This is a genomic window from Gimesia benthica, from assembly GCF_009720525.1.
GTDB lineage: Bacteria > Planctomycetota > Planctomycetia > Planctomycetales > Planctomycetaceae > Gimesia > Gimesia benthica.
In genome coordinates, this window is sequence record NZ_CP043930.1 from 7,894,527 (window position 1) to 8,009,869 (window position 115,343).

82 protein-coding genes and 1 pseudogene (2 of these 83 cut by a window edge) are annotated in these 115,343 nt (G+C 52.3%); 57 read left to right on the forward strand and 26 right to left on the reverse strand.

All coding sequences use genetic code 11. The features are described from left to right. The 16 genes in view from F1728_RS30665 to F1728_RS30740 are tightly spaced (at most 52 nt apart) and all read left to right on the forward strand, a layout consistent with a single transcriptional unit that may run on beyond the window. Positions 1-563, forward strand: partial view of an EF-hand domain-containing protein gene (locus tag F1728_RS30665; protein ID WP_155367194.1) — the 3' portion only. It extends 1,117 nt beyond the left edge of the window; only the last 563 of its 1,680 coding nucleotides appear in the window; its start codon lies off the left edge, out of view; the stop codon is at positions 561-563. A 52-nt stretch (positions 564-615) separates the two neighbouring features. Beyond that, a complete protein-coding gene (locus tag F1728_RS30670) occupies positions 616-2,241 on the forward strand; it encodes a hypothetical protein (protein ID WP_155367195.1) in 1,626 nt (541 codons plus the stop codon). Continuing rightward, the gene (locus F1728_RS30675) at positions 2,238-3,281 is read left to right on the forward strand and encodes an extracellular solute-binding protein (RefSeq protein ID WP_155367196.1); all 1,044 of its coding nucleotides are present in this window, start codon (positions 2,238-2,240) and stop codon (positions 3,279-3,281) included. The genes F1728_RS30670 and F1728_RS30675 overlap by 4 nt, the downstream gene beginning before the upstream one ends. Beyond that, entirely contained in the window at positions 3,278-4,732 is a 1,455-nt protein-coding gene (locus F1728_RS30680; protein ID WP_155367197.1) for a hypothetical protein, read from the forward strand. The genes F1728_RS30675 and F1728_RS30680 overlap by 4 nt, the downstream gene beginning before the upstream one ends. 18 nt (positions 4,733-4,750) lie before the next feature. Further along, positions 4,751-6,592 carry an ATP-binding cassette domain-containing protein gene (locus tag F1728_RS30685; RefSeq protein WP_155367198.1) on the forward strand — a complete coding sequence of 614 codons (1,842 nt, stop codon included), beginning with the start codon at positions 4,751-4,753 and terminating at the stop codon, positions 6,590-6,592. Beyond that, on the forward strand, positions 6,589-9,624 hold the full coding sequence (locus tag F1728_RS30690; protein ID WP_155367199.1) for a VWA domain-containing protein: 3,036 nt from the start codon (positions 6,589-6,591) through the stop codon (positions 9,622-9,624). The genes F1728_RS30685 and F1728_RS30690 overlap by 4 nt, the downstream gene beginning before the upstream one ends. Positions 9,625-9,654: 30 nt before the next feature. Continuing rightward, a complete protein-coding gene (locus F1728_RS30695; RefSeq protein WP_155367200.1) occupies positions 9,655-10,671 on the forward strand; it encodes an AAA family ATPase in 1,017 nt (338 codons plus the stop codon). Positions 10,672-10,677: 6 nt separating this feature from the next. Next, positions 10,678-11,583, forward strand: a complete 906-nt coding sequence (locus F1728_RS30700) for a DUF58 domain-containing protein (protein ID WP_155367201.1) — start codon at positions 10,678-10,680, stop codon at positions 11,581-11,583. Beyond that, complete coding sequence (locus tag F1728_RS30705) at positions 11,580-13,463, forward strand: vWA domain-containing protein (RefSeq protein WP_194242604.1); 1,884 nt, start codon at positions 11,580-11,582, stop codon at positions 13,461-13,463. Before F1728_RS30700 ends, F1728_RS30705 begins: the two co-directional genes overlap by 4 nt. 28 nt (positions 13,464-13,491) lie before the next feature. Then, the gene (locus tag F1728_RS30710) at positions 13,492-15,684 is read left to right on the forward strand and encodes a hypothetical protein (protein WP_155367203.1); all 2,193 of its coding nucleotides are present in this window, start codon (positions 13,492-13,494) and stop codon (positions 15,682-15,684) included. 21 nt (positions 15,685-15,705) lie between these two features. Continuing rightward, positions 15,706-16,653, forward strand: a complete 948-nt coding sequence (locus tag F1728_RS30715) for an ABC transporter ATP-binding protein (protein WP_155367204.1) — start codon at positions 15,706-15,708, stop codon at positions 16,651-16,653. Beyond that, on the forward strand, positions 16,650-18,545 hold the full coding sequence (locus F1728_RS30720; RefSeq protein WP_155367205.1) for an ABC transporter permease: 1,896 nt from the start codon (positions 16,650-16,652) through the stop codon (positions 18,543-18,545). The genes F1728_RS30715 and F1728_RS30720 overlap by 4 nt, the downstream gene beginning before the upstream one ends. A gap of 12 nt (positions 18,546-18,557) precedes the next feature. Continuing rightward, positions 18,558-20,441, forward strand: a complete 1,884-nt coding sequence (locus F1728_RS30725) for a hypothetical protein (protein WP_155367206.1) — start codon at positions 18,558-18,560, stop codon at positions 20,439-20,441. Continuing rightward, the gene (locus tag F1728_RS30730) at positions 20,434-21,396 is read left to right on the forward strand and encodes an ABC transporter ATP-binding protein (protein WP_155367207.1); all 963 of its coding nucleotides are present in this window, start codon (positions 20,434-20,436) and stop codon (positions 21,394-21,396) included. Before F1728_RS30725 ends, F1728_RS30730 begins: the two co-directional genes overlap by 8 nt. Further along, the gene (locus F1728_RS30735) at positions 21,396-22,949 is read left to right on the forward strand and encodes an ABC transporter permease subunit (protein WP_155367208.1); all 1,554 of its coding nucleotides are present in this window, start codon (positions 21,396-21,398) and stop codon (positions 22,947-22,949) included. Before F1728_RS30730 ends, F1728_RS30735 begins: the two co-directional genes overlap by 1 nt. A 34-nt stretch (positions 22,950-22,983) precedes the next feature. Next, positions 22,984-23,862, forward strand: coding sequence for a hydroxypyruvate isomerase family protein (locus F1728_RS30740; protein WP_145439958.1), 879 nt, complete (start codon positions 22,984-22,986; stop codon positions 23,860-23,862). An 89-nt stretch (positions 23,863-23,951) separates the two neighbouring features. Here the strand turns inward: F1728_RS30740 and leuB are convergent, their stop codons facing one another. Then, on the reverse strand, positions 23,952-25,025 hold the full coding sequence (leuB, locus tag F1728_RS30745; RefSeq protein ID WP_145041252.1) for a 3-isopropylmalate dehydrogenase: 1,074 nt from the start codon (positions 25,023-25,025) through the stop codon (positions 23,952-23,954). A 446-nt stretch (positions 25,026-25,471) separates the two neighbouring features. Here leuB and F1728_RS30750 point away from each other — a divergent pair, with 446 nt between their 5' ends. Then, positions 25,472-25,750 carry a hypothetical protein gene (locus F1728_RS30750; protein WP_145185291.1) on the forward strand — a complete coding sequence of 93 codons (279 nt, stop codon included), beginning with the start codon at positions 25,472-25,474 and terminating at the stop codon, positions 25,748-25,750. 68 nt (positions 25,751-25,818) lie between these two features. Here F1728_RS30750 and F1728_RS30755 read toward each other — a convergent pair whose 3' ends face one another. Continuing rightward, complete coding sequence (locus tag F1728_RS30755) at positions 25,819-26,445, reverse strand: DOMON domain-containing protein (RefSeq protein ID WP_155367209.1); 627 nt, start codon at positions 26,443-26,445, stop codon at positions 25,819-25,821. A gap of 139 nt (positions 26,446-26,584) precedes the next feature. On the opposite strand from F1728_RS30755, the gene F1728_RS30760 reads away from it, so the two are divergent. From F1728_RS30760 to F1728_RS30775, 4 genes are all read left to right on the forward strand, one after another. Further along, complete coding sequence (locus tag F1728_RS30760) at positions 26,585-29,113, forward strand: excinuclease ABC subunit UvrA (protein ID WP_155367210.1); 2,529 nt, start codon at positions 26,585-26,587, stop codon at positions 29,111-29,113. Positions 29,114-29,263: 150 nt separating this feature from the next. Further along, positions 29,264-29,722, forward strand: a complete 459-nt coding sequence (locus F1728_RS30765) for a hypothetical protein (protein WP_155367211.1) — start codon at positions 29,264-29,266, stop codon at positions 29,720-29,722. Positions 29,723-29,906: 184 nt separating this feature from the next. Continuing rightward, the gene (locus F1728_RS30770) at positions 29,907-30,134 is read left to right on the forward strand and encodes a winged helix-turn-helix domain-containing protein (RefSeq protein ID WP_145439962.1); all 228 of its coding nucleotides are present in this window, start codon (positions 29,907-29,909) and stop codon (positions 30,132-30,134) included. 94 nt (positions 30,135-30,228) lie between these two features. Beyond that, complete coding sequence (locus tag F1728_RS30775; RefSeq protein WP_261344490.1) at positions 30,229-31,197, forward strand: tetratricopeptide repeat protein; 969 nt, start codon at positions 30,229-30,231, stop codon at positions 31,195-31,197. 16 nt (positions 31,198-31,213) lie between these two features. Here F1728_RS30775 and F1728_RS30780 read toward each other — a convergent pair whose 3' ends face one another. Beyond that, complete coding sequence (locus F1728_RS30780) at positions 31,214-33,811, reverse strand: DNA internalization-related competence protein ComEC/Rec2 (protein WP_194242605.1); 2,598 nt, start codon at positions 33,809-33,811, stop codon at positions 31,214-31,216. Between the two features lie 16 nt (positions 33,812-33,827). After that, entirely contained in the window at positions 33,828-34,775 is a 948-nt protein-coding gene (locus tag F1728_RS30785) for a glycoside hydrolase family protein (RefSeq protein WP_155367214.1), read from the reverse strand. A gap of 174 nt (positions 34,776-34,949) precedes the next feature. On the opposite strand from F1728_RS30785, the gene F1728_RS30790 reads away from it, so the two are divergent. From F1728_RS30790 to F1728_RS30810, 5 genes are all read left to right on the forward strand, one after another. Next, on the forward strand, positions 34,950-36,812 hold the full coding sequence (locus tag F1728_RS30790; protein WP_155367215.1) for an ABC transporter ATP-binding protein: 1,863 nt from the start codon (positions 34,950-34,952) through the stop codon (positions 36,810-36,812). 208 nt (positions 36,813-37,020) lie between these two features. Beyond that, a complete protein-coding gene (locus tag F1728_RS30795) occupies positions 37,021-37,431 on the forward strand; it encodes a CAP domain-containing protein (protein WP_194242606.1) in 411 nt (136 codons plus the stop codon). Between the two features lie 246 nt (positions 37,432-37,677). Then, the gene (locus F1728_RS30800) at positions 37,678-39,588 is read left to right on the forward strand and encodes a peptide-binding protein (protein ID WP_155367217.1); all 1,911 of its coding nucleotides are present in this window, start codon (positions 37,678-37,680) and stop codon (positions 39,586-39,588) included. Positions 39,589-39,699: 111 nt separating this feature from the next. Continuing rightward, the gene (locus F1728_RS30805; RefSeq protein WP_155367218.1) at positions 39,700-40,686 is read left to right on the forward strand and encodes an ABC transporter permease; all 987 of its coding nucleotides are present in this window, start codon (positions 39,700-39,702) and stop codon (positions 40,684-40,686) included. Positions 40,687-40,752: 66 nt separating this feature from the next. Beyond that, a complete protein-coding gene (locus tag F1728_RS30810; RefSeq protein ID WP_145041226.1) occupies positions 40,753-41,862 on the forward strand; it encodes an ABC transporter permease in 1,110 nt (369 codons plus the stop codon). A gap of 25 nt (positions 41,863-41,887) precedes the next feature. Here the strand turns inward: F1728_RS30810 and F1728_RS30815 are convergent, their stop codons facing one another. The 3 genes from F1728_RS30815 to F1728_RS30825 all read right to left on the reverse strand — a co-directional run bounded on the left by F1728_RS30815 (position 41,888) and on the right by F1728_RS30825 (position 46,365). After that, entirely contained in the window at positions 41,888-44,206 is a 2,319-nt protein-coding gene (locus F1728_RS30815) for a transglutaminase TgpA family protein (RefSeq protein ID WP_155367219.1), read from the reverse strand. 58 nt (positions 44,207-44,264) lie between these two features. After that, positions 44,265-45,614: a DUF58 domain-containing protein gene (locus F1728_RS30820; RefSeq protein ID WP_194242607.1), complete on the reverse strand. Its 1,350-nt coding sequence runs from the start codon at positions 45,612-45,614 to the stop codon at positions 44,265-44,267. A gap of 217 nt (positions 45,615-45,831) precedes the next feature. Beyond that, entirely contained in the window at positions 45,832-46,365 is a 534-nt protein-coding gene (locus F1728_RS30825) for a peptide chain release factor family protein (protein WP_194242608.1), read from the reverse strand. A 176-nt stretch (positions 46,366-46,541) separates the two neighbouring features. Here F1728_RS30825 and F1728_RS30830 point away from each other — a divergent pair, with 176 nt between their 5' ends. Continuing rightward, positions 46,542-47,063, forward strand: a complete 522-nt coding sequence (locus tag F1728_RS30830) for a leucine-rich repeat domain-containing protein (RefSeq protein WP_155367221.1) — start codon at positions 46,542-46,544, stop codon at positions 47,061-47,063. Positions 47,064-47,074: 11 nt separating this feature from the next. On the opposite strand, the gene F1728_RS30835 is transcribed toward F1728_RS30830, so the two are convergent. Both F1728_RS30835 and F1728_RS30840 read right to left on the reverse strand, forming a co-directional pair. Continuing rightward, positions 47,075-48,445 carry a sulfatase family protein gene (locus F1728_RS30835; RefSeq protein ID WP_155367222.1) on the reverse strand — a complete coding sequence of 457 codons (1,371 nt, stop codon included), beginning with the start codon at positions 48,443-48,445 and terminating at the stop codon, positions 47,075-47,077. Between the two features lie 49 nt (positions 48,446-48,494). Next, on the reverse strand, positions 48,495-49,187 hold the full coding sequence (locus F1728_RS30840; RefSeq protein ID WP_155367223.1) for a phospholipase D-like domain-containing protein: 693 nt from the start codon (positions 49,185-49,187) through the stop codon (positions 48,495-48,497). A 106-nt stretch (positions 49,188-49,293) separates the two neighbouring features. Here F1728_RS30840 and F1728_RS30845 point away from each other — a divergent pair, with 106 nt between their 5' ends. Further along, positions 49,294-50,193: a TIGR01777 family oxidoreductase gene (locus F1728_RS30845; protein ID WP_155367224.1), complete on the forward strand. Its 900-nt coding sequence runs from the start codon at positions 49,294-49,296 to the stop codon at positions 50,191-50,193. Positions 50,194-50,199: 6 nt separating this feature from the next. On the opposite strand, the gene miaB is transcribed toward F1728_RS30845, so the two are convergent. The 3 genes from miaB to efp form a co-directional block, all read right to left on the reverse strand. Then, entirely contained in the window at positions 50,200-51,738 is a 1,539-nt protein-coding gene (gene miaB / locus F1728_RS30850) for a tRNA (N6-isopentenyl adenosine(37)-C2)-methylthiotransferase MiaB (RefSeq protein WP_228030421.1), read from the reverse strand. Between the two features lie 92 nt (positions 51,739-51,830). After that, complete coding sequence (locus tag F1728_RS30855) at positions 51,831-52,046, reverse strand: hypothetical protein (RefSeq protein WP_155367225.1); 216 nt, start codon at positions 52,044-52,046, stop codon at positions 51,831-51,833. A gap of 262 nt (positions 52,047-52,308) precedes the next feature. After that, complete coding sequence (efp, locus tag F1728_RS30860; protein WP_155367226.1) at positions 52,309-52,881, reverse strand: elongation factor P; 573 nt, start codon at positions 52,879-52,881, stop codon at positions 52,309-52,311. Between the two features lie 240 nt (positions 52,882-53,121). Here efp and epmB point away from each other — a divergent pair, with 240 nt between their 5' ends. Beyond that, positions 53,122-54,129 carry an EF-P beta-lysylation protein EpmB gene (gene epmB, locus F1728_RS30865; protein ID WP_155367227.1) on the forward strand — a complete coding sequence of 336 codons (1,008 nt, stop codon included), beginning with the start codon at positions 53,122-53,124 and terminating at the stop codon, positions 54,127-54,129. Here the strand turns inward: epmB and murD are convergent. Further along, positions 54,126-55,547: a UDP-N-acetylmuramoyl-L-alanine--D-glutamate ligase gene (murD, locus tag F1728_RS30870; protein ID WP_155367228.1), complete on the reverse strand. Its 1,422-nt coding sequence runs from the start codon at positions 55,545-55,547 to the stop codon at positions 54,126-54,128. The genes epmB and murD overlap by 4 nt on opposite strands. Positions 55,548-55,716: 169 nt before the next feature. Here murD and F1728_RS30875 point away from each other — a divergent pair, with 169 nt between their 5' ends. Next, the gene (locus F1728_RS30875) at positions 55,717-57,684 is read left to right on the forward strand and encodes a sodium:solute symporter family protein (protein WP_155367229.1); all 1,968 of its coding nucleotides are present in this window, start codon (positions 55,717-55,719) and stop codon (positions 57,682-57,684) included. Positions 57,685-57,799: 115 nt separating this feature from the next. On the opposite strand, the gene F1728_RS30880 is transcribed toward F1728_RS30875, so the two are convergent. Continuing rightward, positions 57,800-58,273: a hypothetical protein gene (locus tag F1728_RS30880; RefSeq protein ID WP_155367230.1), complete on the reverse strand. Its 474-nt coding sequence runs from the start codon at positions 58,271-58,273 to the stop codon at positions 57,800-57,802. Between the two features lie 566 nt (positions 58,274-58,839). Here F1728_RS30880 and F1728_RS30885 point away from each other — a divergent pair. From F1728_RS30885 to F1728_RS30900, 4 genes are all read left to right on the forward strand, one after another. Continuing rightward, a complete protein-coding gene (locus tag F1728_RS30885) occupies positions 58,840-59,949 on the forward strand; it encodes a cytochrome c (RefSeq protein WP_155367231.1) in 1,110 nt (369 codons plus the stop codon). Between the two features lie 73 nt (positions 59,950-60,022). Next, entirely contained in the window at positions 60,023-60,985 is a 963-nt protein-coding gene (locus F1728_RS30890) for a S1C family serine protease (protein WP_155367232.1), read from the forward strand. 232 nt (positions 60,986-61,217) lie between these two features. Then, a complete protein-coding gene (locus F1728_RS30895; protein WP_155367233.1) occupies positions 61,218-62,969 on the forward strand; it encodes a hypothetical protein in 1,752 nt (583 codons plus the stop codon). A gap of 179 nt (positions 62,970-63,148) precedes the next feature. Further along, positions 63,149-64,243, forward strand: a complete 1,095-nt coding sequence (locus F1728_RS30900) for an EF-hand domain-containing protein (protein ID WP_194242609.1) — start codon at positions 63,149-63,151, stop codon at positions 64,241-64,243. An 8-nt stretch (positions 64,244-64,251) separates the two neighbouring features. On the opposite strand, the gene F1728_RS30905 is transcribed toward F1728_RS30900, so the two are convergent. Genes F1728_RS30905 through F1728_RS31405 form a run of 3 tightly spaced genes read right to left on the reverse strand, consistent with a single transcriptional unit; the run spans position 64,252 to position 66,444 of the window. Then, on the reverse strand, positions 64,252-64,932 hold the full coding sequence (locus F1728_RS30905) for a class I SAM-dependent methyltransferase (RefSeq protein ID WP_155367235.1): 681 nt from the start codon (positions 64,930-64,932) through the stop codon (positions 64,252-64,254). Between the two features lie 46 nt (positions 64,933-64,978). Next, on the reverse strand, positions 64,979-65,920 hold the full coding sequence (locus tag F1728_RS30910; protein WP_155367236.1) for an aminotransferase class IV: 942 nt from the start codon (positions 65,918-65,920) through the stop codon (positions 64,979-64,981). 59 nt (positions 65,921-65,979) lie between these two features. After that, complete coding sequence (locus tag F1728_RS31405) at positions 65,980-66,444, reverse strand: hypothetical protein (RefSeq protein ID WP_194242610.1); 465 nt, start codon at positions 66,442-66,444, stop codon at positions 65,980-65,982. Between the two features lie 344 nt (positions 66,445-66,788). On the opposite strand from F1728_RS31405, the gene F1728_RS30920 reads away from it, so the two are divergent. From F1728_RS30920 to F1728_RS30935, 4 genes are all read left to right on the forward strand, one after another. Then, on the forward strand, positions 66,789-67,709 hold the full coding sequence (locus tag F1728_RS30920) for an NAD(P)-dependent oxidoreductase (protein WP_155367237.1): 921 nt from the start codon (positions 66,789-66,791) through the stop codon (positions 67,707-67,709). A gap of 79 nt (positions 67,710-67,788) precedes the next feature. Next, the gene (gene dapA / locus F1728_RS30925; RefSeq protein WP_155367238.1) at positions 67,789-68,676 is read left to right on the forward strand and encodes a 4-hydroxy-tetrahydrodipicolinate synthase; all 888 of its coding nucleotides are present in this window, start codon (positions 67,789-67,791) and stop codon (positions 68,674-68,676) included. Positions 68,677-68,780: 104 nt separating this feature from the next. After that, complete coding sequence (locus tag F1728_RS30930; protein WP_155367239.1) at positions 68,781-70,085, forward strand: GspE/PulE family protein; 1,305 nt, start codon at positions 68,781-68,783, stop codon at positions 70,083-70,085. Positions 70,086-70,945: 860 nt separating this feature from the next. Further along, complete coding sequence (locus F1728_RS30935) at positions 70,946-71,122, forward strand: hypothetical protein (protein WP_228030422.1); 177 nt, start codon at positions 70,946-70,948, stop codon at positions 71,120-71,122. A 147-nt stretch (positions 71,123-71,269) separates the two neighbouring features. Here the strand turns inward: F1728_RS30935 and F1728_RS30940 are convergent, their stop codons facing one another. Together F1728_RS30940 and F1728_RS30945 are read right to left on the reverse strand one after the other, a co-directional pair. Next, positions 71,270-73,000 carry an alpha-keto acid decarboxylase family protein gene (locus tag F1728_RS30940; protein WP_155367240.1) on the reverse strand — a complete coding sequence of 577 codons (1,731 nt, stop codon included), beginning with the start codon at positions 72,998-73,000 and terminating at the stop codon, positions 71,270-71,272. 174 nt (positions 73,001-73,174) lie between these two features. Then, entirely contained in the window at positions 73,175-76,885 is a 3,711-nt protein-coding gene (locus F1728_RS30945; RefSeq protein WP_155367241.1) for a family 10 glycosylhydrolase, read from the reverse strand. A 389-nt stretch (positions 76,886-77,274) separates the two neighbouring features. On the opposite strand from F1728_RS30945, the gene F1728_RS30950 reads away from it, so the two are divergent. Next, positions 77,275-79,203: a hypothetical protein gene (locus F1728_RS30950; protein WP_155367242.1), complete on the forward strand. Its 1,929-nt coding sequence runs from the start codon at positions 77,275-77,277 to the stop codon at positions 79,201-79,203. Here F1728_RS30950 and F1728_RS30955 read toward each other — a convergent pair. Continuing rightward, a complete protein-coding gene (locus F1728_RS30955) occupies positions 79,200-80,612 on the reverse strand; it encodes a 6-phosphofructokinase (RefSeq protein WP_155367243.1) in 1,413 nt (470 codons plus the stop codon). The two genes, F1728_RS30950 and F1728_RS30955, sit on opposite strands and share 4 nt — an antisense overlap. Before the next feature lie 345 nt (positions 80,613-80,957). On the opposite strand from F1728_RS30955, the gene F1728_RS30960 reads away from it, so the two are divergent. Beyond that, entirely contained in the window at positions 80,958-82,178 is a 1,221-nt protein-coding gene (locus tag F1728_RS30960; protein WP_228030423.1) for a S1C family serine protease, read from the forward strand. A 76-nt stretch (positions 82,179-82,254) separates the two neighbouring features. Here F1728_RS30960 and rpmA read toward each other — a convergent pair whose 3' ends face one another. The 3 genes from rpmA to F1728_RS30975 form a co-directional block, all read right to left on the reverse strand. Beyond that, on the reverse strand, positions 82,255-82,506 hold the full coding sequence (rpmA, locus tag F1728_RS30965; RefSeq protein ID WP_145041157.1) for a 50S ribosomal protein L27: 252 nt from the start codon (positions 82,504-82,506) through the stop codon (positions 82,255-82,257). A gap of 157 nt (positions 82,507-82,663) precedes the next feature. Then, positions 82,664-83,509: a hypothetical protein gene (locus F1728_RS30970; protein WP_155367244.1), complete on the reverse strand. Its 846-nt coding sequence runs from the start codon at positions 83,507-83,509 to the stop codon at positions 82,664-82,666. Positions 83,510-83,932: 423 nt separating this feature from the next. Further along, positions 83,933-85,444: a serine/threonine protein kinase gene (locus F1728_RS30975; RefSeq protein ID WP_155367245.1), complete on the reverse strand. Its 1,512-nt coding sequence runs from the start codon at positions 85,442-85,444 to the stop codon at positions 83,933-83,935. A 310-nt stretch (positions 85,445-85,754) separates the two neighbouring features. Here F1728_RS30975 and F1728_RS30980 point away from each other — a divergent pair, with 310 nt between their 5' ends. Further along, positions 85,755-87,059: a CPBP family intramembrane glutamic endopeptidase gene (locus F1728_RS30980; protein ID WP_155367246.1), complete on the forward strand. Its 1,305-nt coding sequence runs from the start codon at positions 85,755-85,757 to the stop codon at positions 87,057-87,059. Here F1728_RS30980 and F1728_RS30985 read toward each other — a convergent pair. Then, the gene (locus F1728_RS30985) at positions 87,046-88,371 is read right to left on the reverse strand and encodes a c-type cytochrome (RefSeq protein ID WP_155367541.1); all 1,326 of its coding nucleotides are present in this window, start codon (positions 88,369-88,371) and stop codon (positions 87,046-87,048) included. The genes F1728_RS30980 and F1728_RS30985 overlap by 14 nt on opposite strands. A 60-nt stretch (positions 88,372-88,431) precedes the next feature. After that, entirely contained in the window at positions 88,432-89,256 is an 825-nt protein-coding gene (locus F1728_RS30990) for a PIG-L deacetylase family protein (RefSeq protein ID WP_155367247.1), read from the reverse strand. A gap of 206 nt (positions 89,257-89,462) precedes the next feature. Here F1728_RS30990 and nadA point away from each other — a divergent pair, with 206 nt between their 5' ends. The 15 genes and pseudogenes from nadA (at position 89,463) to F1728_RS31065 (ending at position 113,050) form a co-directional block, all read left to right on the forward strand. Then, positions 89,463-90,452 carry a quinolinate synthase NadA gene (gene nadA, locus F1728_RS30995; RefSeq protein ID WP_155367248.1) on the forward strand — a complete coding sequence of 330 codons (990 nt, stop codon included), beginning with the start codon at positions 89,463-89,465 and terminating at the stop codon, positions 90,450-90,452. Between the two features lie 565 nt (positions 90,453-91,017). Next, a pseudogene (locus F1728_RS31000) lies at positions 91,018-92,396 on the forward strand (MFS transporter). 63 nt (positions 92,397-92,459) lie between these two features. Beyond that, entirely contained in the window at positions 92,460-95,423 is a 2,964-nt protein-coding gene (gene nirB, locus F1728_RS31005) for a nitrite reductase large subunit NirB (protein ID WP_155367249.1), read from the forward strand. A 15-nt stretch (positions 95,424-95,438) separates the two neighbouring features. Then, positions 95,439-96,209 carry a ferredoxin reductase gene (locus tag F1728_RS31010; protein ID WP_155367250.1) on the forward strand — a complete coding sequence of 257 codons (771 nt, stop codon included), beginning with the start codon at positions 95,439-95,441 and terminating at the stop codon, positions 96,207-96,209. Between the two features lie 3 nt (positions 96,210-96,212). Beyond that, complete coding sequence (locus F1728_RS31015) at positions 96,213-97,958, forward strand: DmsC/YnfH family molybdoenzyme membrane anchor subunit (RefSeq protein ID WP_155367251.1); 1,746 nt, start codon at positions 96,213-96,215, stop codon at positions 97,956-97,958. Between the two features lie 27 nt (positions 97,959-97,985). After that, positions 97,986-100,193, forward strand: a complete 2,208-nt coding sequence (locus F1728_RS31020; protein WP_155367252.1) for a molybdopterin oxidoreductase family protein — start codon at positions 97,986-97,988, stop codon at positions 100,191-100,193. A gap of 299 nt (positions 100,194-100,492) precedes the next feature. Further along, entirely contained in the window at positions 100,493-101,530 is a 1,038-nt protein-coding gene (locus tag F1728_RS31025) for an alpha/beta hydrolase (protein ID WP_155367253.1), read from the forward strand. Between the two features lie 320 nt (positions 101,531-101,850). Further along, the gene (locus F1728_RS31030) at positions 101,851-102,384 is read left to right on the forward strand and encodes an RNA polymerase sigma factor (RefSeq protein WP_194242611.1); all 534 of its coding nucleotides are present in this window, start codon (positions 101,851-101,853) and stop codon (positions 102,382-102,384) included. A 35-nt stretch (positions 102,385-102,419) separates the two neighbouring features. Beyond that, positions 102,420-102,992 (forward strand): hypothetical protein, encoded by a 573-nt coding sequence (locus tag F1728_RS31035; protein ID WP_155367254.1) that lies wholly within the window; start codon positions 102,420-102,422, stop codon positions 102,990-102,992. Positions 102,993-103,003: 11 nt separating this feature from the next. Further along, on the forward strand, positions 103,004-103,675 hold the full coding sequence (locus F1728_RS31040) for a hypothetical protein (RefSeq protein ID WP_155367255.1): 672 nt from the start codon (positions 103,004-103,006) through the stop codon (positions 103,673-103,675). Positions 103,676-103,726: 51 nt separating this feature from the next. Beyond that, positions 103,727-106,489 (forward strand): DUF1549 and DUF1553 domain-containing protein, encoded by a 2,763-nt coding sequence (locus F1728_RS31045; protein ID WP_228030425.1) that lies wholly within the window; start codon positions 103,727-103,729, stop codon positions 106,487-106,489. A 94-nt stretch (positions 106,490-106,583) separates the two neighbouring features. After that, positions 106,584-107,882 carry a DUF1501 domain-containing protein gene (locus tag F1728_RS31050; RefSeq protein WP_145185112.1) on the forward strand — a complete coding sequence of 433 codons (1,299 nt, stop codon included), beginning with the start codon at positions 106,584-106,586 and terminating at the stop codon, positions 107,880-107,882. Positions 107,883-107,959: 77 nt separating this feature from the next. Then, positions 107,960-108,472 (forward strand): hypothetical protein, encoded by a 513-nt coding sequence (locus F1728_RS31055; protein WP_149340360.1) that lies wholly within the window; start codon positions 107,960-107,962, stop codon positions 108,470-108,472. Positions 108,473-108,781: 309 nt separating this feature from the next. Further along, positions 108,782-111,592 carry a DUF1553 domain-containing protein gene (locus F1728_RS31060; protein ID WP_194242612.1) on the forward strand — a complete coding sequence of 937 codons (2,811 nt, stop codon included), beginning with the start codon at positions 108,782-108,784 and terminating at the stop codon, positions 111,590-111,592. Between the two features lie 18 nt (positions 111,593-111,610). Next, entirely contained in the window at positions 111,611-113,050 is a 1,440-nt protein-coding gene (locus tag F1728_RS31065; protein WP_155367257.1) for a DUF1501 domain-containing protein, read from the forward strand. Positions 113,051-113,209: 159 nt separating this feature from the next. Here F1728_RS31065 and F1728_RS31070 read toward each other — a convergent pair whose 3' ends face one another. Then, entirely contained in the window at positions 113,210-114,334 is a 1,125-nt protein-coding gene (locus F1728_RS31070; RefSeq protein WP_155367258.1) for a hypothetical protein, read from the reverse strand. Positions 114,335-114,744: 410 nt separating this feature from the next. Between F1728_RS31070 and ccoN the strand changes: the two genes are divergently transcribed. Further along, positions 114,745-115,343: the 5' end (the start) of a cytochrome-c oxidase, cbb3-type subunit I gene (ccoN, locus tag F1728_RS31075; protein ID WP_228030426.1), read on the forward strand. 1,702 nt of this gene lie beyond the right edge of the window; the window shows 599 of its 2,301 coding nt (coding positions 1-599); it begins with the start codon at positions 114,745-114,747; its stop codon lies off the right edge, out of view.

Here is a 115,343-nt window from a genome sequence, read left to right on the forward strand (position 1 = left end):
CTCCAAACGAATTCATGCAGTTGAATATCCCCGGTGCCGACTATCAGAAAGCGGACAAGGATCAGGATGAAATGCTGCACAAGGAAGAGCTGACCGAATATCTGATTCAGAAAACGTCTTCCGTACAGAACCAGGTGGTGATGACAGTCAGCAACGATGGCAAATCGCTGTTTGAAATTCTCGACGCCGATCTGGACCGACGTTTGAGCCCTCGCGAACTGAAGAACAGTCTCAAACGTGTCAGAGAGTATGACAAAAACCGGGACCAGTCACTGGATCCTGCTGAATTACGAGGACATTTCAAACTGACATTTGAACTCGGGAAACCGCAATTGTTTCAGTTTGATCCACGGATGGATTCCATGGCAATGAACCAGAACAGTACAATCCCTCGTACCATTTCCGGACCACGCTGGTTTCAACGCATGGATCGCAACCGGGATGGCGACATATCGGAACGGGAATTTCTGTTCGACGCAGCCACATTTAAACGACTGGACCAGAATCAGGACCACCTGATCAGCGCCGATGAGGCGGAGGCTTTCTCCCCGAAATCGGATTAGTATCACAGACAAATCAACGGACTAACAACTCCTGCTAACAAGGAGAAAACTCATGGAACAAATGACAAAATCAAATCGACTGATCGAACGCGTACAGCGTCGCCTGGCTTTGGCGGTCTGGGGGCGTGCACTCTTTGTGTCATTTGTAATCTCTGCATCCTTGTACCTGGCGCTGATGCTCTTCAGCCGGTTGACCGGCTACTGGACCGGCTGGTTTCCACTGGAGTCCATCAGCAGTGTCGCCATCGGTACGCTGGTGCTGTCAGCGATTCTGTTTCGCCGGCCCGATCGCGAACAGGCGGCCCGCCTGATCGATCAGCGGCAGGGAACCAAGGATCTGTTTCTGACGGTGATGATGCTGGAACAGGCCGTCGGCAACTATAAGCCCCTGGTCGCGCAAGACGCAGAAAAGCAGGCCCAGAAAATCAAACCAGCCCAGGTCGTAGAATTTGCCTGGGCTAAACGGGTGGGCTGGGTCTGTGCATCCACACTGGTTCTGTTTCTGACACTGCAATACGCGCCGCAACTCGATCCCTTCGGTGAAGTACAGGCTGCGGAAATCGAACAGGAAAAGGTCAAGGAGTTCCAGAAAGAGAAAAAAGCAACAAAGGCCCGCATGGCTGAGTTGAAGAACAAAGATAACGGTGCAGGCGACGAAGAGTCCAAAGATGTCAAACTGGCGGTGGAGAATCTGAAATCAGACTTCCGCAAGATGACTCCCGGCAAAAAACAGGAAAATGCCAAGACCCTGGCTGGTCACCAGAAGTCCCTGGGAGGCAAGTGGCGGCAGCGCGCCGAAGAGAATATGAAAAGCATGATGATGAAAGCAGACCAGGCCCAGAAATTTGGTGGCATGTCGAAAGATGACGGCATGAAGAAGTGGTCTAAGGAGCTGCAGGAGGGTTCGACTCAGTCACTCACCAAAGAGATGGATGAATTGAAAGATCAGCTGCAACGGCTGATGAAAGAAAAAGACCCGGTCAAACGGGAAAAACTGCAGAACGAAATTCAGAAGAAACTCAAAGAGATGGAATCATTCGCCCGGGAACAGACTTCTTCCAAGCCGATGGCAGCAGCGTTGAAGCGAGCCATGAAACAGATGCAGATGGCGCAGTCCAAGGGGCTTTCTCCCGAAGAGGCTTTCAAAGAAGCCATGGAGTCCATGGACCTGGCAAAAATGGAACTCAAAGAAGTAGCCCAGTCGGCCAAGGACATGAAAAAGCTGGAAGAAGCGCTGAAAGTTCTACAGATGGCCAAAAAGGCAAACGACAAATCAGGCCTCGACGGTGAAGCCTGTGAAAACTGTATGACCCTCGAAGATTACGAAGAACTCTATGCAGAAATGATGGGGGGAGAAATGCCCGGTGAAGGGACCGGCAATGAAGGACAGGGCGGTGGAGGCAAAGTCGATGAAGACGACACGGGTGATAAAGGTTTTAAAACCGAAAAGTCCAAGTCGGCCATCACTGCTGGTAAGGTCCTGCTTTCTTTCAAATCCAAGGGGCTCAGCGACAGTGGCGAAGCCAAGAAGAACTACAACAAGCTGGTCACGGATCTCAAGCAGGGCATGAGCGAAGCCATTATGCAGGAGCAGATCCCGCCCGGGTATCACGACGGCATCAAGAAGTATTTCAACTCACTCGAGAAAAAAACTGACGAGAATACACCTCAGAAATGAATGAACAAATCAGGCCCCAGGGTGCTCCCGGCTGGCTTACCTTAATCATCATTCTAATGCTGGCCCTGTTGGGAATTGGAGTCGTCTTCTATTACCAGAAGCAGACAGATCCATTGGTTGTGTATTGCGCACATGACTCCATCTTTTCGGAAAAAATACTCAACGAATTCATGGCGGAGACAGGCATCGCCGTCGAACCCCGGTTCGATACCGAAGCGACTAAATCTCTCGGCCTGACAAATCTGATCATACGGGAACAGGAGCATCCCCAGTGCGATGTTTTCTGGAATAATCAGACGCTGGGTACCGCGGATCTGAAATCCCGGGGACTGCTGGAAAGTTACAAAGGTTCCGGGTACGAACGAATCCCTGAGTCATTCAAAGATCCGGAAGGCTGCTGGACCGGTTTCGCAGCCCGTCTGCGGGTTTTGATTACCAATACAAATCAGCTGCAGGCTGACACAGTCGCCATCCAAAAAGTTCTGGCGGGGCCGTTGGATCAGGTCGCGATTGCCAAACCCCTGTATGGGACGACGCTCACTCATTTCACCATCCTCTGTGATGTCTGGGGACTGGATCAACTCAAAGCCTGGTATGCGGAACAACTCAAGCGGGGCATACAGGTCACGACCGGAAATTCTCAAGTTAAGAACCTCGTCGCCGGCGGCGCCTGCGTACTGGGCTATACAGACACGGATGACTATTTTGTCGCCGTCGATGAACAACAGCCGGTAGCTGCCGTCCCCGTGACGGTCGAGAACAAAGTGATTCTGATTCCCAACAGCGTGGCGATCATAAAAGGAACTCAAAAAAGGGAGCAGGCCGAGAAACTGGTCGATTTTCTGCTCTCGGAGCGGGTTGAACTGGAACTGGCCCGCTCGCAGTCACGCCAGATCCCCCTGGGGCCGGTCGACTGGGAGCAGGTTCCGAAAGAAGTGAAACAGTATCGGTCTGAGATCGGAAAAGCATATCCCCTGACGAATCTGGTCAAACAAAGAGAGCAGACGCTGGACTGGCTCAAGACGGAGTATTTGAAATGAGCCTGGCCACTGCCTGTGGCGTGACCGTGTTGCGCAGTTTATGTATTTCATTCATTGGAGTCTTTTTAGCCCGGCGGTTAACCCCGCCAACCCGGAAAGCTTTTGAATCTCGTGCCTGGTTTCAGTTAATTCTGATTTTATCACCATTATTTGTTCCTGAACTCCTGGTGGGTTATGCCTGGTCTCTGATTTCTGTCAGATTCGTGCAGTATCCTGCCCTGGTCGAACTGACATACTCAACACTGGTTTTGATGAAAGTGGTCCCTGTGGGAATACTCTGTTTCAGTATGGCAGGGGGAGCGTTAATCTCTCTCGAAGCGGATTTCATCCGACGCGTTTTTCGCGCGCCGGGTTCGCGACTGGCCAGCCTGAAGACCCGAGCCAGCTTTTTTCTCTGGAAGTCCCTGCGATTGTGGATCCCCATCTGGACGCTGTTATTTCTGTTGAGTTTTCAGGAATTTGAAATGGCCTCGCTGATGTACCGCGATTCCTGGACCGTCTGGATCTTTGATGCTCAGGCGGGGGGCGTTCCCGTGCAGGAGACACTCTCATTTCTACTGGGGCCTCTCGTCATTGAAGTCGTCATCCTGCTGGGGGTCTTCAGCCTGTTGCAGCGGTTTCAGAGAGAGACCAGAAAAGTGAATGCGACTGAAACGCCAGCTCCCACTCTTCAGAAAGCGAAGCTCTGGGACTGGGGTTACCTGGGGGCCGCTTTTGCCCTGGTCGTGCTGGTTCCCTTTCTCTTAATCAGTGGTGGGAGTTTGCAGTCATTGCTGAATCTGCTCCAGAATCAGTATCAGCTCATCAGCATTTTACAGGAGTGTGCCTGGGCGCTGGCTTACTCAGCGACAACCGGTATTGCCGCCTGGGGACTGGCCTCATTCTTTTTAAAACAGGATTCCACCGTATTCACCCGACTGACGGGCCTCTTGTGCTGTCTGCCTGGTTTGTGTGGTGCACTGATCCTCGCTCTTGGGCTGGCATCTCTGTTTCTCACCCGCGCCGGCTCAGTCATGTATGGCACTCCGATTCCGGTTCTGCTGGCGTTTGTGTTGTTTCTGTTTCCCCGCGCTCTGTTCCTGCGGCTGATGTTCCTCAAACGAGAACAGCACGCCGGCCTGTTTCTGGCACAGATACTTCGTCAGTCCCCGCGGCACTCTCAAGCCGGGCAGGGGGGCGAATTGCTCTGGGCCGTCTCGGGAAGAATGCAATTCTGGGCCGTGGCTCTGCTGGCATTCTGGGCTTACTGGGATGTCACGATCAGCTCAATACTCGCTCCCGGCAGCACGATGACTTCAGCTGTTCGTCTATACGGACTGATGCATTACGGACAGAACGCAATGTTGTCCGCGATCACCTTTTTCTGTTTTCTGTTGCCGGTCTGCCTCTGTCTGGGACTTGTTCCTATTGTGAAACGATTCTGGATCGCCAGCTATCGCGTGCCTGTCTGAAAGTAAAAAAGATCAACGATGGTCGTAACGGCTCCCCAATCTGAAACTCTTCTCTGGCGACTGACCGATGTCAGCCTGTCCTGGCAGCGGGGCGTACGCCTGGAAGGCATCGACCTGGAAATTCCAGCCGGGGTGACCGCCATCATGGGGTATTCCGGTGCAGGCAAGACCTCTCTGTTAAACCTGCTGGTCGGCTTTGAACGCCCTGATCGGGGAGACATTCAACGCAATCAAACGCACTCGAAATCCCCAACCCTCGACCTGTTTTGGGTACCCCACAGCATGGGCCTCTGGCCTCAGTACACGGTCCGCGAGCATTGTATTCTGGTCAGCCCGGAATCAGATCAACAACAGGCACGAGCCGATGAACTGCTTGCCGCCTTCGGGTTAACCGAAGTGAGTGATAAATACCCCGGGCAGTTATCCCAGGGGGAAGCGTCCCGACTTTCGGTTGTCCGGGCCCTGGCCAGTCAGGCGAAAGTCCTGGTGATGGATGAGCCACTGGTCCACGTCGATCAGGCGCACTGGCCCCAGTATTGGGATTTCATTCGTGCGTATTGTGACTCTCACAGTATTTCACTTGTATTTTCGACGCATTCTCCCGAGCTGGTACTGCGCGAAGCACAACAGGTCATCTGCCTGGATCAGGGACAGGTTATCTATCATGGTCCAGTCGAAGAACTTTACCGCTCGTCCCCCTCGGTGAAGGCGGCTTCATTTCTGGGGCCCGTGAATGAAATCGATTCGCCCGGGGATACCTCCGACTTACCCACACTGGCTCGTCCCGAACAGGTGGAATTGATCACTGACTCTGCCGGTCCGTTCGAAATTATACAGACTTACTTTCTCGGAACCATGGAAGAAGTTCGTACCGTCAACCGGGAAACCGGAGCAGCGCATACTTTTTATCATCGACCTGCGCGAGCAGTACTGGAAGTGGGACAGCGGATTTCCATTCGACTGCTGATTCTTTTCTGCTGTCTGCTCTTGAGCGGAGGCTGTATTCCCGGGGATGCGCCTGAGTTATCTTTCTCTGACATTTCTCAGTGGACTGTTCCCGCGGAAGGTATCAAAGTCCCGGCGCCGCGCAGTCTGAATGTGGGGCCTGACGATGAACTCTACGTCCTGGATAACGCAGGACGGGTCCTGGTCTATGATGCGAATGATGAATTGATCAAACAGTGGGAGATGCCTGATTTTGAAATCGGCAAGCCGGAAGGGGTCTGTCTGCTCAGAAATGGTGAGATCGCGGTTGCGGATACCCACTATCATCGCGTCGTCTTCTTTGACAAAGAAGGAAAAGTACTTCGCATGCTGGGAGAATATGGTGAAGGTCCTTCCCAGTTTATCTACCCGGTGTCTGTGGTGCAGGATCCGGAGGGAGATATTTACGTCTGCGAATATGGGAATCACGACCGCGTTCAGAAGTTCTCGGAAACGGGCGAGTATCTGCTCGAATTCGGTAAGGTGGGGACCGGACCGGGGGAATTTCAGCGACCGGCGGGAATGATCTGGCATGATCACAAAATTTATGTCTCGGATGCAATCAATAATCGGGTTCAGATTTTCTCCGATGAAGGTGAGTTTCTGGAAATTCTGGGAGCAAAAACCGGGGGAATTCCCCTCTATTACCCCTATGACATCGCCATCGACCGCAATACCAGCGAATTGTATATCGTGGAATACGGATCGGGACGGATTACCAAAACAGACCTGCAGGGAAATATCCTGGGGCGATTTGGAAAAACAGGGATGCAGCAGGGAGAATTCCTGACTCCCTGGGGACTGACAGTAAATTCAAAAGATCAGGTATTCGTGGCTGACACCGGAAATCGTTTAATCGTAAAATTGACACCATGAAAATCAAAGAACTCTACCAACAGTTAGTTCCCAGAGCACGCACACCGGTGACGTGGCGGCGGGCGCTCCCTTTGATTTTCTTCCTGTTACTCTACGCCGGACTTTGTGTGGGCCTCGAACTTTCGGGAGTTCTGCTCTTTGCCCGGCCGTGGGCATTCGTGCTGATTCTCTTCGCGGTCTGGGTCTGGTGGCTCTCTGTCGCCGGTTATGGCGGACTGAGCAATGGCAGGGCACAGGCTGCGCTGCTGACACGACTGGTGATGCTGGGACTGTTTGTGATCCTGATTGCAGAGCCACGCTCCGTTCGAGTACGGGATGTGATCTCGGTGGTCTACGCCGTGGATCTATCCGATTCGATCGGCGAAGGGGCCGTTGACGACGCACTGGAATTCGTTACGAAAACGGTCACCGAAAAACCGCCCATGGATGAAGCAGGTCTCGTTGTCTTCGGGAGAAATTCGGCTGTCGAACTGCCGCCCCGCATGTCGTTCCCGTTTGAAGCATTGAATTCGCGTATCGATCGGGATGCGACCAATCTCGAGCAGACTCTGTCACTCGCCGCTGCCATGCTGCCTGAAGAAAACCGCGGGCGCATCGTATTGATCAGCGATGGCACCGAAACCGAAGGCTCCATTTCACAGATTCTGGATGAGCTGAAATCCCGCGATATTGCCGTGGATGTGTTACCGATTCAATATGAATATGACAAAGAAGTCTGGCTGGAAAATCTGGAATTGCCACGGTTCGTCAAACTGGGCGAAAACTATGAAGCATCCGTGGTACTCTCTTCGCTGCAGGATGGTGCGGGTAAGCTGGTGCTGCGTGAGAACGGAGAACAGATTTACGAACAGGAAGTCAAATTCAAAGCCGGCAAAAATCGATTTGTCGTCCCCATCTACCTGCGTGATCCCGGCTACTACGAGTATTCTGCGACAATCGAAACCCAGGCCGCCGATGACCAGATCCGCGAAAACAATACCGTCATCAATTACATCTATGTCGAAGGTGAAGGCAAAGTTCTCGTTGTGACGAATCCGGCCGGTGATGACCGGGACTGGGAGTCGCTGGTGAAAGCGATTCGCGAAGGGGAACGCAATGTCGATGTCGTTTCGGCTTATGAATTTCCGAATGACTCGCTCTCACTGATGCCTTATGACGCGGTCTTATTTGTAAACGTACCCGCTGATGCGTTTAATGTCATTCAGCTCAAGGCCGTCCACGACTCCGTCTTCAACCAGGGCATCGGCTTTATGATGGTCGGCGGAGACAACAGTTTTGGCCCGGGAGGCTATCACCGTACGGTCATTGAAGACGCGTTGCCCGTCACGATGGACATCACCAAAAAGAAAGTACTGCCTAAAGGCGCGCTGGCAATTATTCTGCATACCTGCGAGTTTCCGGAGGGGAACACCTGGGGGAAACGGATTACCAAGCAGGCGATTAAGGTACTGGGTGCTCAGGATGAAGTCGGGGTTCTGGTTTACGATTACATGGAGGGCGAAAAGTGGCTGTTCAAGCTGACGCCCGCCGGCGACTATGAGAAAATGGTTCCCAAGATCAATGGCGCGCAAATCGGCGATATGCCCAGCTTTGTCAACACGATGCGTCTGGGACTGAAGGGGTTGAAAGAAAGCGATGCCTCCGCCAAACACATGATCATCATCTCAGATGGAGATCCTCAGCCCCCCGCACCGCAGCTGATCAGTGAGTTTCAGAAGAATAAAGTCAGCGTTTCGATGGTCGCCATCTTCCCGCATGGCGGACGTGATATTTCGACGATGCGGGCCATCGCGGGCGCCACCGGAGGCCGGTATTACTTCCCCTCCGATCCCAACCAGTTACCTTCGATCTTCATCAAAGAATCGAAAACGCTGAAACGGAGCATGATTCAGAATGAAACGTTCGTGCCGGAAGTCGGAATGATCTCTCCAGTCTTGAAAGGCATTGAGCGGATTCCACCTCTGTTCGGTTATGTATTGACCACGATCAAACCACGGGCAGAAGGCGTCTTAAACGCACCGGAGAAGAAAGAGGCCGAAGGGGAAATTGATCCTGTGCTGTCCTTCTGGCGTTATGGACTGGGAACGACGGCCGCCTTTACTTCAGACCTCTCACCCAACTGGGGGAAAGACTGGGTCAACTGGGATCATTACCAGGCGTTTGTCAAACAGCTGATGATCAAGATCTCGCGTGTGCAGAAACAGGATCATCTGAAACTGTGGAGCCATGTTACAGGTAATAAAGCAACCATTATGGTGGAAGACTTTCACCCGGAAGAATCGTTTCTGAATGTGGCAGCCCGGATAGCAGGCCCCCATGATCGGAAAGAGACCGTGGTACTCAAGCAGGTCAGCCCCCGTCGCTACCAGGCTGAGGTGCCTCTCTGGGGTAAGGGGCGATACCAGGTCACGGCTCTCGGAAAATCGGGGGAACGGGAAGATCACGCCAACGGTGGTTTCATTGTACCTTACTCACCAGAATTCCTGCGGTTCCGTTCGAATCCCATCGTATTGGAAGAAATTGCACAACGAACCGGCGGGCAACGACTGGATCCCGCGAATGCAACGGACATTATTTACGGTCGACGCGATCCCAAACAGAGTTCCAACCCGGTTTTCGACTGGTTTCTGATGGCACTGGCAATCCTGGTTCCTCTGGACGTTGCCATCCGTCGGGTACAGCTTGACTGGTACGTCATCAAGGGCTGGTTTGGGTTCGGGAAGGAACAGAAGCAGAGCACCGTTACGATGGGCGCACTGCTGAAACGCAAACAGGATGTGGTGGACGATCTGGATGCCCGCCGCGGTGGTCCGACCGAACAAACCGGCCAGTCGACACTCGCGCAACTACAGGAGCAACGTCTGCAGAAGGGGCCTTCAGCCACTCCGAAGCCCCCCGGGGCAAAGGATTCCGGAAAACAGCAGTCGGCACCACCTCCGCCGCAAACGCCACCGGATAATAAGTCCACGACAGGGCGTTTACTGGACATGAAACGAAAACGAAATTCAGAAGACAAAGATAACGAACAGTAATCAGACAGGTTTTCAACCGTGGAGAATAATATGAATCAGCCGGAAACAACCGACGAACCCATCGTGTTACAGGCCGAAGCCGATCACTTTAAAAAAGTGTTCAACGAGGTGCGGTCCGAAGTGGGCCGGATGATTATCGGCCAGGAGCGGGTCGTGGAATCAACACTCTATGCCCTGTTTTGTGGCGGCAATGTCCTGTTGGAAGGGGTCCCCGGACTGGGGAAAACCGAACTGGTGAAAGCACTCTCCCGGGTACTGGACCTTCATTTTCAACGGATTCAGTTTACTCCGGACCTCATGCCTGCGGATATTATCGGCACCAATATCATGAGTACCGACGAAACCGGGACCTACCGCTTCGAATTCCGCAAAGGACCGATTTTTACCCAGTTACTGCTGGCAGACGAAATCAACCGGGCGTCACCCAAGACACAGTCGGCCCTGCTGGAAACGATGCAGGAAGGAACAGTCACCGCCGGCGGGACACAGTATCGGCTGGACCAGCCCTTTTTTGTGATGGCAACTCAGAACCCGATTGAGCAGGAAGGGACCTATCCACTCCCGGAAGCACAGTTGGACCGCTTTATGTTTAAGATTAATGTCCCATTCCCCAACCGGGACGAACTCAACACGATTGTGCAGCAGACCATTCTGAAACAGCCGGTCGAACTGACCAAACTGCTCAACAGCAGTCAGATTCTGGAACTGCGTTCGGTGCTGGAAAAGGTTGTGGTTGTCGAACCAATCCGCGACTATGCCATTCGCCTGGTGCTCTCAACTCATCCGGGAACTGATTTCGCAACCGATGAAGTCCGCAGATTCATTCACTGGGGCGCCAGTCCCCGGGCAGCACAGTCCCTGGTAAAAGCGGCGCGGGTGCGTGCGTTGAGTGAAGGCCGGGCGCACGTGGCGTTTGAAGACATTCGCTACTTTGCGAACGAGGTACTGCAGCATCGGGTGCTACTCAACTATGACGGGCAGGCGGAAAACATCAAAGTGACCGATCTGATCGCCAAAATCTGCCAGGAACTGCCCGAGAAGGAGTAACAGACCGTGGCCGAGAATTCAGCCTTAACGCAGTATACCCCTTTGTTCGATAACAAGACGTTATCGATGCTGGAGCGGATGCGCCTCAACCCGACCAGGCGGCTTACCAACCGGAGCCGGGGCGAACACCTGACCGGCAAAGGGGGATCGAGCACCGAGTTTTCTGATTATCGGAACTACGTGCCCGGCGATGATGTCCGCTACATCGACTGGAATATCTTTTCGCGTCTGAATCGCCCCTTCATGAAGCAGTATCAGCATGAAGAGGAGATGCATGTCGTCATCATCCTCGATGCCTCGTCTTCGATGGATCACGAAGACAAATTCGAACGGGGAAAACAACTGGCTGCTGCTTTCGGAGTCATGGGGCTGCTGAATTTTGAGAAGGTCAGCATTTATGCCTGTAATCAGCGGGGGAATCGTCCCGCCCAGTTTCCGCCCTCATCAGGTCGGGTCAGCATGAAGCGACTGTTTGACTTTCTGACGTCTCTGGAACCAGGCGGAGATGAACCGGTCGAGCAGGCCGTAGAAGATGTCTTACGGACGCACCGTGGACGGGGGATCGCGGTCATTCTCTCCGATTTTGAATCTTTGGGTGATCTGCAGCGTCCTTTAAACATGTTATTCAGTGCAGGGCTGGAAATCTTCGGGGTTCAGATTCTGGCTCCTTCGGAGGTCAATCCGGAAATCAACGGGGATCTGCGACTGGTTGACAGCGAGACAGGGCAGACTCTCGATATTTCCTCAGCGGGTGACCTGCTGGGATTATATCACGAGCATCGGGCGATGCTGGAAGACCACCTCTCAACACTGTGTCGACAGCGTTCGGGACGTTTTCTGTCAGTCAATAGTGGCGATTCCCTGGAGCATGTTCTCTTTGATCAGCTGCGGCGGAAAGGATGGGTACGATGAATTTCTGGCCCGGATTTTACGCTCTGCAGGGTGCCTGGTTTCTATTACTACTAATTCCGTTGCTTGTGTTTTACTTTTTGAAACTCAAGCGACCGCATCAGCGCGTGCCTTCGCTGGCACTCTGGAGCCAGGTTATCAATGACCGTCGGGTGAATTCTCCCTTTCAGAAATTCAAACGCAGCATTCTGTTGCTGCTGCAGATCCTGTTACTGCTGTTCCTGGTTCTGGCTTTAATGCAGCCTTATATCCAGAGCGGGGCAGAACGGGCCGAATACCTGCCGATTCTGATCGACAGTTCCGCCAGTATGGCTGCGACCGATCCGGAAACAAAAAAGTCACGGCTGGATCTCGCCAAAGAGCGAGTGAATGAGCTGATTGAGAATATGCTGCCCGACCAGAGAATCTCGCTGGTCGCCGTCGGCTCGACTGCCAGGCGGCTGACTGATTTCACCGACAATCAGCGCGTTCTCAAAAAGTCGCTGGCATCACTCAAAGTAGATGATGTTCCCAGCCAGTTGGAAGACGCGCTGCGGATGACACAGGCACTCTCACGCACCGCCCCGATTAAGTCAGTCCTCTTCTACTCCGATGGCAATTTTCCACAAGAGATCGACTTTGAACTCCCCTTTGAGCTGAATTACCAGCTGTTGCCTCCTGCTGGCGTGAATGTCGGAATCACTTCCATGAATGCCCGCAAAAATCAGGCGGGGACCTGGGACGTCTTCCTGCGGATCGAGAACTCAAAACAGGCAGACAGTTCCGCCTCCGTAGAACTGATCCAGGATGGACAGAGTGTCGCCCGGGAAGAGATCGTTCTGGGCCCGGGAGAATCACAACGACTGGAATTCTCCGTTGATGCGGGAGGCGCTTCGAAAATCAAAGCCATCCTGACTCCTGCAGGCGCAGACAGTCTGGTCGCAGATAACGAAGCCTATCTTACCATTCCACAGTCTCGTCAACTTCTGGTTTATGTGGATCCTGAGTTAGCCAGCTATCGGTATGCATTGGATGAAAACTCCGAGATGATCCTGTATCCACAACCCGATCAAAGCTCAGCGCCTGCGGAATACGATCTGGTCATTTCCGGTGCCGCTAAGGATATGGATCGTGAAGCATTAATCAAACTGGGAGTCGGTTTTGTACCGGAAGAGTTAGAGAAGTATATCAAGCTGGAAACGGAGCTGACCGAAGTGGTGGACTGGAACCGCAGTTCATCGCTGCTCAGACACGTACAGTTAAGTGATGTCCAGATCACCCAGCAGCCGGTCTGGACGGAGAACTCCGGCGTAGAAAATCTGGAAGAACTGGGCTACGAAGTTCTGATTCACGGCAAACTGGGACCACTGTTACTGCAGAAAAGGACTCCCACCGATCAGGAATTCTATTTCCTGTTCGATACAGACCGTTCGACACTCCCTTATCGGGTTGGTTTTCCCATCATGGTTTCGAACCTGGTACAGTTGACTCTGCAGGAGGCAGGAATCGCCGAAACACAAGCCGCAGCGACACCGGTTTTACCGGTTGTGGAATATCAGCCGGAGCAGAGTTACCAGATTAAGCCTCCTGTCGGTAAGACGATGACAGTTAAGAGTGATGCGAATGGCGTCTTGTCCGGCATCGCGGCGCTCCACGTTGGCACTTACAACATCAGTGGCGAAGGTGCTAAAGATGCCGAACTTGGCGTGAGTTTATTGAACCCTCTGGAGACTTCTCTCGTTTCCGTAGAGAAGATCCAGTTCAGCGAAGTTCCGGTCAGCGCAGCGGCAGCGCAGATTGACAGCGATAAACCGCTCTGGAGTGAGTTTGCTCTGATCGCGTTTTTCCTGTTACTACTCGAATGGTGGTATTTCCAACGCAAACCAACGGGTGTTCCTACTTAAAAAAACGTCCTCAGCCTGAAATCGAACCATGTTGCGCCAACTACTGATTTTGATCTGGTTGCTGTGTCTGTCGACGCCTGCTGCCGTCCATGCGCAGAACCTGCCCATGACGGTTGATTTGCGACAGACATCACAGTCCCCCAAGGGAGATGGACCGCTGACCCTGGTCTGGCAATGCTCGGTTGCCTCGACAGGACTCCTGGAAGGCTATTTCCTGGTCACTGCCCACGATGGCGTTCAACAGTTTGGTCAGTATCGTTCGAATGATGTCGCGTTACACGCCGGTTTCCATGAAATCCCCATGATGCTGCCCCCCATGAAGGTGGACAACGCGTTTTCGAATGTTAGCTTACAGGTCAGTTTCGTTACAGCGGACAGGAAATACGATCTGAAAAACGAGTTTCTACTCCGTGTCGGGCGTGTTTATGAACGCATGTTTGCCGTCGGCGTCTGTGATTCGTTTGACACCAGTCTCTCCCAGGCTGAAAAACGTCTGCTGGATGAACTTAAATTTGAAGCGATCAGTCCCTCCGATCCCTTACCCGTCGATCTGCGGCAAATTCTCAGAAAACACGGTCTGGATAATCGCGGCTATCTGACCAATCGCCCCTTATCTCTCAATATGCAGACATTCTCGATTTATGTAGGACCGGCCGAGTTTCCCCAGCTTCCCCTGGATTGTCATCAATACGATATCCTGCTGATTACAGAGCAGGGGCTGGAAGCACTCGAATCACGCCACTTGCGGGCCATTCAGCAGTGGGTTCGCTCGGGGGGCAGTCTCTGTGTGCTGGTAGGGGAGAATCCCAAGCCTTCACAGGTACAGTTTCTCAATCAGTTGTCAGATAATGCGGGAAGCACGCCCTTTGTGCTCAACTCCTCTGGAAAACTGGAGCAGGACGAGGCCCAGACCACCTGGTTTTTCCGAACCGGCTGGGGACGATCTGTGATCGTGACTGCAGATGCGATCGCAAACGACTCGTTATCTGAAACGCACCGCAGACAGATTCCCTTTTTTCTCTGGAAACTGCGTCAGTCTCAACAGGACTATTACGCAGCAAATCAACGCTGGGATGAACAGCCACTGATCAATGCCTATGTCGATCGGGTAAAACAGAATTATAGTCGCTATGGAGAAGCTTATACTCCATCCGAAATGTTTAATCTGAATTATCACCCTGTCAGCACGGGAGGCGCTGTGGTCTCAAGTCTGATGCCGGAACATCTCCGTATCGTGCCCGCATCGCTGATTATGTTGATTCTGTTATGCTACGTCATCGTAATCGGGCCGGGAGAATATTATGTTCTGGGTCGTTTCAACATGAGACGCTTTACCTGGATAACCTTCCCACTGATCTCCGTCGGTTTTGCAGTGATCGCGTTTCTGATTTCGAATTACTTCATGCAGACATCGCACGAACGCAAATCACTGGTGATCATCGACCTGGATTCGCAGGGACGCCCCGTCAAAGAAAATCAGATCGAGTTGATCTTCACGGGCTCTTACCAGAATGTCGAAACCCCCGTCAAATCCGGCTTGCTGACCTCGCTCAATCAACTGGAGCTGGGCATGGGGGAGAATTATTATCGCTATTCACGCGGGACGGACGCCGCTCTGGTCGGGCCGCCCTATTATGCGGGCTCCATTCCAACACAGTATTCGGTTTTCCAGCGTATGCCGCAATGGACGCCGCAGCTCAATCGCATCGTCAATAATTACCCCCAGTCAGAACAGCCGTCTTTTAACTGGGCCTCATTTGACACAAAGCAGTTGGCCACCGTGCAGGGGCGGGAGCAATTGAAAAAACAGATTGAAGCAGAATTCGGTAATCAGGCTTTAGTGATGATCTACAACGGAACCTCTGCCGGAAAAGTGGCAAAATATCCCATGAACCACCGGCTGCAACATCCCTCACAGAACCAGACGCGTTACCCGTCGAGATACCGACTCTTCAATACCGAGCAGTATCACAATGGAATCCATAACCATGTTCAGCAGAGTTTCATGGATGACCTGTGCGTACGCAATCAGGGAGGACTGTTCCAGATTGTTTCGCAGGTTTCTCCTTCCGGGGGAAACAACTATGAAGACCTGAGCATCCTGGACCCTTCTGCTCCCGGGCAGTGGCTGGTTGTGATCTTTATTCCGGGAGAGACCCAGGACACGGTCTATCGTCAATTGTTGTTTTCCCCAAGCCGGCAGGCCGTACAAGCCCTCTGACAGAAGTGTGAATTGAATACTATGAGCATACAGCCTCCAATGGTGGAAGTGAAAAATCTGTGGGTTCGCTACGGTAAATACGAAGCCGTCAAAGGGATCTCATTTACGATTCCTAAAGGCGAAGTCTTCGGTTTCATCGGCCCCAATGGTGCCGGGAAATCATCCACGATTAAAGTACTGGCAACGCTGCAACGGGAGTATGAATGCGACGCAGTCAAAATCAACGGAGTTTCTGTGCATAAAGCACCGCATCTGATCCGCGAGATGATCGGCTACATGCCCGATTTCTTCGGCGTGTATGAAGACCTGACCGCCCGCGAGTATCTGCACTTTTTCGCCGCCGCCTATCGCATAAATCGCAGCCGTCGCAAAGCAATTGTTGACGACGTTCTGGAATTGACCGATCTGACGGCGAAGATTGACTCGCCCGTTGACTCTCTGTCGCGCGGAATGAAACAGCGGCTGGCCCTGGCACGCGTCCTGCTGCACGACCCTGACCTGCTGCTGTTGGATGAACCAGCCAGTGGCCTGGATCCCAGGGCACGAATTGAGGTCCGCGAACTTCTGGTCGCCCTCAAAGAGATGGGGAAGACGATCATCATCTCCAGCCATATTCTGCACGAACTATCGCAGCTTTGTACGAGTATCGGCATCATTGAGGCAGGTCAGTTTGTCACCCAGGGATCTCTGGATCAGATTTATAAACGGCTTGAGCTCAGCCGGGTCATTCACGTGCAGATTGTCGGTGAGATGAACGGGATCTGTCAGCAGATCGAACAATTCGAAGGGGTCAAGTCCGTTTCCGTGCAGGCAGACCGCCTGGCAATTCAACTGCAGGAAGACCAGATGGCCGTCGATGAGTTGCACGCCCGACTGGCTGCGACGGGGGCCCGAATCCGCATGTTCCAGGCGGAAGCCATGGATATGGAAACGGTATTCATGAAGTTGACGGAGGGCAAGACGGCATGAAATCCAGAGGATTCCAACTCGGGCTTCCGCTGCTCTCCAAAGAGCTGACAGAACTGGCCAACCGCCGTAGAACCTATATCATCCGCACCATTTATGCGCTGCTGTTCCTCGGTTTTGTCGGTTTTATTTATATCGATCTGATGTCGGGACTTCAAAATAACCCGATGGCCATTCTGGGGCGGGGACGTGACATCTTTGAGGCGATGGTCTATCTGCAGTTTACCGCCATTTATCTCTTCCTGCCCGCGATTTCCTGTAGCGTGATCACCCACGAAAAAGAGCGCAACAGTCTGGGACTGTTGCTGATTACCAGGCTGAGTCCCGGGACCATCATTCTCGAAAAATACCTGGGCCGATTAATTACGATGCTCACATTCCTGACCCTGGGGCTACCAATTCTGGCTTTTGCCTATGCCCTGGGTGGGGTTTCACCGGCGATGTTTATCAGCGGGATCTGGTTTCTGCTCATGACAATGCTGCAGGTCGCCGCTTTAGGCGTGCTCTGTTCCAGTTTCTTTCGCAGCACTGTGGGGGCCTTTATTGCGACCTATGTGTTCGGCTTTTTCATGCTGTTTGGACCGATTATCGTCTACGAACTGAATTTGTTTTATTACCGGGAACTGTTTAACCTTTTTACTCAGGTACTGCAAAATATCCCGGTTTTGGGTAATCTGCTGGGAAACTGGGGACGCTCGTCTGAGTTGAACCTGTTCCTGTTCGGACCTTACCTGTTCGATCTGTGTTCCCGTACGACTGGTATCTCCGCGATCCTGGGGCCACTCCTGATGAGTATTCCCATGCTGACTGTCACGCTGATGTTTCTGATTATGGCCCACTATTTTCTCGTGCGACGTGCCTTCCTGACGCCACGAAATCTGCTGTTGAACATGTTCAAGAAGCTGGACTCTCAGTTCAGTAAAATCAATGACAATCGCGTGACACGGGGTATCGTACTGGTGCAGGATGATGTGAAACTGCCCGAGAATGATCCCATCGCCTGGAGGGAAACCTCCAAGAAATCACTGGGCACGTTTCGTTATCTGTTTCGCATCCTGGTCGCGCTGGAAGTCCCCATTCTGTTTTTGTGTATCTTGATTGCCACCGGTAGTCCGGAACCGGTGGTCCCCGGGGCGGTCATGTTGCTGTGGGGTGTCTGGATCCTGACAACGCTGCTGCTCGCGGTTTCAGCCACCAGTCTGATTGCAGGAGAGCGGTCTCACGAAACACTTGATGTGCTGCTCACGGCGCCTCTTTCGGGTAGAGAAATCCTCAGACAGAAAATTGCCGGCGTCAAAAGGCTCTGTCTGGTACTGTTGATTCCCCTGCTGACCATCGTGTTATTTGAAACCTGGTGGAAAATGGAGTATCACCTGGCCGGCTATTCCTATTCGTCTTACCGTCACTCGAATTACTCGACACGCTGGTTCGCTTACTTTACCGGTTCGATGCTGACGATTTCGATCTACCTGCCGATGTTGATTTATCTTTTCTGCTGGATCGGGATGAAAATCAAATCCCAGACGAAAGCCATCCTGACGTCTCTGGGGGGCGTCATTCTCTGGTGTCTGTCCCCGTTCATCCTGGCGTTTCCCCTCTTTGTATTAAATCCCTCAATGAATGAAGATTCAGTGATCTACGGCGTTCTACTGGGACCGGCTTCTTTTATCGTGGTGAATGAAATCGCTGAATTTCATGAATTCGGTTCGATCTGGATTCCTCTCATCCTTAATTCCCTGATCTATGGCTGCCTATGTTTCTGGTTTCGCCACTTGTGTCTCGGGCACATTGATGAGAGACTGGGGCGGTTAGGGGACACACCTGAACAGGATTATGTTCCTCCCGCACCCCCGAGTAATTCGAAACCAGTATTGAGTTCTCCCCTGGAAGGATAGAATGTGACGAGGATGTTCCGAACGTATCTGGACTACAAAATTATTAACCAGCTGCTGCTCTTCATGCTGTTGATGTTGCCTTCCGCTGTTTATGCGATTGATGTCGAGGAGACTATCTGGGGATTCAATAACCAACCAGTTCGGGGAAAATTTGTCCCGCTCTCTCTGCGTTTAAGCAATAATACTCCCGAGGTCTTCGACGAAGCAGTCCAGTTGAATCGTCAGCAATTTAATGGAACAAAAGTCGGCGCGCCACTGTATAAAAAAGTCTATCTACCGCCTTACAGCTCCCAGTGGGTCCAGTTCTATCCTTATATCGTCGATGGTCAGGATGAAGACTGGAGTCTGAACTGGGGCCCCGGCTTTGTACAATATCGCAGCGTCAAACGAACCGGAGGTACCGCCACCACGACCGGGCCTCTGCGGATTATCATCGCCGGAAGCGATGGCCTCCTCCAGGGGGGAGCCAGCTTTAAGAAATACCCGGAAGACCTGTTTCCTCCGTTTGTGACCGCGACGGATTCATTGGATGAAGTCATTCTGGGGCATGTGCCACGCTGGGATGTGGCCCGTCGAGTCTCGTTCATGGACTGGCTGGAGCAGGGGGGCATTCTGCATCTGCTTCCCAACCCCAGTGGCGAGAGTTTGAAATTTACATCGAACTTAGCCCCCCTGAATGCCCCCTTCGATCATTTTCGCGTCGGTGCGGGACTGGTGATCCGCCACAATTCAAAGTTGAATCAACTGAAAGCGACGACTCTTGATGAACGGATCCAGGCCGTCCGCGACAGCGACGCAAAGTCGTTAGGCATTTATGCTGCTGCTCCCCTGGCGAAGGAATCCCAGTCCAGCGGAGAGAACTATGATCCTTACCAGTATGGGGACATCAACTCTGGGTTTCTCTACCAGTTATCCGAACTGACCCGCCCCACTCATAACTGGGCGGTGATTTATATTATGACATTATTCTATATATTTCTGATCTTTCCCGGCTGTTATCTGTTCCAGCATCGAAAAAATATGATGCGGTATCGCAATTCTCTCCTGTTTCTACTCGTTACCGTAAGCGTATTCAGCATTATCTTCTGGACCATCGGGAAACGCGGCTACGGAGAAAAAACCACAATTAACAGCGTGCTGCTGGCAAAACCACTCCCCGACAATCAGCTGGACCTGACCTGTTGGATGAACTGCTTCGTCACTGAGGGGGACGATTACCAGTTTACGGAAGACGGTGAAGGTGCCATTTTTTCAACAGCGCAAGTCATCGAACGGGTTCGTGGCGGGATTTTCAATGGCAACGACGGCAGGTTCGTCTCCGACATTCCACCCTTTTCAAGCCGCCGGATGATATACCGGATCAAAGCCCCCTATACGTCCCCCCGGTTTTCTGTGCAGGATTATGAAATCGACATGGAAAACGGGAACGTGATTCTCAAACAGCTGACCCTCAAATCAGAAACGCCACTTCCCCCCGGGCTGAATCACAGGCAACTCATCCTCGGAAAATATGTCTATAATTTGATTCCCTCATCCGGTGAAAATCCGAGCGAATTATCGTTGGGCAAAAGTCGGGAGCTGCTTTCAGCCTGGAACAGACACCTCGATTCGGATCTGCTGTATGCTTCACGGCTCAGGACCGCAAATTCTGATGAAGATATTGAGCAGGTCTATGACGGCCTAGGTACGCACTTGATATTAAAAGATCTCGGTCTGCTCAGTTCCGAAAAGCTGCAACAGTACCAGGGTAACTCATCGCGTCTGCAGCTCTTCCTGTACGGCGAGATTCCGGAAACACTCAAAGTAAAAACCAACGTGCAGGGAACACAGCAGGGACGTATTCTCTTCGCCTATAATCTCGCCTTACCCGAGAAAAAGAATTTAACCAATGATTAATGACCAACAGAATCATCCGCCTGTCATCAATATTGAGAATGTCTCTCATTCCTTCAAAGGGCATCGTGCACTTCAGGGAATCAGTTTTCAGGTACACCCACAATCCCTGCATGGATTCGTAGGGCCGAATGGTGCCGGCAAGACGACAACACTCAAAATCATCTGCACGCTGCTGCAACCTCAGGCAGGCAAAGTCGCCGTTTTTGGGCATGATGTGCGTACTGCCGTCAAGGAGATTCGAAAGCGGATCGGCTTCATGCCGGATCATTTCAGTACCTACCGCCAGATGACTGTCTTTGAATATCTGGACTTCTTTGGGGCTGCTTATGGATTAAAGCAGGAACAGCGCGACCAGGTCATCAATGATGTGCTGACATTAACGGACATGGATGGCCGCAGAGATTCGCTGATCAGTGGACTGTCGCGGGGTATGCAGCAGCGGGTGAGTCTGGCACGGGTGCTAGTGAACGATCCCGACCTGCTCTTGTTAGACGAACCTGCTTCCGGCCTGGATCCCCGAGCCCGGATTGAGTTAATGGAAATTCTCCAGGAACTGAAGCGGATGGGCAAAACGATTTTCATCAGCTCTCATATCCTCAGTGAGCTCGCTGAGTTATGTGACAGCGTAACCATTATCGACCGCGGGTTGATTAAATACAGTGGATCCATGGATGGTCTGCTGAATTATGAACAGGAACATCCCGTCTATAAGATCACCCTTGAATCGGAACCGGATGCGATTATCGCTGCTCTGGCGAATGAACCCGGTATCGTCAATGTCGAAAAGACACCCAAACCACGGGAAATGCGGGTGACCTTTGATATGACGATCCTCAATTCCAGTGCACTGCTTTCTAAAATCATTGCACTCAATGGAGTCATCGATTCCTTCCAGCGAGACAAGAAGCATTTGAACCAGGCATTTCTGGATCTCACAGAGCAGGGGGTACGCTGATGTTTCAGGGAACCTTTGCACTCTTTCACCGTGCGTTGGCAGTCGACTTTCGTCTGATGCGCACACATCTGTTTCGCTTCCTGTTTGCGATCCTGATTCTGTTCTGCCTCTTCTCCGCCCAGATGAGCAGTTCCATGATGGGGGCTGCTGGTCTGGCTTTGTTCGGACAGATCGTCTATCTGAATTTTGTGTTTATCCTGATTGCAGGCATCAGCTTCTTCGCAACAGCGATCACCGAAGAAAAGGAAGAAGAGACCATCGGACTGCTATTGATGGCAGGGGTCAACCCGGTCTCTCTACTGCTGGGGAAAATGCTGCCCCGCCTGATTGCCGCCCTGTTACTGCTCTCGATTCAGTTCCCGTTTACGCTATTGGCAATCACGCTCGGCGGCGTTATGTTCTCGCAGGTCCTTGCCGCCTATATCGCGCTGGCAGCCTTCCTGTTTCTGGTCGCGAACCTGGGCCTGTTGTGCTCTGTGATCAGCGCGCGTTCGCGGACGGCTTCCACCCTGGTCTTTATCGGCCTGGTTACGTACTTTCTGGGTGTCCCTCTGTTAGAACTGCTACGAACTGCGGCCATCAATGAAAACTGGATCTCCGGAAATTTCTTCCCCGTGAAAGTCGCGGGGATCATTCTCGAATGGATCTACGATTCCTCAGTAATCAAACAGGTTACGACCATCCTGTCGACCGGCTTCAACGAGACGGCCTGGGGATACCAGTTCTGGAGCAATTTGTTGTTTGGACTGTTCCTGTTTGGTCTGGCGAACTGGCTGTTCACCCGCTTTGCGTTGCTCGAACAGTCTTCTACTCCCGAACGCAGGCTCGTCGCAAAAAAGAAACGCAGTATGTTTTCCCCGGGGCGCGCCTGGCCTCAGGCACTGATGTGGAAAGACTTCTTTTTTGTCCACGGCGGCTATGGCATGAGCCTGATCAAATTCATTGCCTACGGAATGGCTTTGTTCTCTCTCTGTACTTTTTTTGGTTACACCACACGTAGCTATTCCATCCAGGAAATCGGAATGACGATGTTCTGGACCATGTTGATTGTTATTCTGATTGAAATCAGTCTGATCTCGGCGCGGATCTTCCATGTGGAAATCCAGTGGAAGACGCTGGTCTCCACGGCGATGCTCCCTGAGTCGATGGCGAAGATAGCATATACGAAAGTGCTGGGATCTCTACTGAGTATCCTGCCGGCCTTCTTCTATCTGTCATTGGGCGTGTTATTCAGACTCAGGGAAATGCGCTACGATTCCGGTCTGGTTTTTGCCGAACCCGGGTTCTGGATGATGTGTACCGAGATCCTGTTTTTCTGGCATTTGACGGCTTTTCTGTCCACCTACATTAAATGGGGCGCATTACCCCTTTCGTTCTTCACCATGTGGATGGGTAACACCTTTTTCTTTATTTCAGTCAGTTTACTTTCACTGGGAGCAGGGGCGCCTGATATGGATGGACTTTCCGTCGCGGTAACGTTTATGATGATGATTGGCATTATTGCTTTTCATTTTCTGATCAAAGAACGTTTGGTCCATCTGGCTTCACAATAAACTGTTCCTTTTACCTGCTGAAACAGAGGTTCTTATGCACTCACCCATCAGTCGTCGAAACATGCTGCAGACATCAGGCGCTCTGGCAGCAACTGCGCTCGGGCTTTCGGCGGCCCATGCTTCTTCCTCCAAAACACTTAAGGGAAATATCAATCAGTCAGTTGTTCACTGGTGCTTCAAGAAGTACTGGGACATCGATAAAACGGCCCAGGTCGCCAGTCAGCTGGGAATCAAAAGTGTAGAACTGACGCCAGCCGAGAACTGGAAAACACTTCAGAAACATGGCTTAACCTGCGCGATCGCATCCAGCCACGGGTTCAAAGTCGGTTTCAACAACCCGGATAACTGGGATCAATGTATTGAAATTCTGCGTAAGCGAATCGATGAATGTGCCGCGGGCGGCGTCAAAAATGTGATCACTTTCACCGGCATGCGGGACGGTATCAGCGATGATGAAGGAGCGAAGAACTGCGTTGCCGGCCTGAAAAAGATCATCGGTTACGCCGAGAAGAATAATGTGAATCTCTGCCTGGAAATGCTGAATTCTCGTGACAGCAGCCATCCCATGAAAGGTCATCCCGGCTATCAGGGAGATCATACGGATTACTGCATCGACATCATCAAACAGGTCGGTTCAGACCGAATGAAGCTGCTGTTTGATATCTACCATGTCCAGATTATGGACGGGGACGTGATCCGTCGCCTGCACGAACATAAGGACTACATCGGGCACGTGCACACAGCCGGGAATCCAGGGCGTGGCGAACTGGATATGAAACAGGAAATCAATTATCCGCCAATCATGCAGGCGCTGCTCGATATTGGCTATCAGGGATTTGTCGGACAGGAATTCATTCCAACTCGCGATCCCTACGAGGGTCTGAAAGAAGCCGTCATCCTGTGTGACGTCTAAGCAATTCAGCTGCAGAATCAAAAAACGGCTGGGAAGGAAATCATTTTTCTTCCCAGCCGTTTTACTTTGAATTACGGTGAATACCGTTCTCAGGCAGTCAGTTCCTGAATGACGAGGTCGCCCATTTCACTGGTCGAAATACTCTTACCACCGGCAGCAATATCAGCTGTACGATGTCCTGCAGCCACAACCCGGGCGACAGCTTCTTCGACGGCAGCTGCTTCCGTTTCCAGGTTGAGTGAATGTCGCAGCAGCATGGCGGTGGCCAGAATCGTTGCCAGTGGATTTGCAATCCCTTTGCCGGCAATATCCGGTGCGGAACCATGAATCGGCTCATACAGGCCGGGGCCATCGGAGCCCAGTGATGCAGAGGGGAGCAGTCCCAGCGAACCGGGCAGCATCGATCCTTCGTCAGTAAGGATGTCGCCAAACATGTTTCCAGTGACGACAACATCAAAATCAGAAGGTCGTGAGATCAGGTGCATGGCCATTGCATCGACGAGAACCACTTCGTATTCGATATCCGGAAACTCGTTCTTGATCACGTCGGCGGCAACCTGACGCCAGAGACGAGAGACTTCGAGCACGTTCGCTTTGTCGACGGAGGTGAGCTTGCCCCGCCGATTACGGGCCGATTCTGCAGCCAGGCGGACGATACGGGCGATTTCCGACGTTGTGTACGTCATCATGCTGTATGCTTTTTCGCCATCCGGAGATTCCATACGGCCTGACTCACCAAAGTAAATCCCGCCGGTCAGTTCACGGAAAAAGAGAATGTCGGTGCCTTCGATGATTTCCCGTTTGAGTGGTGAGGCATCGAGCAACTCACTGTAAGGCTTAATCGGACGCAGATTCGCGAACAGTCCCAGTTCCTTACGGATTTTCAGCAAACCAGCTTCGGGACGTGTTTTCGCGGTTGGATCGTCCCATTTAGGACCACCGACGGCTCCCAGGAGAATCGCCTGCGATGCCTGGCAGGTCTCCAGAGTCTGTGGAGGCAGCGGATCGCCGAAATCATCGATGGCATTGCCTCCCATCGGGCAGGAGGGAGTTTCGAACTGGTGGCCATATTTATCGGCAACCGTATCAATAACTCGCTTGGCCTGTGCAACAATTTCCGGCCCGATACCATCGCCGGGTAATAGGGTAATCCGAGCTTCCACGGTACTTTCCTCACTAGATCTTAAATTTTTCTGCAAACGATTGATAAATCATACGGAAGAGTCAATTTAGCGACTGAACAGTGAAAACTCCAGTCGTGGCTCAGGCGATTTTTTATGGATCCCGGTCACGATGCAGTTTCGCGGTTGGAAGGCGTCTAAAACGGAATGTACACCCCTTTGGTGATCGCTATGACTGTCATAATCGGACAGCTGGTATTATCCGAATCTGTTGAATTCCTATAGAAAATCAAGTGAAAAGAGCAAGTTACCGATAGAGAAAGATAAGAACCCGCTGTTTTTGCAGAGTGGGTCGTTATTTGATTTACTTCGTCGATTCGCATTCACAGCCCCCAAGACTGGTCAGGAAGGTTTTTTGGAAAGGGGCTTACGCTCAGGAGGAGCTAGCGAAATAGTAATCGATGTATGCTACAGGACAGGGACATCGCATGTTTCGCTCATCATTTTTTGCTGCCGGCTTATTTGTACTGCTGACGGGTACGTCATTTCTGTTTGTGGACAAGATGGTCCTCTCACACAAAGTGACGGTGGAAGAAGAACCAGAGCCCGTTCGCGAACCTGAGTTCCGTGGATTTCTGGGGATGACCTCACTGAATGAGGATCAGCAGGAAGAACTGAATCCCCCTGACTGGGCTGCCTTCAGCCTGATGTCGATCGGTGCAGTCACCATGCTTTACGCAGTTGCATTGCCTAAAAAAAACAAATAATCTCCGACTGATCTCAGAGATATCAGATCAACAGCGATGACCATACCTGGTTCATCGCTGTTTTCGTTTCAGGATTCCAGTCGCATGGTCGACCAGAGACTCGGGTCCTGGCCAAAGGGGAATTCCTGGTTGATCGTCATGAATTGCTCACCCAGTTCCGAATCGAAGATCTTATAGTAAAAGCCAAGCTGGGGATAAGCGGCAGGATCGTAGCCATTGAGCGTTTCCGCAGGCAGCCAGGCTTCCAGTTCATAGCCGTTGTTTTTGAGGTCCGACCAGAGTTTGATCTGAGAGAGGTCTGACTGCGGAGCGTCTGACTGGGCGCGATTGATTGTCATCTGCGTGCAGAGTGGCTGTTTGCGGGTATTTCCACAGGCCTGGAACTGAAACAGGTGACAGTACCGGTTGGCCCGATGGATGTTTTTGGTATCGCGTGTGTCAATCCAGACCTGAAAGGTCTCTGCGGGCGTCGTGGGATGCTGTTTCGAATCCACTTTCAGACTGATTCCCAGTCCCTCGTTATTCCAGGCCAGCTTGACCGTTCCCCATTTTGAGGCATCCTGCTGAAACGTCAGATCGGGCAGGGTACAGGCAGCGGGCAACTTGAGCAGCCGCCCCTTCTGATGGGGAATCTTTTTTACTTCCTGCAGCGTGATCGCGTGGCGAAAGTAAAACGAATGTGGAATGATCGACATAAGCTTTCTGGTCCTGAACTTTTAATATTCTCAACAGCGATTAAAATCATATCAGTTGCCTGTCACCCCATCCAGCGTTGTCCCCGTTCTTTCCCAGCTGTTTTTTTATTGAAACCAACCGGGATTCAGAAAGCCTTCTATGCCCAGCCAGTCGATGCAAGCCATTCAGATTCATGGGGCTCGCTGCCATAATCTGAAAAATATCGACGTCACTTTTCCACATCAGCAACTGACGGTGGTGACCGGAGTCAGTGGTAGTGGCAAAAGCAGCCTGGTGTTTGACACCGTGCACAGCGAAGGTCAGCGGCGCTTCCTGGAAAACCTCTCGCCGGCCACCCGTCAATTACTCAGCCAGATGACACCTCCTGATGTGGACCTGATCACAGGACTGCCCCCCACGATCAGTATTGAACAGACCCCACGTACCCAGTCGAAACGCAGCACACTGGCGACGCTGACCGAGGTCTACGATTTCTTTCGCATCCTTTATGCACAAGTGGGAATCGTACATTGCACGCGTTGTGGGCAACCATTGCACCAGCAGTCGGCCGAACAGATTGTCGATCTGATACTGGCACTGGAAGATCGGCAGAAGGTCATGATTCTCGCGCCGGTGGTCAGCGGTAAGAAGGGGCAGCACTCTGCGCTTCTGGAGAAGATTGTCAAAGAGGGGTTTGTGCGAGCACGCATTGACGGAGAGATTCTGGATGTCACACAGGCTCCCTCTCTCAACGAGCAGACGGACCACGATATTGAAATTGTGATCGACCGGATTATCGTCAAAGAGGGGATTGAGGCCCGTCTCAAGGAATCAGTCGATCTGGCTCTCAAGCATGGCAATGGAGCCTGTTATGTAACCCATCAGACACCAGAGGGCTGGTCGGACCGATATCTGAGCACCCGCCTGGCCTGTGGGGCGTGTAATCTGAGTTTCCCGGATCCCGAACCCCGCACCTTCAGCTTTAACAGCCCCTACGGAGCCTGTCCCGTCTGTGATGGGCTGGGGGTGATTGAAGCGGACGATGATGAGCAAACGGTCTCCGTATGCCCTGACTGCCAGGGAGGGAGACTGAATATCTATCCCCGATCCATTTTTCTACACCAGACCTCCATTGACCAGCTGATGCGAATGACCCCCTCAGGCATCACCGCCTGGCTGCGTGAGTGGGAGTCTCAGGAGCTCGAACAGTCCGGCGCCCGAAATCGGGAAATTGCCAGCCAGTTGGTGCCGCCGATTCGGAGTCGTTTACAGTATCTGGAGGAAATCGGCCTGAATTACCTGCAGATGGCCCGGCCTGTCCGAACGCTTTCAGGGGGAGAACTGCAACGGGCGCGACTGGCGGCCTGCCTGGGGAGTGAGACAACCGGCGCCTGTTATATTCTCGACGAGCCGACTGCCGGTTTGCATGCAAAAGAGACGGAAAAACTCCTGACCATTCTGAATCGCCTTAAGCAGAATGGTAACACCGTGATTGTGGTAGAACACGATCTGGACCTGATCAAAGCCGGTGATCTGATTCTCGACCTGGGGCCGGGGGCAGGGCAGGCGGGAGGCGAAGTCGTCGCCGCGGGCTCTTACGAGGAGGTGGTCCAGAATGAAGAATCGTTTACCGCCCGGGCACTCCGCCACGCTGCTCACTTTCCAGACGCGCTGACGAGTCCCCCGTCAGACGCGAAAATCAGCCTGACCGGGGCCCGGCTGCATAATCTGAAAAACGTCACACTCGAACTTCCCCTCGGACAACTCGTCTGTGTCACCGGCGTCAGTGGATGTGGGAAAAGTACCCTGATCATGGAAACCCTGGTGCCGGCTCTGAAGGCGGAATTACGAAAGCAGCAGGTTCAGAACAAAGAATACGATTCCCTGGATGGAGTCGCACACCTGCAACAGGTGAAGACCATTGATCAGACTCCCATTGGTCGCAGCGGTCGCTCTAATCCGGCGACGTTCTGTGGAATCTGGGATGAAGTCCGCAAATTATACGCGCGCACTAAGACAGCGCGATTGCGGGGATACACGGCGAGCCGTTTCAGTTTCAATTCAAAACAGGGACGCTGCACGGCCTGTCAGGGACAAGGGTACCGGCGTGTTGATCTGCAGTTCCTGCCTTCCCTGTATCTGCCCTGTGAGTTGTGTGGCACGCGGCGTTTTAACCGACAGACACTGGCCGTCAAGTATCGTGACAAAAGTGTGAGCGATCTGCTCGACATGTCCATAGCAGAGGCGGCACAGTTTCTGGAGGCGATTCCCAAGGTCAGCGATGTGCTTAATGTCCTGGTTGAATTGGGACTGGATTATCTGGCACTGGGGCAGCCGGCCAACATGCTATCCGGCGGTGAAGCTCAGCGATTGAAACTGGCGAAAGAACTCATCACCCGCACGCCAGGACAAACGCTGTTTGTACTCGATGAACCGACACGCGGGCTGCACGTGCATGACATCGATCAATTAATGCAGGTATTACGACGACTGGTTGGAGCAGGTCATTCGGTCCTGTTTATCGAACATCAGGCACAGGCAATCATCCAGGCTGACTGGATGATTGAACTGGGACCGACGGGAGGCGAAGCCGGTGGTTACCTGCTCGATGCCGGCTCCCCCCGGGATGTGGCCCAGCGAAAAGCAGGGGCGACCGGTGAAATGCTGTCTGAACTTCTGTTGCGATAAACGGGTTCGGAATGTTTTAGAAAAAGTTCGCAGTACAGTCCTGAAATCATAGCTGCAGGAAACTATAATCCTCTCCCGCAGCGTACCGTACAGACAGATAACGCTGTAAGAACGAAATTCCCGGCTCTTAAGCACAGTTACAGAAACGTCATGAAATTATTTAACGAATACGGTATCTCCTTTGAATATCCCGATGACTGGGAACTCTCCAAACAGGTCGATGAAGAGCACGGAGAAATCCAGATCAGCGTCAGCAGTGAAGAATCGTCTTTCTGGTTGATCTCACTCTACATGGTCGATGTCCCCCCAGAGGAATTACTCAACCGCTCACTGGAAGTCTTTCGGGAAGAATACGAAGAAGTCGATGTCTATAAAACCGACGTTAAGCTGGCAGGGAAAACCTGCCTGGCACGCGATCTGGAATTTGTCTGCTCTGAACTGATAAACAGCGCCTTTCTCCGCGTATTCGAGACGGATCTGTTTACGGCATTCGTGCTCTATCAGGGAACAGATCAGGAACTCGCCAAAACTCGGAAAGATCTGGAAGCAATTTCAGCCAGCCTGGATGTGTTTGACAGCGGCTATGAGGGATATCTGGACATCGTCTAGGGATCGCCGAAATCCGTTCCCACTCCCCCAGAGATATCCTCAGAATTATTCACGAAACCCGGTGGAATCCCCGTCGATTTTACGTTTTTTCTGATGAGGTATTGTAGATCGAACTCCTAATCTGGATAATGTGACTGACGTTCTATAACCGTAATCGACACGTTTACAGTTCAGGAGCAGACTGATGTCAGTGGAAATTGAGTCGCACCAGGTCGAGAGCATCGGAGTCGTTGCAGGCCTCGTCTGGCAATATTTGAGCGAGAATGAGCCGGTTACTTTAAGCAAATTGTCTCGTGAAATAGATGCTCCCCGCGATCTGGTAATGCAGGCCGTAGGCTGGTTGGGCCGCGAAGGAAAAATTTGCTTTCACAAAGGCTCTCGCAGCAAACTCATTTCTCTGAAGGAAGAATAGCAGACAGTTCTACAGATTGATTTCTGACTGCCCGCAGCGATCTGGGCACATCACTGCGGACAGACTGGAATCAGAGTCGTTTCGGGATTGCCCTGTGGGAGAATCTTTACTGATGAAAGGCTCAAATTTGACCGAACTCTACCAGCAGGCACGTCAGTTACTGAAAGAGCGTAAGGTTAATGAGGCCGTTGAGATCTATCAGCGGATCATTGGTACCAAACCGACGGAAAAGAAAGCTCACACCGGTCTGGCCACAGTTTTCTTCCAGCTCAAAAAATACCCGGAAGCGATCGAGCACTTCAAAACTCTCTCCAGGCTTTCCCCGGCCGATGCCTCTCCCTACATTAACATGGGAGCCATCTATAATCGCATGGGAGAATATCGGCAGGCTCTGGACGTGCTCCGCAAAGCGGTGCATAAGGATAAGAAATCGGCAGACGCGTTTTACAATATGGGCATCGCTCACAAAGGCCTGAATCAGCTCAGTATGGCGGTGACTGCTTACAAGCAGGCGATCACTTTCGACCCGGATATGGTCGATGCTCACTTTAACCTGGGTAATGTTTATCTCGAAATGAAAAACCATACCCAGGCGCATATGAGCTTCAGCCGCGCTCTGGAAATCACGCCTTCCTTCAAAAAGGCGATCAATGCGCTCAAACTTCTCGAGGTTGAAACGACCAAAGAAAAAGCCGGTTTTAATCCCTTCGGTAGACTCGTCGATGAATCAACGCTACGTAAAAAAAACGTTTCGATTGCAACGCGAGACATCACCGAAGAAGAACGCGAAATCGATCGCAGGGACCTGCATAAACTCTGTGAAGAAGTGCAGGTTGCGGCGGAGAGCATTATCCGCGATCTGAAAACGGGCGTCACTCCCTCGATTCTGAACCTCAACCGTTGTATCTCGCAGGGGGCAAAACATTACTCTGAACTGGCCCAGGTGAATGAGGACTTCCAGAAAAAACTCAAAACGATGAACGATATGCGGAAACTGCTCAAGCATCGCATGCTGGAAATCCGTGCTCATGAAGAGCTGATGAATACGATCGACATGCAGTAAACTGCTGATCCCGGCTTTACCGCAACAAACGACGCTGCGTTCGATAGGGCGTGACTGAAACTTTCCCATCATGTCTGATGGAGCAGGTCAGGGCACCGTGGGTTGAGGTGGAGTAAACCCTGGTTTGTGGTGCATAGACCTGCTGTAGTTGGTCAATCGTCTGCGGTTTGCCTCCGCTCACAATCACATGATCCGGATTGGCCCATTCTGCCAACTCCCGTGTGTTCGCTGTCAGGCTGCCATGATGCGGGGAGAGGAGTACATCAATTGTCCCGGGCGACTCCTGCGCAAGCAGTGCCTGTAATCCATCTCCTTCCAGATCACCAGTCAACAAAATCGTTCTACCTTGATAGGAAACCAGCACCGTCAGACTGGCGGCATTATCTTCTTCGAAAGCCTGCGCGTTGCCTGGATGCAGAATCTGGATTGTAACGCCTGCCCCAAGATTCAGCTGATCACCTCTGCTGACCAGCGTCATCGGTAATCCTTCGTCCTCTGCCAGTTCGCTTAATTCAATCGTACCTGCCTGACGGTGGTCCAGGAATGACTTCGGGAAGGCCAGTTCTCTGACATACCCCCGCTCAAGCAGGCGGGATGCCGCGTTGTAATGATCCTTGTCTGCATGCGAGAGCAAGAGCAGGTCTACGCGACGGATACCGTGCGCCAACAGCGTTTTGCGGATAATCTCACTGGTTCCTTCGACTGGCGCCAGCGAACCGGCATCGTAGAGTACGGTCGGACCAGCCGGGGATTCAATCAGGATTGCCGCACCGTGATGAACGGCGATGATCGTACATTTCAATGCGGGTTCAGCGTGGTTGACAATGGGGAAAATCAGTCCCCCCAGTACCCAGCAGGGGACGAGTGACAGTCGGATCTTTCGTAACCACGCGGGCGAAAATAGATCAGCAGTCACTCTTACCGGAAGAACGGCAAGGAGAATAAACGAATAATAACAGATCAGCCACCAGGCCGGGGGAGACGGTAACTCATAGTGGCCGCCGGGAATCTGTGATGCGAAATCAACCAGAGACAATAAAAGTTGCAAGCTGCTGTTGAAGCAGTAACCAAACAGGTGCGTTCCCCAGGGCAGAATCGGTCCCGCGAAAATCAGCAGGTATCCCAAGAGTAACACCAGAAACAGGAACGGAAACACCAGGGTATTGATCAGCAATCCGATCGGAGCCAGCAGGTTGAAATAATACATGACCAGCGGTGCCGTCAGCAGCCAGATCATCAACGTAACCAGAAAAACGCTGTAAAACATCCGGAACAGTCGAATCAGGACCTTGTGTAACGGTGTCTGCAGGACCGGATCCTCGGCCAGAATACGCCAGCGCAACGGTATCCAGGATTGTGCGAACGGCTTGCTGTAAAAGTCCTGTTGCACGGTCCACAAAATGGCGGCAACAGCGAGAAAAGATAATTGTGTTCCCGGGTCAAACAAGTCTGTGGGATTGATGATCAGAATCACCAGTGCAGTCACACAGACCAGATTCACTGTAGTAATCGTGCGCCAGTTGATCAGTCCCAGGACGGCCAGGAGGCAAAAGAAAGCCGCACGCAAAACCGGAGGTCGGATTTCAATAATGGAAAGATAAAAGCCAATCGCCAGCACCAGAAGTCCAAAGGCCACCTTGCGAGGCAGATTTAATACATGGCAGAAACTCCAGACAAAGAGGCTGAAAAAACCGATATGGAGCCCGGAGATCGCGAGGAAATGCACCAGTCCGGAGCGACTGAACTTCTGCTGAGTTTCGGGCCGCAATTCCGATCGGTCTCCCAGCAGCAGTGCCAGGGCGATTCCTTGAGTCTCTCCTGACGTCTGTTGAATGATATTGTCTCTGACTTTTTGGCGCAGAGTTTGACGAAAAGAACTCCATGACCAGCGAGCACTGGGAGTGATAACACTTACCGCTTCTGAAAATTTTACCGACAGACGGGCTTCGATCTGCCGTTTGCGGTAATATTGGCTGAAGTCAAAATCCTGTGGATTCAGCTTACCACTGATAGGGGTTAATTTTCCGCAGACGGTAACCGTATCGCCCAGTGAAAAGGGGACCGATCGTCCCGGCGTGGCTGGCTCGTAGATTGAGACCTGTATTTTTCCGGAGACCGGAAACTGATTTTGCCCTGTATCAATCTTCCGGCACGCGAGTACCAGCATTGTCCTTTGCTGAGGAGCGTCAGGATTATACTGCTCATCCCCATCAGCGATTTCTGTAACAGGCATCGTGCTGATAATGCCTGTCACACGCACCAGTTTACTTGTGTCGTCTGTGGTCGGTCCGTCATCAAATATTCGGCTGATGTGATCCGGTGCATGACTATACCAGAAAACATGGTGCCGCAGTCCTCCCATACAGAATAGCAAGATGAGTAACAGACACCCCGAAATGGCGAATCGACGCTGGTAACAGGCAACACACCACAGCAGTGACGCCAGACCGCTGAACCAGATCCAGTCACCCAGCGGAAGTGGATAAAAGGCATCGGTTACAATCCCGCCGGTAAATACCAGCAGTACTGTCAGGGCAGGTGAACGGGGAAAAAGGTTCACTTCGCGATCCCTCTCTGCAGTGACCGACGGTCTTTCCAGAGAAGAATTGCTCATGAGTTGCTTTCCTGATTCATTCCGATTTTGAATTTTCGGGCAGGTGCAGATCAACCTGACCATGCATCGTGTAGAAGCGGAAACGCTCTCCATCCGGTATTAACAGTCCACTGGACTGATTGGCTTCCGGTCTGGTGAGGGGATTCCCTGGATATTTGACCCAGTTCAGCAGATCTTTGGAAGCCGCCAGGTTTGTCGTCCAGAGAGAGGGTTTTTTGGCCGCCGCCGTCCCGTGGAACACCATGTAATAGGTTCCACGATGCTTAATCAACTGATTCATGGCGATCATTTTCTGATCGTATTTGCCCGGGCCAGGCACCATCACCGGCTGATCGTTGTTCACATTGGTCCAGACTTTCATGTCGGGAGAAATCGCCAGCCAGATGCCGGCGTCCCGTCGCTCATAAAACAGGTACCATTGATCGTTTTCATGCCAGACAACCGGGGTTCCATAGGGCCCCTCCGGAATCGGTTTTCCGTTACTCAGTCGAACGTCCAGAGCGCCGACCCGCTTCCAGTTCACAGCGTCGGTAGATACCAGATGCTGAGCAATGTCGTTCTTGCCTTCCGCAAACATGTTATAGGTCCCCTCATGTTTGAGGACCATCATATCTTCAACCCAGTGTTTCTCGTAAATCGGATTACAGGGGGAACGAGTCCAGTGGATGCCATCATATGACCAGGCATAGCCCAGCTTTTTCAGCCCCTCGCGGCTGCCGTCATAACCCGTAAACCAGAGGTGATACAGATCCCCCTCCGGCATGATCCACCCACGTTCACGGATTTTGACATCCCAGTGTCCAGGCCCCTGGGCTTCGAAGATCGGATTGTGCTGATAAGGGACGAATTTTGTGAGTTCATCGGGAAATGTGATCTCTTCTGCACTGAGTGTCTGCACCGGCAGAGAAACGATCAGGGCTTGAAAGAACAGGACAGAAAAGATTACAGTCAGAGTGCGTTTCATTGTGATTCGATTCATTTTCCTACAATCGTCAGGTTTCTTGTGTTTCCACTGCCAACTCCTCGGAGTTTCGCTATTATACGCAGATCGCTTTTGAAATTACAAAAGCGTGGTTGCGGAAATCGGATCCGCCTGATGATTCCCCATATGATGCCATAGATTTCAAGAGGAAATCCCATGACAGAGTCTGCCGCTTTGCTCGATATCCAGGGGCTTAAGACCTACTTTCACACCAGTCGTGGCGTAGTCAAAGCTGTCGAAGATCTGACCATTCATATTGAAAAGGGGAAAACACTGGGGCTGGTGGGAGAATCGGGGTCCGGCAAGTCAGTGACTTCACTGTCGATCATGAAACTACTCCCCGATACCGCTGCGCAGATTGATGGCGGTTCGATTTCCTTCCTGGGAGAAGACCTGGTTAAGCTCCCCGATCCCGAGATGCGGAAGATTCGCGGCCGTGAAATCAGCATGATTTTCCAGGAACCCGGCACTTCTTTGAATCCAGTTTTCCGGGTCGGCAAGCAGGTGATGGAAGCCATCATGTTGCACCAGAAGGTCAGTCAGGCTGAGGCAAAACAGAGGACCATTGAACTGTTTCACGAAGTCGGAATTCTGGACCCGGAACGACGTTTTTCGAGTTATCCACACGAAATGTCAGGCGGCCAGAAACAACGCGTGATGATCGCGATGGCCTTGAGCTGTAACCCGGAACTGCTGATTGCCGACGAACCCACGACCGCCCTTGACGTGACCATTCAGGCACAGATTCTGAATTTGATTCGCAAACTGCGGGATGAGCGTGGCATGTCGGTACTGTTCATCACCCACGATCTGGGAGTGATCGCGGAAATCGCCGACGATGTGGCCGTCATGTTTCGTGGGAAACTGGTGGAATACAAACCGGTGATGGAGATCTTTGAAAATGCAGAGCACCCCTATACCAAAGGGTTGCTTGCCTGTCGTCCGGCACTCGATACATCCTTTAAGCGGTTGCCTACCGTTTCTGACTTTATGGATTTCGAAGAAACCTCACCCGGTGACTACCGGATCGAGGAAAAAGAGTTCGATGAAAGCCGCTTTCTTGAGTTGACGACTCACGGTCGTCCCCGCCTGCTGCATCCGCGGAGCGAACTGGAGTCGATGGGTTACCAGTGGGACACGGTGCAGAATCTTCCCGAATCGGAATGTGTCCAGGACGGTGAGAAACCAATTTTAAGTCTCGATGATTTGCACGTGCATTACCCGATCAAAAGCGGTGTCCTGCGTCGCACGGTCGACCATGTGCGTGCCGTCGATGGCATCTCATTGAATATCTATCGTGGGCAGACACTGGGACTGGTAGGGGAGTCCGGTTGTGGAAAAACGACAACCGGAAAGGCCATTGTCGGCCTGGCACCAGTTTCGCATGGGAAAATTCTGCTCGAGGGGAATGATCTGGCACACATGAGTCGTTCGGGCAGAAAACCGTTTCGACGTAAAGTGCAGATTATTTTTCAGGATCCCTACAGTTCACTCAACCCCCGCATGATGATCTCGACGATCATTACCGAATCGATGATCGCGCACAATCTGGGAAGCTCCAAACAGGATCGGCGCGATCGTGCTGCGGCACTGCTGGAAGAGGTCGGGTTAACGGTTGATTATCTCGATCGCTATCCGCATGAATTCTCCGGCGGTCAGCGTCAACGCATCTCGATTGCCCGGGCACTGGCGGTCGAGCCAGAGTTCATTATCTGTGATGAATCTGTTTCGGCTCTCGACGTTTCCGTGCAGGCGCAGGTGCTGAATCTGCTCAAAGATCTGCAGGAACAGCATCACCTGACTTACATTTTTATCAGTCACGATTTGAGTGTTGTAAAGTTCATGTCAGACATGATGGCAGTGATGAATCAGGGAAAACTCGTCGAACTGGGCCCCTCAGAACTGATTTATCAGGCCCCACAGCAGGACTATACAAAACGTCTCATCGAATCAGTGCCTACTGATGACTTGGCGCAAATACGGCTCCGGGTTGAACATAGAAAAAAGCAGAATTCGTAGCGCCAACACTCAATAATATGTGGATTCTTCAATATGATCCGAGTTCTGAATTTTCCCCTTTCCGAACAGTAGACCGGCCGTTTTACCGTTGCTAACCTTGCCCTTCAGGTTACGGGACCGTCAAAGTTTTCGTCGGCCCCACATCTTAACATCCTATAGGGAAGGACTAGGAAAAGGGATTATGACTATAAGACCATTATGGAGAGTCGTGTTTGCAAGTCTAATGTGCCTGCTGTTGATTCAGCCGGCTTTTTCTGAGGAGAACGAAAAGAAAGAGGGAGAGCATGACTGGTTGATCAAACATCCTACCATTCAGCGACTGCTCGAACTTCACAACCAGGAACGTGCCCGTAACGGCATGCCTGCCCTGACACTGAATACCAATATGTGCCTGCAAGCTCAGGAACATGCCACCTGGATGGCCGACACCGGATACTATCAGCACAGCAACCTTCCCTGGCCGGAAATCATCTTCCAGGGACCGACCTCGGCAGCAGCTGCCGTCAATGGCTGGATTGCATCGCCCGCACACCATTCGATCATGCTGACCGGATCACAGGTGGGCTTCGGATATATGATCCGCAATGGACAACACTACTGGGTGGGAGTTTTCAAATAGGATTCACCCCCTGATCCCGTTTCCGGGATGACAATTTGAATTTTCACTGAATCAGGCTGATTTTGGTTGATGGTAAGTCTAAACGCAACTTGCCTTTAAAACCAGAATCAGCCTTGTTCTATTTGACAGAGTCTGCCACAATCTACTACAAATAGCTCGCAGAACCTGTTTCGCAGTGATCTGAACCCCGATTGAATCCACCCGAGATTTTCCCGACGATCCAATGGAGTAATTGAAGGAATATCCATGTACTACTCATCCACGCTGAATCGATTGCTTTTGACTATTTTACTCACCTTCTTCCTGACGGGTTGCCCCGGACCTGCCCCCGAAACCACAGAAGAAGCTGAGAAATCCGAGCCTTTGCTCGAGCCATTCGATGCCCCGTCACTGGCGGAACTGGATGAAAAAGTAGAATGGGAAGATCAGCCGGTGCTGGATAGTCTTGAGTTGATGCGTGAGCGACAGAGTAAGGAAAAGCCTCTGGTCTCTGTGGAAGAAGCTCTGAAGCTGAAAAATGACACCCAGGAAAACAATGAAAAGATCCTGAGTGCTCTGGGACGTCTGCCTGAAAATGACGAACAGGTTGACTGGGGCGCGACCATCAATCGCCACGTTGGTGCGGATATGAAAAGCACCAACCCCATCATGGGCAGCTCCGCGGTCGAATTCGAAGTGGGTTCCTTAACCGGTTTCGGACTGTTTAGTTTCGACTGGAACTTCCGTCCCTTTGCTGTCGCTGACACTGTCGTTTCCTGGCAGACCAGTAAAGATAAGAAGTACGACAAAGTCGTCATGCGGGACGACCTGACCTGGTCAGACGGCGAACCGATTACCGCGCACGACATTGTATTTTCTTTCAAGACAATCATGAATCCGGACGTTCCGGTGCCTGCCGTTCGTTCGGGAACCGACCAGATCCGCTGGATCGAAGCTTACGACGATCAGACACTCGTCTTCTTTCACAAAGAAGCACTGCCGACCAACGTCTGGAATCTGAACTTCCCGATTATTCCGAAACATATCTACTCCAAAGAACTGGATAGCGATCCCACGCTGCAAGACAGCGAATACCACGTCAAATACGAGAACAGCCCGGTCACCGGCGGCCCTTACGAATACGAAAAACGGGTTCGTGGACAGGAGATCCTGCTCAAACGCCGGGAAGGCTGGTACATGCAGGATGGCAAACAGGTTCGCAGTCGGCCTTACTTCGAACGGGTTCGCCTGCGAATTATTGAAGATCCCAATACGGCACTGCTCGCTCTGAAAAATGGCGAAATCGACGAAATGGCTTTGAATCCCGAACTCTGGAAAACCCAGACGGAAGGGAAAGATTTCTATGACGTCTGTACCAAAGCCAGTGGACTGGAATGGGTCTATTTCTATTTTGGCTGGAACTGCGAAACGCTGTTCTTCCAGGATAAGAAAGTGCGAACCGCGATGTCCTATGCGTTCAATCATCAGGAAATGCTGGATGAACTCTGCTACGGACTCTATCAGCCCTGTACCGGTATTTTTCATGAAACGGCCTGGATGTCGCCCAAGCCGATGACGAAACCGTTCCACCAGGACCTGAAGAAGGCAGAACAATTACTGGATGAAGCTGGCTGGATCGACCATGACGGCGACGGGATCCGCGATAAAGAATTCGACGGAAAAACGATTCCGTTCCGCTTCAGCATTATGACGGCCAACCGACCGCTGTCACTTTCCATCTGTACGCTCCTCAAGGAGAACCTCGACCAGATCGGGATTATCTGCGAGGTCAAAGCGACGGAATTTACCGTGATGCAGGATAAAGCCCGCAAACATCAGTTCCAGGCCATGTTCGGTGGCTGGGGAACCGGCACCGACCCTGATACCGGCATGAACCTCTGGAAAACAGGGGAAGGCCGTAACTACGGACAGTACTCTAACCCGAAAGTCGACAAACTGTTTGAAGAGGGGCGTCGGGAATTTGATAAGGACAAGCGTGCCAAAATCTATGGAGAAATCCATAAGATTCTCTACGAAGATCAGCCTTACACCTGGCTCTACTACCGCAACTCCTTCTACGGCTTCAATAAAGACCTGAGAGGCTATGTCTTCAGCCCCCGTGGTCCTTACGGGTACGGTCCCGGTTTTGGCAGTCTCTGGAAACCGGTCGAGAAATAGTCATCGTACGCTGCTCTGATTCGAGTCATCACAGGCTAAGGGTCTGCTCAGCCTGTGGCGGAACGAAAGCTACTGTTTTTGTTGATTCTGATAATGGATTGATTCAATAGCATGTTCAGTTACTTCGTGCGAAGGCTCCTCATCGGGTTAGTCACACTCACGCTGATTACGTTTATCATCTTCGGTCTGATTCGTAACATGCCGGGAACGCCGCTCTCAACTGCCATGGCGATGATCGACCCTGGCAAGGAATTGAGTGAGGCAGACCGTGAGCGAATGGAAAAAGCCTACGGGCTGGATAAGCCCTGGCCGCAGGCGTATGTCTTGTGGGTGAGTAATGTCTGCCGTCTCGATCTGGGGCGTTCCATTTCCCGAAAGCAGCCTGTGACCCGTCTCATCAGCGAACGGATCGGACCGACGCTGATTCTCTCGGTGAGCTCACTGCTGTTAACCTATCTGCTGGCTATTCCGATGGGACTGTACTCCTCGGCGCGTCAGGGACATCTCGACGAACGAACCATTGGCACGATTCTGTATATGCTGTATTCGTTCCCGAGTTTCGTAGCGGCTCTGTTTCTGCAGATCTATCTGGCCAACAAACTGGGCTGGCTGCCTCTGTATGGCATGAAGAGCGATAACTACAGCTCGATGTCGACGATCCAGCAGGTCTGGGACATCTTCCTGCACGCCATCATGCCGATTATCTGCTACACCTATGGCAGCCTGGCGTATTACAGCCGGTTCATTCGGGCGAATATGCACGAAGTGTTGCGACAGGATTACATCCGCACGGCTCGCGCCAAGGGTCTGGGGCCCGTGAATGTTCTCGTCAGACATGCTTTCCGCAATACATTTATTCCGCTGGTGACTCTCATTGGGCTGACACTTCCCTCGCTGCTGGGAGGGTCAGTGATTATCGAGCGGATCTTCAGCTGGCCCGGTATGGGACAGCTTTATTTTGAATCCATTCTGGAACGGGATTACCCGACGATCATGGGTTTGACACTGATGTTTTCGATCCTGACTCTGGCAGGACAACTTATGGCCGACATCTTCTACGCGATGGCTGACCCCCGGGTCAAAATCTCTGATCACTGATGCCGGCTCCTGTACTCAACCATGGTTTATATCTGAAACTGATTTCTCTTAAAGTCATTACTCATCATGCAACAGAAATCTGACACTGACCAGAATAATGTCACTGCACCGAAGAAGGTCAAAAAGTCACCCAGTTTCTGGGCTGAGACCTGGCAGCGTTTTAAGCATCGCAAAATGGCGATGATCGCTCTGATCTACATCGGCTTTCTCTGCATGGTGGCTGTCTTTGCTCCTGCAATTGCCGGGACCAAACCGATCATCTGTAAATATAAAGGTCACATTTACTTTCCTGCGATGGGCTACTTTCGCCGCGAATGGGAAAACCCGATCTTCTACAAAGACCGTTTTCGCAACCGCTATCCTGAAAACCTGAAAGCGAAAGATCCCGACAGCTGGGCGATCTGGCCACTGGTCTATCAGGATCCTTATCGCCGCGTGTATGACGACGAATGGAAGGGAATGCCGGGAAATCCAACCCAGGACAACGGGAAGCCCAGTTTGCGTAACTGGTTTGGTACCGACCAACGGGGTGTGGATGTCTTCGCACAGATGGTCCACGGAACCACGATTGCTTTGTCGGTGGGTTTCGTCTCGATGGGCATTGCGGGAGTCATTGGAATCATTGTCGGCGCACTGGCTGGTTTTTATGGCAAAGGCATCGACATGGTGCTCAGCCGAGTCATCGAGGTTGTAATGTGCATTCCGACGTTGATTCTGATTCTGGCGATCATTGCCATCATCGATGCACCCACTATCTGGCATATGATGGCCATTATTGGCTGTACCGGCTGGACTGGTATTGCCCGACTGGCACGCGCTGAATTCATGAAGCTGCGAGAAAGCGATTTCGTCCTGGCCGCAAAGACCACCGGGGTCGGACAGTTTCGCATCATCTTTCGCTATATTCTGCCCAACTCGCTGGCACCGGTTCTGGTTCCCATCACCTTTGGAATTGCTGCCGCCATCCTGATTGAAAGCGGACTGAGCTTCCTGGGATTCGGAGCACCTCCCCCAAATCCAAGCTGGGGAACACTATTGAATATGGGGCGTCAGAACCTGCAGATGTGGTGGTTAATCTTCTTCCCGGGGATGGCGATCTTTATGGCCGTGCTGGCATATAACCTGATCGGCGAAGGATTGCAGGAAGCTTCAGATCCTCGACTGCGGGATGCTTGAACCTGAGAGAATCGTAGGGACCACTCTACTTTGCAACGGTGGAACCCTCTTTCTGCTCCAGCAATGCTGATTCGAGTGTCGTCAGTTTCTGGTCGATCTCTGCAGACTGCTCCGGTTCCAGGGGATGATTTCCGTAGCGGACCTGATAATACAGTCGGGAGATTTCTTCCGGATATTCGGTGAGTTGCGCCTGAGTCAGTTCCTGCTTCAGGTCTACTTTCACGTGATGAGAGAATTCCTGCTGAGTCTCTGTCTGTTTACGAATCAAGCCTTTACTGGCCAGCAGTTTCTGGAACCGTTCATAAAATGCAATCTGGGCAGAACGCATTTTACTTTCCTCGTCCTGGTTCCTGGCCAGTAATTTACGGATCAGACGAATCATAACCTGGCAAAACCATTTCAGAGCAAAGAACAGACCGGCAATAATGAAGACAGCGGCCGCACCTTCCCAGCTGAACCAGCGACGGGGGGAAGAGAGGAACTTCTTGATGGACTGAAACATACTGACGGTCGTCGTTCGGATATCGAGTAGACGGTTTCCGATTTTCTTACCAGCGCGAAGCAGGGGATCGTAGAAGGTCGCTTTCTGCCGTTGAAAAGAGACTCCAATCACATAATCAGACCAGAACTGGCTGAAGAACTTCGACATTCCCTTCCAGCTTCCCAGGGAGGGCGCACTCTGGGCAACCATCTCTGCCCGCTCCAGGCTGGGAGTGGCGTCCATTGTGATCCATTTGCCGTCCAGAAACGCTTCAACCCACGAATGGGCGTAACGCTGTTGTACCTCAAACTGGTTCGATAGATAACTGGAATCCCCCCCTTTGAAACCACTGATTACTCGCGTGGGAATATCAATCGCACGTAGCATCAGTGCCAGTGTTGATGCGTAATATTCACAATGTCCTGATTTGCGATTAAACAGGAAGTCTTCCACGGGATCGATTTCCGGATCCACGATCGACATGTTGAGTGTATAGCTGAATTCACCGGAATCGCGTAAATGCGATTCCAGAAACTTTGCCTTAGCCAGATTCGTCTTCAACTCGGGATGGTCGGCGATCAACTGCTTCGTGTACTGAATCAGCCGCCGTAAATCTTTGCGGGGCAAGTCCAGATAGACCTCTTCATTATCGAGCTGATTCATCAGAATATTCTGATCCAGATCCTTGGCGGTAAAGACATTGTATTTGGTGTTCCCATCCACCTCAGGGGGGTGGGTCTGGCGGATTTCCAGCGTATCAAGATTCAACGTATTTTCGGTTTTACTGAGCATGTCCATGCCCACGATCGGTTGCAGCACGAACAGAACATTGGTCCCGATCGATTGCATCACCATTTCCTGCCGATAGAGATCTTTGACTTCCAGTTCCTGCGAATTCAGTAACCGCCAGTTGGAGTGACGGCGCAGCCGACTCCAGCTGCCGTTGTCGTAGGTCGAAAGAACCGCACCGCGAAACAGAGGCTCGTCCATACCCAGGATTCTGACGAATTCCATGACGGGGATCGGTTCCTCGGTCTGGTTGTCGTAAACTGTCAGTTCCAGTACGCGCTCAGAGCTTTCCAGGATTTCTCCCATTTCACCGAGCTGTACTTTCTCAGCGAATCCTACCAGGGGACGCTTTTCGGCTTCGAGAGTCTCATTGTTAAAGAAGGAGCGATTGACCCACAGTCGCGGAATCAACAGGAAGAAACACATGGAAATGATCAGCGCACTGATGGAGCAGCCTATCGACGACCAGATAAATTCTGCCGTGATCCATTTTCGTGTCTGATCTGACTGAATGCCGTCCTGCACGTGACTCTGCCGGTGAAATGGGGAGGTCGTACTCGTAGCGACCGCGGTACGCGGCAGGGGAGTCGGTGTCTGCTGACTGGAGAATGTTTTATCGGTGCGATAGATCGAGAAGACGGTGAGCGTCCAGAAAGCGAGAAACAGATAGACGACCAGCAGAATTCCATAGTAACCGGACTCGGTCAACACCGCCCCGACGGCGATCTGCAGAAATCCCAGAGCAAACAGCCACCAGTACTGGGTATCCCCTTTTTTCTGCAGCAGGATGATCCAGGTCAGGTAGACCAGGAAATGCGCCCCCGCCAGCAGACGGCCTTCGATATCAGAAAAGAATTCGCCACACACCAGCAGAAACGCCAGGAGCCCCAGGATGTTCGCCCAGAGCGGACTCATGCTGAACTTGTTCCAGCGATCGGTGAAAAACAGGGTGATTAACCCAAGAGGAATTGTGAACAGCTGTGGAAACAGGCCCCCTTCGGCCAGCATGAACATGAAGCTGGACAATGCGATGAGGCAGTAAACACTGATCTGAAAAATGAGAGTTAAATTCACCAGTAATTCTTCTCTATCTGAAATGGCGGAACGTTATTTCAACCAACCAATCAATTCATTAACTGTTTTCCAAAATCAACCAGCGGGAAAGAATCTCGGGGTCAGCCTCGAGCAGTCTCCATTGACCACTAAGCTCGTTACCCGGCTCTTCGAAGCAGGTCTGCAGACGTTCCCGTTTGGGGACGTCCTGTTCGCTGCGTGTCGTAATCAGCACGGTACGGGAGCGAGGTGTGCTGGCTTCAGCCACCAGTCTGGGAAACTCTTTCTTGACGGTCGATCTTCCCGGTTGCACCGTCGCCAGAAAGTCCAGCAGATATTCCAGCCCTTGTGATCCGATGCCGACTTCCAGTGTTTCCAGGGTTTTCCCTTGCGATACCAGAGTCAGTTTCGTATCGCGGCTGTAGCGTAAATGTTCGCGGCATAAGGTGCCTATGAAACTGATCGCCCACTCCATACGTTCGGACTGCTGCTCACTCGGATAGGCGGGCAACCATAGATCGAGGCCGATAATCAGGTCGTAATTGCGGTTCTGGTGGTATTCCTGAACCATCAACTCACCCAGACGCGCGGAACTCCTCCAGTGAATCGCACGCTGGCTGTCACCGGTTCGATATTCACGGATATGATTGAATTCGTCATCAAACACGCCTTTGCGACTGCGGCTCTGCTGAGCGACTTCTGCAATCGAGAAAAAATCGTCCGCCCATTTTGAACTCAGACGACCAATCTGCGGATGAACGATTAACTCACTGAATTCGGAAAAGACCGCCCCCCGCTTGACGAGTCCCAGGGGATAGCGCGTGGATACCTGCAGGGGACCAAATTCATAGATTCCCCGACGCATGAGTTTGGCAGAATAATGCGCAGACACCTGCTGCCGAGGACCGACTCTGCGAAATACAACCGACGGGCTTAACTGGTCATCTCCATTGATGATTTCGTCAGTCACTTCCATCAGATGCGCAGCGAGTACCTTTTTATTGTTTTCCAGTATGATTTCGGCGGTGAAAGTCTCCCCGACCATGACCCGCTGGGGAATCAAGCGTTTCAGCTGAATCTGTTTCAGCATGCTGTAGGTGATCCAGCCGTTCAACACGAATGGCCCGGTCATCATGGCGAAGACCAGCATCAGCATGTTCTCCCGGGAGAGCACGGAGCCCACAAACAGGACAGTCATCATCAACAGATAGACGATCCCGTCCCGGGGCAGGGAGACTCGGTTGCGTCCGATCCGTTTGATCTGATATTTCTGCAGGCCTGGGAAAAAGACCATCAGGATCTGATAGATGCTCCACAGACAGAGGGCCACCGCGACCACGCGGAGCAGCAGAGGCAGATTATGGTGGAACTGCCCCAGGGTCAGGGGAGCGTCATAGGTGTACTTGAAAATGATGCCCGCAAGCAGCATCAAAAACAGCCAAGGCCCCACTTGCGACCGTTTTTGCCATACATGGTGGAAAAAATGCTTCATAAAATGCCAGTTGCTATCTGGGGGTCGGTTTGTCTTGATGCCGTGTCCTGGTGAATCCGGAAACAGTCTCCATTCTATCAGCCAGAATTCAAAGTTCTATGCAAGTGAAGCCGGGCACTCTAAGCGTTCTCAAAATGTATCGATGGTCTGTACTCTATTTTAAGGCGTGCATTCCCGCTGCCTGACGTTTGGAATTCAACCAGGCAAATGCTCGGGGTTCCTTCTTTAGAAACTTGATTAATTGTGAAGAGGTGCAGCCCAGAAACTGACTGGCCTCCTTGGGATCAAACTGGAAGTGCGTCAGAACATCGAGGGACTCTGCCAGCAAAGCCGGGAACTCATCATGTTCGGAATTGACTTTCACAGTCCCGTTAAGAATCCGGCGTTGCCAGAGTTTGGAGGGAGCCTCTCCGAAGTGCTTTAACCGGCACTCAATCGCCAGATTGATGCGAAGTCGGAAGAGGGCGACTGAGCGGTTCCGCCCCTGTTGCCGCTTCTCCGAAGCTTCGGCGGTGATTCCCGTGGGCACATGCTTGATTACCACTCCGGTTTCAACCTTGTTGCGATGCTGGCCTCCCGGACCGGAGCGTCGCACATTTTGAATCTGGCAATCTTTCAATAAGAGATCCTGATCCAACGAGGCGGGGTGGATTTCATCCGCCAGCAGTTCAGGGGAAGAAGATGTCATTCTGATAGGTCACTTTTCGAGTCAGGGGATGTCGCGAGTTTTCTCTGACCAGCTTCACAGATCGGTTGCAACCGATTATGATGCACGGTCTTATGATATATTATAGATGGGCCGGAAAAGAATTCTCTAGAATTTTTTGACAGAAACCACATCTTAGCCGAAAACGGGAAAACGCCATGAACTGGTCACAAGAAGCATTCTCCAGCAAATTAGTGTGGAGGCTGGTATTCAGTCTGACAATCCTGCTCGTCACCGGCTGTGGAAATAAAAGTGATTCCAACAGCAAAGCAGCCACAGAATTTGTACTGAAACTGGGAGGAAAAGTGGTACCGGTCCATAGCGATCTCCCCATTGAGACAGCCGCCGATATCCCGGAATCGGGTTTTGCCGTTCGGGAAATCGATCTGACAAATGCCAAACTGAAAAATATCGACTTGCAGAAACTGTCAGATCTGCCCTATCTGGAAACCTTGAACCTGCATGGCACCAATCTCACGGACAAGGGGCTGGTATTGATTCAGGATCTCCCCCGTCTGAAATCACTGGAACTGTCTTACACACGTGTGAGCGATGCTGAAGTCAGCAAACTGACCCGTTTTCCCAAGCTGAAGAAAATCTTCCTCTACGGAACCGTGATTAAGCCCCAGACCATTGATGACCTCAAATCCAATCTGGGTGGCGCGACGGTTTATAAATAAGCTCGTCCGACTTACTTGAGTGGTTTCTGCCAGGGAACACTGCCGTATCGCTGAATTTCTGCACGTAAGAGTGTGGAAAGCTCATTGAACTTCTTGCGGTTCTTTTCTGCCAGATTCTCTTTCTCGAGGGGATCAGCTTTCAGATTGTAAAGTTCCAGCGGAGCGAAGGGACTGTTCTGCAGCAGTTTCCAGTCACCACTGCGAACGGCTTCGATGGTTTTTCCACCATAACGGTTGCCCCCTTCACGTCGACGGAAGAACCAGTGCTTTCGCAATGGTTTTTGTGGCTTACCTTCCAGTGTCGGTAGAATGCTGACCGAGTCCAGGCCTGCAGGGACTTTGATACCAGCTGCTTCACAGACGGTGGGAAACAGATCCATCGACATTGCCATGAAATCGGATTCCGTATTCGGTGAGATGTGACCTTTCCAGACAACGCCCGTGGGAACTTTCAGTCCACCTTCATACATGCTCTGTTTACCGTCACGCAGATCGCCGTTATTGGCTCCTACACTTAACTGGCCACCATTGTCGGAACTGAAGATAACCAGGGTATTCTCGCTTAATCCGGTTTCATCCAGGGTTTTCACCACCTCGCCGATACCCGCATCCAGATGCTCGATCAGCGCCACCAGCTTAGCCCGGGCTGGGTCGATACCAGCTTCGCGCTGTTTGATTTTCTCGAGCCAGTCAGCCGGCGGTTGGATGGGAGTATGTGGAGCGTTATAAGCCAGATACAGAAAGAAGGGCTGCTCCGTTTGTGCCTGTTGTTTGAGGAAATCGCAGGTCCATTCTGTAAACAGATCTGTAGCGTGCCCTTCCGGATCCACCTGCTTTTCGTTAAATCGCATGTAATTGACATCGTGACGTCGATGGTGGTAATAATCATCCATCATGTCACCCAGGAAACCGCGAAAGAAATCAAAGCCACGTTGATTCGGGACATTGGGCGTTTCCAGGCCCAGGTGCCATTTACCCACAATCCCTGTGTGATAACCAGCCTCTTGAAAGACATCAGCCAGGGTAACCGCCGAGGGGACGAGATAACCCCAGCTGTTTTGCGGATGGGTTCGGATGACGCCGGGCACCCCCACTATGTCCTGGTAGCGCCCCGTGAGCAATGCTGCCCGGGTAGGGGAGCAGACCGGACAGTTGGCGTAGAAATTATTGAATTTCATGCCCCGTTTCAGCAACGCATCGATGTGAGGGGATTTAAGATCTGTAGCACCATAGCTGCTGAGATCGCCATATCCCAGATCGTCTACAAGGATCACCAGCACATTGGGACGTGCCAGGCTCTTTTCAGCCTGAAGGGAATGGTTTCCAGAAATCAGAACCAGAAATACCGGAAGCAGATAGCGGAGCAGGTTGAGCACGTTCATGGATGAGCTTTCTCTCTGATCGTAGACACTATTCAAGGCGTTAACATCGTCAGTTTTCGTATTCGTTCCACAACTTTTCAAACTCGGATTCAAAACGAAACAGCAACGCTGGATCGCTGGTGATGATAAAATTCTCTTCGTTTTTCTCAGACGCACTCCGGGTCCAGTTGTAGCTGCCGGTTAGTACGTATTTCGAATCAAAGAGTGCAAACTTATGATGCATATGATACTGGCTGCGGTCAATGCGAACCGGAATCCCGGCACGCGAGAGACGGTCGATGTCGGAACCGGGATCAGAGGACTTCTCATCATCGGAGATGATACGCACCGAGACACTGCGGCGGTGCGCTTCCTGGATCGCCTCGGAAACACGGTCATCGGTAATCGTGAAGACACAGATATCGATCTGACGAGTCGCTGAGCCAATCATTCTGCAGATGCGATGGGCACATTCATCGTGTGGACTGAACCAGGCTTCCGACTTCATGGCAGTTTCATCACTGGCCGGCCGCGAAAGGATCTTCATCACGTCTTCCAGCCAGCCGAGGCTTTTTTCACGCATGCCGGGTACCGGTTGCTGATCTTTGAAGATCTGAAATGCCTCTGCACGGATGAGAGCCAGATGGTGGTCTGAGAGGTTCAAATGATCAAAAATCTGACTCAATGCGGAACGTTCACTGCGGGTCATCTGAAAATCTTCAAACGTCTGCAGCAGCATCTTTCGAATTTGTGAACGATCCATGATGGTCTCTTACCGGGGGCAGGCTACAATAAAGACAGGCAGTGCAAGCTTTGCGCACTCAATATTTTATAGTAGCGTTTCCCCAGGGATTGGAAAAGACACTCTCATGAAAGTTCTCATTTCAGGAAGTTCCGGACTGGTCGGTTCGGCGTTATGTCAACGACTCGAAGCAGAACCCGACTGCGAAATCGTCCGCCTGGTTCGCAAGCAGTCACCAGATACACAACAGACTTCGGTCGTGTGGAATCCTGCAGAGGGACAACTGGAACCACAGGCATTTGATGGTGTAGACGTCGTGGTTCATCTGGGCGGTGTCAATATTGCCGGCAAACGCTGGTCGCCGGAAGTGAAACAGAAAATCTTCAACAGCCGCTTTCAATCGACTTCCCTTCTGGCCAGTCAACTGGCGACACTGGAACAGAAACCGTCCGTCTTTTTATGCGCCTCCGCAGTTGGCTTCTACGGAGATCGGGGGGAAGAACGACTAGATGAGTCCAGTCCACGGGGAGAAGGGTTTCTGGCCGATGTCTGTCACGCATGGGAGCAGGCCACGCAACCGGCCAAAGATGCGGGCATCCGTGTCGTCAACATGCGATTCGGCATGATTCTCGACCGTAAGGGCGGGGCACTGGGACAGATGCTGACGCCATTCAAAATGGGCGTCGGAGGCAGGCTTGGCTCGGGAAAACAATACTGGAGCTGGATCGCACTGCCGGATGTGATTAACGCATTGCAGTTCTGCCTGAACCACAGCGAGCTGGCAGGACCGGTCAACTTTGTCGCCCCGGATGAAGTTACCAATCTGGAATTCACGAAGACCCTGGGAAAGGTCCTGTCACGGCCGACCTGTCTTCCCGTTCCTGCGTGGGGCGTCAAAACCGCGTTTGGCGAGATGGGACAGGAACTGATGCTGACCAGTGCCCGGGTGGTCCCGAAGAAGCTGACCGAAGCGGGCTTTCAGTTCCAGTATCCGCAACTGGAAGATGCATTCCGCAGCGTTCTGTAGTTCAGATTACTGCAGGATGGGGAGCGAAGCGCCGGTCTGATGCTGGTATTCGCGGGTAATGATATTCCCGATCAGCGTCGTGGGGGTCACGTCGATCACCTCGACATCAGCCAGCGAACCAGCCAGTCGGGGATTTCCATCGAAGACCACAATCCGGTCACACTTGGAACGTCCCATCAACTGTTCCGCCAGCGATTCTTTGGAGACGTTATCACTGGCCTTGAGGGCAGACTTACTCGGACCTTCGACAAGCACTTCGACCTGTTTGCCGATGAATTCCGCGTTGTCTTCTTCACTGATTTCGTTCTGCAGGTCGAGCATTTCGTTATTACGGCGTTTTTTGACATCCTCGGGAATGTCGTCGGCAAAGCGTTCGGCCGCCTTGGTACCGGGACGCTCGCTGTACTTGAAGATGAAGCTGTTTTTGAACCGGAATTCGCGAATTGAGTCCAGGCTCTTCTGGTGTGACTCTTCAGTCTCACCTGGATGACCGACGATGAAGTCGCTGGAAACCGAGCAGCCGGGCAGAATCTCGTTGATGCGTTGCATCATGTCCCGGTAATCTTCGACCGTGTATCCCCGCTTCATGTGCTTGAGAACTTCGTCGCAGCCATGCTGCAGCGGGACATGCAGGTAGCGGGTTGCCTTGGGCAGGTCCCGGATTGCTTCCAGCAGGTCGTTGGTCATGTCTTTGGGGTAACTGGTAACGAATTTGATACGATCGATGCCTGCGACATCATGGATCAGGTAGAGCAGGTCAGACAGGCGGAAGAGTTTTCCGTCCTGCGTGTGTTTGTAGCTGTTGACGGTCTGTCCCAGCAATGTGACCTCTTTGACTCCCTGATCGGCGAGGACTTTGACTTCGGACAGAATTTCGCGTGGCGAACGGCTCTGTTCGGGACCGCGCGTCGAGGGGACAACACAGTAGGAACAGAATTTATCGCAGCCGATCATAATGCGGACGAATGCCTGGTAAGGCGAAGGTCGCATCTCCGGATCACGCAGCGGATCGTAACTCTGGAAACTGTTGGTGATCTCATCCCTCTTGCCGTCTTTTCGTCCCAGTCCGACAGCCAGTTCCCGGCTGCGTTTATTCTGACTGTGATTCACGCGTGCTTTGTCGATGAGGTCGGCGACCTGTGCCAGTTGTCCGGTACCCACTACGAAATCGACCTGAGGGGCTTTCTGGAAGATCAGCTTCTGGTCTTTCTGAGCCATGCAACCCATCACGCCGATCACTTTTTTCGGGTTCTTACGTGCACCGTAGCGGAGCCGCCCCAGAGAGCTGTAAATCTTATGCTCTGCATGTTCGCGGACACTGCAGGTGTTGAACAGAACGGTCTCAGCTTCTTTGACGTTCTGGGTCAGTTCATATCCCCGTTTACGCAGATCTGCTACCACGAGCTCGCTGTCCAGCATATTCATCTGACAGCCGACGGTTTCGATGTAGAGCTTATGGTTGTGGTCGGTCACCACCTCATCCGGAGCGGAATCTGCCTGGACTGCTGGTGGAACTTCCTGCGTGATTTCTTCTGATTGAGACATGAACTGTAATACTTATTCAATTGAGAGAAAGGCCAATGCAGACAGCCTTGAAGTTCCCACGAAAACCAGGGCAGAAACAGAGCAGATGAGTCTCAGGCTGCTGAAGCGTTCTGGTCCGCGGGAGACAGCTCTGAATGCTGGTCGGATTTCTGACCCTTGGATTTCTTCCCTTTGGGGGCGAGTTCCTGCGTATACTCGATTGCCAGTTGCTGGACGACGACTTTTTTATGGTGAGACATCAGTGAGGCAAGCGATTTCAACGCTAACAGTGATGCAACGACATACAAAAACAAATTCCAGACATCCATGTCAATCCTCCCTGAGATCCATGGTGGCGCTTGCAGCGAATTATCAGTGACGACCCGGCGGTATACTCCTTTAAGCGCTTCGTATATCTATTGATACGAAGATCGTTCAGGTATTCTTGGCAACACCTGTTAATAATTCAATATCATTTTGCCCAGTTTCATGAAACCTACGCAAAAGAATCATAAAAACTAAGCATTTATGGCAAATCAGCCCTGGAATCCTGCCTGAAACAGACCCGCCTCAGGCAGGGCAGGTTCGGAATTACTCGCGGACGCGTTCCACATAGGAACCGGTGGCGGTATCAACTTTGATTTTTTCGCCCACATTAATGAAAGCAGGGACGTTTACCGTAGCACCTGTCTCAACAGTCGCTGGCTTGGTAACGTTGGTTGCGGTGTTACCTTTAGCAGCAGGCTCGGTGTAAGTGACTTCCACAATCACCTGTTGTGGGGGATCCATGCCGATCAGCTGATCGTTCCAGAACAGCAGACTGCAGATGGCTCCATCCAGAAGGTAATCAGCGGCGTTACCACAGACGGCTTCATCAATGGAGTATTGCTCATATGTCTCATTGTCCATGAAGTGCAGACCGGTCGCATCTTTATAAAGAAACTGCCCGTCGCCCTTGCGGATATCAGCCTGTTCCAGGCTTTCACCACCACTCTTATAAGTGCGGTCGAGAATGGTGCCCTTCAGCAGATTACGCAATCTGGTGCGATACAGGGCCTGTCCTTTACCCGGCTTGACGAAATTGACCTCGATCATTTCGTATGGATCACCTTCGACAATAACTTTAATACCCTTGCGAAAATCGCCTGTGCTGATTTGTGGCATTACTTGATTTCTCTGACAATGATGGAGTGGTAAAAAATACATTTGAGTTTTATTTCCAAGGGCGAGAGAATAACATATCTTTCAGCCGTTGCAAACGGAGAGCAGGCGAATTGTAAGGCAATTCTTGTCCCCCTGTCATCCCTCTACAGCCCCTCGTAAGCGAACGGGAATGATCCCTTACCATTACCTCGGTATGCAGGTCATGGATTTTCGTTTAAACCACTGGAAATACTGGCGTTAATGTCTTCTACACTCCCGGAAACCACCTGGCAGCAATCACTGGCGCAGTCCATTCGCGATCCACGTGAATTACTCGCGCGACTCGATCTGTCAGAGACGCTGTTACCTGCTGCTGAAAAAAGTGCCCTTTTGTTCCCGTTGATGGTTCCCCCCAGTTTTCTGGCACGGATGGAACCGGGAAATCTCCAGGATCCCTTGTTGCGACAGGTGCTTCCGCATCTGAACGAACAGGAACAGGTCCCTGGCTTCAGTCTCGACGCGGTTGGCGATTTACAGGTCAGGACGACTCCCGGTCTGCTGCAGAAATATCAGGGCCGGGCATTGCTCATCGCCAGTGGGGCCTGTGCGATACACTGTCGTTATTGTTTCCGCAGACACTACCCTTATGGCCAGGAGCCCCGGACCCTCGCGGAATGGGAGTCGGTCTGGCAGACCCTGGAGCAGGACAAATCCCTGCATGAGGTCATTCTCAGTGGCGGTGATCCGCTGATGTTGACCGACGCCCGCTTGCGCGTGTTTTGTGAACGGATTGCCGCGATACCGCATGTCAAACGATTGCGAATTCATAGCCGTCTCCCCGTTGTGTTGCCGGATCGAATCCACCCGGGGCTGATCGAGATCCTGGAGCAGGTCAAATCTGCCGGGACCACTGTGTGGATGGTGATCCATGCCAATCATCCCCGGGAAATCTCAGGTGACGTTGAACAGGCGAGTCAGCAACTGATGCAATCTGGTATCCCAGTTCTGAATCAGGCGGTGCTGCTCAAAGGGATCAACGATGACGTGGATACGCTGGAAGCCTTGTGCGAGAAGCTGATTAATCTGGGAGTGATGCCTTATTACTTACATCAACTGGATCGCGTCAGCGGTGTGGCCCACTTCGAAGTTCCGGAGGAACAGGGCAGGGCACTGATTCGAGAACTGCGTACCCGTATGCCAGGCTACGCGATTCCGCAGTATGTGCGCGAGATCAGTGGAGAGCCGCACAAAACTCCGCTGACAGATTAAGTATTCGCGGAGTTTGCGAGATTGTGAAATAGTGCTTCAAAGCGCGCCCCACGTTCCTGGAAGTTGGCAAACCAGCCATAACTGGCGCAGCCCGGCGAGAGCAGAATCACGTCACCGGGAGCAGATAGCTGCCAGGCCCAGTCAAATGCGTTCTCAAATGAATCCTGTGGTTCTGAAATCACTGACGTCTTTAAAGTCTGTGACTCAGCTCGCAGCCCCGAGATGAGCCCTGCGAGTTTGACTCCGGTATCTCCCATCAGGGCGGTTGCTTTCGTTCGCGAGAGCAGTTCCCGGGAAAACGGGGTCAGGTCGACCTGTTTATCATAGCCCCCCGCCAGGGCAATGATCTTTCCCGACTCAAACGCTTCCAGTGCGCAGATGGCCGACTCAGGTGTGGTCGCCAGTGAGTCATTATAGAACCGCCGACCGGCATGTTCCCCGATAAACTGCAGGCGATGTGGCAGGCCCTGAAAACGTTCCAGTCCCCGTTGGATTGTTACTGGTTCCAGGTCAATACAAAGTCCTGCTGTGATGGCAGCGGCAGCATTCAAACGATTATGCCAGCCTGGAACTGGAATCAGAGGTTCAAATAATCCCGCGAACTGGTCAACTTGAAACCCCTGTTCCTGCACCAGTACCGCAGGATCCAGGGCTGCATCACAGCCAAACCTGAGTACGTTTCCCGGGTAGTCCCAGTTTTTCAAGTCAGGATCATCGCCGTTGATGATGGTTGTTTCATCCGCGGTCTGCCAGCGTGAGATTGTCTGCTTCGCGTGCCGATAATGCTCGAGGGACTGGTGCCAGTCGAGATGATTCGCACTGAAGTTGGTCACCACCGCCAGTTGGGGACTCACTTGCAAACGATCCAGGCTATGTAACTGGAAGCTGCTCAATTCCAGGATGACCCAGTCTGTGGGTTGAATCTGTTCAACCTGCGGCAACAGGCTGACACCAATATTGCCACCCAACCAGCAGGTGCTTCCGGACTCGTTAAAGACGGAATGAATCAACGCGGTCGTGGTCGATTTTCCATTGCTGCCCGTGACCCCGACTATGGGGGCAGGGTTCAACTGCCAGAACAGTTCGATTTCGCTGGTCACGGGAATCTGTTCCAGCTCCGCCTGAGCGAGCAGGGGATGCTGCGGGGGAATCGCGGGATTCAGTACCAGTAGGTCTGTGGCTGGTAATTCCTGGGTTTTCTCCCCGAGGAGATAACGAATCCCTTGAATGTCCGCAAACTGTTGGAGTGATTGCTCCAGTTCACTCGCGCTCAGGTTATCCAGGACGGTGATCTGTGCTCCCCGTTCTGCCAGAAATCGAGTGACAGCGATACCTCCCCCGAACCGTCCCAACCCCAGAACGGTGACCCGTCGGTCCTGCAGGCTTTGATTCTGAATATGAAAGGGGATCAGGGACATGTGCGCGATTTCATCTGTTGTGTTGCTGACAGGCGATGGTCTGTCGTGCCGGCATTCGCTGGATATTCAAAGTGACCTTGCATCAGTAGGTTTGCATATTTCATAAATCCGCGGTAGGCTGATTTCGAAACAAAATTTACCAAAGGCTCCTGATTAAGAGGACAGGCCTATGTTACTCGCCGCCGAATCGAATACCTGGCTCGGGCTCCATACTGCAGACTGGATTGTACTGGGTCTGTATTTCGTCGTCATTCTCGCCATTGGTCTGTGGTCGGTGAAAAAAGTAAAAGATATGACCGACTTCTTCATGGGGGGCCGCCGGTTCGGCAAAGTCTTCATGATGTTCTTCGCCTTCGGTTCGGGAACCAGCAGTGAGCAGGCCATCAGTGTTGTCGCGGGAACCTGGCGGGCTGGACTTGCGGGGATCTGGTGGCAGTTTCTCTGGCTCTGGGCAACACCGTTCTACTGGATCGTCGCTCCGATTATGCGCCGCATGCGGGCCCTGACGACCGCCGACTTCTTCGAAACCCGCTTTAATGGCCCCACCGCGGTGCTGTATTCCTTTTACGGTATCGCTATCTCGATCACCTTTATTGCGGGGGGACTGTTCGGTACCGGAAAAATGGTCGATGCTTTGACGGGAAATGAATTGGATCGCATCGCCGTCGAAGCCAACTTCATGGTACCGGCAGCGGAATGGAACACGGAAACCAAGTCGTTTCAGATTACCGAACGGCGTCTGGAGGGCTATGAATACGCGATTCTGGCAGTCACAGTCATGTTCGTGATCTATGGTATGGCCGGTGGTCTGGGGGCTGCGATTATCACCGACTTTATCCAGGGGATTCTAACGATCATCTTTTCGTTTCTCCTGCTCCCGTTTGTGTTCTACGAAATAGGTGGATTCGGCGAACTGAACCAGAATGCCGATCTTAAAAAGGGGATGCTGGATTTGACCGTCAGCCCGGAACTGGCTGCCACGATGGGCGAACCGATCACCCCCTTTTACGTATTTATGCTGTCCGTCACAGCCCTCGCGGGGATCGTAATCCAGCCCCATATTATGGGCGTCTGTGGTGCAGGGAAGACGGAATATGAAGGCCGTTTCGGTTTCACGGTGGGGAACTTCCTCAAACGATTCTGCACGGTCGCCTGGACGTTTACCGGACTGGCCTGCATCGTCTGGTACATGGGTGACAGCAGTCCTTTGAAAGACTCACCCGATCCCGCAGATCAGGCGGTCTACCAGTCACTCGTAATGCGGGCAAGCCCCGAATACAACGCACTTTCCCCTGAGGAAAAAGAAAAAGTCGACAGTGCAGACCGTGATTTCGCTGACAAACTGTTCGGCATGGCCGCCCATGACATCCTGCCGCGAATCGCACCGGGATTAATTGGTCTGCTGCTGGCATCGCTGCTGGCGGCGGTGATGAGTACCAGCGATGCGCAGATGATTATTTCCAGTGGCCTGTTTACTGAGAACATTTATCGCAAATGTATGGTGAAGAATAAGTCGCAGCGGCATTATCTCTGGGTTGGTCGAATTGCCGGGCTGGTGATTGTGATTCTTGCTCTGATTCTCCAGACCACATTTACCGACATCATTCATGCGCTGAAAATCATCGTCAAAACACCGGCCTGTATTGGAATCAGTCTCTGGATCGGCATTGTCTGGCGGCGCTGGAATGTGATTTCCGTCTGGGTTTCGACTCTGACCGGCATCCTGGTCTGGATCGGCGTCGCTTTCCATGCAGACGTACTCTATAACTCCGGAATTCTGCCTGAGGATATGTTTAAATCTCCCACCGAAATGCGGGATGTCTGGCAGATGTTCTTCTTCATGAGCCTGGCAATCCTCAGTGGGGTGCTTGTCAGCTTTATTACTCCGCGACAACCACAGGAAAAACTGGACCATTTCTATAAGCTGATGCACACTCCGGTGAAACTGGATGAGCAAATCGATGCGCCCTGTACGCTGCCGGCGGAACCAGAGCCGATGGGACAAAAGATGTTCCCGAATTCCAAAGACATCGAAATCCCCAAACCTACGTTTCAGGATCTGGGCGGGTTCATTCTGGCCTGGTGTGGTGTGGCCGCAATTATCTTCCTGACGAACCTGCTGTCGAAACTCGCCTGATCCTACGGAGTTCGCGCTGACAGGCATCTAAGTTTGGAAGTGCGCATAAAAAAACAGCCAGAAACAAAAGCGTTTCTGGCTGTTCGAAATTGTGATGAAGCTGTTTCAGCTCTATTTAGTCGCGGTAAGTCACAACAACCTGACCACGATGAGATTCTACAACCACTTTGTATTTCCCGTAGTCAAAAATCTTCTTGCGACCATCTTTTCTGCAGCGAACGCACTCGCAGGCACATTCAGGAGCACAGATCTCGACAGCAACACAGCCTGGCTCACAACAGCTTTTCTTGGGAGCACAGGGATCGACAATGGTGACAATCTTCGGATTTGAGCAGGGAGCGATGTTCTTGGTTTTTCTGTATTTGACACAGTCAAACATGGGAATCGCAGGGGAAGCAACGTGGTGTTCGTAAGGTTGAGGGGCATACTCGGGCATTGGTTCAGGCAAAACAGCAGGAGGTGCCGGAGGCGGAGCTGTTGTCTGACTCAGCAGGAATCCCTGACCGAAATTGAGGGAAGGGCCCTGAGCCTGAGCTGTTGTAAGGGTGAGGGCAATCATGCCCAACGTGTAACAAACAATCTTGTTCATCTCTCATTTACTCCTTTTGCTACCAGGGTGAACTCCATGATGGCAGCTGATTGATAAAATCAATGTTGTGTGTCCCCAACAACGTGCCTGTGTTTATTCTCCAGAAGTCAATTACAGGCTATTGAATAGTCAGGAAACGATTTTTCTCTCGGTTGTCCACCACTCAAGTATAACTTCCGCAAGTGGGAAGTCTCAACTTTTTCAACGCTGTGTGTGAAAAACCGGTACCAGTTACGCACCTGATAATGGTCAGAGATAATAAGTGGAGTTTGAGTTGACAAGGGCCGTCCGCCATATTTTTACGCAAACAACCAAACGCACCCGCTTATCCTGATCGGAATATTTTTACAGCTGGGGATGGTTTCAGTCAGGTAATCCCCAGTCTGGAAGCGTGGCCTGGATCATTAGACACATGGTTTCCATGATTTGCTGAGGGGTGAGACATCGCAGGGTCCATCCAGACCTGTAAAACCAATTTCATAAACTGGGCAAGCTGGAGTTGCATCTCCTGCGAAGATCACACATAATCTAATTGGTTTTATTTCAAGGACTTGAGGGAGTCATCCATGAACAAGCCATCCTGGCACTGGTATCGGAAACCAATTCGCAGCTTCTCACACGCAACAGGTGCATTGCTCGCACTATTTCTGTTCACTGGATGTGGTGGAAATGATGCTCCTGCCCCCGCGCCAGCTCAGCAAGAGGCCCAGACGCCCGCTCCGGCCGCAGCGACTCCACAGGTAGCACAATCAACGCCAACCGAAACAAAACCGGCACCTGCCCAGGCGAATGATGGGCAGAAAATGATTGACGGGATCCCCTACGATGTCTGGTTTGACAATCCGCTGGCTGTCGCGGGCGATAATCAGTCAGTTCAGCCCGTTGCTCTACCTGGAAACAATGTCGCAGCCAATACCACTCCTGCTCCCGCGGGAGAAATGAAAACGGAGACGGCACAGGCAAGTGCCAGTGGCGGTTCAGGCACGGACTGGAAAACAATTATCCCCATGCCGATTCTGGAATCTCAGGTCAAAGACATCCGTAATCGTCTGACAAAAAATATGCAGTCGGTCGGCACCTATAATACGAGCTATCTTGAGATACCCACATTTACCGCAACACTGGCGGCACTAGCTGAAGTTGCGAATCAGCATTCAGAAGATGTCGGCTGGAAAAAGAACGCCAAGTATCTGCGGGAGCTGGCAGCCGCTTTCACAGCAGAGCCGCTGATGCGTGGTGCCAAGTCCTATCGCGCTATGCAAGTTCCCTACGAACAGATCATCGTGATTCTAAACGGCAGTGCCCCTGCGGGACTGCCTGAAGCTGACGATAAAAAACCCATCGCCGAAGTCGCTTCGATGGGCGATCTGATGAAACGCGCTGATATTGCCTACAAATGGCTCAAATCGAACGTCGGTAGTGCAGATGCCCTCAAAGCAGAAAAAGAGAAGGTCATCGAAGAAGCACACCTGCTCGCAGCGATTTCCAAGATCATCACACTGGAAGGTTACGGCTACGTCGATGACAAAGGCTTCCTGGGGCATGCCAATCCGATGCAGGAAGCCTGCCTGAAAATGGTGGAAGCTGCCAAGAATGACAATTTCCAGGAGTTTGATCAGGGAATGTCTAGGGTCTACAAATCCTGCACGGAATGCCATAGCGAATACAAAGAGTAAAACATCCCTCAAGGCGAAACGACTCGCCGCGTTTCTGGTCTGACAGCCGCTAAGAAGAGAGGAAATCGACGGAATGATTGACAACTGGTGCTGCCCGAAAAAAATTACCTGCCTGCTGATTGCGATTCTCTGTCTTTCCATTCCGGCGCAGGCGGATGTCATCGAACTGGTCAACGGCCACAAAGTGCAGGGGGATGTGCTTAAGCAGGGTTCAGACTATCTGCTGGTTGATATCGGCATTGAAGTGCTGCGAATCCCCAGCTATCAGGTCCGCTCCCGCACCAAGTCGGAATCACTTTCCTCAAATAAAACCAGTGTTTCCCAGAGTAAAGACAAGTTCTATTCCGTCGCGGAATTGCCCGCGAAAAGCATCAAAGAACTGGCCCGCATCTACGGCGAGGCGGTTACGCTGGTGCAGACTCCCAGTGGACTCGGCTCCGGTTTCATTATCAATGACCGTGGCTATTGTGTGACTAATTATCACGTGGTTGAAAAAGAGACGCGAATCGCCGTCACAATTTTCCATCGGACGAAAAGTGGTGAATTCCAGAGACGACAGATCAAGGATGTAGAGATCATTGCTCTGAATCCATTTTTCGATCTGGCATTGCTGAGAATCCCCCTGCAGAAAGACTTTCCATTCCGACAGGTGTACCTGGCTGAGGATGATTCCCAGCGTGAAGGAGAAGAGGTATTTGCAATTGGAAACCCGCTGGGACTGGAACGCTCCGTCTCGCGCGGCATTATCAGTACGCGTAACCGGAACATGCAGGGAATCGTCTATATTCAGACGACAACGCAAATCAATCCGGGAAACAGCGGTGGGCCTTTGTTTAACTCTCGCGGCGAAGTGATCGGCGTCACCAATATGAAGCTGATCCTCGGAGAAGGTCTGGGCTTTGCGATTCCGATTTCATACGTCAAACATTTTCTGGATAACCGTGATGCGTTTGCGTTCGATAAAACCAGTCCCAATACCGGTTATCGTTACTTTGACGCACCACGCAGAAAATCTGCGGAAAATGAAAGTAAATAAAAATTCCTGCAACCTGCGTTCGTTCAGGCAGGTAATGTCCCTGCCTGCTGACGTATAGACTTCCGGGCCACGTTGAAAGTCTCATTGCAGGTTGATCTTGTCAGATATTTCAGACTTGCTACAAATTAACAGTTACCAACATTGTTGCGCTCTGGTGGTTCGACAGATTGGAAGAGTTGATCCAGTGCGAAAATCTTAAATCCCCTCAGGTAGAGAAAGAATGAAGGCTCCCATGAGAAAGCCACTTTTGTTTTTCACTTTCATGTTGATGCAGGCGATGTTCCTGTTCTCCGCGCAAGACACGTCTGCCCAGAACCGGGTCACTGCCGTGCAGCGGATCCCCGATGATTCCATGCTCTACTTCTCCATTCCGGATGTAGAACTGCTGGAAGAAAAGTGGGCACAGAGCTCGATGGCGGAAATGGTTCGCGATCCCGCCTTCGCTGACATGAAAAAAGACCTCGTCCAGATTGTGGAAAAATACTCCAAACTGTTTGAGGCAGAAACCGACCTGGGCCTGAGTAATGTTCTCAGCATCCCCTCCGGTGAATTCGCGATTGCGTTCGTCAAAAGCGATGAAGGCAAATTCGGCGGTCTGGCTTTCGTCGAGTATGGCGAGAGCGGTGAAATTGTCGAGAAGATCCTGGAAAAAACCGCTGAGGGGCTCGACAAGGAAGGTGCAGAGCGGACGGTTCGCAGTGTCGACGGCACCAAGATCACCATTTTTTCCTTCGAAAAAGAAGGTGATGATGAAGGTCCTGTCAAAGTTCCCCTGGCGAAAAAATTCGCTTACTTCCTGAAGGACAAAACTTTTGTCGCCTCTAATGACGACAAAATTCTTGAAGGAGTTCTCGGGCGCTGGGATGGCCAGGCACAGGGAACACTATCCAGCAAGAAAGAGTATCAGTACATCATCAATAAATGTTCTGATGCAGATGCGCCTGCTGTGATGCACTGGTACTTGAACCCGATTGGCGCGCTGCAGTCGATCCTGGGAGTTGCCAGCCGTGTTAATCCTCAGATCGGCATGGTTCAGGGATTCCTGCCCGCACTGGGGATTACTCAGTTGAAAGCCGTTGGCGGTTCCAGCTATGTTGCTACCAAGAATTTTGACGCGATCACGAAAACCTTTACCTACGTTGATCAGCCCACCTCGGGCATCATTGATATCTTCAAATGCCCGGCGATTGCTCAGCAGCCTCCGGTCTGGGTTTCAGACAAGGTATCGTCTTACTATTCAATTAACTGGAGCATCACTGGTGCTTACGATTCGATCGAAACACTCTTCGATGGATTCCAGGGGCGTCCCGGTGCGTTGGCTGCCATCATTGATCAAATGGCCGACAATCCCGATGGTCCCAAGATTCATATCAAAAAAGACATCGTTGATAACCTGAGCGGTCGGATTCAGATCGCAACTGAGATCAAAGAAGGTGAGCAGATTGACCTGACTCAGATGTCTGGTCAATTTGTCGTTGCTCTGGGGCTCAAGAACTCTGATGCGTTCCAGAAAATCATCGCATCGGTGACCACGCGGGATGATTTTCCGGGTCAGGCACGCGAATTCCAGGGCACGACCCTGTATCAGTTGCCTGCTGCTGTTTTGAAGTCTCCCGCCGACGCTGCTTTCTGCATCGCAGAAGATCAGCTGTTCATCTCCAACGATGTCAAACAGATTGAAAGCATTCTGCGGAAGGATCGGGGAGTCGGCTCGCTGATCAACAATCCGAACTACAAGCAGATCGCGGAAAACTTCCCCGAAAAAACCTCGATCATCAACTACCAGAATGCAGACGCACAGCTGCACGCCCTGTATGACCTGATCAAGAAAAACCAGGATCAGATTCAGGTGGAAGGGCTCGATCTTTCCAAGCTGCCGCCGTTCTCATTCTTCCAGAAGTACCTGCCTGTCACGGGCGGATACACTATCCCCGATGATCAGGGATTCTTCAGTTCCAACTATTCCAAGAAACGGGCGAACTGAATTTGATTGCTGAACGACCACTTAACCCGGTGAGGTCACTCACCGGGTTTTTTCATGCGCAAACGAATATTTCAGTTCCTGCAATACTTTTCGACACACGACGGGTTTAATCGTATAATGGCAGCTTAATGCCTGTTATCGTCTGTAAATCTCCCGTTGTTTTGAGGAAAGTGACGACCATGCAACGCTTATTTCCCGTACTGGCTCTTGTCGGTCTGACCGGCTTCTCGCTCAGCCCCCTCTCGGCAGCACCTGAGGAAGAAAAATCCGCACAGGAAAAGGTATTTCAGCAACTGGACAAAAACGCTGACGGCACGATCTCGGCAGATGAAGTTCCTGAAGGAAAGCAGCGTTTCTTTGAGTTTCTCCTGCGTTCAGGCGACAAAAACAAGGATGGTCAACTCACGAAGGACGAGTTTACAGACGGTCTGAAAAAAGAAGATCAGAAATTCGAGCCCGGAGCAGAACGCCGATTCGATCAGGGGCCCCGTTTCTACAACCGCTTCTTGAGTCAGCTGGATCGTAACGGCGATAAAAAGATTTCGAAAGACGAGTTACCCGAGCCGCTACGCGAACGAATGGAGCCGCTGTTCCAACGATTAAATACCGACGAAATATCACTTGGACAGATGCATCGCATGGGACGTATGTTCGGAAACGGACGTCCGCCTCGAACGGAAGGCGCGAACATGAATTCCCAGGAACGGGCCGGACGCTTCTTTAAGTCCCTGGATACCAACGGTGATGATAAACTGACGCTGGACGAAGCCCCCGAGCGAATTCGTCCCTTCCTTAAACGGCTCTATGAGCGAGCCGGCAAGGACGGTGATGCAGAACTGACACGGGAAGAATTCATGAAAGTGATGGCGGAATTCCGTCCTGCACAACGTCCCGAACGGCAGAGCAGGGAACGTAGCCGAAAACCGGCTGAAGAGGATGGTGAAATGAAGAGTCCCGAAATGCAGATGCAGGAACGCTCTCGCCCACGGTTTGGGACAAACTTTCCTCGCTCAGGGCCGGCCTTCATACGTTCTGTTGATCAGAACGGTGACGGAAAACTGAGTAAAGAAGAACTGCAGCAGATTAACCGCTGGTTCGACGAAGTCGATCGTAACCGGGACGGTTTCCTGGATCGCAGCGAGATTGCAGGTGAGGAATCACGGAGCCGACAGCGCACCCGAAATCCGCTTCCCCTCCAGGAACTCAAACGACCTGCAGCAGATCAACCGGAGAATAAAACCAAAGCTGAGAACACAGAGAAAAAAGCAGACTGAGCCTGACCTCAGGAGCTTTGTTCCTGAGGCGTCGCCTGTTCAATCAACGGTGGCGGGCTGTCTGTTTTCTGCAGGTGTTGTACCCAGGCGGGAGGCAGGTTGAACCAGATCCAGTTGGTACGAATCCGGTACTGGCTGGTGTAGCTCCGCATGATCTGGTCGATCTGACAAATCCGCTCGTTTTCGGGACCACGGGACACGACTTTGCGAACCGGCCGGACATACATGTACTCGAAATACGAGAGCACTCCACCCGGTTTCAGCAACCGGAAGTAGGCCTGAAAGATTTCGCTCACCAGATCGGTCGGGAAATTGTTCAACGGCAGTCCGGAGACAATGTAATCGTACTCCTCACCAACGCCGTACTCCTGCAGTGGGCAGTTGTGAATCGAGGTCAGGTGTTTGATTTCCTGAAAAGCACGTTCGGCATCGAACCGATTATGTAGAATTTCGACGAACTTCTCATTCAGCTCAACCAGGTCCAGTGAATCTTCCGGGCGAATCTGTTTGACGATCTCGCGGGTCACCGCGCCGGTACCCGGACCGATCTCCAGAACCTTCTTGGGGCCCTGATGGCGTTTCATCGGCTCGGCCATGTTGCTGGCCAGAAACCGGCTGCTGGGAGCGATGGCCCCGGTCGTTTCAAATGTCGTTCGAAACTGTTTAAAAAATTCCAGATAATGCGACACGTCCAGGTTCCCGGGATTCAATCAAACGACAGAAATAAATAATAGCTCAGGAAAGTTTATCACGGCGGGCTGCGCCAATCTGCTGCGCCTGCGTAACAATATCGACTCCGACTTTCTGGCTCCAGGCGGCGATCATCTGCTGATACACGGGGCCCGGCTTTCCTTCTGAAAGGAAATGATCATTGTAACGCGTAACGGGCATCAGACAATAGCCACTGGAGGACGTCAATGCTTCATCCGCCTGAAGCAGCATTTCTTCGGAAATATCTGTTTCCACATAGTCCAGTCCCAGTTGCTTCGCTAATCGTGCCACCATCATCTGGCTGATCCCCTGCAGAACATATTCCGGACGGGGTGTGAGGATCGTCCGGTCCTGGACCAGGAAGAAATTCCCGATGGTGGTTTCCGCAACATACCCCTGTTCGTCAAACAGCAGGGCACTCGCTGCGGGAACCTGTTTGCGGATCAGTTTATCGGCGCGAAACAGATGGATCCGGCTGCGGGACTTCACCCGCGGATCAAAGACCCGGGGATTGAGCTGCTCCACTTCCGAGCGGATCAGGTACTGACCGCTGGTATATTTCTGATCCCACAGCTCAAATGCGAGTGGGAAGGTGTGGGCACAAACCGTGGGAGTGCGGCACTCGTCCAGAGCTGCCAGCCCCAGATAGGGTAGATTCTGACCTGCGGTAACAAAGATCGTCAATCCCAGGTCCTGTTCCGCAGAGAGCAGAGAAGCGTTCTGTTCCACCAGTGACAGACAGATCTGTTTGAACTCGGATCGAGGCAGGGGAGGATCGATGCAGGCATAGTCCAAAGCAGACTCGAGGCGTTTCAGATGCTCATCCAGCATGAAGGGACGCTGCTGAAATGTGCGTACCATTTCGGTTACGGCCGCACCATAGACGATTCCCAGATCCGAAACCGCCAGCCGGGCTTCAGTCTGGGGAATCATTTCGCCGTTCAGATAAGCCTGGGGCTCGGACATCGTTTGACTTCGTACTATACGTGAGGGAAATAGAGAGTAAGTCTACCCTACCGTTTCCGCTAGTATCCGTAATAGACGACAGGCGCTGGATAGACAACCGGTGCCGGAGCCGGATAAACCGGAGGCGGTGCATAGTAAGGCGATGGGTTATGATAAGGCGACTGGTACTGTGAGTTCAAGTAAGGCCGTCTGCCAAACAATCGAACCTGCATATACATCATGTTGGCCACCATGCGGCAGCCGAGTGGAAAGGCAGAACACTCACAGCGGCGATGCAGTTCCTGCTTCAACTGCAAATCGCAATAACGCCTGTTGATTCCGGGTATCTGATAGCACTGATCGTGCTGGGCACAGCTGCCTCGAAAATCGGCGCCCATAAATCCCTGTGGCGTCAGTCTCTGCAGCAGTGGTGCCCCGTCTGGTCCACAAGGGTAATTGCTGCACTGGGCTCGGGCTGCGGAGGTCTGCAGCATGGTCAGGGCTGCCAAAATCACCAGCCCTGACGCCACATTCTTGATCTTCATCACAAACCTGTCTCTCTATCTGAAAATTAGTCGACCTGAACTGCGTGGGGAGGGGCAGGGAGCGATTCATCTGCCAAATTCTCCCTCGCTCCAGTCTGTGATGCAAGTTTCTTTTGCATTCCCCCTGTAAAACAGCACAGAAACTCGAATGCCGGCGTCAATTGTTAGCAAAAAAATGAACCAGTCATATGACATCTGAGTCTCAGCTCGATATACTGCCAGTGGGAAATATCGTGCTAACTTGAGATATGGCAATCATTTTTTTACGATCTCCAGTTGGAAATCGAGTGGATGATTGTAAGCATATTGACGAATTTGATTTAAAAGACAAAGGGATTGATTTTATGGCGATACCGACCATTCAACCGGGAACAACAAAAATTGGCTGGATTGGAACCGGAGTCATGGGAGCCAGCATGGTGGGACACCTGATGGATGCGGGGTTCTCAGCCACGGTTTATAATCGCAGTAAATCCAAAGCAGAACCGCTGATTCGGAAAGGGGCCTCCTGGGCTGACTCTCCCAAAGCGGTTGCAGAAGCAGCCGATGTTATCTTCTCTATCGTCGGTTTTCCAACTGACGTCCGGGAAGTCATTCTCGGTGAAGACGGAGCACTCGCTGGTGCTTCCGAAGGCAAGATTCTGGTCGATATGACCACCAGCGATCCTTCCCTGGCCGTCGAAATAGCAGAAGCCGCTCAGACCAAAGGTGTGTACAGCGTAGATGCTCCCGTCTCCGGTGGGGATGTAGGAGCGAAAAACGGCACGTTGTCCATCATGATCGGTGGCGACGAAGCTGTGGTCGACGCATTGAAACCCTGCTGGGACGCCATGGGCAAAACGATTGTCTACCAGGGGGAAGCCGGATCCGGTCAACACACGAAAATGGTGAACCAGATTCTCATCGCTACTAACATGATCGGCGTGTGCGAAGCGCTGCTCTATGGTTACAAAGCGGGTCTGGACCTGCCTACGGTTCTGCAGTCGGTGGGCAGTGGTGCCGCCGGCAGCTGGTCGCTCTCCAACCTGGGACCACGGATCATGGACAATAATTTTGATCCGGGCTTTTTCGTAGAGCACTTCATCAAAGACATGGGAATTGCCCTGGCGGAAGCCAAAAAGATGAACCTGAGCCTGCCCGGGTTGGCACTGGGACATCAGCTTTACATGGCAGTCCAGGCACAGGGACATGGCCGCGACGGCACACACGCTCTGCAGCTGGCACTGGCATCCCTGTCGAACGTAGACTGGGAAAACCGCTCCTAGTCCTCAAGCATATACATGAAATCGAACTGGTCGGACAGAATCAAACCGGACAGTAAAATTCAAATAAGGTAAGATAAGCATGGCGAATCAAAGTGACCTGTTTGCAGGTCTTTCGGTGGCAATGATCACCCCGTTCAAGAATGGCGAAATCGACGAAAGCGGCTTACAGGCGCTGGTCGATTACCATGTCGAGCAGGGAACCGACACCTTGTGTCCGGTGGGAACAACCGGAGAATCTCCCACACTCTCACACGATGAACACAAACAGGTCATTTCCATCGTCTGCAAACAGGCTGCCGGCCGGATTAAAGTCATGGCAGGCACCGGTTCCAACAGTACACGTGAGGCAGTCGAGCTGACCAAGTACGCTGAACAGGCCGGTGCCGACGGTGCTCTGCATGTGGCCCCGTATTACAACAAGCCGACCCAGGAAGGCTTTTATCAGCACTACAAAGCAATTGCCGAGTCTGTTGAACTGCCAATCGTCGTGTATAACATTCCCGGTCGGACTGCGAAGAATATCGAGCCGGAAACAATTATTCGCCTCGCCGAGATCCCGAATATTGTTGCCGTGAAAGAGTCTACCGGTTCGATGGATCAGGCTTCGCATATTCTTTCTTCCTGCGACCTGGCAGTTCTCTCAGGCGATGACAGCCTGACTCTGCCACTGATGGCGCTGGGAGGCAAGGGAGTTGTGTCGGTCGTCGGTAATATTGTTCCTGCGGACGTCAAAGCGATGCTGGCGGCATTCAACGCCGGCGATCTCGCCAAGGCCCGCGAATGGCACTACCGGCTGTTTACGCTCTGTCGTAACCTGCTCGGACTGGCGACGAACCCGATCCCGATCAAAGCAGCCATGCAGATACTGGGGCGCGACAATGGTGAAGTCCGTCTCCCCATGACACAACTGGATGCCGATTCAATGAAGGTGCTCGAGAAAACTCTGCAGGATTATGGCCTGCTGTAAGGTTTCTGTTAAAATGGGTACCAGTGCTGAGAGACTGGTCGAAATCGTCTGATTTACGATCGCCCGCCAGATATTCACTCCGATTAATATAAGAGGTAACGCCTGTGATCTTTGGTTTTGGAAAGTCCCGGGATGAAGAGGAAGAACTCGAAGAAGAGATCGAACCGGTCTCATTTCAGGGGGCGTTAAACGGACAGCCCGCGAATCTGAAAGACAATGCACGTCTGGTCAAAGCGGGGCTGATGCCTGCCAAGAATATCATCACCGACGGGCTGGCTCTGCGGGCACAGATGATTCGATTCGAACCCAAGGGTGAACGGTATCAGGTGGCCTTCTATGTGGATGGCGTGCCTAACCCGGGTCCCAAGCTTTCCAAACAACAGGGTATGGCCGTGGTGCAGATTATAAAACTGCTCTCCGGTTTGAATATCCAGGAACGGAAACGTCCCCAGCAGGGGGGCGTGAATGCGGAACTGGAAGAGGTGAATTACCAGTTGAGGGTCGCGACCGCTCCAACTCCTGCGGGCGAACGTCTGACAATCAAAGCCATCGACGTGAAACATCCCCTGGATCGCGCAGACGATATCGGGATTACCGAGGAGCTGAAAGAACGCATTCGTTCGCTGAGCACCGGTCGCAATGGATTGATTCTGGTCAGTGGCCCCCCGAATTCGGGACTGACCACCACCACCTTTGGTGTGGTGCGATCTGTTGACGCCTACCAGTATACGATCTTCGCTCTGGCAGAACCGGAACATCGCGAGTTCAGCCACATCGCGACCCTGGATGAAAAAGAGGGAGATACATTTGACGATGAGTTGCGGCGAATCATCCGTATGGAAGCAGATATCATTTATCTGAAGCCTATTACAGATGAAGACTATGTCCGCAGCATCCTGGGGGTTAAAGACGAGATCACCATGATCGCGGAGATCTCGGCCAAAGACGCTGTTACCGGGATGATGAAGTTCTGCAAACTGGCAGGCAGTGTTGAGAAAGGCGTGGATTCACTGAAGTGTGTCGTAGGCTATCGCCTGATCCGCACACTTTGTGACAAGTGTAAAGAAGCATTCCGGCCCAACCCTAAACTGATCGCCAAGATGGGTTTACCCAAAACGACCAAGATGCTGTATCGTCCGCCGCGTGAGACTGTGGATGAAGATGGCAACGAAATCGAACCCTGTGAAAAATGCGACGGGCTCGGCTACTATGGACAGACCCTGCTTCTGGAATTCATCGAAATGACCGATGAGATGAAGCAACTGATCATTGGTGGCGGCGATCCTGCCAAAATCAAAGCCCTGGCGAAAAAACAGGATATGCCCTCACTGCAGAAAGACGGAATCCGTCTGGTCGCAGAAGGTAAGACTTCGCTGGAAGAACTGCAACGGGCGTTCAAGCAGGGTTGAAATGCCCGCTAATACTTCACCTTGTATGAGAGTTCTGTGGTCCCGGTACGCCTACTCGTCAACTGGCACAACAGGCAGACTGCGCTAAAGATTCCGATTGGAGCAACCGATACTCTGCTGATGGAGCCTCTGTTTTTTGTTGTTGCTCCACTTCGCTCGCGGATGAGGGCACTGCTCTTGCCGAGAGTAATTCTTCGGTCCCTTCCAATCCAGGTCACCTCTCACAGCAGCGGGGTGACTGTTCTCTCTCATTTGCAGTTCGAGGTTATGATGCAGGCTCGCCAGAAACTCGTTCTCTTCAGTACCGGTTTGCTATTCTTCACTGTCATCACGTTTACCAGCATCCAGAACCAGATGGTGCGTCAGCCTCACGACAGGGCGGTCCCACACCTTTATGAGTTTTACAGTACAGACGTCGTGCAGATGTTTCCTGGCAATTCTGACAATCAACGCGAAGTTCTAGAACAATATCAGCAGGAGCGGAAGTCGGTGCAGAGTTCAGACAACGCCACATCGACCAACTGAACATAAGATTCGTAGACGCCATATCTATGTCCGCCAGTTGTGCTTGATACAAAATATTGTCCGATTACGCAGATTATACCGAAGATTCCGATCATGATTGTCGATAATAGAAGTACACACATGATAGTAATGCGTGACCTTGCCAGTCATTTCCCGTTGAAATGATGGATTAAGTTTATGGACAGACTGATCCCAAGGTATTACCGGCACTTGTTTTACCCTGTTTCCGTTTCTCCCCGACAGGTGCCATTCGACAACTTTACTTTCCGAGGACAATCATGGTGATTCGCCAGCTTAAAAATTGGTCAACTGTTGGAGTACTGGGTTTAGCACTGATGGGATTAGCAAACTCTGGATGCCAGACCAGCCTGGGAGGCCAGACATTGCCTTCAGCCTACTACCTGAATGACGACGTACAGTTCTTCCCGGCCGGCCCCGAAGAGCAGTTGTACAACCAGCGGGAAGTACTGGAACAATACAAGCTCGAGCACGAAGCTCAGCAGCAGCAATAATCGCTGCCAGTTACAACAGGGGGGACCCTTTCGTAGTAACTCACGCAGATTTCGCGCCTTGTGCCGGAATCTGCATGCGAAAGGACTCAAGCCGGACGATGAGAACGGGACTCTCGCCCGGCTTTTTTACGTTTTCAGCTCACCAGATCAGAGTGTTTTGGACATCTTCTCAGCCAGACGCGTCAAGGCAGGGCTGACATCCGTCGGTTTCAGATGGACATTAATCACGCTCAAACTGTCTGTATTGGCCAGCGCCGCTTTGAGCGCCTTCTCCAGATCGCCTTCCGTGCTGACCTCAAAGCCCCAGCCTCCGCCGATCAGATCCGTAATGTTATGATATTTCCAGTCGGGAATATCATTGAACGGCCCTTCCTGCAGGAAACGTTCGGTCGTATATCCCTTATTATTCAGCACAATCACGATTGGATTGTACCCCAGCTTGAGGGCCGTTGAGAGCTCCAGGCAGGTCATCTGAAACGCACCGTCTCCCACCAGAACAATTGGCCTGAGTTCCTGATTGGCGACCTGGGCTCCGATCGATGCCGGGATCGCAAATCCCATGGAAGTATAGTAAGCGGGGCTGAGGAACTTGGTATGGGTGCTGATGGTCAAATCGACGGCCCCAAACAGGCAGTCCCCGACATCCGTCACCACGACCGTATCGTCACTCAGAATCTGATTGATGCTTTGAAACAGATGTTTTGTGGTCACGGGCGCAGTTGGATTCACTTCGAACTCGATCTGCGGCGGACGGACCTGATCCGGAATTTTTCGCTTCACCACTTTCATTTTCTGCTTACGCAGTGCTTTCACAAAGTCCGAGAAGACGACATCGTGAAAATGGTGATAGCTGATCCGCAACTTCTCGCTGGTGGCGTAGATGCATTTGCCGGGATCGAGGTGCGCGGTGTAGATCCCCAGATTAATATCTGTCATGAAAGTACCGAGGAGAATTACACAATCACTCTCTTCGACGTATTTCTGCACTTCGTTGCGTCCCATGGCCCCTTCATAGACGCCCAGGTACAAAGGATGTGATTCGCTGACGACTGATTTCCCCAGAATGGTCGCACACATGGGAATCTGGTGCTTCTCCGCGAATTTGAGGGCCTCTTCCCGCAACCCGAAGCGATGCAGTTCAACACCGGCCACAATGACGGGTTTCTTGCTGGCTTCGAGCAGTTCGGTAGCTTCTTCCAGTGACTCGCGGAGTGCATTTTTATCGCTCTCCGGCTGGCTGTCGTCCGGAACATGGGGGACAATCGCCTTGGTATGGACGCAATCTCGGGGGATTTCCAGGTAAACGGGCCTCTTGAAACGAACACAGGCTTCCAGGCAGCGATCGATTTCATGAAAAGCCGTCATCGGGTCATCGAGGACTGCAGAAGCGACCGTGATTTTCTCGAAGACATCCCGCTGGGTGTGAAAATCTTTGACCCGATGATGCAACAGGGGATCGCTGGCACGTTCTGTCATACCTGGTGAGCCGCTGATGACGATCACAGGAGATTTTTCAGCGTAGGCCCCAGCTATCGAGTTACACAGCGACAAGCCACCCACACAGTAGGTGACGCAGACTGCTCCCAAGCCATGCACGCGGGCATATCCGTCGGCGGCGTAGCCCGCATTATCTTCGCGTGTCGTTCCGATCACACGAATCGGACTCTCTTCCAGCATCCCGTAGAACTGCAGCACAAAATCGCCCGGGATTCCGAATAGATCGGTAATCCCGTAGTCCTGCAGACGCTGAATCAGATAACTGCCAATCGTATGTACTTTTCCGTTCTGCTTGTTTGCCGAACGTTTTGTGGTTGTTTTTTTTGCGGGTAACCGGGACTTGGTTCCACCTGATCTGGTGCCTGTTTTGCGAGCTGCCATCACAAACCCTTCCTTGCAAGATGAGTGGTTGCATGAGAATATCAATGAATGAAGTGTTCATCATCCATTATAGCACTTCCACCATCTCGAATCAGAAGAATTCGCATATCTCCCGAATATGAATGGCGTTAGGGCGAGTCCGACAGCACTAACTCGCGCACTGCGCTGTGACTTTCAGCGCTGAATCAGCTTGCGGAGGCCCCGCCGCTCAACGTGTTTGACGGGTTCAGCCCCCTCTTGGGTCGGCTGAGACTGTGGGGTGATGGTTTCCCCGAACTGGCCCCAGTAACTTTCCAGCAGGCGATAGCAGTCCAGGTAGCGCTGCGAGTCCCAGGCCAGAGCCAGCGTTGAGATCAGCTTGGTCAGCTGGCGGTCATCTTCGGGAGAAATCTGATGGATTTGCAGATCGACATCATCGATCCATAGTTTTTCATTCCCCAGCTTCTCGATCACGATCTGGGCATTCTGAATCTGTGAGGACGGTATGTCTTTCACACGGAAGACGTACTTCCGCCAGTTCTGGTCCACACCGATGATGGCAGACTGCGCCTTGAGCTTTCCATTCTGCTCGGCTTCCAGAGAAATCCGCACCTGCATATTCGGTGACTTTGATTTCATCCAGACGCCCATATTCAGATAGCGGCAATTCTCCAGAGGAATGGGATTCGTACGCAGGAAGTTATTTCCCGGGCGGGTATCCAGCACGAGTGAGGTGCGGCCCGAATGCGCTTCTGTGGTATCCAGATTCCAGGAAACCCGCTGATCCGTTTTCGACTCCCAGCCTGCGAGGATATAATCCCGTGAGTTTTTGGCTTCAAAATCTGCCTTGAAGACGACAGCCGATGCATCATCCAGTGATCGATGCAGTTGCACCAGCATTTTTTTCTTCTGATCAATACGCGCCTGTAGTTCCTGCAGATCATCCCGATCAATAGTGGTTTTGACGGAAATCAGTCTCGCCTGGGCGTCGTCGATCTCAAATGCCTGCAGATCGTAGGCTTCCAGGGAGATTTGATAGCTGCAGACACCTTCAGAAGAACGACTAACCTGCACCGTCTCGCCATTTCCGAGCCTGGCCACAGACACTTTCGATGTCATGATCAGCGATACGGTCGCTTCGCAGCGGTAAGGGAAGTCGTTGACCAGATAGAAGACAGACTTCTCTTTCCCTCTGGAAAAACGGGTAATCACCGGTTGCTCTGAGGAGTCAATCGTCTGGAATGGACGGGCCGGCAATTGAATCAGCTGCGATCGCAGGGAACGTGTGGCCTCTTCCTGCCCAAAAGGAATCGTCCAGCCACCGTCAAATGTCATATAGGGATCCAGAGCTGCGACGGAATGCACATAGCGAATCCGATTGGCTTCCGCTGAGGGCGAAGCCTGAGTGGCCAGCCAGGTAAAGGCTGGCTGCCAGGGAGACAGCCGGTCGAATTCTGGAATCCGGATTTCCAGTGGTTGATGATAATAGACGACGCCATTAACGCGCGACTTGAAACTGTCATCAATGTTGGAATGAGTATTCAGAAACTGAAGATCGTGCTCGGCCTGTTGTCCCCAGATGAAACGCTGAGGCCTGATTACGACAGCGTTGGTGATCTGATCATAGCGGGAAAAATCGAGCCCCATCTCCATCAGTACCGGTCGAAACGGGGCGCCGGTTTTCAAAGCAGAAATCACATTGCCCTGCCGACTTTGAGTCGGAATCAATTCGCGAGCGGAAAATACCAGTTGTGCGTCGGGTTTCGCTTTCGACAACACTGCTGCAAGCTGCTCATGCAGGGCCCGGATTTTCTGACAGCGCCAGTCGGTCCACTGAGGCAGAGCCGTCGTGGTCAGGTATTGATATCGTTTTTCAAACCGTTGCGATTCAGCGAACCGGGGAATTCGCACACCTGTCTCCCGAGAGAAAGTGGCGACAGTCGCATCATCGTAGCCCCAGTCCAGTCCGGGAAGTTGTAAATATCCATTCAGACTAAGCTGTACTGCCACTCCCTGAAACGAAGGATGTGCCTGATAACGTTGGACCAGCTCAGTAAAAACGTTGATAATTTCTTCCTGAACCCGAGGATGCAGGGGATTATAAAAGGGGGCCTGCCCGCGGGCGGCCACTTGTGATTTTTTCCAGGTCTGGCCGTGCAGGTTAACCAGTTCGATGCCCACTGCCTGCTCAGGCTGCTCCTCAATCAGTTTTTCCAGAGCCGCATTGACTGACGAGAACTGTAGTTCAGGTACCAGGGTTAACTGCTCCCGGTCAAAAATCCGGAACAGCAGTTCCAGTACGTCTTTCCGCTGAAGATCCTGCCCGGAAGAATGGTACACTCCAGAGTCATATCGTGGAGTTGGCTGTAAGTGCCGGGAAGGATAGATCGCACTGCCATCGGCTGCGACGCCCAGGAGGACGCTGTTAAAACTCTGGTATTTTAGATACTGTGCCAACCGGTCACCCGCCTCATAGAAAGTCTGCCAGTCATCCAGGCTGCGATGACTGTTGAGGTCCAGGACCTGGGCGGCGCCAAATATTTCGGGGAGCAGTGGTTTTTGCAGATAGGGACCCACCAGTCGTTTTTTCTCTGTGGGCAGTGAGAGTTCTGCTGACACTTCATTTTTATTACTCGCCAATTCATAAACCGAGACCTCAGCCACTTCTGCGGCTTCAGGATGGCCCAGACTATGGAACAACAGCACCGGATTGGTGACTTTAGGCCAGAATAACAGTTCGGCCCGTGACTCTGTCCCCCGTTGCTGCAGATTCGAGGCAGGAGATGCTGCAGCGTGGTAGACGCCCCCATCAATGCCAACCGGAACCAGTTGCCCTGCGGCGTCTGGTTCCAGCAGACTGAATCCCAGATGGGTGTCTGTTGACTCAGGATAGGTGATCACCAGCTTATGCGGCAGGTGCGGATGTCTGATTTTCAAGTGGTAAGCAGACCAGGGGGCTGCTGCAGAGGTCTCCGCAGGTAATTCCTTGCCAGATTTAAACAACGAGCGAAACGAATTGCGAATCCGAGTGCGGGCCCGCCGGGCGACCAGATCGTTCTGATCCTGTTTTCCATCCAGCGAAAGACTGTCTACCAGCACGGATGATTCACTTTCAGCCAGTGACATCGTCAAGCCCTGGTCTACGACGACGAACTGTGCCAGGGATTCCTGCCCCGAGTCCGCGTTGACCTGCAGCAGAAAAACTCCTTCTGCAGGTGCCTTGAACTCCAGAGAGATGCCTGTTTTGGTAAGGTCCTCTTGTGGCACCTCGGAAAGTTTGATTTGGCCTTCTAACACGGTTTCCGTGCTGCGGGCCCGCGTGACCCGCCACTTGAGAACATCGGCTGAGGAGATTTCTTTTCCGTGTAAAAAGGTGGGGACAACCTGAAACTGAACTGATTCTGCCGGTTCATATACCAGGTGGGGACGATCGACCTGCAGAGCCAGTTTTTCCCCGGGAGCCTGCTGCACGATCAACTGAGCACCGGTCTGGGAGATCGGCAGGATCTCTTTGTGCTGCAGCAGTTCGTTCAGCGAAAACTCCTGTTTCAAAGTGATCGAGGAGTCATTGCGATCCTGGAGAAAGACCTGCAGCTTAGTAGCAGGAGTCCCCTTGACTTCCAGTTCAATACTGTTGAATACCCGACTGGTCCGTGGCTGATACAGTACAGCCCCCTGATCCCGGGAAATGACAGAGATTTCGTCGGCATCGACTCCCAACGAGCGAACCGCAGTAATTTCACCCTCAGTCAGTTCGAAGCGTGCATTCCAGAGTCGAGGAGTCTGCTCCCCCCATTCAACCCGCAGTCTGGTAGCGACAGTGGTATCGCCGTCTGCGAGCGCCGAACCGGCAAGCAGGCAGATGAAACCACAGATCAATAGAACTCGTTTCCGAATATGAGTCACAGATTTTCCACTAACACAGACAGTAGCGAAAGGCCCAGGAAATGCGTTTAGCCTGAACGGAAAACAGACGAAGAGGGGAATCACTTTAGAAATGAATAACAGGCGAGGGCTCGTATTATATTAATTTCGGAATTCAGGCCAACCCCAATTAATTTTTTCCGGATCTGCACGAAACGTACCGTTTTTTCCAGGAACCCTCTTGACGAAAATCCGCAAACCTGCAAAAAAACGTCTCCTCTCTCGCAACTGTCTTTAAGACTCTCAATCCACAAGCAGTTGTCATTCGTTTGAATCTCGAAAGCATATCTTGTTGTAAACGTCTCCGCTTTCGGAATTGAAACACCAAATCTTCATACCTCTCAAAACCCCAATACCTGCCTGGACTAATCATGATGTTAAAAAACGGTTTCTCTCTGGTCAGTGGCCTGCTTCTACTTGTATCGGTAACAGGTTGTGCTTCCATGGTCGAAATGAAGACCATTGAGCAGTTTGCACAGGCAATGGAAAAAGAAGACATCCGAAAACTGAAACATCACACCACCATGAAGTTTTCCAAGGTGGCATTCAGAGACAAGTCGTCGCTGGATGACCTGAAGGTTCTCAATATTCCGACCGGTGAAGCCACGATTGTAGAAATCAAGGATGTTTCCGAGAACCACAAAAAAGTGGTTGTCGAAGTCGGTAAAAACAAGAAAAAACTGCTCTACGAGTTGAAGAAAGTCACCAAAACCGGAGAGTGGGTTGTTGATGACATTTACATCAACCAGAAATCGAAAAACCTGAACGTAATGAAGTCGGTCACCGAGCAGATGGATCTGTTAGTAACCATCCGCGAATTTGTCGATGCCTGGGAGAACGGTAACCGGGATGACATTCTGGCATCCACAGATGGTGAATTCAAAGAAACACTCGAGCAGTTGCACCCCGCATTCCTGGCCAAGCTTTCCCAGCGAATCGCCGGCGAATCTTCCAACACGAAACGTAAACGCCCCGACGCCCAGATGGATAAAGACATCGCCATCATTCGTATTTCGCGACGGTCGGGGCAGATGATCATCACGATGAAACTCAACGATGGCAAATGGAAAGCGACTGACGTCGCTGTCGAATCCCGCGAGGATGGGAATCATGTTAAGTCCGCGAAAAAAGAAGCCCAGATGCTGCTGGCAGTCAGCAACTTCCTGGATGCTTACAACCAGGATGACAAAGTCGCCCTGAAAAAATTCTCGGCCGACAAGTTCTACCAGGGCAGCCTGAACTTTGGAGACCTCAAGGTCGCTCCTCTGCCGGAATCGCAGATGGCAGCAGCAGATTATGAACTGAGAGTGGAAGACAAACTGGCCAACTTCATTACCCAGAAAGACGGGAAGATGGTCAACCTCTCCCTGCTCAAGATCGAATCCGATGAAATGGATATCCCTGATCAGTACCTGGTTGAAGAAGTCACACTGTTCCAGGACCAGGGAAATCAGCAGGTCACTCTGACCTCACTGTTCTCCTCCCGCGCGATCACATTGCTGTTCAATGAAGCTTTGACCAAACGGGATGTCAAGATTCTGGGTTTCAGTTCGACTCCCGATTTAAACCGACGCGTCTGGGAGAAGGTCAATCCCAACCTCGTCGCCCAGCTGCCTGTTGACGAAATCGCACAGCCAGGCTTTGAGATCCTGGATATTAACTTCAATGGTTCTGTCACAAAGGTCCATGCCCGACAGGGGAACCTGCCGTTAACTTACATCCTGCGTGATCACCTGGGACAACTGCTGGTTGATGACATCGAACTCGATCTGCAGGGCCGCCCCTCGTCTGTGAAAGCCACCCTGGAGCTTTTGGTTCAGGTACAGAACTACGCATACGACATGCACGAAAACAATATTCGCAATCTGCAGCGTCACTCGACTCGTGACTTCAATGAACTGGTCTGGAGACAGGTTGATCGGGTTCCGCAGATTGGCTTCTCTATCCCGGAACTGCTGATGTCACCATTAACGACAATGGAACTCAATGAAAACCAGGGTTATGCTCGCATCAAACTGGGTGATGACCAGCAGGGTGCCACAGTGATGATCAAGCGTCAGCACGATGAGTATGTAGTTGACGATATCATGGTTCATTCCGACAAAGTGGCTTCCCGCTACGTCTCCACCAAGAAAGAGCTTCGCCTGGCAATGGCAGCAGACACCGGATTGCTGCGAAACAATCAGGCGGTACAGGCGACATACACCATCTCAAACAAAACTCCCTCCGAAGAACGTTCTACCATCTCGATTCCGGAAGTAGAGCCGGCTGGCTTTGAAGTTCCACAGGATGAGCCCTAGAACTGGTCGACGGGCCCCTGGTCCTGAGGGGTACTGAGATAGCGAATGTGTTTGTGCACACTCACATTGATGCTTTGATACCGGGTTTTAAGATGCCCGGTATCAAACAGGTCATCTTTCAGCAGCTCCAGATCATCGGAGCCAACCGCGTTCGTAAAGATTTTTGACAGGTATTGCACGCCCAGTTTCGAAGGCTGGTAGCGATGCTCATCATAGAACGCGGGGTGCAGTGTGCGAGGGTGGATTCCCCGCCAGGCATCCCGCAGTGCGTTGCCACTGATTGAGCTGACATGGAAACCCTGCTGCTCATTCCACTGCAGGATGGCAACATAGTTGTTCTGCCGCTGGACCAGCAGGTCGACCGCTTTTCCCCCAAGCTGGGCGGCATAAAACCGGTCAAAGCGAATAGGACGTCCGCCACGCTGCGTGTGACCAATTTTACGGGTGAAGGTTGCCGACTTGGCCATTTCATGTCGCTTCCTTGAGACAAAGTAATGATCGCCCAGTGACTCGATCAACATGTTCTGCAGAATCTCGGCTGCCCCACTAAAGATCACGTTTCCAGCAGGGTCGACACTTTGCGATATGTCACCCAGGCGTTTCCCGTTCTGATCCCGGAGTCCTTCGCCTATGACGATCACCACATTTTTCTGTGTATCGTAGAGTTCTCGGACCCGGCGTTCGAATCGATCGTAATCCAGGGGGACTTCCGGAATCAGGATGATATCGGGTTGTCCATAGGCGGCCCCTAATGCAAGATATCCCGATTCCCGGCCCATGACTTCGATAATCGCGATCCGTCGGTGGCTTTCGGCGGTGGTTCGAATACGCTGCACGCCCTGCACACAGACGTAGACCGCGGTCGCATAGCCGGGTGTCGCGTAGTTGACCATGTCATCCAGCTCCAGATCCTGCTTGGCCGGCAGCTTGCGAAGCTTCTCTTTCCCGGTCTCCGGGTTCGTTTCCTTCACCCATTCATTTGGTTCATCGAGGTAATTCAATCCAAGGTCATTATCGATGGTTTTGGGAGCCAGCACACAAGGCATGAACTGTGAGATCGGCTGCATGCCGTTCAAAGTTCCATCGCCGCCGATACAGATCAAGCCTTCGATCCCGAGCTGATCCAGGCGTTTCTTAACCACCTGCAGTTCACCGGCATGGGACTCATCGATGTAAGTGCGGGATGAACCCAGAATCGTACCACCGCAGCGGGGATCCAGTTCAGGAAGAGTTGAATAGAGCGGATTCAACCTGATGTGAGGTACGGCCGGGTCGAGCAATCCGCCAAAGCCTTTAATAATCCCCACGACTTCCAGCCGTAGTTCGTTCGCACGCTCCACAGCTCCAAAGATTGTGGCATTCAATGCGGGCGTGTCACCACCTGCCGTTAAAAGAGCAATTCGACGCATAGCGGTCCTTTCATGCTGAACTGCGGGTAGCTGGTTGGGAATACATCGATGCATTCGCCATTTCTGTCAGACAGAAAATGAGTGTAATCCAGCTGGATCTTTGATTTCCTATTTACGGTATCAGGGTTGATTCGATAAGATTTCAGCCGCTTACACTACTGTCTATTATCGCAAGAATCCCGTTTTCTTCGCGAACCCGGTTGCGAATTATGATGTAGTTTCTTAGAGATTGCATGTGTTTTTTTATGTTTCCTGAAAAATCGCATGCCCACCGGCTCCCAGCCAGGCCCCTGCGCTACCTGTTTTATCCAATCTCTTTGATTTCTGAGTCATGTGAGGTTTATCGTGAAATACGCCATTGGTTGTTTTTTCTCTGCCGTGATCGGCGGTCTGGTCGTTTCTGCTCTGGATGCCCCGTCTGCAGGTCTGATTGCCTCTTCAGAGGCACAGGTACAACCGAATTTAACCGGCCCTCGAATCATTCCTCCCACGCCACTGAAACCCGCGCCCCCTGAGGTTAATGCCAACAAGACGACGCCGGAACACATCACCGAATTATTCAATCAACGCGGACTGTCTCCCGAGGAGGAGATTAATGTCAGCGTGTATGAAAAACTGAATAAGAGCGTGGTTCACATTACAACCAAGGGCACGAAGAGCGATGGTTTTTTCATGCTCGAATATGATACGGAAGGCGCAGGGTCGGGAGCGATCATCGACAAAGCAGGGCACATTCTGACCAACTACCATGTGATCGAAGATGCCCAGCAGGTGAATGTCACCCTGTTTAACGGGAAATCATACCAGGCCACCTTTGTCGGCGCGGATGCCATTAATGACATCGCGGTGATTAAAATTGATGAAGCTCCGGAAGTGCTGTTTCCGGTCAGCATGTCCGATTCCAGTAAATTGAAAGTAGGACAGCGTGTCTTTGCGATTGGCAACCCGTTCGGGCTGGAACGGACGATGACCTGCGGCATTATTTCCAGTCTAAACCGGTCGCTGAAACTGCGGGGGAACCGCACGATCAAATCCATCATTCAGATTGATGCAGCAGTGAACCCGGGGAATTCAGGTGGCCCCCTGCTGAATTCGCATGGGCAGTTAATCGGGATCAATACCGCGATCGCCAGTAATACCGGTCAGAGTTCCGGCGTCGGCTTTGCAATTCCTTCGAACCTCGTTGCCCGCGTCGTTCCCCAACTGCTGACCCACGGACATATGATTCATCCGGAAATCGGTATTCAGCGCGTCTATGAGACCGAGCAGGGTTTATTGATTGCGAAACTGACACCGGGGGGCCCCGCTGAGAAGGCAGGTTTGCGCGGTCCCAAAATCGTGCGACAGAGAAGGGGACTGATCGTCATCGAACGGGTCGACCGGGGGGCAGCGGATCTGATCGTCGCTGTAGACCAGAAGCAGATCAAATCGGCGGCGGACTTCCTGGATTATATCGAGAGCAAAAAGCCTGGTGACACCGTCGTGGTGACCGTGCTGCGGGGGAAGGAACAGACGCCGACTAAAGTCTCGGTCACCCTGACCGCCAGTCAGTCCAACCGACCATAAAAAAACTCCCCGGTGAAAGCTCATCGGGGAGTTTTTATGTTTTCATGATGCAGTTGAGTGCACCAGAGGAGTCTGCTTAGTTCAAAGCAGGCTCAACGTTGATCCGTCGACCATCCTTATCGAAGAAGACAGTGCCTTCAACCAGTGAGAAGATGGTGTAATCTTTGCCCATTCCCACGTTTTTACCAGGATGCCATTTGGTACCGCACTGACGGGCGATGATGTTTCCTGCCAGAACGCTTTCACCGCCGAATTTCTTGATTCCACGGCGCTGTGCTTCTGAATCGCGACCGTTACGGCTGGAACCTTGACCTTTCTTATGTGCCATTACTCTTTTCCTCAGGTAGCAAAAGTCGCCCCTGACAGGGGCTTTTCCTAAAATATTGGTTAATCGTGGCCGTATATTGGCGAATCAGGCCTGAACTTGCAAGAGATAAACCCGTTTCTGGACAATTTCCCACTGTTTTTCAGCAGTCAGGGAGAAATCAGGGCTGTTTTTGCTCAGCCGCGTTCAGATTGAGTTTCTTTTCCATCTCGGCAGCCTGCTCAGGATCATCGGGCAGGTATTGCCAGAAGGGACTCCCTTTCGGACGGAACTCCTGTTCCTGCTGTCCAAACTGGTCTCCCGGTCGCCAGTATTGCTGAACCAGGACCTTGCGGAGGGTCATTTCTTTCCCATCGGGTCCTTCGACCTTTTTATAGCCGTTCGAGAGACCGTAGAAGAGAATTGTGAAATAGTCGGTATTGGGGTCCACACCTGTCCAGACACAGACACCATAGATGGCGTTTTCCGATTTTGCATCGGCTGCGGTCTCGGGTGGCAGCTCTCCGATGATATCGACGGCATTTTTGAACTGACGACGCTCCCGCTTATTGATGATCACTTCCGCTTCTGGAACGATCTGGTTGGGGTAGCTGGTCTGCTGGCCGTTATCATTGGTAATCAGGACGACTTCCGGCACGAACAGGGAAGGCCCCAAAGGTGGGACTTCTGCATTCTGTGGTGTGAGGTCATTTGATGAGCCCGGACGTTCCAGCGGTCGTAACACACATTTGTAGACCAGGTACCAGACGAGAGTCTTCTCTTTTTTCCCCGTTTTGGGGTTCGTCAGATCCATGCGGATCATACGCATCGGCTTGAAAGTCGCATCCAGAACCCAGAGAGATTTCTGAGTCGCCCGTTCTTCACCGGTCGCGGTCAAATCGGGTTTAATGGTAAATCCACGAGTCAGTTTATTTTCCTGAGCCTGCGCTGGCATACCACCTGTCAGCAGTGCCAGACAGCTGCAGATAAATGTTGTCAGAGCAGAACGTTTCAGTAATTGACGCATGTAATAACCCCGAAGTTTCTCACGATGCACGGAAATGAGCAATTGGCTGTCTGTTACAGTATATCGACGTAACCCGGGAAAATCCCATAGAGTCTTTACCAATTCGCTGTAAAATCACCTTGTTATCAGGCGGAATTCAGACCGGCCAGCATAAACATGTACACTCAGGAAGAGCGGTTTTGAGAGACGGGACTGCGTTGTCGCAGTAAGAACCGCGCGTCTGTTTCCCGTAAAGTCTCCGACTTCAATATATCCCTGCCTGGAAAGCAGGGTCAAGCGCCTGCTTCCGGTTCGGGGGGATTTCACAGTAAATCCGCCTGATTATGTCAGTTGCTCGCAGCAAAACAGCACCGGCTGACAGACTGCCCTGGCCTTTATAATCCCTGCAACCCCTCTGATCAGATGCAGAGAGTGGAAGGCGGCTTAGTGAAAATCGTGACCGGTCAGTTTCTCTTCGATTTCATCGGCGTGCTGGGCCACGGCGATCACGCTTTTACGAATATCCTCTGCATCCACTGAAGAGCGGGGGAAGGTATCCACCATGACGAACTTTGACTGGCCATTCACGTCCCGAATCGAGATTCCCCCATGCGATATTTCGGAATTCAGACGCAGTGCTTCCTCGTAGTATTCGGGCTGGGCATCACAACAGGTGCTGTAGATTAACAGCAGTCGTTCATGCAATTGATGTTCGCTGGGTTCGATGATGACAGTCTGCTTGCGTCGTTCACTCTGTTTGACTTCGAGGATGTACTGGTGACCGTTGCGTTTCCAGGAAACGTTGCGGTTATTCCCAAACGCTTCGTGCAGCATCGATTCGATATTCTGCACCTGGCCGAGAATTGCATTCAGGAACAGAGAGGCCATGTAGCCATTCTGAAACCGGTTCACAGGACTCTTATCAAGCATCAGGGAGACACACTCAGCGATCTCCAGAGGGATCTCGGGGCAGAGATCGCGTACGCTCGGTGCCGGTTTGGAAACCACATCCTGAATCAGGGCATTAAAATTTTCCGCACGGTGAGGCAGATGACCTGTGAGCAACACAAAGAAGCAGACGCCCAGCGAATAGACGTCCGAGGTGGCGCTGGCCATGCCCCCCTGAAAGAGTTCCGGCGCCATGTAATTCGGAGTACCGGCCAGATTGTGCTGATGCGCGCCTCCCTCTTCTGCAGAGATGCGCTTCGCCAGGCCGAAATCAGCGATTTTCGGGACTCCCGCACCGGTCAACAGAATGTTTTCCAACTTCAGATCCTGGTGAATGATGCCTTTAGCGTGCGCGGTTCCCAGACCAGAAGCCACCTGTGCGATCAATGATGTTGCGTGCAGGGCAGAGAGGGGGCCATCCTCGCGGATAACATGGCTCAACGCACGTCCGGTAATCAGTTCCATTTCCAGAAACCGATAACCGCGTTCCTCACCAATCGCATGGGCGGTCACAATATTCGGATGATTCAATGTGGCGACGGCGCGACCTTCATGAATGAAACGCTGCACGTATTCAGGATCGCGTTCCGAAAGATGTGGCAGCAGAATCTTCAAGGCGCACTGGCGTCCCAGATCGCGATGTGTCGCCAGGTAAACCATGCCCATGCCTCCCCGGCCCAGGAGCGACTGACACTGATAAACGTGCAGATCGGTACCTGCAATCGGATCCTCCACAACAATGGAAGTGGAGTCTGCATTCTCAATCAGCCCGTCGATCTCCTGCACGACGATTGTTTCCTGGAGATCCATCAACGAAATGTCATCCACTTGTGCACCGCAAACGGGGCAATTATCAGAACCGGCCTGCTGGAAGTAAGTGGAATTGCAGTTCGCGCAGTACTGCAACTGTCGATCTTGCTGAGGGGTGCCGGAATCTGAGGATGAATTGGGGGCCATTGCTGAATTGCGCTCGATCAGGGGGATCTCTACAGAAGGTAATCTGTTCATGCTTCAGACAGTATTTCTATCATATCGGGATTTGAAGGAAATGCGACAACCAGTTCCTGCACAATGCCGGGCATCAGGTGAGAATTCGTTCCGCACGGCCAATTATTTGACAGGATTCCCGGATTTCCCCAAAAAATACAAATTCCTGCTTCGTAAATCCGACTATTAAGACATAGACTTATTAAACAGACGACATCCCGCACACAGAATCACGGCATAAGTCTTAATTATTTCATCATTTACAACGGCGCGCGTCCGGTTAATGCACCGAGTAGGGCCGGCGTTCTTCCCTCAGATTTAGAATATCTCCATGGTCGCTCCTGAAAATTCTCCTTCGGAAGATACAAATCCCGAGAGACTCGCAGCACACACCGCAGCTGATTCCCCGATTTTTGAGTCAGAGGATCAAGAGTCTGCCCAGTTTCTGGATCAGTTTCTGGATCAAGCTTTGCAGACTGCCCAAGGGGAAGACGCACCTCGTCCGCATGATGGAAGTTCCGGAAACGCGGCTCCGCCTGGTCCCGGTCTGATTGAGTCGATCTGCTGGATGTTCGGCGTCTTTGGTGCCCATTTTTTGGGAATCATGCTGTTCCTGGTCTGTGGGGTGATTTATCTGATCGCCACATCCAATATCAGCCAGGATCCTGACACGTTCCGCAAAGAAATTGCCCAGCTCGTGGAAGGCCATCCGCTGGAGGCAGCTGGTGTCGAACAGGCCGTGTTTGTCTTTATTGGACTGATTGCCGTCGGCTTGCGTCTGGGGAAACGTCCCCTGCAAAAACTCAATCTGCAGCCGTTTGCGATTTCAACAGGCTTCCTGCTGTTTATCTGCGTGCTGCCCCTGGCGCTCATGTCGGGAGAATTGTATCGAATTGCCTTTGACGCCTGGAGTCTCGTCGCGAAACAGATTCCCATCCTCGAACGTTTCAACGAAATGCAAACGATGGAAATCGTAAAGGATATGGCGGCGAACAATTCGCTCTGGTCGCTGATTCTGGTGATTGCCGTATTCCCCGCTATTGGAGAAGAACTCATCTTTCGCGGGATGATTGGCCGCGGTCTGATCGCACGTTGGGGCCTGGTGCCGGGAATTGTGATCACGTCGATCATGTTCGGTATCGTGCATGCACACCCCGCACATGTGATTGCCGTCATTCCGCTCGGGATGTTCATGCATTATGTGTATTACGTGACCCGCAGTTTCTGGGCGCCGATGCTGGTGCATTTCATGAACAATGCGTTTGCCGTCTCGATGGCAAAGATGGCGACCGAGCTTCCCGAAAGTGCAGCCAGCCTGGGAGACGAAACTCAGCCGGTGCACCCGTTAATCGTGGCATCCGCGGCGTTGTTCCTGACCGCCGTCTGTATTCAACTCTGGAAGACACGGGTGAAATACATGACGCCACAGGGCGAGGAGTGGACTCCCGGCTATCCTTCCACCGAACAACCTCCGGCAAACAGCCCGGTGACCATGATGCGAGAGAAGGCGCATCCGCTGCTTTATGCAGCGGGTGTATTCCTGTTTCTAATATTCCTTGTGAGCATGGCGGCATTCAGCCCTCAACAGGAAGCCGTTACCGCACAACCCGAGGCGATGCAGCTCATAACGTTTTAAGATACTCGAGCACTGCCTGTTTCTCTGCTTCATTCAGATCATTGGGATAATCGTGCCCCGCGGCTGATTTGCCGAATTTCGTAGTGTCGAAGTGGCGTCTGCGTTCGACAGTAGACAGATTTTCCGGCAGCTCAGGCAGGCTTTCGATCTCCAGTCCCACACGGTTGACATCATAACCGTCTACGGTCCGTTTCCAGACTTGCGGCCGTGCTTCGGGATGCAATACATGCCAGAGCGTGGGGACCGATCCGTTATGAAAATAAGGCGCTGATGCCCAGATTCCGTCGAGCGGCGGAGCCACATAGCCGGCTGGAGCTTCGACGACCGGATCCTTACCGTAGCGAGAGAGCCAGCTCTCATTCAGGGCTGCCCGGTAAGCGGGAGGCAGGGATTGATGACGCACGGGGTCTGTCTTCAATTCAGCCAGCGAGATGACCTTCTCGGGATAACTGGGGTTGTCTCCATAAGTACCGTGACAACGGGCACAATTCTGGTCGAAGATGATACGCCCCCGCGCGGCCAGTTGTTCATCAACGGGCCAGCGATAGCGGGGCGGTTCGAGTGATTCAATGTAGGCCAGAATGTTCGCGAAGTCCGCCTCCCACTGTTTGACCTGTCGTGCATTGTTGCGAGGAATCAGAATGAACTGCATGAGCACCCGGTGATTTTTGGTCATGAAGGCATCGGAGTAGATCTTCGACTTGCGTTTTACGTTCCACCAGGCCGGGGGATCCATATCGTGATGCAGCAGTTCGGGAATCGGTCGGGTCTTATCAAAATTCATCTCCCCGTCACGCAGGGAGTCGAGTACGACACCAAAAATTACAGCGTTGGTCGTGCCGTGCGTCGTCCCCAGGGGCATCCCTACTGCAGCCAGATCCAGGTGGCTCAGCTTCTTTAACTGTTGTAGTTTGATTTTGCTTACATCTTCGGTCAGCGTATGCAGGCCAATATGACTGTTGGGAGCTCCGGGGATTACCTGTCCGGCTACCTTGCCACTATGACAGGCAAAGCAGTTCATGACCCACTTCTGTTCGTTAGTGACAACATAGCCCAGCGGGGACGACTCCGACTCGGGTTTCTGCATGATACCGTAATAGTCAAAAATCATCTGTCGCCGCTCTGCCAAAGTCGCTGCCTCAGCCTGCTTGCGCTGGTCTTCCGGCCAGACTTTCCAGAGATCATCAAACACAGCCTGATCAAAGTCGGGAGGCAGATACGTCTTTTCGGTCAGCAGTTGGTATCCGCGTGCAGCCGACGGTTCTTCTTCCGCCATTAACGGACTGACAGGGACAGTAAACTGCACAAGCATCAAGAAGCAGAAACAGAGCGTTCGCATGTTATTTCAAATCAATTACAGGAACAATACAGGTCAGGGAAGAAACGGAAACAGGGTTTTGACATTGTCAGAGTTCAGAGGAGAGCCATATTCACAGGGCTCAAACGCATCGATCAGTTGAATTTCCTTGCCGCGTTCGGGCCCGTATGTTTCGATTACCAGATCCCGATATCGATCCGCCAGCGGACCGATGCGGTCTTTCATCTTACCACCGAGCCAGACTTTGCGTTCCGCGGGATCCTGCGGGACATCATCTTCATAGAAATGATTATAAGCCAGCCAGTCATAGAACTGACTGCTGTGACAGTCGAGGGCGTCGATCACGCGATCCCAGACCGGTTCGATATCAATGACCACCGTCGGCGAAAACGGGTAAGGCCGGGTAAAGTGATCTGACAGATACGCGATGACCGGATTTTCCCGCAGGGCAGGGACGTCAGGTACGATGGGAGGCACCGTAACCATGTAGGCGGCGTCACAGACCAGTTGCGAGGTATATCGATGATCAGGATGATAATCGTTGGGGCGGTGTGTCAGGATCAGATTGGGCTGGAAAGTACGAATCAGTCGAATAATCTCAAAACGGGCTTCGATTGTAGGCTGCAGGTAGCCGTCTCGATTGTTCAAAACTTCGTATTCAATCCCGAGAGTACGCCCGGCGGCAGCAGCTTCAGCACGACGAATTCCGGCCAGTTCCTCTCCGGAAATCCGGTGATGCCCCGATTCCCCATTGGTCACACTGACGAATTTCACGGTGTGACCGGCCTGCTGATACAGGGCGGCTGTACCCCCCGCCTTGATGTCGCAATCATCGGGGTGAGCGCCAAATACCAGGATTCGCAATGTTTGATCAGCCATAGAGTTCTAAACCTTCACGGAATTATATAGAATATCGGGTGCTTGACGAGGAGGTAATTCCTTAAACAATATTACTAATGTTGTACAGCAAAGGTTTCAGATTCTCCAGCAAGTTTATGGTGCTGAACTGTTGAACCTGGCCCAACTCGATGGTGTCCCCTCGACACACCTGTTTCTGCTCTCGAATTTCAAAGGATGTGAGTCACATGTCGTTGCCTACAGTCGATCCCGGTGAAGGTGTCTATGAAGATCCTCTTGATCTGATGGATGAGATCGATGCGCTGAAAAAAGAAAAAGATGCAACTCTGCTGGCTCACTTCTATATTGATGGCGACATCCAGGATGTCGCAGATTTTACGGGCGACAGCCTGAAACTGGCCCGTGATGCCGTCAAAGTAGAAACATCGACCATCGTCTTTTCCGGCGTGCACTTCATGGCTGAGTCCACCAAGATTCTCAGCCCCGAAAAAACGGTGCTGCTGCCCGACCTGCATGCCGGGTGCTCCCTGGCAGACAGTTGCCAGTACGAAGACCTGCTCCAGTTCCAGGAGAAGCTCCGTGCCGAAGGGCGTGATTTTGAAACTGTGGCCTACATCAATACCAGTGCGAAGGTCAAAAGCCTCTGCGACTGGATTGTCACCAGCGGAAACGCCCGGGAAATTATTGACCGCGTACCCGCGGATAAAGAAATCCTGTTCGTGCCGGATCAACACCTGGGACGTTACCTGCAGGAAGTCACCGGTCGGCAGATGATTCTCTGGCCCGGGTCCTGTATGGTACACGAGATCTTCAGCGTGCAGGATCTGCTGCGGGCCAAGAAGAATAATCCGGGATCGATCGTGCTGGCCCACCCCGAATGCCCACATTCGATTCTGGAAGTCTCTGACTTCATCGGGGGGACAGAGAAATTGCGTCAGTACGTAATGTCGATCAAAGAACCAGGGACGTTTCTGATTGCAACCGAAGCCAACATGATTCACCCCCTGGAAAAATCGGCTCCCCAGCACACTTATCTTCCCGTGCCGGGCATCATGGCATCTTCAGGAGAAACATGTGCCTGCAACCGCTGCCCGCATATGGCCCTCAATACACTGCAGAAAGTCCGTGACTGCCTGAAATATGGTAAGCCGGAAATCGAATGGCAGCCGTACTTCGACAAAGCCCGCGACGTTCTCGAACGCAGCCTGCTGCAGTAGTCGAACCTGCTCTCCCGGATGCGGCTTCCTGCTAATATACCGGGCACTTACGCGCATTACCTGCACACATAATAGCAGGTTCATGCGTCAATGTAATTTTTTTGAGTACTTGAAAACCTGATTGAGACTCTCATTGCAGGGGTTTTCAAGGTTCTACTGAACGCGCCGATTTTATTAAGATCATTGTCTTATTTTTTAGGCACACGCTTTGCCTTGTGTTCATTCAGAATTAATACCGGCTTGCCTCACATCCTGTCGGTAGATCTTTCTGCGGGCTCTGTTGCGCTAGTGGAGTCGCAGTCCATCACAGAATATCTGATTGAACATGAACTAAAGCCAAATCATTCAATAATTGATATCTCATATTCGTCTGCAAGCCATTAGTGCCGCGCTACTTCCAATGCTTGCAGCAGAGACTGACTGATCCCGACAGACACAGTCTAACTCCTCTCTCATTCTTACGCAGGGTATCTCTGCGCAGATCGTCGATCCGCCACGACATTTTACTGAAGAGAGTGGAAGCAGTCTCGAGTTCACCTCGAATCCACAAGAAAGCTCTCAGAAAATGGAACTTAAGAACAAAGCAACCCGGATCAACCTGTTTAATTTCTCAACGCCCCAGATGCGGGCATTTCATATGTCCTGGTTTGCTTTCTTTTTGTGTTTCTTTGCCTGGTTCGGCATCGCACCGTTGATGAATATTGTCCGCGAGGAAATGAGTCTGACCAAAGAGCAGATCGGCTGGTGCATTATCGGATCGGTAGCGATTACCGTCATCGCGCGACTGTTCATCGGCTGGCTCTGTGATCAACTTGGCCCTCGGTTGGCTTATACGTGGCTGCTGGTCCTGGGGGCTATCCCAGTGATGGGGATCGGCTTCGCACATGATTATACCACGTTCCTGATCTTTCGGATTGCAATTGGGGCGATCGGGGCCGCTTTTGTGATCACGCAGTATCACACCTCTTTAATGTTCGCACCGAACTGTGTGGGAACCGCCAATGCGACCACCGCCGGCTGGGGAAACCTGGGGGGGGGGTGACTCAGATGGTGATGCCACTGATTTTCGGACTGTTTGTCGGCATTCTCGGGTTCAGTGATTCCATCGGCTGGCGAGCATCAATGTTTCTCGCCGGCCTGGTGTGTGCCCTGACTGGAATCGCCTATTACTTTCTGACCCAGGACGCTCCCGACGGGAACTTCAAAGAACTCCGGGAAGCAGGCAAGATGCCTCAGAAAGCCCAGCAGAGAGGGCAATTCCTGAATGTCTGTAAAGACCATCGCGTCTGGGCGCTGTTCGTGATTTATGGTGCCTGTTTCGGCATCGAACTGACCATCAACAATGTGGCGGCTCTCTATTTCCTCGATTACTTCGACTACTTCAAAAGCATGGATACGACCAAGGCTGTGAAAATGGCCGGTCTGTTTGCGGGCTTATTCGGCCTGATGAATATCTTCGCTCGCACACTGGGGGGAATCTTCGGTGACCGCTTCGGGCAGAAGTGGGGGCTGAGCGGCCGCGTCAAATGGCTGTTTATCGCCGTCTTCTGTGAAGGTATTGCTCTGATGATCTTCTCACAGATGAGTGTTCTCGCCATGGCACTGCCGTCACTGATCGTCTTCAGCCTGTTTGTGCAGATGTCAGAAGGGGCGACTTACTCCGTTGTACCGTTCATCAACAAAAAAGCGCTGGGAGCCGTTTCAGGTATCGTCGGCGCCGGTGGCAACGCCGGGGCAGTCACAGCGGGCTTTCTGTTTAAAACCCAGGCCATCAACTGGCCGACCGCTCTGTTCATTCTGGGAGCGATCGTCACCTGCTGTGCTTTTCTGACTTTCCTCGTGCGGTTCAGTGAGGAAATGGAAGAAGAAGCCCGCCTGGCGCATGAATCAGCGCTCGCCCCTCAGCCGGGTGAACAGGAACTTGCCCCTTCCATGGGGCAGTAAACGCAAGATAAGAGAACCAAACTATAGATTAATCTTCATGTGCTCAAATTAAGGTAGGAAAACGTGATTCAGCAGAACTTCGACAATAAGAAGAATGTCGTCGTCATCGGCAACGGAATGGTCGGCTTGCGATTTTGTGAGCAGCTCGTAGAGAAGGACGAACAACAGGAATATAAAATCACCACGTTCTGTGAAGAGCCCCGGGCCGCTTATGACCGCGTTGGCCTGACGCAGTTTTTTGCCCACAATGACGCGGAAAAGCTGATGCTGGCCCGCAGAGAATGGTATGCGGACAACCAGATCGACCTGCATCTCTCCGATCGGGCTGTGAGTATCGATCGTGAAAACAAGATCATCCGCTCCCAGAAAGGGGTGGAAATCCCTTATGACAAAGTCGTGATCGCCACCGGCTCTTACCCCTTTGTGCCGGATGTGCCAGGGATCAAAAACCGGGGCGTGTTCGTCTATCGCACGATCAACGACCTCGAACAGATCATCGCTTACGCGAAAAAGTCCAAGACGGCCGCAGTCATCGGTGGCGGTCTGCTCGGACTCGAAGCAGCCAAGGCAGCTCTCGACCTCGGACTCCAGACACACGTGCTGGAGTTTGCCCCCCGGCTCATGCCCCGCCAGATCGATGATGCGGGTTCGAAAGTCCTCGTACAGAAAATCGAGGAACTGGGCGTCCAGGTTCATCTGAATAAAGCCACCGATAAGGTTCTGGGGGAATCCCGCGTTGAGGGAATTCTCTTCCAGGATGGCGATACTTTAGATCTGGATATGATCATCGTCTCTGCCGGCATCCGTCCCCGTGATGAGCTGGCCCGGCAATGTGATCTCGAAGTCGGACCGCGTGGCGGGATACTGGTGAATGATTTCCTGCAGACCTCTGATCCTGACATCTATGCGGTTGGCGAGGTGGCCCTGCATTCCGGTATGGTCTACGGCCTGGTCGCTCCCGGCTATCAGATGGCTGAAGTGGCAGCGACTCATCTGTGTCACGCCGAAGCGGAATTTACGGGCAGCGATCTTTCAACCAAGCTCAAACTGATGGGCGTCGATGTTGCCAGCTTCGGTGATTACGAAGCGGGACCCGACGTTTCCAAGAGCCTGACCTTCGAAGACCCATTCAAGGGAGTCTACAAAAAACTGGTGTTTAACACCGAGGGCACTCACCTGCTGGGAGGCATTCTGATTGGAGATGCTTCCGATTACGGTAGCCTGTCCCTGCTGGCCAAGTCGGAAGACAAGCTCCCCTGCAGTCCACACGAACTGGTCGTGGGCAGCGGAGGTGGGATTCCCGGCAGCAGCGCTGCGGACATGCCTGACGATGCACAAATCTGCTCGTGCAACAATGTCACGAAGGGACAGATCTGCGCGGCGATTCAAGATCAGGAGCTGACATCGGTCGACGAGGTCAAAGCCTGCACAAAAGCGGGCGGTGGCTGCGGTGGTTGTATGCCACTGGTAACCGACGTGTTCAAAGCCGAGATGGCAGCAGCAGGAATCACGGTTAACAACCACCTCTGCGAGCACTTCGAGTTCTCACGGACCGAGTTGTTCAATATCATCAAAATCAAAAAGCTGAAGACGTTTTCTGAAGTGATCGCGGATTGTGGGGCCGGCAATGGTTGCGAGGTCTGTAAGCCAACCGTAGCTTCGATTATAGCCAGTCTGTGGAACGAGCATATCGTCGATCATGCACCGCTGCAGGATACCAATGACAGGTTCCTTGCAAATATGCAGCGGGGTGGTCTGTATTCCGTCGTTCCCCGTGTTCCCGGTGGTGAAATCACGCCTGAAAAACTGATCGTACTCGGTGAAGTCGCCCGAGATTTTGGACTTTATACGAAAATCACCGGAGGTCAGCGAGTCGACCTGTTCGGAGCCGAAGTGCATGATCTGCCCCGGATCTGGGAAAAGCTGATTGATGCCGGTTTCGAAAGCGGACACGCTTATGGCAAAGCCCTGAGAACGGTAAAAAGTTGTGTAGGTACCACCTGGTGCCGTTACGGAGTAGGAGATTCGGTCGGTTTTGCAATTCGCCTCGAAGAGCGCTACCGCGGAATCCGTGCACCTCATAAAATCAAAGGGGGCGTTTCGGGCTGTGTCCGGGAATGTGCGGAAGCGCAGAGTAAAGACTTCGGACTGATCGCGACTGAGAATGGATACAACCTCTACATTTGTGGAAATGGCGGAGCCAAGCCACGACACGCCGACCTGTTTGCATCGGACCTGGACGAAGAAACCTGTATCAAATACCTTGACCGCTTCCTGATGTATTACATTCAGACCGCAGACAAACTGACACGCACCGCCACCTGGCTGGATAAGCTGGAAGGGGGAATCGACCATGTGCGTGAAGTGGTCATTGAAGACAAGCTGGGAATCTGCGACGAACTCGAAGCCATGATGCAGTCTCTGGTCGACAGTTATCACTGTGAATGGAAAGCGGTCGTTGATAATCCTGCCAAGCGACGTCTGTTTGAACAGTTCGTGAATACCGACGAACACGAACCATCAATCGAGCTCATTCCACAACGCGGCCAGATGCGACCTGTCGACTGGGCACCGGACTTTGTTCCGCTCGAGAGCCTGCAGGCCGCTGAACCACCGGTCCCCGTTTCGGATGAACCACCACGCAAATGGATCAAGGTGGGGCAGGCCAGCGATTTTCCAGCGGAATCGGGATCGACCGTCAAACATGGTCAATCTCAGCTGGCTGTTTTCAACTTCGAAAGTCGCGGGGAATGGTTTGCCTGTCAGCAGATGTGCCCGCATAAGCAGGCGATGGTTCTCTCCCGGGGTATCATGGGAGATTCACACGGGATCCCCAAAGTTGCCTGCCCGCTGCATAAGAAGACTTTTTCCCTGGAGAATGGTTCCTGCCTGAGCGGGGATGAAGAATATGCAGTCAAGGTGTTCAATGTTAAAGTTGATGAAGAGGAAAACGTTTATCTCGAGCTGCCTGCTCCCGAGGTACTCGATGAATTAATTAACCAAACAGTATGTGCTGGCGCTCACTGAGCACAGGTTTAAGAAATGATCTTATCGAAGCCGGAAGACGAACGAAAACAAAACGAAACACTGGTAACCCTTTCTGTCTGTGATGTGATTCAGGAAGCCGAGGATGTCTGCACCTTTCGTCTGGACAACCTGCAGGGCCAACTGCCGGTTCACAAACCGGGAATGTTTATCAAGGTCTGCCTGGATATCCGGGGCAAAGAAGTCTGGCGGAGTTTTTCCATCAGTTCTTCGCCTTTGTGTCCGGAACGAATTGACCTGACGATCAAACGCAACCGAAAAGGGGAGGCCAGCAATTACTTTTTTGAACAGGTGCAGCGTGGCAGTCAGCTTCGTCTGAAAGGACCGCTGGGCCAGTTTTACTATGATCCGGAACACCACACCGAGCCATTGATTTTGCTCTGTGCCGGGATCGGAATCACTCCCATGATGAGCATTGTCCGCTATCTGAACGATTTGCAGGAGAACAGGTCCTGCTACCTGTTTTACGGTGCGCGTACACATCGGGATGTCATCTTCGACCAGGAAACACGTCAACTCATGACCCAGTTACCGGGTTTTCATTACTTCCTGACACTTTCACAGCCGGTCCCCCACTGGATGGGTTACTGCGGGCATCTCAACTTCGATTTCATCATTTCCCGAATCCCTCAGATTCCCAGCTGCCGTTTCTTTTTGTGTGGCCCCCGGAATTTCAATCAGGAATTCCAGGATTGTCTTGAGGAAATGGGAGCCCCGGCGGAGCTGATTCACAGCGAGCAATTCCATAAAAAACGAAAAAACAGTTAACTCATGAGCTTCAACTTCGACGAACAAAACACCGGTTCAGACGCGCCTCTGGATGGGAACAACTCGGCTTCACAGGGAACAGCCACCTGTCATCAGGAATTCGACCTGATTTCACTGTTGCTGGAAGAGCAACAGACTCTGACCGCCGTCGCTGAATTTGCGCGTCAGTATGAAGCAGAAGTACTGCCGGCCCAATCGCGTTACTATGCGGATCTGATTCCTTCCAAATCACCACAGTCCGGCGAACAGTATGCATTTCAGGTCGACCTTGATCGCTGTTCGGGATGCAAAGCCTGTGTCACCGCCTGCCACTCAATGAATGGGCTGGATGAAAATGAAACCTGGCGCGACGTGGGTCTGTTGATCGGCGGGACAAGCCAGGCCCCGATATATCAGCACGTCACCACCGCCTGTCATCACTGCCTGGATCCGGGCTGCATGCAGGCCTGTCCGGTGAATGCGTATGAAAAAGATCCCATCACGGGAATTGTGAAACATCTTGACGATCAGTGCTTCGGCTGCCAATACTGCACACTGGCCTGTCCCTACGATGTGCCCAAGTATCACAGCCAGAAGGGGATTGTCCGCAAATGCGACATGTGCAGTCAGCGGTTGACAGACGGCGAAGCTCCGGCCTGTGTACAAGCCTGTCCGCACCAGGCGATTTCGATTGATATCGTCAATCAAGAACAGGTTCTGGCTGACTCCGAAATCAACACATTTCTTCCCGCAGCCCCCGATCCACAACACACGTATCCCACTACCACCTATAAATCACGCAAGCCGTTCCCGCGGAATACGCTGCCGGCGGACTACTATTCTGCCCGTCCACAACACGCACATCTGCCTCTGGTGATCATGCTGGTGCTGACACAACTGTCCGTTGGCGCCTTTTTCACCGGCTCCGTGCTGGAGTACTTTCTCAGTGCGGAGATCACATCGGTGATGGTACGCCTCTCAGCGACGACAGCCTTACTCTTTGGTTTGCTGGCACTGGGGGCCTCCACGTTGCACCTGGGGCGTCCTTTGTATGCCTTCCGTGGTATTCTCGGACTCAAGCATTCCTGGTTGAGCAGGGAAATCCTGGCCTTTGGTGTGTTTGCCGGTGCGGCGCAGGTCTATGCCGGCCTGACCTGGTTTGCCGGATCACTGTTACCCAGTTGGGAGGTCTGGCAACCTGCTGCAGGCTGGCTGGTCAGTGCCCTGGGGGCAGTTGGGATCTTCTGCTCCATCATGATCTATGTCTTTACCAAACGGGAATTCTGGAGTTTCGAAGCCACCACAACCAAGTTTGTGCTCACCGCGGCGCTGCTGGGAATTGCCTCCACGTGGGTGGTCATTTTCGCCTTGAATCTGACAGCTAATTCTGCCGCGACCAATCTGCTGCTGGCACAGGCCGGACCGATTCTCTCCAAAGCGCTGATTGTGACGACCGTGCTCAAACTGGGTTTTGAAGCATCCATCTTCCGTTATCTGCTGCGGCGTCAGAACTCGCCTTTGAAACGTTCTGCGTTGCTGATGAGTGGTGAACTCTCCAGCGTAACGCTGGCCCGTTTTGCCTGCGGTATTTTAGGAGGCATTCTGATGCCTCTGTTCCTGCTGAACCAACAGACGCAACCGGTTCAGAACCTGACTCTGTTTTTTACTGTTAGTATTTTATTCATAGCCTGTTTAGCTGGTGAACTCCTCGAACGTTATCTGTTCTTCTCTGCGGTCGCCGCTCCCCGCATGCCTGGTGTGATCCACTAAATTACTCGGACAGGACTCGGTGTTTCGATGTCGATTATCGATCAATCAAAATTAAGCTCTCTGATTCATCAGAAAGAGGGCCATCTTACCAGGGAATTACTGCTCTCACCCGGGGGCTTCGGTCTGGGCAAAGTCCCTGAGAAAAATTTACCCGATGCGACCACTCAAATGGTCTGTGGATTCTGCGGGACCGGATGTAATCTGAATATTCATCTGAAAAACGGCGAAGGGGTCTGTATCAGTCCCACGACCGAATATCCTGTCAACCTGGGCATGGCCTGTCCCAAAGGCTGGGAGGCACTGTCGGTACTTGATTCTCCGGATCGGGCCGTCAGCCCCCTGGTAAAAAAATCCCCCAATCACTGGGAGCCGGTCGACTGGGATTCCGCACTGAGCCTGTTTACCAGTAAATTCAAAGCCATTCAGGAAAAGCATGGCAATGAATCGGTCGCGTTCCTGAGTACCGGTCAGATGGTCACCGAGGAAATGGCTTTCCTGGGCGCGCTGGCCAAATTTGGGATGGGCATGGTGCATGGAGACGGAAACACGCGTCAGTGCATGGCTTCAGCGGTGACCGCTTACAAGCAGTCCTTTGGCTTCGATTCACCACCATTCACTTACCAGGACCTTGAAGAATCAGACGTACTGGTTTTTGTGGGCGCGAATCCCTGTATCGCGCATCCGATCATGTGGGAACGTGTGGTGCGAAACCCCCATTCGCCGCAGATCGTTGTTGTCGACCCGCGGAAAACGGAAACCGCGATGCAGTCGACGTTACATCTCCAGATCGCACCCAAGTCAGACCTGCCTCTGTTTTACGGGATTGCCCAGTTGCTGATTCAGAAGGGCTATGTTGATGCGGACTATGTGCGCGAACATACGGAAGACTTCGATGATTTCAAAGCCCATGTGCGCGATTATCCACTGGAACGTATCACCGCTGAGACTGGCGTCAGCCAGGAAAAGATCGAACAACTGGTCGATCTGATTCACACAGGCAAACGGGTATCGTTCTGGTGGACCATGGGAGTTAATCAGAGTTACCAGGGAGTACGCACCGCCCAGGCGATCATCAACCTGGCATTGATGACGGGGAACATCGGTCGGCCCGGCACTGGCCCGAATTCAATTACCGGTCAGTGTAACGCGATGGGATCGCGTCTTTTCAGTAATACAACCAACCTGCTGGGGGGGCACGATTTCCTGAATGACCACCATCGGGCGAAGGTGGCCGACATTCTCGACATTCCCGTAGATCGGATTCCCGCTGAGAACAGTCTGCCTTACCATAAGATCATGGAAGGGATTCTCGCGGGTAAAATCAAAGGCCTGTGGGTTATCTGCACGAACCCCGCGCATTCCTGGATCAACCAGGGACAGGCCCGCGACATTCTGAACCGGCTCGATTTCCTGGTGGTACAGGACATGTATCACACCACCGAAACGGCGCGTCATGCCGATCTGATCCTGCCCGCAGCAGGCTGGGGCGAGAAAGAAGGGACCTTCATTAACGCAGAACGTCGCATCGGTCGGGTCAAACGCATCAAACGGGCACCGGGACAGGCGTTGTCTGATTTCTCTATCTTCAAATTGATCGCCCAGTACTGGGGCTGTGGTGAGATGTTCGCTCAGTGGAGTTCTCCCGCGGAAGTTTTCCAGTTGATGAAAAAACTGAGTGCCGGACAGGCCTGTGATTTCTCCGGAATCGAAGACTATACCGCCATTGAAGAGCAGGGGGGAATCCAGTGGCCGTTTGCAGCCAGTGAAACGGAACCACCACAACAGCAACGCAGACTGTTCGAGGATGGTCGCTATTTTCACGAGAATGGTCGGGCGCGGTTTATCTTTTCTGAACCGACCAGGATGCCGGAAGCGCCCAGCGAACAGTATCCCTTCGTTTTATTGACGGGACGGGGCACTGCCTCCCAGTGGCACACACAGACCCGCACACGGAATTCCGATGTCCTGCGGAAGCTGTATCCGAATCGAATCTATGTTGAGATCAATCCGGAGGATGCGCAAAAGCACTCCGTTCAACCAAATGACCTGATCTTTGTGGAGTCACAGCGCGGCCGTCTGAAAGCCCGCGCGTTTATCACCCAGTCGGTCCAACCGGGACAGCTTTTCATTCCCATGCATTATGAAGAGACCAACCAGTTGACCGATGCCGTCTTCGATCCGCACTCCAGTCAGCCTTCCTATAAATGTTGTGCTGTGCGGATTATTAATGAATAATGCCCCCTGAATACTGGACCGAATTCTTACCGGGAATCAGTAACATTTCTCCCACACGCGATCAGTCCGGCCACGCATTTGCACGCTGACACTTGAGCACAATCCGTCCCTTCGATTCCATTTCTGCAAAATATCATCCCCGCGTCGGTAGAACCGGAGTTTGTATTAAATCGCGCTAAAGAGTCCCGGCGATTACCGATACCCCTCTATAAGCACTTGCGGGAAATTACCTCAGACAGTGCGCGCTGCATGTGAGACGATGACACCCCCTCATCCATTGAATTTCATAAACCGGGCCCATGAATTTACTGCAAACTCAATCCATGCATCTCAAGGCGGGTATCTTCTGTTGTCTACTGCTGTTTGTCGCTCCCGTATTTGGTCAGGGAGTGCCTCCTGCGCCGGGCTGCGACCAGGAGCCGGGACAATGCGTGAATACCCCGGATTGCACATCCTGTGTTCCAGAGATCAATTACTGGGTCGTCAGTTCGCGTTGCTGTATGCAGAAAAGCAAATGCTGCTGTCCCTGCTGCGATTTTGAAGTCTATCACTCAGACGAAGCCGGGAGGGTTTCTACTCAGTCGATGGAGAGTCTGCTGCAGTCCCTGGATCCGAATGCCCCCATCTGCATCATGGTGCATGGGAGTTTCGTCAAATGGGAGAGCGTACTCCTCGATTCCTATAATACGTATCTCTGGCTGAGAAATGCGGCCCCGCACCTGCCTTTAAACGTGATCTTCTTTACCTGGCCCAGTGATGATACACCGACGAAGATTGTTCCCGTCGATGTCAATATCCTGGGAAAACGTGCTGAGTATAACGGCTTCTATGTTTCACGACTGATCGCCGATCTGCCGTCCCACCATCCGATCAGCCTGCTGGGTCACAGTCACGGTGCCCGTGTGGTCGCTTCTACAATGCACCTGATTGGCGGGGGATCGATTCAGGGTGTTTCCCTGCAGGATTGTGGACTAGAGATCTGCTGCCATTGTCGGCACTTCCGCGTCGTCTTTGCCGCTGCGGCGATCAATCATAACTGGCTGAACCCCGGGGATCGTTATGGCTGCGGATTGAACTGTACTGACTGCCTGGTCAACCTGAGAAACCATAAGGACCGGATCCTGCGGTTCTATCCTGTACTCGCGCCGATCTCGCGACGGGCGCTTGCCAAGACCGGCTTTACCTGGCTGGACCGTCGTAAACTGGGCGATGACGTCAACCGCGTGCACGATATCGACGTCTCACAGTGTGTTGGGGGAGGCCACATGTTCCCTAACTATTACAGCCACCCGCAAATTGCGGAAGCCATTGTGCCGGCCATCTATTTCAGCAACTGAAAACACTGTACATTTCCGCCTGCCAGACCTCACTGTCTACTGTCATACCCTGACTGACACACGATGCTGTCCGTCTCACAAGCCGTCAGAAACCGCGAATTTATTTTGCATCTCTCGTGAAAGCGGAGTATTCTGACGGATAATTAATCCGCCATGGGACAGACAAAGCACCCCTATCCACCTGCCACATTGGGACTTATGCCTTCCCAGTATTCTTTGTGGATCTTTCAGAATTATTCGAGATTCTGAAAATAAATCCGCCTGCTCGTGCATCGTTGTTACTAAAAGCCGTGGTTTTGTTATGTAAACGGGAGTAGATATTGGCCACCGGTAACGATGGCAAGCTCGCCCCCGAGATCGTCCATCAACTGTTTGAGACTCATGCAGGCGAATTGCGCGCTTTTTTGACGGGTATGCTCCGCAACCATGATCTGGCAGATGAAGCATTCCAGCTTACCTTTTCCAAAGCACTCCAGTCAGGAGGTCAGTCTCGGGAAGAGACCCGCAAGGGCTGGTTGTTTCGTGTCGCCTACCATGAAGCGATGGCCCTTATCCGTCGCGATAAAATCCACAGGAAGTCGCTGAACGATCTTAGCCAGATGACTAGCCAGTTCTGGGACGAGGCACCAGATCAGCGACTTCTGGATCACGAAAACCAGGAACAGATCCGACAGGCCCTTGAAAGCCTGCCAGACAACCAGCGGGTGATCGTCATCGCCCGTATTTACGATAACAAGACCTTCAAAGAGATCTCGGAAGAACAGGAGATCCCTTTGGGAACTGTGCTCACCAGAATGAGGCTCGCGATTCAAACACTGTCCCGGCAATTGAACTCACCTTCAGATGATTCCTGAGTCTCACTTGTCCGCCACTGTTTAAGATGACCGCTATGAATAATTCACCTGACAATTTGGATGCAGATCAAACCGGCGACCTGGAATGGCTGGCGTTTCAATACGTGGCCAATGAGCTTTCGGAGCAGGAGTGCCTGCAGTTCGAATCCCTGCTGGCCGAAAAGCAGTCTGCCCGCGAAGCACTGGTCCATGCCACTCAGTTGGTTGCCGGTCTGAAGTCCATCGCGCCCCAACCTGCCGGGCAGGCGACAGTCGCTGCTGCTCAACAGCCGGAAACGACCTCAACTACCCGTTGGGCCTTCTGGGGACTGCTGACCACCGCCGCCGCTGTAGTGTTGCTGGTTCCCAGTCTGTTTAAATCGACTGGCACCACGGACAGCCCCACAATCCCCACCGCTCAGACCGAACCTTCTACTGAAGATGCCGAATATTTACTGAGCCTCTGGGCTGAGTCTTCCCAGGAAAGCAACGTCGCGCTCACCTCGAACATGAATACGGAAACGGTCGAATATAGCGATCAACAGAATGTGCTCGCTGACAACCAGTCCCTGGAAGTTCCGGACTGGCTCTACACGGCTGTATCACTTCCGGAAGAAAGCGTCAATTGAGCATGCGAAGTATGAACCGTTTCACCGCCGATCAATGTCCGCTTCTGACCTGGGTCTGCCTGTTCTGCCTGACCCTGATCACCGGCAGTACGCTCTCCGCGGAAGATCCCCGGGCCTCTGCCACCGTCAATGTTTCCAAAGAAGCATCGAAGAAAGCAGGGGACAAAGCAGACGGTGCCCGGAAAGAACCCAAAAACGCTGGTGCACTCTCCCCGGAGCGTGAAAAACAGGCTCTGGAGTTTGCCCGCTCGCATCACCCCGAGCTGGCCGAACTGATCGAACGACTCAAAAAACATCGTCCCCGCGAATACCGTCGGGCCGTCCGTGACCTGGATACAACTCTGACCCGTCTCGAACGGTTCAAACATCGGGACGGCGAACGCTATCGCCTGACACTCGAACGCTGGGAAGTCGATTCCCGCATTCGTCTGCTGGCGGCCCAGGTTTCGATCAAGGGGAGCGATGCAGACCAGGCGGAACTCAAATCACTTTTGAAGCAGCGTGTGGATCTGCAGCTGGAACTGTTACAGCACGACAAGAAATCCGCAGAGAAGCGTCTGCAGAAACTGGAGAAATCCATCTCCGAGATGGAACAGAACCGGGACCAGCTCGTCGATGCCGAGCTGAAACGTATTAAGCGAAATCTCAAGAAAACCAAGTCCAAAACAAGCGACAAAAAGTAACCGGATTACCTTTTGACAGACAAAGTTGTCTTCCTTATTGCAAGGTGTGGTATGAAATCACTCAAACTCTATCGTAGTGTTTACTCTCTCACAGCAGGTATGCTGGCACTGGCGCTGTTTTCCCTGACAGCGACCGCCGCAGATCAGGATCAGGTGAAACAGCCGGTCGAACAGCGGTATGCTGATCAGTCCACTCAGGAGGTTCCCCAGTTCCAGCAGCACGTCGTGCCCTTGCTGGGAAAACTGGGCTGTAACGGCCGCGCCTGTCACGGTTCGTTCCAGGGCAAAGGTGATTTCCGTCTGTCTCTGTTTGGTTACGACTTCGTCATGGACCACAAAGAGTTGACCAACGCCGAAGCAGAGCGGGTCAACATGAAAGAGCCCGGCAAAAGCCTGATCATTCAGAAGCCTTTGAATGAAATTGAACACGAAGGGGGCAAACGTTTCGAGCTCAACAGCTGGCAGCATCGCCTGCTGACCCGCTGGATTGCCGGCGGCGCACAGGGAGTACCCAAAGACGCACCCAAGTTCGATCGCCTGGAAGTCACTCCAAATGCGATTCAGTTCAGCAAAGAAGGGGAGACCGTTCAGCTGAAAGCGGTTGCCGTCTGGTCTGATGGTACCCGTGAAAACGTAACCCCCATCTGCCGCTTCCAGACGAACAACGAGCAGATCGCGACCATCAATGAAGAAGGTCTGGTCACTTCCAATAAACCAGGCGATACGCACGTGGTCGTGTTCTACGATGCCGGCGTGATTCCCGTCCCCGTACTGCAGCCCGTTTCCGATCAATATGGCGACAAGTATCCACAGGTTGCTGCCTCAACCAAGGTCGACAAGCTGGTTGTCAACAAACTGCAGAAACTGGGCGTGGTGCCCGCAGATCTCTGTGATGACACCGAGTTCCTCCGCCGCGTCAGCCTCGACCTGTCCGGAACGTTGCCCGCACCGCATGAAGTTGAAGCCTTCCTCAAGAATACCTCTCCCAACAAGCGTGCTGAGAAAATTGACGAGTTGCTGGAAAGCCCCGGCTATGCTGCCTGGTGGACCACCAAGCTCTGCGACTTCACCCAGAACAACTATGATGATCTGATCAACGTCGCTCCCGTTCGCGACAAACCGAGCCAGGAATGGTACGACTGGATTAAGAAACGCGTCACTGACAACGCTGGCTATGACGACATTGTCGAAGGCATCCTGCTGGCCACCAGCCGCGAAAAAGGGGAAGACTTCGATCAGTTCACCAAAAACATGAACGCCATTTACCAGGACAAACCGGGGCAGGATTTCGCTGATCGCGAGCATATGCCTTACTACTGGGCCCGACGGAATTTCCGTAACCCTGACGACCGGGTACTCGGTTTTGCCTATACCTTCCTGGGGATTCGCATTCAATGTGCCCAGTGCCATAAGCACCCTTTTGACCAGTGGACCCAGAACGACTTCAAAGAATTCCGCGGCTTCTTTACCCGCGTCAACTTCGGCGTCAATCCCGAGTCACGCGATGAATATGCGGCAATGGTCGAAGAGCTGGGCGCAGACAAGCTCCGCGGTAACCAGTTACTCCGTGAGCTGAATAAGAAGGTCAACAAAGGGGAAACCGTACCTTTCATGGAAGTGTATGTTCCCAAGGCCCGTCCTGCGAACAAGAATCAAAATAAGAACAAAAACAAAAAGCAGCGTCGACAGGGACGCAACCAGAGCCCGGCTACCGCCAAGCTCCTGGGAGCCGAAGTCGTCGAGATCAACGAAATGGATGATCCCCGTGCTGCATTGATGGAATGGTTACGTCGGGAAAACAACCCGTTCTTCGCCAAAGCGTTCGTGAACCGTGTCTGGTCTGCCTATTTCAACCGGGGCATCATTGAACCGGCTGATGACCTGAACCTGGCCAATCCTCCGAGCAATGCTCCGCTGCTGGATTACCTTTCTCGTGAATTCGTGAAACATGATTACGATATGAAATGGCTGCACCGGGAAATCGCCAACAGCGACACCTACCAGCGCAGCTGGAAGACCAACCCGACCAATGAACTCGATGAAGTCAACTTCAGCCACTACATTCCCCACCGGATGCCGGCCGAAGTGCTCTACGATGCGATTCACCAGGCAACCGCTTCAGATGATGCCATCGACAGCATGAAAAACAGTGTCGGCGAACGGGCCATCGGCATCGCAGCTTCGGGTGTCCGCAACCGGGCTCTCCGCGACAAGCAATACGCGTTAACGATCTTCGGACGCTCGACCCGGGAAAGCAACTGTGACTGCGATCGCTCCGTCGATCCCAGCCTGCTGCAGACCATGTACATCAAGAACGACAACGATGTGTATTCCGCCATCAACCGTTCCAACAGCAGCTGGCTGTTCCAGGTAGGACAGCAACTGGGAGCCGTCGAAGCGAAGAATGCTCAGAAAACACGCATGAACGATCGTGCCGATCAGCTCAAAGAGCAGGCTCAGCAGTTGAAACAGCGGGTTGCCCAGCTCAAGAAGCAGGAAGATAAGAAAAAGCAGCTGCAACAGGCACAAAAGCGTCTGCGAACTGTGACTGCAGAACTGAAAAAAGTACGACAGAACGCAGGTCGTGCCCAGAACAGTCCGGCCAAGGTGCAAACCCTGGAAGAACCAATCTCCGCAGAGAAAACCGAAGAGATCATCACCCGGACATACCTGCGGAGCCTGAGCCGTTATCCCACGGAACAGGAAACCGAGTCTGCGAAGAAGTACATTGAAGAATCGAAAGACAAAATGGCTGGTATTTACGACCTGATCTGGGCCGTGCTGAATACTAAAGAATTCATGCTGAATCACTAAACCGCTTCAGCAGACAAGAACCATATTAAAACAATTACATCCACACACAGCCTGAACGCAGTGATTCAGGCACCTCATTCTGAAAGGAACTCTAATGGCCGTATCTATGACATGCGATGGAGTGAAGCGCCGCGACTTTTTGAAAATCGGGACTCTCGGTTTTACCGGGCTGACACTCTCCTCTTACCTGCGGATGGTGGATGCCGGCGAAGCGAAACCGAAGCAGGCGACTTCCGCCATCTTCATCGAGCTTTCCGGCGGTCCGTCCCACATGGATACCTTCGACCTCAAACCGGAATCATCCAGTGAATACCGGGGCGAATTCAAGCAGATCAAAACGAATGTGAGTGGCATCGAAATCTCCGAGCATCTGCCCAAGCTGGCTTCCTGCATGGACAAGTACGCTCTGCTGCGGGGTGTCTCTCACTCCGTCGCCGCGCATGCTTTGGGTCGCGAATATGTCAATACCGGCAGCCGTCCGCTGCCTTCACTGGAATACCCGGGATATGGTGCGGTCTTCACGAAGGAATATCCAGGACCGGCTAACCTGCCGCCTTATGTTTCGATTCCGAACTCCACTCAGAAACCAGGCTTCCTGGGAGTGAAGTACGCTCCGCTTAATACCGGCGCGACTCCTCGTCCCGGTCAGCCGTTCAACGTGCGTGGCATTTCACTGCGTTCAGGATTGACCGTCGAAAACATCGAACGCCGCGAGACACTGCTGCGGGATATCGACCAGACTTTCAACAGCCTGGAAAAGAATTCGCAGTTGATCGAAGGTCTGGATCGTTTTGGACAGCAGGCGCATGCCATTATCACTTCCAAGCGTGCCCGTGATGCCTTCGACATTTCGAAAGAATCGCCGGCATTCACGAAACAGTTCGGCGAATCAAGTTTTGGTCAGAGCTGTCTGCTGGCATCGCGGCTGGTGGAATCTGGCGTGCGGTTCGTCACAGTCTCCATGGGGGGCTGGGATACACACCGCAACAACTGGGAGAGCCTGGAAAATCGCCTGCTGCCTCCCTTCGATGAAGGGCTGTCTGCTCTCTTCAACGGACTGGCTGAAAAGGGGCTGCTGGAAACCACGGCTGTGTACGTCACCGGGGAATTCGGACGTACTCCCAAGATCAACACGCAGCGTGGCGGACGGGATCACTACCCCCGTTGTATGTTCATGCTGATGGCAGGTGGCATGGTCAAAGGCGGCCAGGTCATCGGTAAAAGTACCGCCAATGGGACTGAGCCTGCCGACGCCGGTCGGTCTCCCGACGATGTTGCTGCTTCCTTCTACCACAACCTGGGGATTGACTTTACCCGGGAATACCACACGAACACCGGTCGTCCGATCACAATCGTACGCGATGGTTCTGTGATTAACGAACTGTTCAGCTAGAACTGAGCATTGGTTTCAACCGCCAGGTGCAATGGTGTTCTCTGGCATTTTATATAATTTCCTGAGGGGGAATACGAATGTTGAAAGTATCGAAAGCGCTTCTGACCTTTGCTCTGATCCTGGCCTGTGTCGCAACTGTCGATGCAGCTGAAAAAGGTGCAAAAAAGAAAAAAGGCAACAAGAAGCAGCCCGCAGTTCGGATCCAGGCCCTGAACCTGCCTGACTCCATCGAACTGAGTGCAGAGCAGAAAGAAAAAGTTGCCGCGCTGAAGAAAGAATACACGCCGCAATTTGTCGCTCTGCAGAAGAAAAATCGCGAAATTATGACTCCTGATCAGCTGAAAGCCCGTCGGGAAGCCATGAAAGCAGCGAAAGATGCCGGCAAAAAAGGCAAAGAACTTCGTGAATCTGTAGACGAAGCCGTCAAACTGACTGACGAGCAGCAAAAGCAGATGAAAGAAGTGACTGCTGCTACCCGCAAACTGAACGGAGAAGTCCGTGGCAAGCTGGAATCAGTTCTGACTTCAGAACAGCTCGCCAAAATCAAAAAACCGGGCAAAGCTGGCAAAAAGAAAAAGAAAAACAGCTAGTACTGTTGATTAGGTGCCTGTTCCAACGTGCTGAAGGGACAGGCAAGCCTGTCACTATTCGCTCCCCCGATTCCGTAAACCGAGTCGGGGGATTTTTTTTATATCTTCGTACCAGATATCCCCGATATGCATAAATGTGAACGGGTCAGACGGGCAAAAAAGAGTTGTTTCCACACGTAAATCTTGATATAAACATAAGTTGATTAAATACGTCTGTTTCTGAAGATCGACAGATCCATCTCTCTGTTTCAGAGGTGAGGAGTACTGGCAATGCGGCGGCACGCGCGACAATCCTGGTTAATGCTTCTAATGGCTATAGCAGCATTAACACTCACGAACCTGCAGGATCTTTCCGCAGAAGAAGCCCCGCTCAAGGATCATGAGGTCGAATTCTTCGAAACGAAAATTCGACCGGTTCTGATCAAACACTGCTACGAATGTCACGCTGCGGAAGCGAAATCGATTCGAGGCGGACTGTTGCTGGACACCCGCGCGGGAACCTTGCAGGGGGGCGATTCCGGCCCTTCTGTTGTCCCCGGGAAACCTGAAGAGAGCATGCTGCTCGAATCACTGCGGTTCGAGAGTTATGAAATGCCTCCGTCCGGGAAGCTCTCCGATGAAATCATTCAGGATTTCGAGACCTGGATCAAAATGGGGGCTCCCGATCCACGCAAAGGCGAAAGCAAGGTCGTCAGCCAGCAGATCGATATTGAACAGGGTCGGCAGTTCTGGTCCTTCCAGCCTGTAAAGCAATCGAACCCTCCCCAGGTCACAGAACAGGCCTGGAAGCAGAGTCCCATTGATGCTTTCATTCGTTCGCAGCAGCAGGCTTTGCAACCGTCGGAACTCGCCGATCGGACGACTCTGGTACGCCGCCTGTATTACGACTTAACAGGTCTGCCTCCGACTCCCGCACAGATCGATGAGTATCTGAACGATACCAGCGAGGATGCAACGGCCCGCCTGGTCGAACAACTGCTGGGTTCCCCACATTTCGGTGAACGCTGGGGCCGCTACTGGCTGGACGTGGCACGCTTTTCTCAGTCGACGGGCGGAGGTCGTTCGCTGCTCTACAACTCCGCCTGGCGATATCGGAACTATGTAATCGACTCTTTCAACGAAGACAAGCCGTTCCATCAGTTCATCAAGGAACAGATCGCCGGCGACCTGCTGGACTCAGACGACATCCGCGAGCGTCAGGACCAACTCATTGCGACCGCCTTTCTGCTGCTGGGACCGACCAATTACGAACAGCAGGATAAAGAACAATTGCGGATGGACGTAATCGATGAGCAGATTCAGACCATCGGTCGATCCTTCCTTGGAATGACACTTGGCTGTGCCCGTTGCCACGATCACAAGTTCGATCCCATTCCCGCTTCCGATTATTACGCCCTGGCCGGCATTCTCCGCAGCACCAGGGTGCTGACCCCCGGTAATGTTTCCGGCTGGACGAAGCGTCCGTTGCCACTACCGGGACAGCAGGAACAGGCGCGTATCGAGTATGAGAAAGCCCTGGCACAACTCACGTCCGCGCAGAAGGCCAGCCAGAAAGAATTGAAACAACTGAAGGCAGAACTGAATACGATCACACTCGATGATTCGTCTGCGACCCTGGTCGGAGACTGGAAGCAATCCACGTTCTATAAAGACTTCATCGGCAAAGGCTATATCCACGACCAGCAACAAGCCAAAGGCAAAAAGCTGGTCAAATTCACGCCGCGACAGCTCAAGTCAGGGCGTTACGATGTGCAGCTGGCTTACAACTCCGCTGAGTCCCGGGCTTCGCGTGTGCCCGTCACCATTAAGACCGCAACCGGTCAACAGACAGTGTATGTCAACCAGCGGGTACAACCGACGGACGGCACATTCGCCTCTCTGGGTAAGTTTGACTTCCGGGGAACAGAGGAAGAAGAAATCGTTGTCTCGAATGAAGGCACCGATGGCTACGTGATCGTTGATGCGATCCGTTTCGTGTCGATTCCCGTCAGCACCTCTGCCAGCGAAACAGAACCAGAAATCAATCCCGAATACGAGCAGACCTTAAGCAAGATCAAAGCCACGCAGCGTAAAATCAAATCCATTCGGGACGAGATTGCCGAACGCAAGCAGAACGCGCCTCCGGAAGTGCCGGAAATCATGTCGGTCTACGAAGGGGAGGAACCTGGTGATTACCATCTGCTGATTCGCGGGAATGTGCATCAACTGGGCAAGAAGGTCCCGCGCGGATTTCTCACTGTCGCCCAGACTGAGTCGGCTCCGGCGATTCCCGCTGATGCCAGCGGGCGTCTGCAACTGGCGGAATGGGTTGCCAGCCCGGAGAATCCACTGACCGCCCGCGTGTATGCGAATCGCGTCTGGCAGCATCTGTTCGGTGCCGGACTGGTGCGAACCGTGGATAACTTTGGAGTACGGGGAGAAACACCCTCGCACCCCGAACTGCTCGACTACCTGGCACAGCGTCTGATCGAAAATGGCTGGTCAACCAAGGCCCTGATTCGTGAAATTGTTCTGTCGCGAACCTATCGGCTCTCGAGTCATTCCACGGCTGCACAGCGTGCTGCCGATCCGGACAATCGCCTGCTCACCCATCAGAACCACCGACGACTGGATGCCGAAGCGATTCGCGACACGATTCTGTTTGTCAGCGGTGACCTCGACCTCAAGCAGCACGATCAGACGGTTCGTCCCGGTACGAAATCAGAATACGGTTACGAGTTCAAGAACAATTACCGTAGCGTCTACATCCCGGTGTTCCGCAATCGTCTGCACGAGCTGCTGGCAGTCTTCGACTTCCCCGATCCCAATCTGTCTGTAGGACGCCGGAATACGAGTACTCTGTCCACACAGGCACTGTATCTGATGAATAACCCCTTCGTGATGCAGCAGGCCGAGCAGATCGCACGGCGCGTACATCACGACTATCCCGCCGATCAGTCAGCCCGCATCAATGCCTTGTTCAGGATCATGCTGGGACGTCTGCCATACGCAACAGAGAAGGCAAATGCAGAGCGATTCCTGAAACTGTCGCAGACAGAAACCGCTTCGGAACAGATCGAAGCCTGGACCGCCTTCTGTCAGACCATGATTGCCTGTATTGATTTTCGCTACATTCAATAACGCACCTGGAGTGATTCCATGTCAGTTCAATATAACCCTGTGACACGACGTCAACTGCTGCGTTCTTCCGCCTGCGGTTTCGGAGCGCTGGCCCTGAACGGAATGCTTTCCCAGGCACGGGGTAATACGCCCAGTCCCATTACCGGTAATCCACTGGCACCCCGGCAGCCGATGTTCCCGGCCCGGGCCAAGCGGATCATCTTTATCTTTATGCAGGGGGGCCCCAGTCAGGTCGATACTTTCGATTATAAACCGCTGCTCGAAGAGAAGAACGGCGAGAAAATGGAATTCAAGAATTCCCGCAGCATCGCCAAGACAGGAACCTACGGCAAAGAACAGATCATGCAGTCCCCCTGGAAATTCCGTCAGTACGGGGAGAGCGGGCACTGGGTATCCGATCTGTTTCCGGAAATCGGACGTCACGTGGATGACCTCTGTTTCATTCACAGTATGCACACCAATGGTGTCGCCCATGGTCCGAGCACGCTGTTTCTGCACACCGGGACTACGAATCTGATCATGCCTTCGATTGGCTCCTGGATTACTTATGGCCTGGGAACGGAAAACGAAAACATCCCCGGTTTCATTACAATATCTCCCTCTTACGGCAATGGTGGCCCGCGCAATTACTCCAACGCGTTTCTACCTTCACATTACCAGGGAACGGCACTGGGGAGAGCTGGGCAACCCGCCAGTGAGGCCCGCTTTAATAATATCACCAATGGTCAGGTTCCTCTGAGGAAGCAGCGTCAGCAACTGGCATTACTGCAGTCGCTGAACCGCGATCAGCTGCAGTCCTATCGGGAAGATGATGAACTGGCAGCGGTTGTCAATTCGTTCGAACTCGCATTCCGCATGCAGCAACATGCTCCGGGACTGACCGATCTTTCTCAGGAATCTCCAGCAACACTCAAAATGTACGGCATTGGGGATGAAGCAACCGACGACTTTGGACGCCAGTGCCTGCTGGCACGTCGAATGGCTGAGGCGGGGACCCGCTATATTCAGGTCAACTATTCTGATAATGCGAATACACCCCGCTGGGACCAGCACAGCAAAATTCAGAAGCACGAGATCCACGCCCGGGCAACCGACAAGCCGGTCGCGGGGTTGATCGCTGATATGAAACAGCGCGGTCTACTGGAAGACACTCTGATCTGGTGGGGAGGCGAATTCGGTCGTAACCCATTCAAACAGGGCGCCGATGGTCGCGATCACAATCCGAAAGGCTTTACCCATTTCCTGTGTGGCGGCGGTGTCAAACCTGGTTTTTCCTTTGGGGCGACCGATGAATTCGGGCATGAAGCGGTCGAGAATAAGGTCCACATGCACGACATGCACGCCACGCTGCTGCACCTGCTGGGGATCGATCATGAAAAGCTGACCTACCGACACGCCGGTCGCGACTTCCGCCTGACCGATGTGGAAGGTCGCATCGTCCACGATCTGTTCGCCTGATCTCACAAAGTCATTACTGACAAGCGCAAACAAACAGGTTCGCAAATGACCCCCCATTTGCGAACCTGCTGTCGTCTAAACTATTCTATTGTCCGTTAATGCGATACAGGACCTCCTTTCCCGATATAACTGGCGCTTATGTAATCACTGTTATCTAAATTAGAAGGTGAGTGTGAGTGTAACCGTGGTACGGCTGTCGAGCAGATCTTTGCGTTCGGTAACAGGGAATTCCCAGACACCGGCAAACGAGAGACACTCGTTGATTTTGTAGTCAGCACCAAAGGCCATGGTGATCACATCGTTCCCGGCCACGTTTGATGAGCCCAGGTTGATCCAGTCGCCCCCTTCGAAGTTGACTGGCAGAGCACCACCACTTTTCGTACAGACGATACCGTTCATTTCGGCCAGTGCGGAGAGTTTTTCGGTCAGCGGATGATCGTAGTGCAGGCTGTACCAGAATGAGGTGGAGTTATCGAAGTCATCTGCAGGGAGATGGAAACCGGCGTTGGCAATGAAGTGTCCGCCGTTGCACAGTTCCTTACCACCGGTCAGGAAGGGGTTCCAGATCCCCTGGCCGTTCCCCTGAAAGACACGGGTGCTGCCGTTGTGGGCTTCGTAGATCATCCCGGTGGAGAGCAGGAACTGATTGTCGACATCCCGGATCAGCACATATTTCACACCAGCGGCAATATCAGCCCAGCCGTGTGCATTACCGACGCCGCGTGTCTGCAATGTATTGAATCCATCTTTGACAGCGATGATCGAGAGACGCTCATTTAACGCGATTCCCAGCTGCAGAGCATAAACCTGCAGGTCGCCGGCTCCCAATACGGGGGTTTGCGAGTCGATCATCTGATTGACAAACACGCCACGGACATAGGTCAGGGAACGCGGGTCGATCGACCAGACAGGGTTACTGACGGGCATGATCCAGTGTTTGAAGCAGGGATCGCTGGGAAAACGGTTGAGCAGGGGAATGCGGTCGCAGAGTGTGCAGGCCTGGCAGGAATCGCACTGGCAAAACTGCTGACAGCCACAATCTGACTGGCAGGTCTGACAGGGGGCTGCCTCTGGCATGGCTTCATACGCGGTAAAGACGGCATCCGGTGTCACGCCAACTTCCGTTTCTGCCCCCGACAGCTGTAATTCAGCAGGTTCTGCAGATGCACTTACCAGCTCAATATCGGGTGAATCGAAGAGTGTCGGCTCGTCAGCTTGAGTCGATACAGTCAGCAGATTGAAGAGCAGTGCCGCCCCGGCACCACACATCAGCTTGATATCCATTTCTATTTCCTTGAATCCTTGATTATCGATTATGAGAAAAACCGAATCTGACGAATGTGAATTTTCTTTATCATGAGACTTCGACACCAAATACGACATTTATATCTGTTATTTCTATTTCGCCACTCATAGAATTCGCGCGTGAGGTCGAAAAATATTCTGGAACGAATTTCATAAAAAAGTAAAATCGACAACCGCAAGGTTTCACACTGACGGGGTTGTGCTGTTTGCCACGAACAGATGTGAGGCATTCCCCTCAAAGGACTTAGGTCAATCAACTAAACTAAAGTACAGATACGCCTGTTTCAGGGCAGTTATTTTTTTGCCCATGTTTCAGATATGTAGATCTCATAGACATCTATCAATTGTAATCAAGCGTTCGCATTGTTTTCAGGAGCAGAGGAGCAACCGTGTCGGCTGAAACGACTTTAGAAAACGCCACTCAGGACAGTAATCTGGAAAAGTTTGTTTACGATGACCAGATTTCCCGGATGTTTGCCCTGGCAACGCTGGTGTGGGGAGTAGTCGCCTTTCTGGTGGGGATCGTCATTGCGACCGAACTCGCGTTTCCTTCCGTGAACCTGGGGCTGGACTTCATCACTTTTGGCCGCCTGCGACCGCTGCATACGAACGCAGCCATCTTTGCCTTTGCCGGCAACGCCATCTTCACCGCCGTCTATTACTCGACGCAGCGTCTGTGCCGGGCCCGCATGTGGAGCGACATGTTGTCACGACTGCATTTCTGGGGCTGGCAGTTGATTATTCTGGCAGCCGCACTGACCCTGCCTTTAGGCATCACGCAGAGTAAGGAATACGCCGAGTTGGAATGGCCCATCGACCTGGCGATCGCCGTAGTCTGGGTCGGTTTCTTTGGTGTGAACTTCTTTATGACGCTGGCCCGTCGACGCGAACGGCACATGTATGTGGCCCTCTGGTTCTACATCGCCACGATTGTGACTGTCGCGCTGCTGCATGTGTTCAACAACCTGGTCGTACCGATTGGCCTGTT

Coding starts and splice junctions, on each gene's coding strand:
- F1728_RS30670 (WP_155367195.1), top strand. CDS start 616: ATGGAACAAATGACAAAATCAAATCGACTGATCGAACGCGTACAGCGT.
- F1728_RS30675 (WP_155367196.1), top strand. CDS start 2,238: ATGAATGAACAAATCAGGCCCCAGGGTGCTCCCGGCTGGCTTACCTTA.
- F1728_RS30680 (WP_155367197.1), top strand. CDS start 3,278: ATGAGCCTGGCCACTGCCTGTGGCGTGACCGTGTTGCGCAGTTTATGT.
- F1728_RS30685 (WP_155367198.1), top strand. CDS start 4,751: ATGGTCGTAACGGCTCCCCAATCTGAAACTCTTCTCTGGCGACTGACC.
- F1728_RS30690 (WP_155367199.1), top strand. CDS start 6,589: ATGAAAATCAAAGAACTCTACCAACAGTTAGTTCCCAGAGCACGCACA.
- F1728_RS30695 (WP_155367200.1), top strand. CDS start 9,655: ATGAATCAGCCGGAAACAACCGACGAACCCATCGTGTTACAGGCCGAA.
- F1728_RS30705 (WP_194242604.1), top strand. CDS start 11,580: ATGAATTTCTGGCCCGGATTTTACGCTCTGCAGGGTGCCTGGTTTCTA.
- F1728_RS30710 (WP_155367203.1), top strand. CDS start 13,492: ATGTTGCGCCAACTACTGATTTTGATCTGGTTGCTGTGTCTGTCGACG.
- F1728_RS30715 (WP_155367204.1), top strand. CDS start 15,706: ATGAGCATACAGCCTCCAATGGTGGAAGTGAAAAATCTGTGGGTTCGC.
- F1728_RS30720 (WP_155367205.1), top strand. CDS start 16,650: ATGAAATCCAGAGGATTCCAACTCGGGCTTCCGCTGCTCTCCAAAGAG.
- F1728_RS30725 (WP_155367206.1), top strand. CDS start 18,558: ATGTTCCGAACGTATCTGGACTACAAAATTATTAACCAGCTGCTGCTC.
- F1728_RS30730 (WP_155367207.1), top strand. CDS start 20,434: ATGATTAATGACCAACAGAATCATCCGCCTGTCATCAATATTGAGAAT.
- F1728_RS30735 (WP_155367208.1), top strand. CDS start 21,396: ATGTTTCAGGGAACCTTTGCACTCTTTCACCGTGCGTTGGCAGTCGAC.
- F1728_RS30740 (WP_145439958.1), top strand. CDS start 22,984: ATGCACTCACCCATCAGTCGTCGAAACATGCTGCAGACATCAGGCGCT.
- F1728_RS30750 (WP_145185291.1), top strand. CDS start 25,472: ATGTTTCGCTCATCATTTTTTGCTGCCGGCTTATTTGTACTGCTGACG.
- F1728_RS30755 (WP_155367209.1), bottom strand. CDS start 26,445: ATGTCGATCATTCCACATTCGTTTTACTTTCGCCACGCGATCACGCTG.
- F1728_RS30760 (WP_155367210.1), top strand. CDS start 26,585: ATGCCCAGCCAGTCGATGCAAGCCATTCAGATTCATGGGGCTCGCTGC.
- F1728_RS30765 (WP_155367211.1), top strand. CDS start 29,264: ATGAAATTATTTAACGAATACGGTATCTCCTTTGAATATCCCGATGAC.
- F1728_RS30770 (WP_145439962.1), top strand. CDS start 29,907: ATGTCAGTGGAAATTGAGTCGCACCAGGTCGAGAGCATCGGAGTCGTT.
- F1728_RS30780 (WP_194242605.1), bottom strand. CDS start 33,811: ATGAGCAATTCTTCTCTGGAAAGACCGTCGGTCACTGCAGAGAGGGAT.
- F1728_RS30785 (WP_155367214.1), bottom strand. CDS start 34,775: ATGAAACGCACTCTGACTGTAATCTTTTCTGTCCTGTTCTTTCAAGCC.
- F1728_RS30790 (WP_155367215.1), top strand. CDS start 34,950: ATGACAGAGTCTGCCGCTTTGCTCGATATCCAGGGGCTTAAGACCTAC.
- F1728_RS30800 (WP_155367217.1), top strand. CDS start 37,678: ATGTACTACTCATCCACGCTGAATCGATTGCTTTTGACTATTTTACTC.
- F1728_RS30805 (WP_155367218.1), top strand. CDS start 39,700: ATGTTCAGTTACTTCGTGCGAAGGCTCCTCATCGGGTTAGTCACACTC.
- F1728_RS30810 (WP_145041226.1), top strand. CDS start 40,753: ATGCAACAGAAATCTGACACTGACCAGAATAATGTCACTGCACCGAAG.
- F1728_RS30820 (WP_194242607.1), bottom strand. CDS start 45,614: ATGCTGCTTGCGGGCATCATTTTCAAGTACACCTATGACGCTCCCCTG.
- F1728_RS30825 (WP_194242608.1), bottom strand. CDS start 46,365: ATGACATCTTCTTCCCCTGAACTGCTGGCGGATGAAATCCACCCCGCC.
- F1728_RS30830 (WP_155367221.1), top strand. CDS start 46,542: ATGAACTGGTCACAAGAAGCATTCTCCAGCAAATTAGTGTGGAGGCTG.
- F1728_RS30835 (WP_155367222.1), bottom strand. CDS start 48,445: ATGAACGTGCTCAACCTGCTCCGCTATCTGCTTCCGGTATTTCTGGTT.
- F1728_RS30840 (WP_155367223.1), bottom strand. CDS start 49,187: ATGGATCGTTCACAAATTCGAAAGATGCTGCTGCAGACGTTTGAAGAT.
- F1728_RS30845 (WP_155367224.1), top strand. CDS start 49,294: ATGAAAGTTCTCATTTCAGGAAGTTCCGGACTGGTCGGTTCGGCGTTA.
- miaB (WP_228030421.1), bottom strand. CDS start 51,738: ATGTCTCAATCAGAAGAAATCACGCAGGAAGTTCCACCAGCAGTCCAG.
- F1728_RS30855 (WP_155367225.1), bottom strand. CDS start 52,046: ATGGATGTCTGGAATTTGTTTTTGTATGTCGTTGCATCACTGTTAGCG.
- efp (WP_155367226.1), bottom strand. CDS start 52,881: ATGCCACAAATCAGCACAGGCGATTTTCGCAAGGGTATTAAAGTTATT.
- epmB (WP_155367227.1), top strand. CDS start 53,122: ATGTCTTCTACACTCCCGGAAACCACCTGGCAGCAATCACTGGCGCAG.
- murD (WP_155367228.1), bottom strand. CDS start 55,547: ATGTCCCTGATCCCCTTTCATATTCAGAATCAAAGCCTGCAGGACCGA.
- F1728_RS30875 (WP_155367229.1), top strand. CDS start 55,717: ATGTTACTCGCCGCCGAATCGAATACCTGGCTCGGGCTCCATACTGCA.
- F1728_RS30880 (WP_155367230.1), bottom strand. CDS start 58,273: ATGAACAAGATTGTTTGTTACACGTTGGGCATGATTGCCCTCACCCTT.
- F1728_RS30885 (WP_155367231.1), top strand. CDS start 58,840: ATGAACAAGCCATCCTGGCACTGGTATCGGAAACCAATTCGCAGCTTC.
- F1728_RS30890 (WP_155367232.1), top strand. CDS start 60,023: ATGATTGACAACTGGTGCTGCCCGAAAAAAATTACCTGCCTGCTGATT.
- F1728_RS30895 (WP_155367233.1), top strand. CDS start 61,218: ATGAGAAAGCCACTTTTGTTTTTCACTTTCATGTTGATGCAGGCGATG.
- F1728_RS30900 (WP_194242609.1), top strand. CDS start 63,149: ATGCAACGCTTATTTCCCGTACTGGCTCTTGTCGGTCTGACCGGCTTC.
- F1728_RS30910 (WP_155367236.1), bottom strand. CDS start 65,920: ATGTCCGAGCCCCAGGCTTATCTGAACGGCGAAATGATTCCCCAGACT.
- F1728_RS31405 (WP_194242610.1), bottom strand. CDS start 66,444: ATGAAGATCAAGAATGTGGCGTCAGGGCTGGTGATTTTGGCAGCCCTG.
- F1728_RS30920 (WP_155367237.1), top strand. CDS start 66,789: ATGGCGATACCGACCATTCAACCGGGAACAACAAAAATTGGCTGGATT.
- dapA (WP_155367238.1), top strand. CDS start 67,789: ATGGCGAATCAAAGTGACCTGTTTGCAGGTCTTTCGGTGGCAATGATC.
- F1728_RS30935 (WP_228030422.1), top strand. CDS start 70,946: ATGGGATTAGCAAACTCTGGATGCCAGACCAGCCTGGGAGGCCAGACA.
- F1728_RS30940 (WP_155367240.1), bottom strand. CDS start 73,000: ATGGCAGCTCGCAAAACAGGCACCAGATCAGGTGGAACCAAGTCCCGG.
- F1728_RS30950 (WP_155367242.1), top strand. CDS start 77,275: ATGATGTTAAAAAACGGTTTCTCTCTGGTCAGTGGCCTGCTTCTACTT.
- F1728_RS30955 (WP_155367243.1), bottom strand. CDS start 80,612: ATGCGTCGAATTGCTCTTTTAACGGCAGGTGGTGACACGCCCGCATTG.
- rpmA (WP_145041157.1), bottom strand. CDS start 82,506: ATGGCACATAAGAAAGGTCAAGGTTCCAGCCGTAACGGTCGCGATTCA.
- F1728_RS30970 (WP_155367244.1), bottom strand. CDS start 83,509: ATGCGTCAATTACTGAAACGTTCTGCTCTGACAACATTTATCTGCAGC.
- F1728_RS30975 (WP_155367245.1), bottom strand. CDS start 85,444: ATGAACAGATTACCTTCTGTAGAGATCCCCCTGATCGAGCGCAATTCA.
- F1728_RS30980 (WP_155367246.1), top strand. CDS start 85,755: ATGGTCGCTCCTGAAAATTCTCCTTCGGAAGATACAAATCCCGAGAGA.
- F1728_RS30985 (WP_155367541.1), bottom strand. CDS start 88,371: ATGCTTGTGCAGTTTACTGTCCCTGTCAGTCCGTTAATGGCGGAAGAA.
- F1728_RS30990 (WP_155367247.1), bottom strand. CDS start 89,256: ATGGCTGATCAAACATTGCGAATCCTGGTATTTGGCGCTCACCCCGAT.
- nadA (WP_155367248.1), top strand. CDS start 89,463: ATGTCGTTGCCTACAGTCGATCCCGGTGAAGGTGTCTATGAAGATCCT.
- F1728_RS31010 (WP_155367250.1), top strand. CDS start 95,439: ATGATCTTATCGAAGCCGGAAGACGAACGAAAACAAAACGAAACACTG.
- F1728_RS31015 (WP_155367251.1), top strand. CDS start 96,213: ATGAGCTTCAACTTCGACGAACAAAACACCGGTTCAGACGCGCCTCTG.
- F1728_RS31020 (WP_155367252.1), top strand. CDS start 97,986: ATGTCGATTATCGATCAATCAAAATTAAGCTCTCTGATTCATCAGAAA.
- F1728_RS31025 (WP_155367253.1), top strand. CDS start 100,493: ATGAATTTACTGCAAACTCAATCCATGCATCTCAAGGCGGGTATCTTC.
- F1728_RS31035 (WP_155367254.1), top strand. CDS start 102,420: ATGAATAATTCACCTGACAATTTGGATGCAGATCAAACCGGCGACCTG.
- F1728_RS31040 (WP_155367255.1), top strand. CDS start 103,004: ATGAACCGTTTCACCGCCGATCAATGTCCGCTTCTGACCTGGGTCTGC.
- F1728_RS31045 (WP_228030425.1), top strand. CDS start 103,727: ATGAAATCACTCAAACTCTATCGTAGTGTTTACTCTCTCACAGCAGGT.
- F1728_RS31050 (WP_145185112.1), top strand. CDS start 106,584: ATGGCCGTATCTATGACATGCGATGGAGTGAAGCGCCGCGACTTTTTG.
- F1728_RS31055 (WP_149340360.1), top strand. CDS start 107,960: ATGTTGAAAGTATCGAAAGCGCTTCTGACCTTTGCTCTGATCCTGGCC.
- F1728_RS31060 (WP_194242612.1), top strand. CDS start 108,782: ATGGCTATAGCAGCATTAACACTCACGAACCTGCAGGATCTTTCCGCA.
- F1728_RS31065 (WP_155367257.1), top strand. CDS start 111,611: ATGTCAGTTCAATATAACCCTGTGACACGACGTCAACTGCTGCGTTCT.
- F1728_RS31070 (WP_155367258.1), bottom strand. CDS start 114,334: ATGGATATCAAGCTGATGTGTGGTGCCGGGGCGGCACTGCTCTTCAAT.